Origin of the sequence: Sphingomonas sp. BK345 (assembly GCF_014193845.1) — a bacterium.
GTDB lineage: Bacteria > Pseudomonadota > Alphaproteobacteria > Sphingomonadales > Sphingomonadaceae > Sphingomonas.
In genome coordinates, this window is sequence record NZ_JACHZX010000003.1 from 507,895 (window position 1) to 623,237 (window position 115,343).

Annotated in this window: 94 protein-coding genes and 1 tRNA gene (2 of these 95 only partly in view); 46 read left to right on the forward strand and 49 right to left on the reverse strand. The window is 70.6% G+C overall.

Annotated features, from left to right (window positions below; translation table 11 throughout):
- Both FHY03_RS11740 and FHY03_RS11745 read right to left on the reverse strand, forming a co-directional pair.
- Positions 1-14: the start of an outer membrane beta-barrel protein gene (locus tag FHY03_RS11740; RefSeq protein WP_183930919.1), read on the reverse strand. It extends 1,294 nt beyond the left edge of the window; only the first 14 of its 1,308 coding nucleotides appear in the window; its start codon is at positions 12-14; the stop codon falls past the left edge of the window.
- Positions 14-568: a polysaccharide biosynthesis/export family protein gene (locus FHY03_RS11745; protein ID WP_311721430.1), complete on the reverse strand. Its 555-nt coding sequence runs from the start codon at positions 566-568 to the stop codon at positions 14-16. The genes FHY03_RS11740 and FHY03_RS11745 overlap by 1 nt, the downstream gene beginning before the upstream one ends.
- Before the next feature lie 216 nt (positions 569-784).
- On the opposite strand from FHY03_RS11745, the gene FHY03_RS11750 reads away from it, so the two are divergent.
- The 3 genes from FHY03_RS11750 to FHY03_RS11760 are packed head-to-tail and all read left to right on the forward strand — an operon-like array spanning position 785 to position 4,735.
- Positions 785-1,948: a glycosyltransferase gene (locus FHY03_RS11750; protein ID WP_183930921.1), complete on the forward strand. Its 1,164-nt coding sequence runs from the start codon at positions 785-787 to the stop codon at positions 1,946-1,948.
- 17 nt (positions 1,949-1,965) lie between these two features.
- The gene (locus FHY03_RS11755) at positions 1,966-3,138 is read left to right on the forward strand and encodes a glycosyltransferase family 2 protein (RefSeq protein WP_183930923.1); all 1,173 of its coding nucleotides are present in this window, start codon (positions 1,966-1,968) and stop codon (positions 3,136-3,138) included.
- A gap of 34 nt (positions 3,139-3,172) precedes the next feature.
- Positions 3,173-4,735, forward strand: a complete 1,563-nt coding sequence (locus FHY03_RS11760) for a glycosyltransferase family 39 protein (RefSeq protein ID WP_183930925.1) — start codon at positions 3,173-3,175, stop codon at positions 4,733-4,735.
- 8 nt (positions 4,736-4,743) lie between these two features.
- Here the strand turns inward: FHY03_RS11760 and FHY03_RS11765 are convergent, their stop codons facing one another.
- From FHY03_RS11765 to FHY03_RS11780, 4 genes are read right to left on the reverse strand one after another with little or no spacing between them, the layout of a single operon-like run.
- Positions 4,744-5,283, reverse strand: coding sequence for a serine O-acetyltransferase (locus FHY03_RS11765; RefSeq protein WP_183930927.1), 540 nt, complete (start codon positions 5,281-5,283; stop codon positions 4,744-4,746).
- Complete coding sequence (locus FHY03_RS11770) at positions 5,280-6,365, reverse strand: glycosyltransferase family 1 protein (RefSeq protein WP_183930929.1); 1,086 nt, start codon at positions 6,363-6,365, stop codon at positions 5,280-5,282. The genes FHY03_RS11765 and FHY03_RS11770 overlap by 4 nt, the downstream gene beginning before the upstream one ends.
- Before the next feature lie 37 nt (positions 6,366-6,402).
- Positions 6,403-7,662 (reverse strand): glycosyltransferase, encoded by a 1,260-nt coding sequence (locus tag FHY03_RS11775; RefSeq protein ID WP_221190134.1) that lies wholly within the window; start codon positions 7,660-7,662, stop codon positions 6,403-6,405.
- 50 nt (positions 7,663-7,712) lie between these two features.
- A complete protein-coding gene (locus FHY03_RS11780) occupies positions 7,713-8,915 on the reverse strand; it encodes a glycosyltransferase (protein WP_183930931.1) in 1,203 nt (400 codons plus the stop codon).
- Between the two features lie 141 nt (positions 8,916-9,056).
- Here FHY03_RS11780 and FHY03_RS11785 point away from each other — a divergent pair, with 141 nt between their 5' ends.
- Genes FHY03_RS11785 through FHY03_RS11795 form a run of 3 tightly spaced genes read left to right on the forward strand, consistent with a single transcriptional unit; the run spans position 9,057 to position 13,012 of the window.
- Positions 9,057-10,412 carry a hypothetical protein gene (locus FHY03_RS11785; protein WP_183930933.1) on the forward strand — a complete coding sequence of 452 codons (1,356 nt, stop codon included), beginning with the start codon at positions 9,057-9,059 and terminating at the stop codon, positions 10,410-10,412.
- A 3-nt stretch (positions 10,413-10,415) separates the two neighbouring features.
- Positions 10,416-11,552 (forward strand): polysaccharide pyruvyl transferase family protein, encoded by a 1,137-nt coding sequence (locus FHY03_RS11790; RefSeq protein WP_183930935.1) that lies wholly within the window; start codon positions 10,416-10,418, stop codon positions 11,550-11,552.
- Positions 11,549-13,012: an oligosaccharide flippase family protein gene (locus FHY03_RS11795; protein ID WP_183930937.1), complete on the forward strand. Its 1,464-nt coding sequence runs from the start codon at positions 11,549-11,551 to the stop codon at positions 13,010-13,012. Before FHY03_RS11790 ends, FHY03_RS11795 begins: the two co-directional genes overlap by 4 nt.
- Positions 13,013-13,114: 102 nt before the next feature.
- On the opposite strand, the gene FHY03_RS11800 is transcribed toward FHY03_RS11795, so the two are convergent.
- The 10 genes from FHY03_RS11800 to FHY03_RS11845 form a co-directional block, all read right to left on the reverse strand.
- The gene (locus tag FHY03_RS11800; protein WP_311721438.1) at positions 13,115-13,804 is read right to left on the reverse strand and encodes a sugar transferase; all 690 of its coding nucleotides are present in this window, start codon (positions 13,802-13,804) and stop codon (positions 13,115-13,117) included.
- Positions 13,805-14,099: 295 nt separating this feature from the next.
- Entirely contained in the window at positions 14,100-14,567 is a 468-nt protein-coding gene (locus FHY03_RS11805) for a PilZ domain-containing protein (protein WP_183930939.1), read from the reverse strand.
- Between the two features lie 148 nt (positions 14,568-14,715).
- Complete coding sequence (locus FHY03_RS11810) at positions 14,716-16,002, reverse strand: DUF1996 domain-containing protein (protein WP_183930941.1); 1,287 nt, start codon at positions 16,000-16,002, stop codon at positions 14,716-14,718.
- 112 nt (positions 16,003-16,114) lie between these two features.
- Positions 16,115-16,873: a PEPxxWA-CTERM sorting domain-containing protein gene (locus FHY03_RS11815; RefSeq protein ID WP_260158886.1), complete on the reverse strand. Its 759-nt coding sequence runs from the start codon at positions 16,871-16,873 to the stop codon at positions 16,115-16,117.
- 478 nt (positions 16,874-17,351) lie between these two features.
- Positions 17,352-18,653 carry a DUF1996 domain-containing protein gene (locus tag FHY03_RS11820; protein WP_183930943.1) on the reverse strand — a complete coding sequence of 434 codons (1,302 nt, stop codon included), beginning with the start codon at positions 18,651-18,653 and terminating at the stop codon, positions 17,352-17,354.
- 95 nt (positions 18,654-18,748) lie between these two features.
- Positions 18,749-20,107, reverse strand: a complete 1,359-nt coding sequence (locus tag FHY03_RS11825) for an O-antigen ligase (protein WP_183930945.1) — start codon at positions 20,105-20,107, stop codon at positions 18,749-18,751.
- Positions 20,104-20,829, reverse strand: a complete 726-nt coding sequence (locus FHY03_RS11830; protein ID WP_183930947.1) for a hypothetical protein — start codon at positions 20,827-20,829, stop codon at positions 20,104-20,106. The genes FHY03_RS11825 and FHY03_RS11830 overlap by 4 nt, the downstream gene beginning before the upstream one ends.
- Before the next feature lie 5 nt (positions 20,830-20,834).
- Positions 20,835-22,052, reverse strand: a complete 1,218-nt coding sequence (locus tag FHY03_RS11835) for a glycosyltransferase family 4 protein (RefSeq protein ID WP_183930949.1) — start codon at positions 22,050-22,052, stop codon at positions 20,835-20,837.
- Entirely contained in the window at positions 22,049-23,032 is a 984-nt protein-coding gene (locus FHY03_RS11840) for a glycosyltransferase family 2 protein (protein WP_183930951.1), read from the reverse strand. The genes FHY03_RS11835 and FHY03_RS11840 overlap by 4 nt, the downstream gene beginning before the upstream one ends.
- Positions 23,029-24,375 (reverse strand): oligosaccharide flippase family protein, encoded by a 1,347-nt coding sequence (locus tag FHY03_RS11845; protein WP_183923980.1) that lies wholly within the window; start codon positions 24,373-24,375, stop codon positions 23,029-23,031. Before FHY03_RS11845 ends, FHY03_RS11840 begins: the two co-directional genes overlap by 4 nt.
- A 147-nt stretch (positions 24,376-24,522) precedes the next feature.
- Between FHY03_RS11845 and FHY03_RS11850 the strand changes: the two genes are divergently transcribed.
- Positions 24,523-25,614: a glycosyltransferase family 4 protein gene (locus FHY03_RS11850; protein ID WP_183930953.1), complete on the forward strand. Its 1,092-nt coding sequence runs from the start codon at positions 24,523-24,525 to the stop codon at positions 25,612-25,614.
- A 189-nt stretch (positions 25,615-25,803) separates the two neighbouring features.
- Here FHY03_RS11850 and FHY03_RS11855 read toward each other — a convergent pair whose 3' ends face one another.
- Complete coding sequence (locus FHY03_RS11855) at positions 25,804-27,486, reverse strand: long-chain-fatty-acid--CoA ligase (RefSeq protein WP_260158887.1); 1,683 nt, start codon at positions 27,484-27,486, stop codon at positions 25,804-25,806.
- Positions 27,487-27,527: 41 nt separating this feature from the next.
- Positions 27,528-29,144: a peptide MFS transporter gene (locus FHY03_RS11860; RefSeq protein ID WP_183930955.1), complete on the reverse strand. Its 1,617-nt coding sequence runs from the start codon at positions 29,142-29,144 to the stop codon at positions 27,528-27,530.
- A 120-nt stretch (positions 29,145-29,264) separates the two neighbouring features.
- Between FHY03_RS11860 and FHY03_RS11865 the strand changes: the two genes are divergently transcribed.
- From FHY03_RS11865 to murJ, 4 genes are all read left to right on the forward strand, one after another.
- A complete protein-coding gene (locus FHY03_RS11865) occupies positions 29,265-29,843 on the forward strand; it encodes a nitroreductase (protein ID WP_183930957.1) in 579 nt (192 codons plus the stop codon).
- Positions 29,844-30,026: 183 nt separating this feature from the next.
- Positions 30,027-31,235 (forward strand): glycosyltransferase, encoded by a 1,209-nt coding sequence (locus tag FHY03_RS11870; RefSeq protein ID WP_221190135.1) that lies wholly within the window; start codon positions 30,027-30,029, stop codon positions 31,233-31,235.
- Positions 31,236-31,403: 168 nt separating this feature from the next.
- Positions 31,404-31,904 (forward strand): glycosyltransferase family 4 protein, encoded by a 501-nt coding sequence (locus FHY03_RS11875; protein WP_183930959.1) that lies wholly within the window; start codon positions 31,404-31,406, stop codon positions 31,902-31,904.
- Entirely contained in the window at positions 31,897-33,399 is a 1,503-nt protein-coding gene (gene murJ / locus FHY03_RS11880) for a murein biosynthesis integral membrane protein MurJ (RefSeq protein WP_183930961.1), read from the forward strand. The genes FHY03_RS11875 and murJ overlap by 8 nt, the downstream gene beginning before the upstream one ends.
- Before the next feature lie 150 nt (positions 33,400-33,549).
- Here murJ and FHY03_RS11885 read toward each other — a convergent pair whose 3' ends face one another.
- Complete coding sequence (locus tag FHY03_RS11885; RefSeq protein WP_183930963.1) at positions 33,550-33,993, reverse strand: hypothetical protein; 444 nt, start codon at positions 33,991-33,993, stop codon at positions 33,550-33,552.
- A gap of 19 nt (positions 33,994-34,012) precedes the next feature.
- Between FHY03_RS11885 and FHY03_RS11890 the strand changes: the two genes are divergently transcribed.
- The 5 genes from FHY03_RS11890 to FHY03_RS11910 all read left to right on the forward strand — a co-directional run bounded on the left by FHY03_RS11890 (position 34,013) and on the right by FHY03_RS11910 (position 41,115).
- Complete coding sequence (locus tag FHY03_RS11890; RefSeq protein ID WP_183930965.1) at positions 34,013-35,764, forward strand: DUF1800 family protein; 1,752 nt, start codon at positions 34,013-34,015, stop codon at positions 35,762-35,764.
- A gap of 15 nt (positions 35,765-35,779) precedes the next feature.
- A complete protein-coding gene (locus FHY03_RS11895; RefSeq protein ID WP_183930967.1) occupies positions 35,780-37,147 on the forward strand; it encodes a DUF1501 domain-containing protein in 1,368 nt (455 codons plus the stop codon).
- A 255-nt stretch (positions 37,148-37,402) separates the two neighbouring features.
- The gene (locus FHY03_RS11900) at positions 37,403-38,335 is read left to right on the forward strand and encodes a glycoside hydrolase family 16 protein (RefSeq protein ID WP_183930969.1); all 933 of its coding nucleotides are present in this window, start codon (positions 37,403-37,405) and stop codon (positions 38,333-38,335) included.
- Positions 38,336-38,518: 183 nt separating this feature from the next.
- The gene (locus FHY03_RS11905) at positions 38,519-39,862 is read left to right on the forward strand and encodes an O-antigen ligase (protein WP_183930971.1); all 1,344 of its coding nucleotides are present in this window, start codon (positions 38,519-38,521) and stop codon (positions 39,860-39,862) included.
- Between the two features lie 137 nt (positions 39,863-39,999).
- Complete coding sequence (locus tag FHY03_RS11910) at positions 40,000-41,115, forward strand: glycosyltransferase (RefSeq protein WP_183930973.1); 1,116 nt, start codon at positions 40,000-40,002, stop codon at positions 41,113-41,115.
- Between the two features lie 85 nt (positions 41,116-41,200).
- On the opposite strand, the gene FHY03_RS11915 is transcribed toward FHY03_RS11910, so the two are convergent.
- The 6 genes from FHY03_RS11915 to FHY03_RS11940 all read right to left on the reverse strand — a co-directional run bounded on the left by FHY03_RS11915 (position 41,201) and on the right by FHY03_RS11940 (position 49,121).
- Positions 41,201-42,451, reverse strand: coding sequence for a DUF1996 domain-containing protein (locus FHY03_RS11915; RefSeq protein ID WP_183930975.1), 1,251 nt, complete (start codon positions 42,449-42,451; stop codon positions 41,201-41,203).
- A 606-nt stretch (positions 42,452-43,057) separates the two neighbouring features.
- Entirely contained in the window at positions 43,058-43,495 is a 438-nt protein-coding gene (locus FHY03_RS11920; protein ID WP_183930977.1) for a hypothetical protein, read from the reverse strand.
- 51 nt (positions 43,496-43,546) lie between these two features.
- The gene (locus tag FHY03_RS11925; RefSeq protein WP_221190136.1) at positions 43,547-44,260 is read right to left on the reverse strand and encodes an NPP1 family protein; all 714 of its coding nucleotides are present in this window, start codon (positions 44,258-44,260) and stop codon (positions 43,547-43,549) included.
- A gap of 469 nt (positions 44,261-44,729) precedes the next feature.
- Complete coding sequence (locus tag FHY03_RS11930; RefSeq protein ID WP_183930979.1) at positions 44,730-45,731, reverse strand: FecR domain-containing protein; 1,002 nt, start codon at positions 45,729-45,731, stop codon at positions 44,730-44,732.
- A complete protein-coding gene (locus tag FHY03_RS11935) occupies positions 45,724-46,242 on the reverse strand; it encodes an RNA polymerase sigma factor (RefSeq protein ID WP_183930981.1) in 519 nt (172 codons plus the stop codon). The genes FHY03_RS11930 and FHY03_RS11935 overlap by 8 nt, the downstream gene beginning before the upstream one ends.
- Positions 46,243-46,403: 161 nt before the next feature.
- Complete coding sequence (locus FHY03_RS11940; RefSeq protein ID WP_183930983.1) at positions 46,404-49,121, reverse strand: TonB-dependent receptor; 2,718 nt, start codon at positions 49,119-49,121, stop codon at positions 46,404-46,406.
- A 213-nt stretch (positions 49,122-49,334) separates the two neighbouring features.
- Between FHY03_RS11940 and FHY03_RS11945 the strand changes: the two genes are divergently transcribed.
- On the forward strand, positions 49,335-50,051 hold the full coding sequence (locus FHY03_RS11945) for a phosphatase PAP2 family protein (protein WP_183930985.1): 717 nt from the start codon (positions 49,335-49,337) through the stop codon (positions 50,049-50,051).
- Here the strand turns inward: FHY03_RS11945 and FHY03_RS11950 are convergent.
- From FHY03_RS11950 to infA, 6 genes are all read right to left on the reverse strand, one after another.
- Positions 50,035-52,704 (reverse strand): TonB-dependent receptor domain-containing protein, encoded by a 2,670-nt coding sequence (locus tag FHY03_RS11950; protein WP_183930987.1) that lies wholly within the window; start codon positions 52,702-52,704, stop codon positions 50,035-50,037. The genes FHY03_RS11945 and FHY03_RS11950 overlap by 17 nt on opposite strands.
- 325 nt (positions 52,705-53,029) lie before the next feature.
- Positions 53,030-53,105, reverse strand: a tRNA-Phe gene (locus FHY03_RS11955).
- Positions 53,106-53,136: 31 nt separating this feature from the next.
- Complete coding sequence (locus FHY03_RS11960) at positions 53,137-53,316, reverse strand: DNA gyrase inhibitor YacG (RefSeq protein ID WP_183930989.1); 180 nt, start codon at positions 53,314-53,316, stop codon at positions 53,137-53,139.
- Positions 53,316-54,239, reverse strand: a complete 924-nt coding sequence (locus FHY03_RS11965) for a ribonuclease (protein WP_183930991.1) — start codon at positions 54,237-54,239, stop codon at positions 53,316-53,318. Before FHY03_RS11965 ends, FHY03_RS11960 begins: the two co-directional genes overlap by 1 nt.
- Positions 54,232-54,822 carry a nucleoside triphosphate pyrophosphatase gene (locus FHY03_RS11970; RefSeq protein ID WP_183930993.1) on the reverse strand — a complete coding sequence of 197 codons (591 nt, stop codon included), beginning with the start codon at positions 54,820-54,822 and terminating at the stop codon, positions 54,232-54,234. Before FHY03_RS11970 ends, FHY03_RS11965 begins: the two co-directional genes overlap by 8 nt.
- 44 nt (positions 54,823-54,866) lie before the next feature.
- Positions 54,867-55,112, reverse strand: a complete 246-nt coding sequence (infA, locus tag FHY03_RS11975) for a translation initiation factor IF-1 (protein WP_022685627.1) — start codon at positions 55,110-55,112, stop codon at positions 54,867-54,869.
- Between the two features lie 166 nt (positions 55,113-55,278).
- Here infA and FHY03_RS11980 point away from each other — a divergent pair, with 166 nt between their 5' ends.
- On the forward strand, positions 55,279-55,794 hold the full coding sequence (locus FHY03_RS11980; protein WP_183930995.1) for a hypothetical protein: 516 nt from the start codon (positions 55,279-55,281) through the stop codon (positions 55,792-55,794).
- Positions 55,795-55,796: 2 nt separating this feature from the next.
- Here FHY03_RS11980 and FHY03_RS11985 read toward each other — a convergent pair whose 3' ends face one another.
- From FHY03_RS11985 to thiL, 4 genes are all read right to left on the reverse strand, one after another.
- A complete protein-coding gene (locus tag FHY03_RS11985) occupies positions 55,797-56,075 on the reverse strand; it encodes a hypothetical protein (RefSeq protein WP_183930997.1) in 279 nt (92 codons plus the stop codon).
- A gap of 188 nt (positions 56,076-56,263) precedes the next feature.
- A complete protein-coding gene (locus FHY03_RS11990) occupies positions 56,264-57,703 on the reverse strand; it encodes a DNA methyltransferase (protein WP_183930999.1) in 1,440 nt (479 codons plus the stop codon).
- 165 nt (positions 57,704-57,868) lie between these two features.
- Positions 57,869-60,052: a sodium-translocating pyrophosphatase gene (locus FHY03_RS11995; protein ID WP_183923959.1), complete on the reverse strand. Its 2,184-nt coding sequence runs from the start codon at positions 60,050-60,052 to the stop codon at positions 57,869-57,871.
- Positions 60,053-60,132: 80 nt separating this feature from the next.
- The gene (gene thiL / locus FHY03_RS12000; protein WP_183931001.1) at positions 60,133-61,011 is read right to left on the reverse strand and encodes a thiamine-phosphate kinase; all 879 of its coding nucleotides are present in this window, start codon (positions 61,009-61,011) and stop codon (positions 60,133-60,135) included.
- Between the two features lie 96 nt (positions 61,012-61,107).
- On the opposite strand from thiL, the gene FHY03_RS12005 reads away from it, so the two are divergent.
- Positions 61,108-61,482: a hypothetical protein gene (locus tag FHY03_RS12005; RefSeq protein ID WP_183931003.1), complete on the forward strand. Its 375-nt coding sequence runs from the start codon at positions 61,108-61,110 to the stop codon at positions 61,480-61,482.
- A 40-nt stretch (positions 61,483-61,522) separates the two neighbouring features.
- On the forward strand, positions 61,523-62,203 hold the full coding sequence (locus tag FHY03_RS12010; RefSeq protein WP_183931005.1) for a M24 family metallopeptidase: 681 nt from the start codon (positions 61,523-61,525) through the stop codon (positions 62,201-62,203).
- Positions 62,204-62,407: 204 nt separating this feature from the next.
- Here the strand turns inward: FHY03_RS12010 and FHY03_RS12015 are convergent, their stop codons facing one another.
- Both FHY03_RS12015 and nusB read right to left on the reverse strand, forming a co-directional pair.
- A complete protein-coding gene (locus FHY03_RS12015) occupies positions 62,408-62,617 on the reverse strand; it encodes a DUF4169 family protein (RefSeq protein ID WP_183923950.1) in 210 nt (69 codons plus the stop codon).
- 1 nt (position 62,618) lies between these two features.
- Positions 62,619-63,074, reverse strand: a complete 456-nt coding sequence (gene nusB / locus FHY03_RS12020; RefSeq protein WP_183923948.1) for a transcription antitermination factor NusB — start codon at positions 63,072-63,074, stop codon at positions 62,619-62,621.
- Positions 63,075-63,226: 152 nt separating this feature from the next.
- On the opposite strand from nusB, the gene FHY03_RS12025 reads away from it, so the two are divergent.
- From FHY03_RS12025 to metK, 5 genes are all read left to right on the forward strand, one after another.
- Positions 63,227-63,742 carry a ferritin-like domain-containing protein gene (locus tag FHY03_RS12025; protein WP_183923946.1) on the forward strand — a complete coding sequence of 172 codons (516 nt, stop codon included), beginning with the start codon at positions 63,227-63,229 and terminating at the stop codon, positions 63,740-63,742.
- A gap of 339 nt (positions 63,743-64,081) precedes the next feature.
- Positions 64,082-66,511, forward strand: coding sequence for an ATP-dependent helicase HrpB (gene hrpB, locus FHY03_RS12030; protein ID WP_183931007.1), 2,430 nt, complete (start codon positions 64,082-64,084; stop codon positions 66,509-66,511).
- A 253-nt stretch (positions 66,512-66,764) separates the two neighbouring features.
- Complete coding sequence (locus tag FHY03_RS12035; protein WP_183931009.1) at positions 66,765-69,668, forward strand: TonB-dependent receptor; 2,904 nt, start codon at positions 66,765-66,767, stop codon at positions 69,666-69,668.
- A gap of 258 nt (positions 69,669-69,926) precedes the next feature.
- On the forward strand, positions 69,927-71,462 hold the full coding sequence (lnt, locus tag FHY03_RS12040; RefSeq protein WP_183931011.1) for an apolipoprotein N-acyltransferase: 1,536 nt from the start codon (positions 69,927-69,929) through the stop codon (positions 71,460-71,462).
- Between the two features lie 42 nt (positions 71,463-71,504).
- The gene (gene metK / locus FHY03_RS12045; protein ID WP_183923938.1) at positions 71,505-72,704 is read left to right on the forward strand and encodes a methionine adenosyltransferase; all 1,200 of its coding nucleotides are present in this window, start codon (positions 71,505-71,507) and stop codon (positions 72,702-72,704) included.
- Between the two features lie 260 nt (positions 72,705-72,964).
- Here metK and aguB read toward each other — a convergent pair whose 3' ends face one another.
- Entirely contained in the window at positions 72,965-73,828 is an 864-nt protein-coding gene (gene aguB, locus FHY03_RS12050) for an N-carbamoylputrescine amidase (protein ID WP_183923936.1), read from the reverse strand.
- Between the two features lie 74 nt (positions 73,829-73,902).
- Positions 73,903-74,565 carry a hypothetical protein gene (locus tag FHY03_RS12055; RefSeq protein ID WP_183931013.1) on the reverse strand — a complete coding sequence of 221 codons (663 nt, stop codon included), beginning with the start codon at positions 74,563-74,565 and terminating at the stop codon, positions 73,903-73,905.
- Positions 74,566-74,702: 137 nt separating this feature from the next.
- On the opposite strand from FHY03_RS12055, the gene FHY03_RS12060 reads away from it, so the two are divergent.
- From FHY03_RS12060 to FHY03_RS12070, 3 genes are all read left to right on the forward strand, one after another.
- The gene (locus FHY03_RS12060; RefSeq protein WP_183931015.1) at positions 74,703-75,509 is read left to right on the forward strand and encodes a DUF815 domain-containing protein; all 807 of its coding nucleotides are present in this window, start codon (positions 74,703-74,705) and stop codon (positions 75,507-75,509) included.
- Positions 75,510-75,707: 198 nt separating this feature from the next.
- Positions 75,708-78,839, forward strand: a complete 3,132-nt coding sequence (locus FHY03_RS12065) for a TonB-dependent receptor domain-containing protein (protein WP_311721467.1) — start codon at positions 75,708-75,710, stop codon at positions 78,837-78,839.
- Positions 78,840-79,046: 207 nt separating this feature from the next.
- Positions 79,047-80,669, forward strand: coding sequence for an alkaline phosphatase (locus FHY03_RS12070; protein WP_183931017.1), 1,623 nt, complete (start codon positions 79,047-79,049; stop codon positions 80,667-80,669).
- A 188-nt stretch (positions 80,670-80,857) separates the two neighbouring features.
- Here the strand turns inward: FHY03_RS12070 and FHY03_RS12075 are convergent, their stop codons facing one another.
- The gene (locus FHY03_RS12075) at positions 80,858-81,241 is read right to left on the reverse strand and encodes a helix-turn-helix domain-containing protein (RefSeq protein WP_183923928.1); all 384 of its coding nucleotides are present in this window, start codon (positions 81,239-81,241) and stop codon (positions 80,858-80,860) included.
- A 101-nt stretch (positions 81,242-81,342) separates the two neighbouring features.
- Between FHY03_RS12075 and FHY03_RS12080 the strand changes: the two genes are divergently transcribed.
- The 3 genes from FHY03_RS12080 (at position 81,343) to FHY03_RS12090 (ending at position 83,256) form a co-directional block, all read left to right on the forward strand.
- Positions 81,343-82,455: an NADH:flavin oxidoreductase gene (locus tag FHY03_RS12080; protein ID WP_183931019.1), complete on the forward strand. Its 1,113-nt coding sequence runs from the start codon at positions 81,343-81,345 to the stop codon at positions 82,453-82,455.
- 105 nt (positions 82,456-82,560) lie between these two features.
- A complete protein-coding gene (locus FHY03_RS12085) occupies positions 82,561-83,004 on the forward strand; it encodes a cupin domain-containing protein (protein ID WP_183923924.1) in 444 nt (147 codons plus the stop codon).
- Between the two features lie 63 nt (positions 83,005-83,067).
- A complete protein-coding gene (locus tag FHY03_RS12090) occupies positions 83,068-83,256 on the forward strand; it encodes a hypothetical protein (protein WP_183931021.1) in 189 nt (62 codons plus the stop codon).
- 7 nt (positions 83,257-83,263) lie between these two features.
- Here the strand turns inward: FHY03_RS12090 and FHY03_RS12095 are convergent, their stop codons facing one another.
- The 3 genes from FHY03_RS12095 to FHY03_RS12105 form a co-directional block, all read right to left on the reverse strand.
- Positions 83,264-84,604 carry a methyl-accepting chemotaxis protein gene (locus FHY03_RS12095; protein WP_183923920.1) on the reverse strand — a complete coding sequence of 447 codons (1,341 nt, stop codon included), beginning with the start codon at positions 84,602-84,604 and terminating at the stop codon, positions 83,264-83,266.
- Positions 84,605-84,701: 97 nt separating this feature from the next.
- On the reverse strand, positions 84,702-86,036 hold the full coding sequence (locus FHY03_RS12100; RefSeq protein ID WP_311721637.1) for a methyl-accepting chemotaxis protein: 1,335 nt from the start codon (positions 86,034-86,036) through the stop codon (positions 84,702-84,704).
- A 122-nt stretch (positions 86,037-86,158) separates the two neighbouring features.
- Positions 86,159-89,086, reverse strand: a complete 2,928-nt coding sequence (locus FHY03_RS12105) for a TonB-dependent receptor domain-containing protein (RefSeq protein WP_183931025.1) — start codon at positions 89,084-89,086, stop codon at positions 86,159-86,161.
- Between the two features lie 438 nt (positions 89,087-89,524).
- Here FHY03_RS12105 and FHY03_RS12110 point away from each other — a divergent pair, with 438 nt between their 5' ends.
- A complete protein-coding gene (locus FHY03_RS12110) occupies positions 89,525-92,455 on the forward strand; it encodes a TonB-dependent receptor (protein ID WP_183931027.1) in 2,931 nt (976 codons plus the stop codon).
- Between the two features lie 49 nt (positions 92,456-92,504).
- Here FHY03_RS12110 and FHY03_RS12115 read toward each other — a convergent pair whose 3' ends face one another.
- Positions 92,505-95,597: a TonB-dependent receptor plug domain-containing protein gene (locus FHY03_RS12115; RefSeq protein ID WP_260158890.1), complete on the reverse strand. Its 3,093-nt coding sequence runs from the start codon at positions 95,595-95,597 to the stop codon at positions 92,505-92,507.
- A gap of 323 nt (positions 95,598-95,920) precedes the next feature.
- Here FHY03_RS12115 and FHY03_RS12120 point away from each other — a divergent pair, with 323 nt between their 5' ends.
- From FHY03_RS12120 to FHY03_RS21410, 3 genes are all read left to right on the forward strand, one after another.
- On the forward strand, positions 95,921-96,124 hold the full coding sequence (locus FHY03_RS12120; RefSeq protein ID WP_183931029.1) for a hypothetical protein: 204 nt from the start codon (positions 95,921-95,923) through the stop codon (positions 96,122-96,124).
- 251 nt (positions 96,125-96,375) lie between these two features.
- Positions 96,376-100,500, forward strand: a complete 4,125-nt coding sequence (locus FHY03_RS12125) for an RHS repeat domain-containing protein (protein WP_183931031.1) — start codon at positions 96,376-96,378, stop codon at positions 100,498-100,500.
- A 90-nt stretch (positions 100,501-100,590) separates the two neighbouring features.
- Positions 100,591-100,848, forward strand: coding sequence for a DUF6968 family protein (locus FHY03_RS21410; protein ID WP_409314196.1), 258 nt, complete (start codon positions 100,591-100,593; stop codon positions 100,846-100,848).
- 13 nt (positions 100,849-100,861) lie between these two features.
- Here FHY03_RS21410 and FHY03_RS12130 read toward each other — a convergent pair whose 3' ends face one another.
- A complete protein-coding gene (locus tag FHY03_RS12130) occupies positions 100,862-101,263 on the reverse strand; it encodes a hypothetical protein (protein WP_183931033.1) in 402 nt (133 codons plus the stop codon).
- A 469-nt stretch (positions 101,264-101,732) separates the two neighbouring features.
- Here FHY03_RS12130 and FHY03_RS12135 point away from each other — a divergent pair, with 469 nt between their 5' ends.
- Genes FHY03_RS12135 through virB11 form a run of 8 tightly spaced genes read left to right on the forward strand, consistent with a single transcriptional unit; the run spans position 101,733 to position 109,147 of the window.
- The gene (locus tag FHY03_RS12135) at positions 101,733-102,053 is read left to right on the forward strand and encodes a TrbC/VirB2 family protein (RefSeq protein WP_311721474.1); all 321 of its coding nucleotides are present in this window, start codon (positions 101,733-101,735) and stop codon (positions 102,051-102,053) included.
- A 2-nt stretch (positions 102,054-102,055) separates the two neighbouring features.
- Positions 102,056-102,340: a VirB3 family type IV secretion system protein gene (locus tag FHY03_RS12140; RefSeq protein ID WP_183931035.1), complete on the forward strand. Its 285-nt coding sequence runs from the start codon at positions 102,056-102,058 to the stop codon at positions 102,338-102,340.
- On the forward strand, positions 102,319-104,682 hold the full coding sequence (locus FHY03_RS12145; RefSeq protein WP_183931037.1) for a VirB4 family type IV secretion/conjugal transfer ATPase: 2,364 nt from the start codon (positions 102,319-102,321) through the stop codon (positions 104,680-104,682). Before FHY03_RS12140 ends, FHY03_RS12145 begins: the two co-directional genes overlap by 22 nt.
- A complete protein-coding gene (locus FHY03_RS12150) occupies positions 104,682-105,887 on the forward strand; it encodes a type IV secretion system protein (RefSeq protein WP_183931039.1) in 1,206 nt (401 codons plus the stop codon). Before FHY03_RS12145 ends, FHY03_RS12150 begins: the two co-directional genes overlap by 1 nt.
- 26 nt (positions 105,888-105,913) lie before the next feature.
- On the forward strand, positions 105,914-106,273 hold the full coding sequence (locus FHY03_RS12155) for a hypothetical protein (protein ID WP_221190138.1): 360 nt from the start codon (positions 105,914-105,916) through the stop codon (positions 106,271-106,273).
- Between the two features lie 26 nt (positions 106,274-106,299).
- Positions 106,300-107,031, forward strand: a complete 732-nt coding sequence (locus FHY03_RS12160) for a virB8 family protein (RefSeq protein WP_183931041.1) — start codon at positions 106,300-106,302, stop codon at positions 107,029-107,031.
- Positions 107,028-108,176, forward strand: a complete 1,149-nt coding sequence (locus tag FHY03_RS21345) for a TrbI/VirB10 family protein (protein WP_311721479.1) — start codon at positions 107,028-107,030, stop codon at positions 108,174-108,176. The genes FHY03_RS12160 and FHY03_RS21345 overlap by 4 nt, the downstream gene beginning before the upstream one ends.
- Complete coding sequence (gene virB11, locus FHY03_RS12170; protein ID WP_183923897.1) at positions 108,173-109,147, forward strand: P-type DNA transfer ATPase VirB11; 975 nt, start codon at positions 108,173-108,175, stop codon at positions 109,145-109,147. The genes FHY03_RS21345 and virB11 overlap by 4 nt, the downstream gene beginning before the upstream one ends.
- A gap of 48 nt (positions 109,148-109,195) precedes the next feature.
- Here virB11 and FHY03_RS12175 read toward each other — a convergent pair whose 3' ends face one another.
- Complete coding sequence (locus FHY03_RS12175) at positions 109,196-109,894, reverse strand: pirin family protein (RefSeq protein ID WP_183923894.1); 699 nt, start codon at positions 109,892-109,894, stop codon at positions 109,196-109,198.
- Positions 109,895-110,007: 113 nt separating this feature from the next.
- Here FHY03_RS12175 and FHY03_RS12180 point away from each other — a divergent pair, with 113 nt between their 5' ends.
- The 3 genes from FHY03_RS12180 to FHY03_RS12190 all read left to right on the forward strand — a co-directional run bounded on the left by FHY03_RS12180 (position 110,008) and on the right by FHY03_RS12190 (position 113,020).
- The gene (locus FHY03_RS12180; protein WP_183931043.1) at positions 110,008-110,937 is read left to right on the forward strand and encodes a LysR family transcriptional regulator; all 930 of its coding nucleotides are present in this window, start codon (positions 110,008-110,010) and stop codon (positions 110,935-110,937) included.
- A gap of 219 nt (positions 110,938-111,156) precedes the next feature.
- Positions 111,157-111,543, forward strand: coding sequence for a hypothetical protein (locus FHY03_RS12185; RefSeq protein WP_183931045.1), 387 nt, complete (start codon positions 111,157-111,159; stop codon positions 111,541-111,543).
- A gap of 172 nt (positions 111,544-111,715) precedes the next feature.
- Entirely contained in the window at positions 111,716-113,020 is a 1,305-nt protein-coding gene (locus FHY03_RS12190; protein ID WP_183931047.1) for a PepSY domain-containing protein, read from the forward strand.
- A 36-nt stretch (positions 113,021-113,056) separates the two neighbouring features.
- Here FHY03_RS12190 and FHY03_RS21085 read toward each other — a convergent pair whose 3' ends face one another.
- From FHY03_RS21085 to FHY03_RS12200, 3 genes are all read right to left on the reverse strand, one after another.
- The gene (locus tag FHY03_RS21085; protein WP_260158892.1) at positions 113,057-113,191 is read right to left on the reverse strand and encodes a hypothetical protein; all 135 of its coding nucleotides are present in this window, start codon (positions 113,189-113,191) and stop codon (positions 113,057-113,059) included.
- 690 nt (positions 113,192-113,881) lie between these two features.
- Positions 113,882-114,856, reverse strand: a complete 975-nt coding sequence (locus FHY03_RS12195) for a DUF6607 family protein (RefSeq protein WP_183931049.1) — start codon at positions 114,854-114,856, stop codon at positions 113,882-113,884.
- A gap of 12 nt (positions 114,857-114,868) precedes the next feature.
- On the reverse strand, positions 114,869-115,343 hold the 3' end of the coding sequence (locus FHY03_RS12200; RefSeq protein ID WP_183931051.1) for a TonB-dependent hemoglobin/transferrin/lactoferrin family receptor. The gene runs 1,745 nt beyond the window's last position; the window shows 475 of its 2,220 coding nt (coding positions 1,746-2,220); its start codon lies beyond the right edge, outside the window; its stop codon occupies positions 114,869-114,871.

The window sequence follows — 115,343 nt, forward strand, 5'->3', positions numbered from 1 at the left end:
AGAGCGCGGCGCATCAGAAGTAGCGCTCGCCGACTCTGATCGTGTCGCCGGGCTGGATCAGCAGGTCGTTGGTGACGCGGACGCGATATTCCTGCGGATCGCCCTCGCGCTTGACGAACACCTCGCCCTTCTTGGCGCGATAAGTGAAGCCGCCGGCGCGCGCGACCGCGGACAGGACGGTCATGCCCTGCGCATATTCATACTGGCCCGGGGTGTTGACCTCGCCCAGGATGTAGAACGGACGATAATTGACGATCGTCACCGCCACGCTCGGGTTCTGCACGAACCCGTCAGCGAGCCGCGCGCGAATGTCCTCGGAGACCTGGTTGGCCGAGCGGCCCTTCGCCATCACGCGGCCGATCAGCGGCAGCGTCAGGCTGCCGTCCGGACCGACCAGCTGCTCGCCGGTGAGCTCCTGCTCGCCGTAGACAGCGATCTGCACCTTGTCGCCCGGCCCGAGCAAATAGGTGGGCACACTCGTTGCCGCGGCGGGCGCGGGCGCGTTCTGCGCCCCCGCTATGCCCGCATTGGCAAGCAGGATCAGACCCCAACAGGCTGTGATACGCACCGACACTGCTCCCCGGTTAACGGCGTGGATACCTACCAGTGAAGATCGCGCGCCGTCAATATGGTGCGGCGCAGCATGATGTCCTGTTCTGATATGGTAAGTACTGGTTTTTCCGTTGCATCAGGTGTCGTCTCGCCACACTCTAAGCGCTCAGGGGCCAGTGTACGCGGGCGTTAGTCGGGGCGACTTCCAATAGATACGTCAATCGTTCTCGCGATGGTGGCGGCCGCCGTGTTGTTGGCATGCGCGGTCCATCCGCTGCTGACTTACCCGCTCAGCCTCCGTCTCTTCGTGCGGGCGCGCCCGGCGGTGCCGGCGACGACGCTGAGTGCGCCGCCGCCGTCGCTGGCGATCTGCATGAGCGCCTATAACGAGCAGGACGTGATCGCCGCCAAGGTGGAGCGGTTGCTCGAGGTCGCCGCGGAATACGGTCCGGCGACGATCCACGTCTATGCCGATTCGCCGCAGGACGGCACGGTCGCGATCCTCGAGCGCTACGCCGACCGGATCGACCTGGTCGTGGGCGCCGAGCGCGCCGGCAAGACCTTCGGCATGAACCTGCTCGTCGCACGCAGCCGCAGCGACTATATCCTGTTCACCGACGCCAACGTGGAGAGCCAGGTCGACGTCGCGACGCGGCTGGCGCGCTGGCTCGCCGATCCCAGCGTCGGCTGCGCCACCGCACGACTTGTCTACTCCAATTCGGACGAGACGGCCACCGCGGCCCTCGGCTCGGGCTATTGGCAGCGCGAGGAGCAGATCAAGCGGATCGAGAGCGATCGCATGGGCCTGATCGGCTGCGACGGCGCGATGTTCATGATGCGGCGAGCGCTGCATCGCGCGCCTTCGCCGCACCTGATCGACGATCTGTTCCTCAGCCTCACCATCCTGATCGCGGGCAAGCGCATCGTCAGCGCCGACGACGTCGAGGTATATGAGCGCAGCGCCACCGGCGCCAACGAGGAGAAGCGGCGCAAGCAGCGGATCGCGTGCCAGGCGCTCAACGTGCATCGCGCGATGTGGCCGCAGCTGCGCCGCATGCGCTTCCTGCCGCTCTACGCTTATGTGTCGCACCGTCCGATGAAGTGGCTGATGCCCTTCTTCGTCGCGGGCGCGGCGCTGTGCGCGGCGCTCGGCTTCGCGCTGGCCGCCGGTTGGGCGATCACGGGCGCGCTGGCGCTGCTCGCGGCGGTGCTGCTGGTGCTCGGCGAGAAGACCCAGGCCAAGCCGCTGTCGCTCGCCTCCTCGGCGGTGCTGAGCCTCTATGGCGTCGGCGTCGGCGTGATCGAGTCGGTGTTCATGGGCAAGACCTACACGGTGTGGGACCCGGCGCTGTCGGTACGGGTCGATCCGCAGCCGAGCGACGCGGTGTCACGATGATCGAGACGGGAGACAGAATGGACCGGCCGACCCTGGGCGAGGCGGCGCCCCTCCCCGCGCCGGCGCGCGTGTTGCCCGCCGAGCTCGCCATCGTGGTGCCGGTGTACAATGAGTCGCGCAACGTGCCGCTGCTGGTCGCCGCGCTCGACGCCGCGCTGGCGGACGTGCGCTGGGAGGTCGTCTTCGTCGACGACAACTCGCCCGACCGCACCGCCGACCAGGCGCGCGACCTCGCGCTGGCCGACCCGCGCGTGCGCGTCGTGCAGCGCTTCGGCCGGCGCGGCCTGTCGACAGCCTGCATCGAGGGCATCCTCGCCACCGCCGCGCCCTACGTGGCGGTGATGGACGGCGACATGCAGCACGACGAGCGCGTGCTCACCGACATGTTCCGCCGCATCGCGCAGGGCGACGTGGATGTCGTGGTCGGCAGCCGCTATGTCGCCGGCGGCGGGGTGGGCGAGTGGGATCGCCGCCGCGCCGCGATGAGCCGCTTCGCCACGCGCCTCGCCGGCCGGCTGACGCGCGCGCCGATCACCGACCCGATGAGCGGCTTCTTCATGCTGCGCCGCGACGCCTTCATGGCGGCGCTGCCCAATCTCTCGACCGTGGGCTTCAAGATCCTGCTCGACATCGCCGCCTCGACCCCCGAGCCGCTGCGCGTCGCCGAGGTGCCCTACACCTTCCGCACCCGCCAGCACGGCGAGAGCAAGCTCGACAGCCTGGTGCTGTGGGAATATCTCCAGCTGCTGCTCGACAAGATGTTCGGGCGCTACGTGCCGGTGCGCTTCATCAGCTTCGCGATGGTGGGTGGGTCGGGCGTGTTCGTCCACTTCCTGGTGCTGACGATCGTGCTCGAGTCGCTGCTCACGTTCGGCGACGGCGCGGCGCATCAGGGGCGCTCGTTCGCGATCGCGCAGGGTGCCGCCACGTTGGTCGCCACCACCAGCAACTTCCTGCTCAACAACCTGCTGACCTACCGCGATCAGCGGCTCACCGGGCGACGGCTGTGGTGGGGTTGGCTCAGCTTCAACCTGGTGTGTGGCATCGGCTTCCTCGCCAATGTCGGGATCGCGCACTATCTGTATCAGCGACAGAATTACCTGATCGTGTCGGCGCTCGCCGGGATCGCGGTGACCACGGTGTGGAACTACGCGATGTCGTCGATCTTCACCTGGCGCAAACGCGGCTGAACACGCCGCGCTCGCGCGGGGGAGAGGGGACGGGATGGAGCGGAGCGACACCGCGCGGCGCTGGCCGGGCTCGGGGCTCGAGTCGCGGATCGGGCTCGCCGCGCTGACCGCGGCGGTGCTGGTGGCGGCGATGGTGCGGCTCGCCTTCTCCGATTACTCGCTGTGGTTCGACGAGCTCGCCTCGGTGTTCTTCGCGTCCCAGCCGACCGAGCGGCTGTGGAGCGCGTGGATGCTGCGCGAGACCAACCCGCCGCTGTTCTACACGCTACTGCGCTGGTGGATCCAGGGGACGGAGCTGAGCGACGCCGGGCTGCGCGTGCCCGGCATCGCCGCCAGCCTCGCCGCGATCGGCGTCATCTATGCCGCGGTGGCGCGCGCTTACGGACGTCGCGCCGCGGTGGCGGCGGCGCTGCTGCTCGCGCTGTCGCCGCAGCAGCTGTATTTCTCCCACCAGGTCCGCGCCTATATCTTCCTGTATCTCGCGGTGGCGGTGTCCTTCGCCGGGCTGGTCCAGATCGTGCTGGCGACGACCGCGCGCGCGCGCGCGATCGGCTGGGTGCTTTACGTGGTGGGCGCGATCGCGGGCATCTACCTGCACACCACCGGCGTGATCTGGCCCGCCACCGCGACGCTGGCGCTGATGCTGGTCGACGCGCGCTTCCGACCCTTCCGCGGCCGGCTGTGGATCGCGCTCGCGGTCGCCGGCGGCGTGATCGTGCTGGGCTCGTCCTGGTGGCTGTACATCACCTTCCGCCAGCTCACCCAGCCCAACGGCAATCTCGGCTGGATGCAGGGCCTGGGGCTGACCAAGAGCGCGCTCGTCTACGTCGCCACGCTGTTGCAGTCGCGCCAGATCAGCGCGCTCCAGCTGCCCGCACCGCTGCTGGTGGCGGGGTTCGCCGCGCTGGGGGCGTGGCGCGGGCGCGGCGAGGCGGTGACGCGGCTGACGCTCGCCTGCCTTGCGACCGGCACCGCGCTGTTCCTCGTGCTCAACCTCAAGCAGCCGATCTTCCTCGACCGCACCATCCTGTGGCTGTCGCTGTTCCCGCTGGTGCTCGCGGCGCGTGGCGTCGGCACGCTGCGCGGGCGCGGCTATGCCGCCGCGCTGATCGCGCTCGCGCTGGCGCTGGCGGTGAGCGTCGCGCTCACGCGGCCGCATCTGCCCAAGGAGGAATGGCGCGCGGTGGTGACCCGCGTCGCCGCCGATCCGGGCGCCGCGCTGCTGGTCGACGGCGAGGCGATGGGGGTGGCGACGCAGATGGCGTGCCGCGTCCAGCTGCACCGTCCGGCGTGCCCCTTCGCGGTGGTGCCGCTGGTCGCGCCCGGTCCGCAGCTCGACAGCTGGGGCCGCGGGCTCGCCGCGCCCGCGCCGGCGCGCGAGGGGCGGCTGGCGTTGCCAGCGGACGCGCGCGCCTATGTACTGCGCCGCCCCTTCCACGACGCCCTCGTCGACGTGCAGCGCGCGGGCCTGCTGCGCGGCGCCGACGCGACCCCGCCCGAGGCGCCGGTGGTGCTCGGGCCGTACCCGCCCGTGCTGCTCGAGGCGGTGACGAGGCGCAGCCGCGTGGTGGAGGGAACGGTGCGGCTCGAGCGCTGAGCGCCGGTTCAGTCGAGCGCACCGGGCTGCAGCACGCGCGCGGGCGGGCCGGCCGCGGTCGCACCGGCGGGGACATCAATCGAGAGGATCGCGCCCGCGCCGACCCGCGCGCCCGCGCCGACGCTGATCATGCCGAACACCACCGCGCTTGGGTACAAGGTCACCCCGTCGCCGATCACCGGATAGCCGCCGCGCGTGGCGCGCCCGATCGTCACCGACTGGTAGATCGTCACGCCGGTGCCGATCTGCGCTCCCTCGCCGATCACCACCGCGGTTGGGTGCGGCAGTGCGAGACCCGGGCCGATCAAGGAGCGGGGATGGAGGTGGCAGCCGCTGCGCCGCGTGTTCCATGCCCACACCAGATCACCGAGCTTGCGCCACCGCGTCCGCCCCAGCGCCGCCGCGACCCGGTGTAGCAGGATCGTCGCGAAGCCGGGATGGAAGAGGAAGCCGGCCGGCGCGTCGCGCAGCCGGGTGCGGCCGGTGTTGGCGGCGAGGTCGGCGCGGATCGTGGCCCGCAAGCCCGTCGCCGGACCGATCGCGCTCATGCTCGTCCCGCTCGCACCGCCGCGTCGGCGCACGCGGCGAGCAGCGTCCCGGCCGAGCGCGTCCAGGAGAAATGCCCCACCCGCTCGCGCCCGTGCGCGGTCCGCTCAGCGCGCCAGTCGCCGGTGTCAGCGAGCGCGGTGCGCATCAGCGCGATAAGCGCGTCGCGGTCATGCGGGTCAAAATAGGCGGCAGCGTCGCCGCAGACCTCGCGGATCGGCGCGATGTCGCTCGCCAGCACCGGGCAGTCGTTGCCGAACGCTTCCAGCGGCGGGATGCCGAAGCCCTCGTACAGGCTCGGAAAGATCAGCGCGCGGGCGCGCCGCAGCAGCGCCACGATCTCATGGTCGGAGAGCCGGCCGGCCAGGATGACCTGGCGCGGCGGCTGCGCCGCGCGCAGCGCGTATACGCCGGGATCGACCTGGCCGACCATCACCAGCTGCGCCGTCGCGGGCATCGCTGCCATCGCGGTGACCGGCAGCTGCAGGTTCTTGCTGTGCGTCTGGCTGCCCAAAGTGACGAAGAAGGGACGATCGGCGGCGAGGCCGAGTTTGGCGAAGATCCGCTCGTCCGCCGCGGTGACGAGATGCTCCGCCGAGTTGGGCGCGACGACGATCCCTGCCGCGTCCAGCCCGAGCCAGCGTACCAGCTCGCCGCGGGAGAAGTTGGAGACGGTGGCGATCGTGGCGGAATGTGCCAGCGCGCGGTCGATCAGCCGGTGCAGCAGCACGTAGCGGCGCGCGTAATTGCCGGGCAGGCGGTAGATCGCGGCGTCGTGGATCACCGCGACATGCGCGGGATGGCGGAAAGGGCCGCTCGCGGCGAGGCTGAGCGCGACGCCGTCGCGCGCGGCGCGGGCGAACTCGAGCTGCTCCCACAGATGCCCGTGCAGCCGCCCGTGCTCGACCTGTTCGATCGCGCGCAGCGGCAGCCGCGGCGCGCCGGGCGGCAGCAGCAATCGGCACGTCGCCGCGGTGGCACCCTCCGCCACCAGCGCGTCGAGCGCCAAAACGATCTGCGAGGCGTAGCGCTGGATCCCGGTCAGCGGCTGCTGCCGGAAGCGGCCGTTGATGTAGACGATCATCGCGCGCGGCCAGGTGCGACGGGCCGCGCGCGCCGGCTCAGCGGAAGGTGCCCGCCGCCGTGCCACGCGCCGCCAGCGCGGCCGCGACGAAGCGGGCGAAGGAATCGAGGAAGCGCTCGCGACTGAACGACAGCGCGTGGGTGCGGATCGCGGCGGCGTCGAAGCCGGCCTCGTCGCGCTCGAACGCCTCGATCGCGGCGACCAGGCTGTCGACGCTCTGCTCGGCGAAGTGCAGGCCGGAGAGGCCGGGCACCACCGTCTCGGTCGCGCCGCCTGAGGCATAAGCGATCACCGGCCGGCCCGAGGCCATCGCCTCCACCGGCGCGATGCCGAAATCCTCCTCGCCGGGCATCAGGAAGGCACGCGCGCGCGCGTAATAGCGCTTGAGCTCGGCGAAGGAGCATTGCCCGACGAACTCGATCGTCGGCCCGGCAAGCTTGCGCAGCGCCGCGGTCTCGGGCCCCTTGCCGGTGATCACTAGCCGGCGGCCGAGCCGGTTGCACGCTGCGATGGCGAGGTCGACGCGCTTGTATGAGACGTGGCGGCCGGTGATCAGGTAATAATCGTCGACCTCGGGCGAGGTGGCGAAATCGTCCACCTCGACGGGCGGATAGATCACCTCGGCGGGACGCCGATAGTAACGCGCGATGCGGCTGGCGACGTAGCGCGAGTTGGCGACGAACCGGTCCACCCGCAACGCGCTGCCGACGTCCCACAGCCGCAAGCGCGGCACCGTGATCGATAGCACCAGCCGCTTCAGCGCCGAGGCATCGCGGCGGTAATGATGGTACTGGTCCCACAGGTACCGCATCGGCGAGTGGCAGTAGCAGACGTGCACCGCATTGAGCGGCGGCATGATCCCCTTGGCGGGGCCGGACTCGCTCGAGATGATCAGGTCATAGCCGTCGAGATCGAGGTTCTCGAGCGCCATCGGCGCGACCGGCAGCAGCGAGCGGTGGAAGCGTGAGGCGCCCGGGATCTTCTGCAGGAAGCTGGTGCGCAGCCGCTCGTCGGGCACGATCGTGCGCGAGTAGTCGGGATCGGCCACCAGCGTGTGGACGACCGCCTGCGGGAAGATCCGCAGCATCGTCTTGACGACATTCTCGCCGCCGCCTGGACCGACCAGCCAATAGTGGACGATCGCGACGCGCAGCCCGGCGAACTGCGCGCGCCACTCGGCCTCGTCACGCAGCGGTGTAATCTGCGAGGCGGCGTCGACGGGCGCGGCCGCGATCGCCGGGGTCGCGATGATCTCGCCCTCGATCGTCATCACGCTCGCATCCTGCTGTCGCCCCATCCACACCTCCGGCGCGGCACCTATCGCAGGTGCAGCGCGAGATTGCACGATCAAAGCCGTGCGCCGACGACCTTTTCGTAGATGGCGAGCGTTCGCGCCGCGACCGTGTCCGGGTCATAGTCGCGGCGGTCGACGGCCCAGCGCGCGCGGATCGCGCGGCGCAGCGCTGCGTCGTCGCGGACGCGCGCGACCGCGGCGCGGATCGTCTCGGGTTCGGCCGGTTCGACGATCAGCCCGCGCGTGCCCTGGCCGACCATCTCCGGTAGGCCGCCGCGCGCCGACACGATCGGGATCGCGCCGTGAATGCCCGCTTCGAACGCCACTCGGCCGGACGGTTCGTCCCACAGCGAGGGCACGATCACGGCGTCGACCGTGGCGTAAAATTCGTCGGCTTCTCCGACACCTAGGAAGGTCACCGGGAGGTCGCCCGCGGCCGCGCGCAGGCGCTCGACATAGGCCGGCACGCCCGTCCCGCCGATCCGCAGCCGCCAGTGCGCGGTGGGCATAGCGCGCAGCGCCAACAGCAACGCCTCCACGCCCTTCTCGGGGGAGAGACGGCCGAAATAGCCGAGCGTCACGCGCGGCGGGTCGAGCAGATCCGGCCGCACCGGCAGCGGGTGCCGGGGGCGATATCCGCCCGCGAGGATCGTGTGCGGGGTGGCGCGCGGGAAGACCGTGGCGGCCGAGTGCGTCGCCGCGATGCGGTCGCTGACGTAGATGATTTCCTGTACCAATCCGGTACGGCGCCGCGACGGCGCGAGCGCGAGCGCGCGACAGTCGCGACACACACCCGCGCAATTGGCGCCGCCGCGGCGATGGCCCGAGTTCAGGCACATCAGATAATAGTCGCTGACCCGGTGGACGATTGGCACGCGCTCGGCGGCGGCAACGCGCCAAATGGCGGTGCCGATCCCCGCCATCACATGCGTGTTGACGACGTCGGGCCGGAAGGCACGGAGCACCCGGCAATAGTCGCTCGCCATCGTGTCGCCGAGCCGATCGATCAGATGCCAGGCGAGTCGCCGCGGTGCCGACTGCTCGCCGCGCGCGTAGAGGTTGCGCAGCCGCAGCCGATATTCGGATACACCGGTCGCGGCGTGGACGCCCTCGTGCGCGCGGTCATCGACGCTGAGCACCGCCACCGCGTGGCCGCGCGCCTGTAGGGCGGTCGCCAGCTGCGCGACCGACACCTGCGCACCGCCGCGCACCTCCGGCGCCGGAAAATAGTTCCGTGAGACGAGGAGGACGCGCATGAGGGGTGAGGGCGCTCCTGCGAAGGGCGGTGGGCGCCCCGATCGGGTGTAGACCGCGACCGCGGGCTGTCAACCGACTGACACGGCGTTGCATCCGTGCGGGCGAGCCGGTAGCCAGACGTGAGCTGGAACGGGGCGGCGATGACCGAGAGGCGCGTGATCAGCGCGGCGCGACCAAGCGCCCCGTCATCCCGGCCGCCAGACGCGGTGGCGCGGGCGGGAGCGAGCGCCTCGTTCCGCGGCTGGTCCACCGGCGTGGCGCGGGGCGAGCGGGTGCGGCTGGCGGTCGGCTGGGCGACGATCATCCTGGTCTATCGTCAGACCTTCGCCGCACCGATCCGCGCTTTCGTGCCGATCCTCTGGTACGTTCCCGACGTGGTGATGGCGGCTGCGCTGGGCGCGATCGTGGTGGTGGGGTTGCGGGCCAAGGTGATCCCGGTGCTGGTGAATGTGGTCGCGCTGGCGGTGCTGGTGCTCTACGCCGCGCTCAACAACCCCGGCTTCGCGGTGGCGCTCGCGGTACGCGGGCTCGGCTATATGCTGCTGGCCTTCTTCGCGGGGTTGGGCGTGCGACGCGGCGACCGGCTGCTGCCGCTCGCGCTCGTCGTCGCGGCGGGCTGCGCGATCCTCGGCGTCGTCTACGACGCGCTCTATACCGTGCCCTGGGCCGACACCGCCTTCGAGGGGTTTGGCGGCACCGGCGAGGCGGCGCGCGAATGGTCGCAGAACGGCGCCCGGCGGCTGTCCGGCCTCGGTATCGCCTCGACCGACACGTCGGTGATCATCGCCGCGGGTGCGCTGACCGCGTTCGGACTGGCGCGCAATCGGGTCCGCCCGGCCAACCTCGCCTTCGCTGCGGCCGCGGTGGCCGCGCTGCTGCTGACGACGCAGAAGGCGACCGCGGGCTGGTTGATCGTCACCGCCGCAGTCGCCTATGGCGCGCCGCTGCTGATGCTGCGCGACGGCGGCTTCGCGGCGGCGCGCTGGCTGCGCTGGCTCGGCGTGGCGGGGCTGGTGGCGGGGATGCTCGTGCCACCGGTGCTCGCCGGCGCCAGCGTGAGCGGCGCGCTCCACGTCGACGCCGCGACGATCGACCAGCGCCTCAACGAGGTGTGGCCGCGCGTGTTGCCGCACCTGTTCGAGCTGCCCCAAGTGCTGCTCGGTCACGGACTGGGCGGAGTTGGCCCGCTCTCCGGACGACCCGAGCTGGCGCTGATCGACAACATGTTCCTGTTCACCGCGCTCAGCGTGGGTCTGCCCGCGGCGCTGGCACTGTTCCTGATCGCCGGCCGCGCGCTGCTGTTCGCGCCGGCGCGCGACCCGGTCGACTTCGCCGCGCTGGCGATCGTCGCTTTGCTCGCGCTCAACGGCATCACCGCCAATATCGTCGTCGCGGGCGCGGTGGCGAGCATCTACCTCGGCTACGGCATCGGCTGCCTGCTTCGCCCGACGCGGCGCGCGCGCGCGGCGCCGAGCGGCGCGAGCGCGGCCGACTAGCAGATGGTGCGATCGCGCCAGAGTCCTGACGGCGCGCGCGCGCCGGTAGTGACGATCTGTGGCGTCGCCGGGCACAACCGCGGCGACGACGCGATCGCGCTGGCGCTGGTGGCAGGGCTGCGCGCGCGCGTCCCGGACATGCAGGCGCGTGTGGCGATGCTCCGGCTCGGCGCGATCCTGCCCGCGCCCGGACTCACCCCCTTCCTCGCGGTGCGGCGCCGCCCTGTCGGGCTGGCCGCGCTCGCGCGCTCGATCGCCGCGGCAGACCTGGTGATCCTCGGCGGCGGTTCAGTGATCCAGGACAAGTTCGGCGGCGGGCGAGTCACGGGCGTGCTCGGCTATAGCTGGATGGTGGCGCGGCTGGCGCGGCTGTTCGGGCGCGCGCTGATCACCGCGCCGATCGGTGTCGACGCGCTCGCCACCGCGCCGGCGCGGCGCATCGCCGCCGAGCTGCTCGCGCCGGCGCGCGCGATCACGGTGCGCGACATCCGCTCGCTTGCCGAGGTGACCGCGCTGCTCGCTGGGCGGGCCGCTCCGGCGCCGGTGCTCGCGTGCGACCCCGCCTTCGCCTTCGCCGGCGCGCCACCTCGTCGCGCGGGACCGGTCGTGCTCGCGCCCGCTTTCGAGGGCGAGTGCGACATGCGCGTCGCCGCCATCTTCGCGCGTGTCGCTGCGCTCGCGGTCGCCCGGCTCGACCGCGACGTCGTGATCGTGGCGATGGACGAGCGCGACGCCGCCGCGGTCGAGGCGGTGGCGGCGGCGGTGCCCGCGTCGGCGCGCGCGCGGGTGAGCATGGTGAGTCCCGCGACGCTCGACGCGACGCTGACGGTCCTCCACGGCGCGGCGGCACTGATCGCGATGCGGCTCCACGCCATGATCCTATGCTACGCCGCCGCCCCGATCGCCTGCCTCAGCCGTACCACCAAGACCGATGCGTTCATGGCGGATTACGCCGTCCCCGGCACAGCCCTACACGGCGCCGACATCGAGACGATCGCGGCGTTGCTGGTCGAGGCGGTGGCGCAGTGGCCACAGCGCGTAACACAGGCGGCGATCCTGGCCGAACGCCGCGCGCTGCTCGACGCTTACTATGACGAGGCTGCCACGCTGCTGGTGCGCGCCACGGCGACGCGACGGTGAGCGCGCGCGGGAACGCCGCGATCGTCACCGCCGCCACGGTGATCGGCAGCGGGCTCAACTTCGCCGCGACGTTGCTGTGGACTCGGCTGCTCGAGCCGAGCGCCTTCGGAATTTACGCGCTGGTCTCGGCTGCGGCGGTGCTGCTCAACGGCATGCTGTTCGAGTGGCTGCGGCTGGTCGCAGCGCGGACGCTGTACGATCCCGCCGCCGCCCGCGGCATCGACCCGACGCGCGCCGATGCCGTGGTGGCGCTTTACGCCGGGGTGGTCGCGCTGTTCGTCGCCGCGGTGGCGGTGCTCTCGCTGCTCGACGTGGGGGTCGCCGGCGTGGCGGCGCGCTGGTGGCCGGTGCTCGCGGGCTTCGCGCTGACCGAGATGGCGCTGACGCTGCTGCAGACCGTGCAGCGGCTGCGGATGCGCGCCTGGGGCTATTTCTGGAATGCGGTCGCGCGCTCGCTGCTGGCGCTGCTGCTCGGCGTCGCGCTGGTGGTGGGAGCGGGCATGGGGGCGCGCGGCGCGCTGCTCGGCATCGTGGTGGCGCAAGGGGTGGTGGCGGCGGTGAGCGCGCTGGCGGACCCGCTGTGGCGCGCGGTGCGGCCGTGGCGCGCGGCGCGCGCGCCGGTCGCGGCGGCGCTGCGGCTCGGCTATCCCTTGGTCGCGAGCTGTGCCCTGGCCTATGCGGCGAGCTTCGCCGATCGCTTTCTGCTCGGCGCGACACTGGGTGCCGATGCGGTCGGCCTCTATGCCGCGCCCGTCGACCTGCTCCAGAAGACCTTGGTCTTCCTCATGATGACGATCAACCTTACCGGTTATCCCACGCTGGTGCGCGCCTATGAGGAGCGCGGTGCCGCCGCGGCGCGCGCGGTGTTGCAGAGCAATCTCGAGCTTCAGCTCGGGCTCGGCTTGCCCGCCGCCATGGGGTTGGCGGTGCTGGCGCCGGGGATCGTCGCGCTGCTGCTCGGCCCCGCCTTCCGAACGGAGGGAGCGCGATTGCTACCGCTGATCGCCGCCGCGGCGCTGCTGCGCTGCCTCGTCACCTTCCACCTGATGATGGCCTTCCAGGTGACGCGACGGATGGCGTGGATGATCGTGCCGCCGCTCGCCACTTTGGTGGTGCTCGTCCCGGCCGGGCTGGCCGGGGCGCGCTGGGCCGGGCTGCCCGGGATGGCGCTGGCGGCGCTGGCGGCGCAGGCGGCGAGCTTCGCCGCGGGCGCGCTGCTCGCGAAGCGCGCGTTGCCGCTGCGGATGGTGACGCCGACGACCGCGCGGATCGCGCTCGCGGCGAGCGCCATGGGACTGGTGCTCGCGCCCTTCCGTGCCCGCACTGACGCTGGCGCGACGATCGCGCTGGTCGCGGCGGGCGGCGCGCTCTACGTCGCGCTGCTGCTATGGCTACGCGTGCCCGCGGCGACCCGGACCGCCGCCGCGATGCTCGACGGGGTGCGGCGCACGCGGCCGTGACGGCCGCACGTGACCGCCGGTGCGCAGCCCTCTACGCCCAAACGAGAACGGCGCCGCCCTCAGGGCGGCGCCGCTCGCAGGCTCAGCGATCGGTCAACGGTATCAGTACGACCCGCGCTGGAACAGCACGCTCGGCACCGTGTACGCCATGATCTTGACGTTCATCGCGCACGAGCGCGCGCGGCTGTACGTCACGTCATAGGCGACGCGGCGGCGGTAGGACACGTCGTTGCGGCCACCGACCTGCCACAATCCGGTGATGCCCGGGCGCACCGCGCAATAATGCTCGAAATAGCGGCCGTAGCGCGCGATCTCGCCGACCACGATCGGGCGCGGCCCGACGAGGCTCATCTCGCCGCGCACGACGTTGATCAGCTGGGGCAGCTCGTCGAGGCTGGTCTTGCGCAGGAACTTGCCGATGCCGATCACGCGCGGGTCGTCGCGCAGCTTGTGGTCGCGCTCCCACTCCTCGCGCGCCTCGGCGCTGGTCTCGAGCAGGTTGCGCAGGCGCGCGTCGGCGTCGACCACCATCGAGCGGAACTTGAGGCACGGGAAGGCACGCCCGCCGCGACCGATGCGCTGGTGCGCGAAGATGATCGGGCCGGGATCCAGGATGTAGATCACCGCCGCGATGATCAGCATCAGCGGCGCCAGGATGATCAGCGCGATCACCGCCAGCGTGACGTCGAGCGTACGGCTCGCCATGTCGTCGATCCGACGCAGGTTGAACCCGTCCTCGCGGGGATCCACGTCGCTGCGGGGCACCGACGCGGTGATAGTCGCTTCATGCACGAAGATCGCTCCCTAACGATACGCTGCAACGCAACATTAGGTTATTTGGTCGTTAATGTAACCCCGAAGGTGCAGCGGCTCGTCTCGAATCCCGGCGCGATCGTCGCAGCTTGTACCGATGCGGTACGGTCAAGCCTCAGCAATCAGTAGTAAAACCCTACCGATCCCGCGCTTTTTTCCAATGAAGTGGTGGCAATAGGGATTATTATCCGTCGCTGCGCGACGCGGGCGCGACTCGGCGTTCGCCTTCGCTGAAGCGAGCGCAGAGGGGGTAATCCTGCTGCGCTGCGGCGGATCAGAAGAGCGCGACGGCGACCCGCGCGATCAGCGCCCAGAGCAGCGCCGAGCTGCCGACGATCACCCCCAGCCGGACCGCGCCGGGCAGCTTCTGGATCTCGGGCTCGGCGAACGGCGCCTCCAGCGGCGCCGAGGAGGTGAGCTGGATCACGGTGTCGTTCCGGAAGGCGCTCGCGACCACCGAACGACTGACCGGCTCGGCGAACTCGCAGCCATAGCCACCCGGCACCTGGCGTACCACCCGCGCCATCGCCCGCCCGTGGCCGGCGAGGCCGATCGTCACCGTGCTGCCGATCGCGAGCCGCGAGTCGGTGGTGACGCTGAAGCCCGTCTCCGACAGGTCGGCGACGTAGACGTCGTGCGCGCCGCGATCGCCGCGCAGCGTCGACGGCTGGTTGATCGGCTGGCGCTCGGCACCGCGGCGATCGTCATTGTCCTCGTTCACCATCACTGCGTGGAGCAGCATCGTCGCACCCTTTCGATCAGCTGTGCGAGGAGTAGCGGTGACGCGCCTACTATCGAGTTAACCGACGCCGCCGCATCAGGGCGGAAGAGCCGGATTCAGCGGCTATTTCGCCTATCGTGGTAAACATCGTTCTAACCATCAGCCTCGCTCAGCGCAGGGTCGTGGCGTGCGCCATGCCCGCCATCCCGGCATGCGGGTCGACGCCCGCCGCGGCGGGGCGATCGGGCACCGGCACCGCGTGCGGCTTGGCGAGCCAGGCGAAGGGCGTCACCTGGCGCAGCTGCTTGCCGTTGCCCAGGTCGCCGCCGTGGCAGTTGAGCAGCTTGTCGATACAATTCTCGGTCCACTGACGCATCGTCGCATCGTCCCAGGCGCCGAACCAGTCGGCGTGGAAAGTGGTGCCGGGCACACGCATCGTGCCATTCGCGCCGGGCATCTCGTCGGACGAGAGATGCCAGGTCGGGCGCGTGCCGTCCCACGTGCCGCTGCGATCGAGCGTGGCGTCGACCGTGTACCACGAACCCATGGTAAAGGTGGGGATCACCATCGGATGCGTGAACGGGCAATGTTCCTTGCCCCCGGTCCACTGCGGATAAGCGACATGCTCGCGGTGATCGGGACTGTCGAGCCGCTTGCCGTCCCAGCAGCTCGGCGCGTTGATGATCGCGCCCAGCTGCGCGCCGGGCGGGCACACTTTCGCCACCTCGACCAGGGTCGGGTAATGTCCCTCGGTCGCGCCCGGACCCTGGCAGTTGAAGTGGTGCGAGCCGGTCGCCGGCGCGTCGGGGTGTACCATGTCGAAGCCGAACACGAAGCGCAGGCCGCGCGGCAGCGCGACGCAGGCGGCGCGCACACGGTTGCACTCCGGATCGGTGTTGGGCCGGCGCTTGTAGTAGATCGAGACATAGTCGGGGCGGATCACCTGACCGCGGCCGTTGAGCATCGCCGGCATCCAATAGGCCGAGCGGTTTAGCCGGTTCATGCAGGTGCTGTCGCCGCTGCGGCGCAGGCTGGCGTAGGTCGAATTCGCGTCCGCGGCGGTGTTGCCGAAGAACTGGTGCAGGTGCGACTGGCCCGGCTTGCCGGGGTAGAGGATCGGGTCGTCGAAGCGCAGCTGCCCCGCCATGCACAGGAAGCGGAAGGCGCCGACCACGTCGGGCGCGGCGCTCTGCGGGATCGCGCCGAGCGGGCCGCTCTCGTGCGAGACCATGATGCCGCTGGCGGCGTCGAAGTTGCTCGCCACCGCGGGCTCCTCGCCCTCGGGACCGCCGGCGGCCTCGCGCGGCTGGGCGAGATCGCCGGTGCCGCCGATCTTGCCCCTGGCGTGCTGAGTCGTCGGCGCCGCCGGGCGATCGGCGTGCGCCGCGCCGGCCAGCGCCAGCGCGAGCAGCAGCGCGCCTATCCAGCCTCGATTCCCGCTCGTCCGCACTCGCATCACGCCTCCGTCACTCGGTCGGCGCTATACATCAGGCACGCGCGCGGCGCACGCGAAAGGGCCGGCCACTCGCGCGGCCGGCCCCTCGAATGTCCCAATCGAAAGCGCGCGTTCAGGCGACCGCGGCGCCGCCGGTGACGCTCTTGCGACGACGCACCGCGGCGCCGACCATCGCGAAACCGCCGATCATCATCATCCAGGTCGCCGGCTCGGGCACCGCGCTGCTGACGGTGACCGCACCCAGCTTGAAGCCGTCGATGGTCTTGTCGGGCGCGCCGGCTACTGCGGCGCCGACCAGCCACAGGTTCGACGCGCTCGCGCCGGTGACCGAGCGGGTCGAGGTGGTGCTGCCACCAGCCAGCGTGGTGCTGCCGTCGAGCAGGTTGGTCAGCGTGGCATACGACTTGTTGTTCAAGCCGAGCGACTGGTTCCAAGCGGTGGTGACGTCGCCCCATGCGACGGTGGCATCCGAGTCCTTGTCATTACCGATCTGGAACGGCGACGTGGTGATCTTCGACAGCAGCACGTCGGTGCTGAACTGGAGCAGCACGAAATCGTAGCCGTACTGGTTGTCGATCGTGTGCGTGTTGCCCCCGCCGCTGCCTTCGGCATCGTTGGTCACGCCCAGACCCTCGGTCCAGACGCCCAGCTTGGCGTCGTAGATGCGGCCGGTCGAGTCCGTGCCGACCGACCAGGCGGTGGCGCGCGCGTTCACGGTCTTGCCGTCGAGCTGGAACGAATAGTCGCGATAGGCGCCGCTTCCGCTGCCCGTCGCCGTCAGATTGAGCAGGAAGTCCGCGGCGCTCGCCGGCGCCGCCGCGGTCGCCAGCGCGAGCCCGGCCACTGCCGCCATCATCTTCAACTTGGTCATGATTTCGTCCCCCCAGAAACTCTGTTCGTCGCGTGATTGCCGTGCAGCGGGGGGAGCTTCAAGAAGCGACCGTTACGCCCCTGTCCCGGTTTCGGACCCATGCGACACTCGGCGTGCCGGCCTCGTTCGTCGGCCTCGCGGCCCTCGCCTGGCAGCCTCGGGCTTCTGCTCGGCATCCCCGTGCCATCACCGGTCGTCTCCGCGCCCTCCCGCCGTCATCCCTGCGGAGGCAGGGATCCAGACGCGCGGACCTGTCGAAGGAGGCGGGACGTCGGCGTGTCTGGACCGCCGCCTGCGCGGGGATGACGAAGGGGTGGGGGATGAAGAAGGGGACGCGGCTGACGGGAGCGGGATGACGAAGGACGGCGGCACGTCGGAGGCGACCCGCCGAGTCGAAGGCGGCTCGGCCAGGACGACGAGCCCGGGTGCCGCCCAAGGCGAGATCCTCGCCCGCCCTCACTCGCTCACCGCAGGACGCTCATTTCGGCAGCGCCACCACGTGCGGGTTGCTGGTCCAGGCGAAGGCGTCGAACATCTTCATCTGACGGCCGTTGCCCAGGTCGCCGCCGCTGCAGTTGAGCAGCTTGTTGATGCAATTATCCATCCACATCTTCATCACCTCGTCGTCCCACGCGCCGAACCAGTCGGCGTGGAAGGTCGAGCCCGGGCGCATCGCCGCCATGCCCGGCATCTCGTCCGAGGCGAGATGCCAGCCGCTGGTGCCGCCGTCCCAGCTGCCGCTGCGGTTGAGGTCCGAGTCGACCGTGTACCAGGCCCCCATGGTGAAGGTGGGAATCACGTACGGGTGGTCGGCCGGGCACTTCTCATAGCCCCAGTCGCCGTAGCTGGTGTAGGCGACGTGAGAGCGATGGTCCGCGCTGTCGAGGTTCTTGCCGTCCCAGCAATTGGGCGCGTTGATCACCGCGCCGATCTGGTTGCCGACGCCGCAATGTTTCCCTGCCTCGATCAGGTCGGGGTAGTGGCCGGGCTCGGCGGTCGGGCCCTGGCAATTGTAATAGCCGGCGCCGGTCGGCGGCGTGCCGTTGATCATGTCATAGCCGAACACGAAGCGCAGCCCGCGCGGCAGGTCGACGCACGCCTTGCCCATGCGCTGGCACTCGGGGTCGCTGGCGGGGCGGCGCTTGTAGTAGATCGAGACGTAATCGGGCCGCACCACGCCGTTCTTGCCGTTGAGCATCGCCGGCATCCAATAGGCCGAGCGGTTGAGCGCGTTGGTGCAGGTGCTGTCGCCGCTGGTGCGCAGGCTGCGATAGGTCGAGTTGGCGTCCGCCAGCGAGTTGCCGAAGAACTGGTGGAGGTGCGACCGGCCGGGCTGGCCTGGGAAGACGATCGGGTCGTCCTTGGCCTCGTGGCTGGGGGTGCAGATGAAGCGGAAGGCGCCGACCACGTCGGGCGCGCCGCTCGACGGTACCGCACCCGTGCCCCAGGCGGCGACGAGCTGCTGGCTGACGTCGAAGTTGCTTGGGATCGAGTCATAGTCACCCGCTACCGGCAGGCTGCCGGGCGCCACCACCACGCCGCTGCTGGCGGGGGTGGGCGTCGGCGTGGGCGCGGGCGTCGCGGCCGGGGCGGTGGGGGCGATCGGCGCGCTCGCCACCGGATTGGTCGCGGCGGTGGCGCCGCCGCCGCCGCCGCCGCCACAACCGGCGAGCGCCAGCGCGAGCAGGAGGTGGGGCATGAGCCGAGCGGCGCGCGGCAGCATGGTCGCGGGGGCGCGCATCAGCGCGGGGCGCGCGCACGCGCCCAGCAGCGTCATCATCCGAGTTACTCCCAGACGCCGCGGGCGAACTCGAGCCCGGCAGCCGTTCAGGCCACGCTAGGGACGCTGGGTTAAATCGACGTAGGGAAGCGTGCTTAAGCGACGTTAGGGATTGGTTCCGCGGCGCTTTCCGCCGCATCGTGGCGATCCGGCGCGGCCACCGCGCGCTTCCGCCGCGGCGCCCAGAAGCCCATGTCCGCGGCGATGCCCGCGATCAGCCCGACTGCGATCGCGTACAGATATTGGGTGACGTAGACGACGAAGATCCACTCGAAGAGCGAGTGCAGGCTGACCATCACCAGCGCCACCGCCAAGCCCAGCAGGACGTCGCCGCGCGGGTCGCGCCGGAACCGCCAGGCACAGCGCAGCGCCACCACCATAGGCCATAGCAGCAGGACCACGAAGGCGGCGATGCCGGTATAGCCCATCTCCGCGGCCGACAGCAGATAGGCGTTGTGGACGTGCGCGCTGCGGCTGCCGTAGACCGCGGCCACGCCGGCGCGATCCGAATAGCCCTGCGTGTTGGCGACCACGACATAATGGTTGCCGCCGATGCCGAGCGGATGGTCATGGACGATCGCCTTGGCGGCGCGTTCGAAGGCGGCGCGTTCGTCATAGCCGCCATCGTCGGCCTGCTTGCTGAAGCGCGCGCCGAGCGTGGCATAGGCCACTGGCGCGGCCACCACCAGCGACAGCACGCCCGCGACCGCGACCGTGGTCTTACGCGCGCTCGGCTGGCGCATGATCGACAGCAGCAGCGTCAGCACGACGCCGGCCGCGGAGAAGCCGATCGTCGCGCGCGACGCGGTCAGCACCACGGCGGTCAGACCCGCGATCGGGCCGAGCCACAGCCAGCGCGACCTCTTCGTGGCCAGCAGCATCGCCAGCGACGGGAAGATCACGAAGTGAGTCAGCATGCCAAGCAGGTTCTGGTGCCCTAGCGTGCCGGCCGCCTGCAGCGCGCCCTCCGCATGCGCCTTCACCGACATCACCGCTTGGAAGCAGATGCCGAGGATCAGCCCGAGCATGAGCGCGCGCGGCGTGCGCGGGTCGCGGCAGCTGACCGCGACCGCGGTGATCACCAGCGCCATCCGCAGCAGCTGCCAGACGTAGAAGAAGGTCGACATCGGCACGTCGTTCTGCAGCATGCTAAGCAGCACCAACGCGGTATAGACCAGGAGCGGCCAGCGCAGATGGGCGCGACGTCGCTTGGCCGGGGCGGACAGGATCAGTGCCACCGCCAGCGCGTCGAGCAGCGTGACTTCCACGCCTTTGACAAAGCCGGGCCAATAGGCCCAGGAGATCGGTGCGACCAGGAGGTGCCATGTGCTGATCACGAACGGCATCGCACCGAACACGACCATCACGCGCGGCAGATGGCGCTGGTTCGCGCGCAGCCAGCCGATGAACGCGGGCAGCAGCGCGAGCACCGCGAGGAGCGCGACCCACTTCATGCGAACACCGCCACCAGCGCCGCCGCGCTGCCGATGCCGACGATCGCGAGCACGATCGACTCGCCCAGCCCGAAGCTGCGCCGCGCCGCCGCGCGCTTGAACGCGCGCGCCGCGCCGGCGCCCTCCCGCAGCAGCGGCAGGCGATCGAAGAAGCGCAACGCGGCGATATCGGTGCGCGACGGGCGCTGCTCGGCCAGGACCGGCTCGGCGAACACCGTTCGCACCTCCGGACGCGCGCGGCGATACCACACATAAGCGCCGTCGACCGGGGGATGGTTGTCGAGCGTCAGCAGGTGGCGCAGATAGGCGGCGAGCGGCGCGACCGTGTCGGCGCTGAACGCCATGCAGTGCGCGCCGATGATGTCGCTCGCGGGCAGGTCGTCGGGCGTCGCGGCGTAATAGCCGCCGTAGAGGATCTGCCAGCCGGGCGGCACGCTCACGTCGCGCGCGGCCGGCGTGAAATCGGCGTCATCCTCCAGGATCAGCACGCTCTCGCCCGCCGCCGCCGCTTCCTCGAGGATGGCGAGATGGCTGTGATACACGCCGCGCGCACCGCGCGAGGTGAAGCTGCCCGCGTCGTCGAAGCGGCATGCGTCGAAGAACGCCACCTTCGGGTCGTGCTCGGCGCCGAGCCGGCGCAGCTCGCCCAGCATCTGCGCGCGCCGGTCAGTGCGATGCGCGAGGTTGATGATGCGGACTCGGTCGACATGGTCGAACAGCATAGAGATCAGCCTATTCGGGCGGCGAAGCGGGAGACGAGCGGGGCGACCGCGGTGGCGATGTCGAACTCGCGTTCGACCTTGGCGCGGCCGGCGGCGGCGAGCCGGTCGCCCAGCGCGGCATCGTCGCGCAGCCGCGCGATCTGGCGGCGCAGGTCGTCCCAGTCGCCGGGGCGAAAGAGCAGGCCCTCGGCGCCGTCCTCGATCAGCTCGGGCACCCCCGCGACCCGGCTGCCGATCACGGGCAGGCCGAGCGCCATCGCCTCCATCAGCACGATCGGCAGGCCCTCCATGAAGCTCGGCAGCACCAGCATGTCGTGGCGCGCGATCTCGGCCAGCGTCGCGGCCTCGTCGAGCCGCCCCGCGAAACGGACGCGCGCGCCGAGCCCGAGCCGCGCCACCGCGGCGTCGATCTGGCCGCGCAGCGGGCCGTCACCCACCAACGTGAGCTCGACGTCGAGCGGTGCGATCGCCTCGAGCAGCCCGAGATGCCCCTTCTCCGCCGACAGCCGCGCCACGCACACCAGCCGACGCCGCGCGCCAGCTGTGCGCGCGACCGGGGCGGCGAGCGCGGGCGCGGCGAGGTCGAGCCCGCAGCGCACCACCGCGAATTTGTGCCAGTGCGCCGGCGCGGTGACCCGCATCGCCTGCGCCCGCCCGAACCAGGAGACACAGGCGGCGAACTCGGCCTGCTCCAGCTTGGCGCCGAGCGTCAGCCCGGCGGGATAGTCGGTCTCCGAGATGCCGTGCAGCGTCAGGCTCCACGGCAGGCCCGCGAAGCGCGCCGCCATCATGCCGACGGTCGCGCCCGCGTTCGCGAAATGATTGTGCACGTGGCTGACCCGGTCCTCGCCGAACATCCGCGCCAGCACCACCGCCTCGGCGAAGTGGAACAGCGCCCAGAGCGCGGCGCGCAGCCCCGGCACGCGGTGGCGCCAGGCGAGCCGAAGCAGCGCGAGATAGGCGCCGGGACGGCGCGTCAGCGCGCCCAGATGCGCGCCGAGCAGCGCCCCCGCGCCCAGCGGCAGCACGAAGCGCGTGGTCTCGGCCGAGGCGCGGTCCTCGGGCGCGACCAGCTCGGCCGCGCCGGGACGGCGGATGCTGTAGGTGCGCACGTCGACGCCGTGGCGGCGCAGGCTCTCCACCTCGCGGCGGATGAAGGTGTGCGACGAGGCCGGATATTGGCTCACCACATAGGCGATGCGGGGGGGGCGTGGGTCGGTCATTTGTAGGTGATCGCCGATCCCGCGGCGCGGCGGCGGCGCGCATAGCGCAGCATGCCCTGCAGCTCGGGGAATTTCGCCAGCATCGTGTAGAAGGCGTTGGGCCACGCCATCGCGCCATGGCGGTCGCGTCGGGCCACCCGCGCCACCTGGAGCGCGAGCAGCAGCACGGGCAGCAGCAGCAGCGCGGGATCGACCAGCAGCGCCAGCACCGCGCCCGCGAGCGGCAGCGCGCCCGCCCACAGCAGCGCGCGGCGGCGCTCGGCGCGGTAGAGCGGATGCGGCAGCGCGCGGGTCGCCTCGCCGGCCTGGGCATAGCCGAAGCCGCCGCGCACCGCGCGCCACCACCATTGGCCGAAGCGCAGCATCGCGGCGTCGTGCAGCGTCATCGCCGCGTCGATCCGCCACACCCGCCAGCCGGCGGCGCGCAGCCGCGCGCACAGCTCGGGCTCCTCGCCCGCGGTGAGATCGTCGCGGAAGCCGCCCGCGGCGCGGACCACCTCGGCGCGCATCAGCGAGTCGCCGCCGCACGCCCCGGCCTCGCCGATCGGCGTGTCCCACTCCAGGTCGCACAGTCGGTTGTAGACCGAGGCCTCGGGATGGCGCTCGCGCCGGCGTCCGCACACCACCGCCACGTCGGGGTGCGCGGCGAGGAAGCGAGTCGCGGCGGCGAGCCAGTCCGGCGCCAGCTCGCAGTCGCCGTCGATGAATTGGACGAGGTCGCAGTCGGCGGGCAGGGCGTCGAAGCCGGCGTTGCGCGCGCGCGCCGCGGTGAAGGGGAGCGCCATGTCGAGATCGACCACCTGCGCGCCGAGTTCGCGCGCGCGCGCAGGGCTGCCGTCGGTCGAGGCCGAGTCGACATAGATCACCGCCGCGGCACCGCTGCCTTCGAGCGAGCGCAGGCAGCGCATCAGCCGCTCGCCCTCGTTGCGGCCGATCGCGACGATGCCGATGCGCGGCGGGGGCGAAAAAGGCGCGCTCATCTCCACGGCAGCAGACTCGTCACGTCGCCGGTCAGCCCGACGCCGTACAGCGCCTCGCGGAAGAGCACGGCCAGACCCAGCATGACCAGCGTCATAGCAAGGTCCTGCCGCGCGAACGACAGCCCCTCGCGACGCTGCGCGACCCAGAGCGGCACGTAACGGACCAGCTCGGCGCTGGCGATCACGAGCACCGCGCCGCCGATACCGTAGAAGTTGACCGCGACCGGCAGGCCGACCAGCAGCCAGGCGAACTTGCCGATATTGGCGCTGGCGCCATAGACCGGCTTGCCGATGCCGAGCAGCACCGATTCGTTGATCGTCGACAGGATCGCGAACCACACGCCGAACGACAGCGCGGGCAGCATCTGCGCCGCCCCCTGGTAGCGCTGGTCGTAAAGCAGGGCGGTGAGCAGGTCCGACACGGCGATGAACCCCGCCACCGCCGCGGCGGCGCCGAGCAGCAGCAGCGGGCGGTGCCGTGCCAGCCGCGCGCGCAGCTCGGCGGTGGTGTCGAACGAGGCCGCCACCATTGGAAAGACGATCATGTTGCCGAAGCGCGCGACCAGCAGGTTGAGGATGTCGGCGAGCGAGCGCGCGATGCCATAGGTGCCCAGCACCGCCAGCGACACCGCCCGCGCCATGTACAGCCGGTCGAAGTTCATCGCCAGGAAGTAGACGATCGAGGACAGCGCGACCCAGCGGCCGAACGACAGGATCTCGCGCACCGCGCCGCGGTCGATCAGGAAGCGGTGGCGCATGCCGGGGATCAGCAGATAGCTCGCCACCATCACCGCCGCGCTGGAGGTGATGCCGCCGAACACCAGCGCCCAGATCGTCGGCGTGGCCAGCGCGAACAGGATGTGCGCCACCGTCGAGATCGCGGTGTAGCCGACCTCGAACGCGGTCAGCGCGGCGAGCCGCAGGTGCTTCTGCGCGATGAAGCGCCCGGTCGATTCGAACCCGGCGAAGACGAAGAACAGCGACGCCACCGCGAAGATGCCGGCGAGCTCGGGCTTGCGGTAGAACCACGCCACCGGCCAGGCGAGCGCGGCGCAGACCATGCCGAGCGCAAGGCCGCGGACCAGCTGCAGCGTCCAGGCGGTGTCGTAGAAGTCGGGCTGTTCCGCGCGCGGGTTGCTGATGATGTTCTGGCCGATGCCGATATCGGACGCCAGCTCGATGCCGGTGCGCACCGTGTTGACGATGATCATGATGCCGAACAGCTCGGGCGCGAGCAGCCGCGCCAGCACGACGTTGTTGACGAGCCGCAGTGCTTGCACCACGCCATAGCCGGCGGTGGACCAGCCCAGCCGTGTCAGGATCGATCGGGAAAGCAACTTCATGCGCGGGCGGACGATCCCAGGAAGGTACCGGCCGGCACGGTCGAATCGACGCGGGCCGGGGCGGCTGCGCGGTCTCTAGCAGCCGAAGCCTTAAAATCGAGGCACACGATCGTTGACGCGTTTTTCACCGGCGTTTGAGGAAAAGTGATGCGGATCCTGTTCGCCCTGCCGGGCTTCCATCGTTTCGAGCGCGGCGCCGAGGTGGCGCTGCTGTCGCTCGCGACCGAGCTGGCGCGCGGCGGCGACGCGGTGACGGTGATCGGCGCGGGCGAGGCGCGCGCGGGCACGCCCTATCGCTTCCGCCACGCCGGCGCGCTGCGGCGTGAGAAGCTCGAGCGGATGCCGCGCGTCCCCGCGCTGCGCAGCGAGACCGGCTGGGAGGAGGCGAGCTTCGTCCCCGGCCTGCTCCGCGCCTATCGCCCGCGCGACCATGACGTGACGGTCACCTGCTCCTTTCCCTTCACCAACTGGGTGCTGCGCCGCCCGGTGCTGTTCGGCCGCCGCCCGCCGCACGTCTTCGTCACGCAGAACGGCGACTGGCCGGCCTTCTCGAACGACGCCGAATATCGCACCTTCGGCTGCGACGGGCTGGTCTGCACCAACCCCGATTATCTCGAGCGCAACCAGGAGAAATGGCGCTGCGCGCTGATCCCCAACGGGATGGACGCCGAGCGCTTCACGCCCGGCTCGCCCGAGCGCGCGCGCTTCGGCCTGCCCGCGCGCGGCACGGTGGTGCTGATGGTGAGCGCGCTGATCCCGACCAAGCGGGTCGCCGACGGCGTGCGCGCGGTGGCGCAGCTGCCCGACGCGCACCTGGTGGTCGCGGGCGACGGGCCCGAGCGCGAGGCGGTCGACCGGCTCGCCGCCGAGCTGCTGCCGGGCCGGTTCAAGCGGCTGACGGTGGGGGCGGCGGAGATGCCGCTGCTGTACCGCTCCGCCGACGTGTTCCTCCACCTCTCGCGCGAGGAATCGTTCGGCAACGTCTATATCGAGGCGCTGGCGTGCGGCGCGCCGGTGGTGGCGCATGACTCGCCGCGGCTGCGCTGGATCGTCGGCGACGACGCGGTGCTGCTCGACACGGGCGACCCCGCGGCGGTGGCGGCGGCGCTGGCGCACGCGATCGCGGCGCGCTCCGAGCTGGCCCCGCGCGGCCGCGTCCGCGCTTTGCGCTACGCCTGGCCGCGCGTCGCGGCGCAGTATCGCAGCTTCCTGGGCGAGGTGATCGCGGCGGCGAAGTAGGACTTCCGCCCCCACAGCGTAGACTGCCGATCTCATCCTCCCCTGGAACGGGAGGTGGCGCGCGAAGCGCGACGGAGGGGTGACCCGGCTGGTGAGGGTCGCTGGACTCACCAGCCGGGTCACCCCTACGTCACGCCTTCGGCGTGCCACCTCCCCTTGCAGGGGAGGATCGTTGTAGCCGTTCCCCGTCTACCCCCCCGCCCCCTCCAGCCGGTCGTCGCGCAGCCGCTCGCGCAGCAGCTTTTTGTCGATCTTGCCGGTGGCGCCGAGCGGGATCGCGTCCACCACCAGCACGTCGTCGGGCATCCACCAGCGCGCGATCTGGCCGTCGAGGAAGGCGAGCAGTTCCTCCTTGAGGCAGGTCGCGCCCGGCGCGGGCTGGACCAGCAGCACAGGCCGCTCGCCCCACACCGGATGCGCCACGCCGATCACCGCCGCGATCGCCACCGAGGGGTGCGCCACCGCCAGATTCTCGATCTCGATCGAGCTGATCCACTCGCCGCCCGACTTCACGATGTCCTTGGCGCGGTCGGTGATGCGCACATAGCCCGCGTCGTCGATCACCGCGACGTCGCCGGTATCGAACCAGCCCTCGGCGTCGACCGCCTCCGCCGGCTCGCCGTAATAGGCGCGCGCGATCGTCGGGCCACGGATCAGCAGCCGCCCCGCGGTGGCGCCGTCGTGCGGCAGCACCGCGCCCGCGTCGTCGACCAGCCGCAGCGCCAGCCCGCACACCGGCCGCCCCTGCATCGCCTTGCGCCGCACCTGCTCGTCATAGGGCTGCGCCAGCACCGCCGCGGTGGGGGAGGAGAGCGTCGCCAGCGGCGAGGTCTCGGTCATGCCCCAGCCCTGCACTACCTCGACGCCGTAATCGTCCTGGAAGGCGCGGATCAGCGCCTCGGACGGCGCGGCGCCGCCGATGATCACGCGCTCCAGCGAGGTGAAGCCGCGCCCGGTGCCGCGCAGGTGCTGGAGCAGCCCTTGCCACACCGTCGGCACCGCGGCGGAGAAGGTCACCTGCTCCTGCTCGATCAGCTCGTAGAGCGAGGCGCCGTCCATCCGCTGGCCCGGCAGCACCAGCTTGGCGCCGACCGCGGGGGCCGAATAGACCACGCCCCAGCTGTTGGCATGGTACATCGGCACCACCAGCAGCAGCGTGTCGCGCGCGGAGAGCCCCATCGCGTCGTGCTGGAGCGCCATCATCGTGTGCAGCCAGTTGGAGCGGTGCGAGTAGAGCACGCCCTTGGGCAAGCCGGTGGTGCCCGAGGTGTAGCACAGCCCGCAGGCGGCGCGCTCGTCGAACCCGCCCCAGGGATGGTCGATCGGCTGCGCCGCGACCCATTCGTCGAAGGCGAGCGCGCCGGGCTCGGGCAGTGCGTCCGTGCCGCACAGATAGACGATCCGCTCGAGCGAGGGCACCTCGCGCAGCAGCCGCTGCGCCAACGCGGCGCACTCGGGATCGGCGAAGAGCAGCCGGTCGCCGGCATGGTCGGCGATGTAGCGGATCTGGTCGGGGAACAGCCGCGGGTTGAGCGTGTGGAGCACCGCGCCCATGTTGGTGGCGCCGTACCAGGCGGCGAGATGGCGGAAGCCGTTCCAGCCCAGCGTGGCGACCCGGTCGCCGGGCGCGATGCCGAGCGCGGCGAGCGCGGCCGACACCTGCTTGGCGATGCGATGCAGCCCGGCGTAGTCGGTGCGGCTCACCGCGCCGGCGGCGTCGCGCGAGACGATCTCGCGGCGCGGGTGCCACGTCGCCGCATGGTCGAGGAAGCGGTCGACCGTCAGCGGCATATCCTGCATCAGCCCGAGCAGCGGCATCGTCTCTCCCACCCGCGCGCCGCGTGGATCGCGGTCGCGTCGGGCGGCGATCATGGCTCAGCCGCGCGCTTCTGTCGCGTGTCGATTGATGTCGGTCAGGGTCGGGGCGGGCGCGTCGCGCTGGCGCTGTCGAACCCCGCCGCCTGCGGCTCGGCCAGCTCGGCCTCGCCCGCCATGGCGTGCGACTCGTCGTGGTCGCGCAGCGTGTCGAGGTGCATCAGGCGGCGCACCAGCGGGCTCACCAGCAGCACCAGGAGCGCGATGCCCATCGCCCACCAGCCGATCGTCTCGTACACCCCCAGCGTGCCGTCGCGCGTCATCGTGCCGCCCTCGCCGCCGCCGGTCGCCTCGCCGATCTTGCCCGCGACGAAATTGCCCACCGCGGTCATGTAGAACCACGCGCCCATGATCAGGCTGGCGAGGTGACGCGGCGCCAGCCGGTTCATCGCCGAGAGGCCCACCGGCGACAGGCACAATTCGCCCGAGGTCTGGAAGAAATAGATCATGAAGACGAGATACACCGGGGTCAGCGCCGCGCCGTACAGCCGCGCGCCCCAGACGAAGAGCAGGAAGCTCAGCGCCACCTGCACCAGCGCCAGCCCGAACTTGGCCGGCGCCGAGGGTTCCCAGCCGCGCCGCCCGAGGAACACCCACAGCGCGGCGAAGATCGGGCCGAGCAGCACGATGTAGATCGGGTTGACCGACTGGAACAGCGAGGCGGGCACGCCGCCGCGGTCGACGAAGCGGTCGGTGTACAGGTTGAGGCTGCCGCCGGCCTGCTCGTACAAACCCCAGAACAGCGGGTTGAGCGCGATCAGGAAGAGCACCGCGAACATCCGGTCGCGCGCGTGCGGCTCCAGCTTGAACGAGGCGAACAGCACGTAGCCGAGCAGCGCGACCCCCGAGACCATCAGCAGCGTCTGGATCACGTCCTGATACTGGATCAGCAGCCAGATCACCCCCACCGCGGCGACGCCGATCGCGTAGAGCGTCCACTCGAGCGACCGGGCGAGCGCGCGCGGCGCCTCGCCGCGCCCCTGCAGGAGCGGCTTGCCCAGCACGAACACCAGCAGCCCGAGCAGCATGCCGACGCCCGCCGCGCCGAAGCCATAGGACCAGCCGTAGGTCTCGCCGAGCCAGCCGGCCAGGATCGTGCCGAGCGCCGCGCCGGTGTTGATGCCGATGTAGAAGATCGTATACGCGCCGTCGCGCCGGATGTCGGTGAGCGGGTACAGCTGGCCCACGATCACCGAGATATTGGCCTTGAGGAAGCCCGAGCCGACGATGATGAAGCCCAGTGCGAGCCAGAAGACGTTGATCGCCGCCGAGGCCTGGCCGCCGTCTCCCTCCACCGCCATCAGCAGGTGGCCCAGCGTGAGCAGCACCGCGCCATAGACCACGGCGCGGCGCTGACCGAGGTAGCGGTCCGCCAGATAGCCGCCGAGCACCGGCGTGATGTACACCAGCGAGGTATAGGCGCCGTAGATCAGGTTGGCCTTGCCGTCGTCGAACAGCCAGTGCTTGGTCAGGTAGAAGATCAGCAGCGCGCGCATGCCGTAATAGGAGAAGCGCTCCCACATCTCGGCGAAGAACAGGACGTAGAGGCCTTTGGGGTGGCCGGCGAACTCGTCGCCGGGTTTCACCGCGGCGGCGACCCCGCCGCCCAGCAACAAGGCGAGGAAAGCGAGCGCGATCGTGGGGATGATGGGCAAGGGAGAGCGGCTCCGCTGAGGGGCAGGGCGCGCCCGCGAGCGGCGCCGATTGGTTGCGCGCGAGACTAGCGTCTCGGGCGCCGCTGTAAATATCCCCCGGGCGCGCTATCTGTCCCGGCGATGTTCAACGACCTCTCCTCGCCGCTCGCGCTGCTCGCCACGCGCCGCTCGGGCAAGCCGCGCGACCTGGTCGCGCCCGGGCCGACGCGCGACCAGCTCGTCGCCATGATCCAGCTCGCCGGGCGCACCCCCGATCACGGCAAGCTCGCGCCGTGGCGCTTCGTGATCGTCCCGGACGAGCGCCGCGACGCCTTCGCCGCGCGGCTGGTGGAGGCCTATCGCGCCGAGCGTCCGGCCGCGGCGCGGCTCGAGCTCGACGCGATGGACCAGTTCGCGCGCCAGGCGCCCGCGCTGGTGGTGGCGCTCTCCTCGCCCCGGCTGGAAAGCCATATTCCGTTGTGGGAGCAGGAGCTGTCGGCAGGGGCAGCGTGCATGAACCTGCTCCACGCCGCGCACGCGCACGGCTTCGTCGCGGGCTGGCTGACCGGCTGGCCGGCCTTCTCCGACGCGGTGCGCGACCTGTTCGGCGCCGCGCCCGAGCGGATCGCCGGCTTCATGTTCATCGGCACCCCCGGCCGCGCGCTCGAGGAACGCCCGCGTCCCGACCCCGCCACGCTGTGGAGCGAGTGGGCGGGCTGACGGCGCGCCGTGCCGGCACGGCCGGCACGGCCGGCACGGTCGCTTTTCAGGTGCGCTCGCGCGGTTCGCTCGATAGACGGGCGCGATGGTTGATGCCGGTTATACCAATGCCGGGCGACGGGCCGGCCCCGACGCTCGCGCCGGCGCGCCCGACGCGATCACGATCACAGGACATGCCGCGCGATGAGCACCGACGCCACCGACCAGCCGCAGCCGATGGACATCGTCCTGATCTCCACCGCGGACTGGGACAATCCCTTTTGGACCAACAAGCAGCACGTCGCGGTGCAGCTGGCCAAGCTGGGACATCGCGTCTTCTACATCGAATCGCAGGGGCTGCGCGCGCCCACCGCGACCGGGCGTGACCTGTCGCGCATCGTCAAGCGGCTGAAGCGCGGCATGCGCCCGCCGCGGCAGGTGCGCGACAACATCTGGGTGTGGTCACCGATCGTGATCCCATTCCAGGGCAGCGCCGCGATCCGTCGCATCAACCGCCAGCTGCTCCGCGCCGGCCTGCGCCTGTGGACCAGCCGGCTGAAGCATCGCCGCGAGCTGATCTGGACCTACTCGCCGCTGACGACGCGGTTCTACGATCTCGAGGCGCCCAAGGGCGTGGTGTACCACGCCGTCGACGCGATCGACGCGCAGCCTGGCATGCCGGCGGCGACGATCCGCGAGGCCGAGGCGGAGCTGGCCGGCCACGCCGACCTCGTCTTCACCACCGCGCACGAGATCCAGGCGCGGCTGTCGCGGCTCAACCCCAACACGCATTACTTCTCGAACGTCGCCGACTGGGATCATTTCTCGCAGGCGCGCCTGCCCGGGCCGGCGCTGCCCGAGGACCTCGCCGCGATCCCCGCGCCGCGGATCATCTTCGTCGGCGCGATCTCGGCCTATAAGCTCGACACGGCGTTGGTGGCGCGGCTGGCCGAGCTGGAGCCGGGCTGGTCGTTCGTGCTGATCGGCGACGTCGGCGAGGGCGATCCGCGCACCAGCGTGCCCGAGCTCTACGAGCGTCCCAACATCCACCTGATCGGCCCGCGCGCCTACGATCGGCTGCCCCAGTATCTCGCCGGCGCGGCGGCGGCGATCATCCCGGCGGTGCACAACAAATATACCGTCTCCATGTTCCCGATGAAGTTCTTCGAATATCTCGCCGCGGGTGTGCCCGTGATCGCCACCAAGCTTCCCGCGCTGCGCGACTATGCACATGTCGCCGCGTTCAGCGACGAGGCCGAGGGCTTCCGCGACCGGCTCGCCGAGGCGATCGCGGGCGACGCGCCGCCGCTCGAGCAGCGCCTCGCCGCCGCCAAGGAGCAGACCTATGAGACGCGCACGCGCAAGATGATGGCGCTGGTCAAGAAGCTTCGTCCGGGCACAGGGCGGGGCTGAGCGCGTCTGACGGTGGTTCAGGACGTGACAGCGACCCCATGTCCTACTCTTGCCTTAACCCTCGGGTGAAACTAGCAGGCGCGATCATGCTGCGGCGCAGCGTAGCTCCGGGGCGCTCGACCGCGCCCGCGGCAGGGCGGCTGCGGCTCGGTCGATAAGAGGGACAGCGTGACCACCTTAGCACTCGCGATCGCGGCCCGCGATATCATCGGCACCGGCGGGGGGCTGCGCGTTGCGGGCGGCCGCTTCAACTCGCGCGAGCCTTATGAGGCCGAGGAGGCGCAGCTCGGTGTCGCCGATCGGGGCGAGTTCCTGGGGACGGTCGCGGACGCGCCCGCGCCGTACCGCGGCGCCGACGTGTTCGCGCTCCCCGCCGACTATGAGACATGGGGGCTGGTCTGCATGGAGGCGCTCGCCTGCGGCGTGCCGGTGGTGATGAGCCGGGTCGGCTGCGCCGAGGAAGTGATCGTCGCCGGCGAGACGGGCCAGATCGTCGGCTATGACGCCCAGGAGATCGCGGGCGCGATCGGCGCGCTGACCACGGACACCACCACGCTCGCCACCGTCCGTCGCCACGCGCGCACCATGGCCGAGCGTTATGCCTGGTCGACCATCTCGCGCGACTATGAACGCGTCGCGCTCGCCGTCCGGGCGCCCGCCCATGTTTAAGGGCGCGGCCTATATCGTCGTCGGCAACCTGGTGTCGAAGCTCGCCGGCTTCGGGCGCGAGGTGGCGTTCGCCGGCTGGTTCGGCACCGGCCCGATCGCCGCCGGCTTCCGTATCGCGCAGACCGCCTATCTGCTGCCGGCACAGGCGCTGGTGGGCGATTCGCTCGGCGCCGGGCTGCTGCCGCTCTACCGCGAGATGCTCGCGCGTGACAAAGACGCCGCGCGCATGCTGGTGCTGATCGCGGCAGGTTATGCCGCATTGCTCTCGGCGCTGCTGTCGATCGGACTGTTCGTCTTCGCCGACGACATCGTCCGCTTCCTGGTGCCGGGCGCGGGACCGAAGGTGTGGGGGATCGCGACCGAGCTGCTCGTCATCCTCTCCTTCGCCACACCGGCCTTCCTGATCGGCGGCATGCTGAGCTATCTCGAGACGAGCTACGGCAAGTTCGGCGCGATCGCGTGGCGCCCCCTGCTGCTCAACATCGGCTCGCTCGCCGGCGCGGCACTGGCCTATTGGACCGGCTCCTATCATTGGCTCGCCACCGCGATCCTGGCGAGCCACTTGATCTTCGTGACCTGGACCGTGCTGGAGGTGCGTCGCCTCGGCGGCCTGCGCCCGCAGCGGCGCCTCGCGCGCGACGAGGTGGTGGCGATCGGCGGCCGCTTCATCCGCAACGCGCTGTCGCTGCTGTCACTGCCGCTGATCGTCCAGTCGACCTTGGTGGTGGAGCGGATCATCTCGTCGCATCTCGGCACCTCGGTGATCGCCAGCGTCGACTATGCGCGATTCCTAGCCGACACCACAGTGCAGCTGATCGCGATGCCGCTCGGCGTGATGACGATGGCGAGTCACGGCGGCCAGCGCAGCGCGGCGATCGACAGCCATGTCGCGCAGGTCGCGGTGGTGGCGATGGTGCTCGCCACGCCGGTGGCGGCGCTGATGCTCGCCTATCCCGAGCAGGTGACCCGCGCGATCTTCGCGCGTGGTGCTTTCGACGAGCATTCGGTGCAGGTCACCGCCGCGCTGGTCCGCTACATGGGCGGCGCGGTGTTCGTCTCGGTCACGGGCTATTATCTCATCAAGGCGCTCAACGCGCAGCTGCGCAACCGCGAGGCGCTGATCGTCATGGCGGCGGCCTCACTCAGCAGCATCGCCGTCAACACTCTGCTATGGCGCGTGCTCGGAGTCGCGACCATGGGCGTGGCGGTGGCGAGCTACAGCCTCGTCAGCTTCGCCGGTGCGGTGTGGCGACTAGGCTTGTGGCGCGAGCTGCGGCTGCCGATCGGCGCACTGGCGGCCTGCCTGCTGCTCAACCTCGCGGTCGCGGGGCTGGTGCGCCAGCTGCACGGCTCGCTGGCGCAGCTGGTGGTCGGGATCGTCGCGACCGCGCTGATCTGCGGCGCGGTGACGTTGGGGGTGCCGCGCCTGCGCGTCACATTCTGGGGCCCGATGATCCACAACGTGCAGCAGCGGCTCGCGCGCCGCCGCGCCTGAGCGCCGCCGCCCCGATCTATAAATGAGCAGCCTAACCGCTGCTTTAACTGATCTTTCAGCCTGAAAGGATAGCTGTTCTGGCGCGGCAGGGAGCCGCACCCCTGTAATTGATCACGGAACATCGACAGTGTCGATCGCGCGCCTACGTACTCAGATCCTGGCGGCGACGGCCTGTTTGGCACTGTCGGCTTGCGGCGGCGGCGGCGGTGGCGGCGGATCGGGGGGCGGCGCGACCGCCACCACGCCGGTGCAGGTGATCACCACGCCGAGCGCGACGCCGACCCCCAGCCCGACCGTGCTGCCCGGCAGCTCGGGACCCGACGCCGGCGCGACTCCGTCGACCGGCTCCGGCGACATCGTGATCGTCACGCCGACGCCCGCGATCACGCCGACGCCGACGCCGACGCCTGCGGCGACGCCGGTCCCGACGGTTACGCCGAAGCCTACGCCTACGCCTACGGCGACGCCGGCCCCGGCGCCCGCGGTGCCGAGCCCCACACCGACGCCGAGCATCACCTTGCCGGCGGTCACGCCGACTCCGACGCCGACACCCATGGTGACGCCGACGCCGACTCCGGTCGCGTCCCCCACCATGGCGCCCACGTCTCCCGTGGTGACTCCTGCGCCGACGCCGACGCCCAGCGCGCAGCTGGATCAGGCGCCGGCCGACGGTGCTGCCTATCTGGTGCAACTCGCGAGCGACTTCGCGAGCGGGATCATCGACGCCTTCTGGCGCTTCCTCGCGTTGTTCACGACCAACGGCGGATCGTGGCAGGCGGGGCTGGCGACGTTCAGCCAGCCGGTGCTCACCGCCGATGGCGCCGCCGCGGTGCCGCCCGACGTCGTCCGCTTTGCCAAGCAGGCGACCTTCGGGCCGACCCCCGATTCAATCAGTCGCATCGCCGCGCTCGGCTTCAAGGGCTGGCTCGACGAGCAGTTCGCGATGCACGGGGCGTCGTACAACGACCTGATCGTCTGGGTGCCGATCAACTATTGCAAGACCAATACTGACAACCCGAAATGCTGGGAGTTCAACTTCAGTCGCTATCCCACCGCCTCGCGCTTCTACGCCGACGCGGTGTTGGCGCCGGATCAGCTGCGCCAGCGCGTCGCCTTCGCGCTGTCGCAGATCCTGGTGGTCTCGGCCGGCCAGGTGAAGAACGGCGCCGGCCTGGCGTCGTACCAGCAGATGCTGCTCGACAACGCCTTCGGCAACTATCGTGACGTCCTGCAGAAGGTCACGATGCACGGCTACATGGGCGCCTATCTCAACATGGCGAACAGCGCCAAGGGCGCGCCGTCGGAGAATTACGCGCGCGAGCTGATGCAGCTGTTCGCCATGGGCCCGGTGCAGCTCAACCAGGACGGCACGCCGGTGCTCGGCGCCAGCGGCGCGACGCTGCCCAATTACACGCCCGACGACGTGCGTGGCGTGGCGCGCGCGCTGACCGGCTGGACCTATGTGAAGAGCGGCGGACTGACCGACGCCAGCGCGAACAACCACACGCTGCCGATGGTGCCCAAGACGCAGAATTACGATCGCGCCGCCAAGCAGTTCCTGGGCACGACCGTACCCGCCGGGGCGACGCAGGAGGCCAGCGTGGCGGCGGTGGTGGACGCCGTCTTCAACCATCCCTCGACCCCGCCGCGACTGGCCAAGCTGATGATCCAGAACCTGGTCACCTCCAATCCTTCGCCGGCCTATGTCGGCCGCGTCGCCGGCGCGTTCCGCGACAATGGCGCGGGCGTGCGCGGCGACATGAAGGCGTTGGTGCGGGCGGTGCTGCTCGACCCCGAAGCACGCGGCGACGAGCCGCGCGGGGACGCCGGCAAGGTGAAGGAGCCGGCGCTCGCGCTGGTGGCGCTGGCGCGCGCGATCGGCTTCCGCACCGACGGCGTTGCCTTCGTCAACCGCGACACGCCGACCGGCCAGCCGGTGTTCGAGGCGCCCTCAGTCTTCAACTTCTACCCGCCCGACTACCCGCTCAACGATCGGCTCGTCAGCCCCGCGTCCAAGCTGATGTCGGCGGGCAGCGTGATGGCGTTGCAGACCATCCTCTACGACTGGACGATCAAGGGAGAGGCGGGCCGGGCCGATTTCACCAACAACATCGGCGTGCCCAATTTCACCGGCACGACGCCGGTGTGGGACGGTTGGGACGCGATCGGCAGCGATCCGGACCGGCTCGTCGCGGTGGTCAACCTGCTGCTGCTGAGCAACTCGGCGACCGGCGCGCAGCTCTCCGCGATGCGCTCGGCCGCGCTTTCGATCACTGATCCGGACGCGACGCTCCAGGCCCGCAAGCGCGCGCAGGCGGTGCTCTATATCGCCGCGTCCAGCCCCAATTTCCTCGTCGACCGCTAAGGACCCGTACCCGCGATGCAGATCTCCCGGCGTCACTTCCACAAGCTCGCGTTCAGTGCCAGCGCGGCGGCCGCGATGGGCATCCTCGGTCGCGGCGTCGCCTTCGGCCAGTCCAGCGGCGGCGGCTATCGTGCCATGGTCGGCGTGTTCCTGTTCGGCGGCAACGATGGCTGGAACATGGTCGTGCCCAACGATCCCGCTCTGTACCGCGCCTATGCCGCGTCGCGCGGCTCGGTCGCGTTGCCGCAGGACGCGCTCGCTCCGCTCAGCGGCAGTTCGTACAGCCTGCACAAGGCAATGAGCAGCCTGGTGCCGCTGTGGGAGCGCGGCGCGATGTCGGTGGTGCTCAACACCGGTACGCTGGCGGCGCCGCTCGACAAGGCGACCTATAACGCCCGCGCCGACCTGCGCCCCAGCAACCTGATGAGCCATGCCGACGAGCAGGAGCATTGGCAGGGGCTGCGCGCGCAGACGGCCAGCCGCGACGGCTTCATGGGGCGGGTGAACGATCTCGTCGCGGCTTCGTCGGTGCCGCCGCTGATCTCCTTCGCGGGCAACAATATCGCGCTGATCGGCCAGCGCGCGCAGGCGCTGGTGCTGCCGGTCTCGGGAACGCCCAAGCGCGTCGTTACCGGCAATGGCGCGATCGACGCCGCGGTCGCCAGCTTTGCCGACGGATCGTCGCTGGGCACGCTGTCCGCCGCCAATTCGGCCGACACCAAGCGCGCCTATGACATGACCGCGGCGACCGCCTCCGTGCTGGCCAGCGGCGGCAGTGTCGCGGGCTATTTCGTCGATCCCGCGACCGGTGCGGCGCTGACCTCGAACGTCGCGCAGCAGCTGAAGCGCGTGGCACGGATGATCGAGGCGCGCGCCAGCTTCGGCCACGATCGCCAGAGCTTCTTCGTGTCGCAGGGCGGTTACGACACGCACGACGGCCAGGCGGTATCCGGGGCCCTCGGCACCGGCACGCACGCCAACCTGCTGCGCGACCTCGCGCTCGCGCTGTCCGCCTTCTACAACGCGATGCAGGCGCTGGGGCTGGCCGACAACGTCACCGCCTTCACGATGAGCGACTTCGGCCGCACCTTCAAGGGCAACGACCAAAATGGCACCGATCACGCCTGGGGCAGCAACCATCTCGTGATCGGCGGCGGCGTGGCGCCGCAGAGCGTCTTCGGCCGCTACCCCGACCCGACGCTGGGCGGCCTGGACGATGTCGGCGCCGAGGGCCGCTTCATTCCCACGACGTCGCAGGAAGAGTACATCGGCGCGATCCTGCGGCGCTACGGCGTCGCCGACGCCAGCATGTCCTATGTCATGCCCAATTGGTCGACCTGGTCGAGCAACGGACGTGCGCCCATCGCGCTTTACGGAGTCTGACCGGCGCTTGTCGATGCCGCCGCGGAGGCGCGCGCGGATGGTGTCTGATGCCTGGTACTCGGGCGCTGGAACGGGCCGGGCGAGCGCGACGATGCGACGGCTGGTCGTGTTCAACGAGCGACGTCCCGGCGCTCGGGCGTCGCGCCGAGTGGCCGGGAACGCCGAGGCGCGTGAGGCGTATAGCCGATCATCTTAGGCAGCCCCGATACCGCTCCGCGGCACGAGCGGGATAGTCGCTGAGCGAGCGATGGAGCGATGGTCGTGCGGTATCACCTCGGCATTCTCGGGCTTTCCGCGGCGTTGCTGGCGATGGCCGCGGACGGGCAGGTCGCTCCGGACGGCGGTTGGTCGCAGCGGCAGTGGTCGACCGCGGCCAACGGCACGAGCCTCTCGCTCAGTGATTACGCGCTGACCTTCTCGGACGATTTCAACAGTCTCGACTGTGTCGAGGGTAAGTTCGGGCGGCCTTCAGGCGCTCATAACTGGTATAGCTACGGCAAGTTCGGCGCCGCGACCTTCGCGCCCTGCGACGCGGGTGCCGCCTCGCCCGTTCAGGTCAAGCAGGGGCGGCTGGTAATCACCCTCTCCAACCAGGGCGGACGCTGGCAGTCTGGGTCGGTGGCGTCGATGAGTCCGTCCGGGGAGGGGTTCAAGCAGACCTATGGTCTGTTCAGCGCGCGCATCCGGCTACCTAAATTGGACGGAGTCGACCTCAAAGTGTGGCCCGCCTTCTGGCTGCTGGCGCGGTATACGCGGCCGGGCTCGGGCTACGCTTATTCCGAGATGGATGTGATGGAGAACTTCGGGTCCGACCTCAGGCAGTTCCACACCACGCTCTATGAATGGCCTCCTAAGCCGCTGGTTCGGGGTCTCATTTCGACGAAGCGCGCGAAGCGGCTGGACGTGCCCATGGCGATCTACGACGGCCAATGGCATACCTATTCCGTCGACTGGAGCCCGTCCTGGTGGAAGATCTACGTCGACGGGAAGATGGTGGGGCGCCTGGCTCCGCAACCGGATCAGACGCTGCCAATGTATCCGATCATCGATCTCGCGCTCTACAAGGAACCAGGCGCGTCGGCCGCCGCGCAGACGTACGCGATGGAGGTCGACTGGGTACGCGTTTACGCGAGAAAGAACGGCGCTTCCCCGACGCCCGATGCCGGAAGCGCCGCGGCGGCTCGATGAGCCAGGGCAGCGGCGCGTCGTAGATCCGCCTCCAGGTCGCGACTGCGGCGCACTCTTGTGCGGTTCAGCTTGGCACGGCTGCGACCGGCGAAGCCTAGGAAGCCCACCTCACGCGATTGATTCTGACCGGCGTCCCCGATATCGGGGAGGCTCCTTAAGGTCATGTGCGTCAGGCGGTTTCGAATGAACTCGCGACATCGTAGAACAGCCTATCGTCAGGCGCCGTCCAATGGCGACATGACGCGTGATATGTTGACTACACCTGCCGGTCTGGTGTTCTGCACCGCTCTGGTGGCGTCGGTATTCCAGATATACACTGTCGCGGTCGGGGGCTTCTATGTGCCGCTCTCGCTCGCGCTCTCGATGTTGTGCCTGCTGTACATTGCTCCCTCATCGATCGACCGTCGCGTGATGTTGATGGCGTTGCTCTACATGGCAACTCTCCTCGTCAGCATTGCCTGGTCTCCAAGCTTCAGCGCATGGGCCAACGGTGTAGTCTATCAAAGTCTCTTCTTTATTGGTCTCTTTTCGTTCCAGTCGATGAAGAACAATGACGCGAGAAGATCCGCGATCAGGCTTTTCCTGCTTGCTGCCTCTGCCAACGCGATCGTTACTGTCATCTTCAGGATCGTTCCTGCGCTGAAAATGGCTTATCTCTCGACCTCGGTGAGGGCGCTGTTTATCAATCCCAACACGGTGGAAAGTGTGTTGGGGAAAAATATCAACGTCACCGATGTAAGCAAATCCGGCGGCTTTTTATTCATTAACGGCAACACGGGTGCGGCATTCAACATGATGTGCCTTGGCATGTCGGTTTGCCTGATGCAGGGTAGCAACAAGCGAGGGCCCTTGCTTCTCGCTACGATTTTCCTGTCGTCGATCGTGGCGTCGGGATCGAAATCGGCGCTACTGGTCTCCGTTGCCGTCATCGTAATCGCGGCCGCTCTTTATTTTCTCAGGACAAATCGCTTTCTGCCTCTCCTGGTCGTTGGAGCGATCGTCGTTAGCATCTTGCTCGTGCTTTTTACCTCGGGCATCTTTGACAAGGTAGCGGCGGGTAAGTTCAGTCAGGACACGGCGCAGACCTCTAGCTATCGCGTCGGTCTTCTCCAGGTGGCGGGAATCCTGTTCCGACAGAATCCGATCCTCGGTCTCGGCTTTGGCGGGTGGGAGCGGAAGCTACCGAGCTATGCGGATTTCTACGGCCTCAGCCCGGAATGGCCCCCGCATAACAGCGTCGTGATGGCGTGGGCGCAGGCCGGCCTGCTCTCGGCGCTCGTGCTGATCGCGCTGTTCGGTTACATCCTTACCGCCCTGATCAAGAGCTATCAGAAGACGTCCGGCTCGTTCAGACCGGGTGGCGCCATCATCGCCTTTCTGTGCGTCACGGCCATGTCGCTGGGTGACCCCTATCCGCTCTTCGGGAACAGCAGCATGGCATTTCCGCTCGGTTGCGTCGTGGCCTTCGGCTTGCGCCAGCGGGCGACGGTCAAGCAGGCCGTAGAACGGCGTACATCGAGAGCTTAAGCTGCTCGGACGCGCGAGGGCCGGGCGGGCGCGGCGATGTCGCGGTACGGACGCCAAGGCGATCGCGCGATCGCCGCGGCCAGGCCGCTATGGTTCGGATGCGTACCCGCGATTGGGGTGCTGGGGCGGGAGGTAGTATGGACACGGTGGCGATCTTCCGGCTTCAATTGTTCAAGACGTCGGAAGTTTTCATCGCGCAGCAGGCACAGAACCTGCACCGCTACCGCCCCGTCTACGTCGGTCACAAGAGGTTCGGCGAGGCGCCCGTCGGCGCGGAGGTGGTGGCGCTCGATGATGCGTCCACCGCTGCGCAGTGGCGCGCCCGACTGACGCGTTCGCCCGATGCGCTGATCGAACGGCTCGGTTCGACCAGGCCGGCGTTGATCCACGCTCACTTCGCCATCGATGCGGTCTACGCGCTGCCACTCGCGCGGCGCCTCGACGTTCCCCTGGCCGTGACGCTCCACGGATTCGACGTCACGATCACGGACAAGGCGTTGCTCACCGCTCGCAGTCCTGCGTGGCTCAACTATTTCCTCCACCGCCGCGCGTTGAAGCGCCGAGCCGATCTCTTCATCTGCGTGTCGGACTACATCCGACAGCAGGCGCTGCAGCAGGGCTTCCCAGAAGACCGACTCGTCGTGCAATATTTGGGGACGAAATTGCCGACCGAGGGTGCGGCGGATACGCCCCCCGTGCCGATCATCGCGCATGTCGCCCGCCTGGTGGAGAAGAAGGGCACCGCCTTCCTGCTCGACGCCTGCGGGCGGTTGAAAGCGCGCGGGGTGCCCTTCCGCCTGGTCGTGATCGGTGACGGGCCGTTGCGCACCGCGCTGGTGCAGCAGGCCGCCGCTCTGGGGATCGCCGAGGAGTGCGAGTTCGCCGGCCCACAGCCCCATGCCGCCGTGCTCGACCTGCTGAGGCGGACCTCCGTGCTGGCACTGCCCAGTGTCACCGCGGGATCGGGCGATGCCGAGGGGCTGGGCATGGTCTTGCTCGAAGCGTCGTCGCTGGGCGTCGCTGTCGTCGGGACCGATAACGGCGGTATCCCGGAGGCGATCGTCGATGGCCGTACCGGCTTCATCGTGCCGCAGCGCGATCCGGCGGCGCTGGCCGATCGCCTGGAGGCGGTCGTGCGTTCGCCCGAGCTCGCCGCCGAGCTCGGGCGACATGGCAGAGAGTTCGTCGCCCAGACCTTCGACGTCTCCCGTCAGAACATCAAGCTAGAGGCGTTGTGGGATAAACTGCTCTAGCCGAGGCAGGGGATTTCCTGCTGCCAAGGCCAGCCGCGGCGTGATCCGCGGTGCGCGTTGTGTCGGCGCACCGCGGAAGGTTGGCTTAGTTCGGAATGTCGACGAGCCGCGGGGTGGCGTTCCACGTGAAGTCGTCCCGCATCTTCAGCTGCAGCCCATTGCCGAGGTCGCCGCCCGAGCAGTTGAGCAGCTTGTTGATGCAGTTCTCGGTCCACATCGCGAGCACCTTATCGTCCCAGGCACCGATCCAGTCGGCGTGGAAGGTCGTGCCGGGGCGCTGCGTCGCCATCCCAGGCATCGAGTCCGAGGCGAGCGTCCAGGTGCTCTTGCCCTCGCTCCAGTCGCCGGAGGTGTCGAGATCCTCGTCCACCGTGTACCAGGCACCCAGCGTGAAGGTCGGAATGACGTACGGATGCGTCGTCGGGCACTTCAGGATGCCATCCCAGCCGTAGCTCGGGAACGCCATGTGGCTACGATGGCTGGTCGAGTCGAGCTGGCGGCCGTTCCAACAGCTCGGTGCCTGGATCACCGCGCCGATGCGGTTGCCGACCGGGCAGAACTTCGCCGCGGTGACCAGATCCGGGTAATGATTAGGCACGGCGGTCGGGCCGTCGCAGTTGAAGTAGAAGTTGTTCTCGCTCTTGCCGGTGCCCATGTTGAAGCCGAAAACGAAGCGCAGACCGCGCGGCATCTCGACGCACGCTTTGCCCTCGATCCGGCATGCCGGGCTGCTCTCCGGCAGGCGCTTGTAGTAGATCGAGACATAGTCGGGTCGGACCACCTTGCCCTTGCCGTTGAGCATCGCCGGGATCCAATAGGCCGAACGGTTCAGGCGGTTGTTGCAGGTGCTGTCGCCGCTTTTGCGCAAGGAGCCGTACGTCGAAAAGGCGTTCACGGCGGTGTTGCCGAAGAACTGGTGCAGGTGCGACTTGCCCGGCTGGTTCTTGAAGACGATGGGATCGTCCTTGGCGACATGTCCCGGCATACAGATGAAGCGGAAGGCGCCCACCACGTCAGGCGCACCCGACTGCGGGATCGCGCCGGTGCCCCAGGCCGGTACGAGCAGGTCGTCGGCTTTGAAATTCGTCTCGACGACGGGCTGCTGGATCAGACCGAGTGGACCGGTCTTGCGACCAGCGCCCCAGGGCAGGCCCTCGGCGTCCACCGGCGAATTGGCGGGCGTGAGGACCTTGGCTGGCACGGCGGCCGGCGTCGCCGGCGCCGCGACGACGGTGATCAGATTCGCGGCCGTTTGAGTCACGCCGGCGACATTCGTCGCCGCGTAAGCGCTCGATGCGGCCACCAGGGCCGCACCCACGATCCAGAGTTTCTTCATGTAACCCCCGAAAAGCTTGACGACCCGGCGAGATGTTGGCCAAGTCCGGAAATTGTTCGGCCCACCGTCGCGGGTGAAAAGCTTCTCGCACAACAACTGTTCTAATTAGTTAAAGGGATATACTAAGGAACGTTTACCGTCGATCGCACCGGCATCCCTCGGATGTGAGCGGGCGTCTCGGTTGAGGCGAATGCGCCTGAGCTATGATGCCGGAACCTGCGGCACCAGGATCGCGTGGCGGGCGCGAAGTACAAGCTGGCGGCCGGAGCTTTCGGACAAGCGCACATCGCACGCCTGCATTGCCTCTCTCGAGGGATGGCGTGCCGTCGCACACCTGCGCGGGCGCTTGACGTTATTGCGCGAGGCGCGTGTTAGTCGGGCGGGGGGGGGGCACGCCGAGCCGTCGGGCGACGCCCGCTTCGACTTTGGCCTTGGGGCGATGGTGGCGGTTTCTCTCGATGACAGGGGGTCGCGGGGCATGGTGCCGCGCTAGCCGGCCGCGGCGTCAGCCTCCTCGCGCGCCCGTGTGACGTAGAAGACGAGCCGCGGCGCCGCGCCATCCTCGACGACCGACGCGGTCGCGCGATTGTACGACAGCCGCGCTGGCTAGGACCGCGTGAGAGCGGCGGCCTGCTCGTCGGGTGTGCGGGCGCCCGTCCGGTCCGTCGTGACCGTTCCGACCCGGCACAGGAAGGCCGCGCACGCGGCGCTGCTGCCGGGACCCAGGCGGGCGCGCAGTTCCACTTCCGCGCCCGGCGCCCAGGCGGGATCGCGCGGCTGCCCGGCGAGCAGCGCGGCGAGTGCGGCCCGATCACGCGGTGGCGCGCCGGTCTCGACCGCGGTGCCAGCGGTCTGCGTCGGCGTCGCGGGTGTGGGGGCCGGCACCCGCGACGCGACCGCGCGGCCGTCCGTCACGGCCATCGCGGCGCCGACGACGCGAACGCCGTCGCGCGGCGGCGGGGTGGAGGACGGGCGAGTCAGCGCGACATAGCCGATCGCGACGATGGCGGCGCCGATAGCGCCCAGCAGGGCGAGCCGTGTCATGAGCACTCCTTCGACGAAGGGGCCGGCGCAGGCGCGCCGACCCCCGCCGCCTCACTTGTAATAGGCCTTCTTCAGATTGGCCTTGAAGTTGGCGTCCTTGAACGGCACGTCGGCCTTGCCGAAGTCGGTGTCGTTGAGCGCCTTGCGCGCGGCGTCGGTGAGACCTTCCCAAGTCACCGCCGGCTGGGTGCCGCCCTTCTCGGTCGTGTTGACGAGCGAGTGGTCGAGCGGGAACGGGTCCTGCTGATAGCCGATCAGCGGGTGCTTGCCGTCGAGGTGGGGGCTGGTCTGCTTGTCGTACTTGCCATGCGCCGAATAGCTGACGGCGAGGATCTTCGCGTCCGTCGCGCAGCTCGACAGCCACACGACGGCGTCCTCCAAGTCGTGACGATGACCCTTGTTGCCAGGGCCGTCGGCGTTCTGGTCCTTGGGAAAGTACCAGGAGTACATCACCGCACAATCATTGTTGTAGGTGTCGGAACGGACATAGATTTGGCCGGTGCTCTTGGTGCAACCGCTGCTCTCCGTCCCCTCGGGTTTCAGTCCACCGCTGGTGTTGCCCGCGGCATCCACGGCGGGGAAGGGGACGCATCCCGAGAAGACCTTGAGGTAAGGCAGGAAAGTCCTATGATAGCCGGTGGCGGTGTCATCGAACCCGACCACTTTGTCGTGGTCGATCGTAGCCGCGCTGGCCGTCATCGACAGGCCGGTGAGCGCGAGTGCCGCGCCGCGCGATGCCTTCATCAGAATAGTGGCATAGGACATTATGATCTCCATCGTTCCTGCGGAGGTGAGGGAGCACGGCGGCGCTCGGCGCCGCGCGCGCGTTCCGGCGCGCAGACGACGCCGGTCCGGGCGTTGCTGCGCGTGCGGTTCGGATCGTCGCCCGTCGGCTCGCTGCGCGGAGGCGCAGGGCCTGGACGCGCCCCAGCGCGACGGGGTGTCGACTTGAAGGATCGCGCCGACGTGGCGTAGCGGCGAGCAGGCGTCAGCCCGTTCGGCTTCGACAAGGGCTAGGTCACGTATCGCACCGTTCGTCCTCGTTCAGTAATGCCAGGCGGCATCGAACAGGAAGAGCGACGGCGAGAGGCGCCGGGGACAATCTTTGTTGTGATATTATGATGATCTGCCAGAGACTATTCTGTGACGGTTCGGTCACGGCTTCGCCGCTCCGGTCGCTTTATCATCGCGACCACCCGATCGCCGACCAAGACGACGCGCGGCGCCGGCCGGATCAGCGCGTCGCCGCGCCGGCGCGGCGTCGCTCGAGCCACAGCGTGCCGTCGCGCTCCACCAGCGCCAGGTCGAACAGCGCACCGATCTGCGCGGCGCTGCGGCGCGGCGCGTCGCGGCGGAAACGACCCGTGACCGGCTCGGCGGCGAGCCGCGCGTCGGCCAGGCGGATCGAGTGCGGCGCATAGCGGCTGAGCTGCGCCAGCGCGACGTCGAGCCGAATGTCATCGGCCTCGAGCCAGTAACTGTCCCATCCGTGATCGCGCGCCGGATCGAACCGGCGGAGCCGCACATGGCCGTCGCGGACGGTGGCCCAGCCGCCGGCGGCCAAAGCGGCGGGGATCGTGCCCGGTACTTCCAGCCGAACACGGCCGCGGAAGACCCGCACGCTGCTGCCCCCGGCGGCACGATCGACCGCGAAGACGGTGCCCAGCGCGGTCACGCGCGCGTCCGCCGTCGTCACCGTGAACGGCCGCGCGGGATCGTGATGCACCTTGAACCGCGCGGCACCGCGGGAGAGATCGAGCGCGCGCGCGTCGCCGCCGAAGGCGACCGCGACCCGCGACGCCGCGTCCAGCGTCATGCGCGACCCGTCGGGGAGCGCGAGCTGGCGCCGCGCCCCGATGCCGCTCGCATAGACGTGCCGCTCAATCGCCGGCGCGGGGGCGGTCGCGACCCGCCAGCCGAGCGGCAGCGCGAGCGTGAGCACGGTGGCCACCGCCACCCGCGATCCCCAGCGCGCGGCACGCGGCGCGGGGCGATCCTCGCGACGCCAGCGCCGCCGCGGCGGCCGCACCGTGGCGGCGGCGAGCGGCATCGGCGCCGTCGCCTCGACCAACGCGACGTCGCCGAGCAGGCGCCGCATCGCGTCGAAGGCAGCGACATGCGTTTCGTCCTCGGTCAGCCAGGCGAGAAGCGCGGTGCGCTCGGCCGCGGTCAGCTCGCCGAGACGATCCGCCCAGTCGGCGGCAGTGGCGAGCAGCTTCGTCGGCGCGTCAGTCACCGGCCAGGCTCCCGGGCCGGCGCGCGGGTCGACCGTCGTCGTCGACGCAGCCGGCGAGATCGGTCATCGCGCGGACCAGATGCTTCTTGACCGCCTCGACGCCGAGGCCGAGATCCGCCGCGATCTCGGCGCGCGATAGGCCGTCGATTTGACGCTTCACGAAGACGGTACGGCGCAGCGGCGGCAGCGCGGCGAGCGCGCGCTCGAACCGCGCGAAGCGCTGGCGATAGTCGAGCAGCTCGTCGGGCAGCGGCAGGTCGCAGGCGAGCTCGACGTCGACCGGCTCGTGCACGTGGCGCGCGCGCTGCGCCTGACCGAAGATGACCGAGTCGGTGACTCGGAAGGCATAGGCGACCGGCTGTTCGATCCGCTGCCGCTGGTCCTGCTCGATCACGCGCATCATCGCTTCCTGCACCACGTCGCCGGCCTGTTCGGGGTCGCGCAGGCGCCGCCGCGCATAGGCGAGGAGGCGCGGCTGCGCGGCCGCCAGCGCGGCGCCGACGTCGCTCATCGCATCGTGGCCCCGGTGGCGCCGCAGGTCATGCTGTCCACGTAGAGCGCGCGGAGTGACATAGGGGGACACCGCTCGTGACGATCGCGAAACGACCCTGATCGGGCCGCCATAAAGCGTCGCCGTCGCGCGCGGCAACGATGCGCGCCGCCCGCGGTGGCTCAGAACGTCACGCGCACGCCGCCCAACAGGGTCGTGCCGGCGCGGGTGACGACGTACAGGCGCTTGCTGCTGTTGGAATATTGCCGCTCGCGCTGGTTGGTCAGGTTGACGCCATTCAGGGTCAGCTGGACGTGGCGGTCGAGCGTGTAATGCGCCGACATGTCGACATACACCGTGCCCTCGAAGCCGGTCACGTCCTGGTCGGGGCCGAGCGGGGTCAGCACCGGAGCGGCGCTGAAGATATAGCCGCTGCGGTAATTGGCCGAGACGCGCGCGTCGAACGCCTTGCCCTGGAAATAGAGGGTGGCGTTGGCGTTGTATTTGCTCAAGCCCTCCAGCGTGGTCGTGATGCCGCCGGGATAGATCCGGGCATAACCGAGCTTCGAGGCGACATAGGCGAGGTTGAGCGCGGTCCCCAGCCGGTCGAATGGTGCGGGCAGGAAGGCGAGATCGGTCTGGCCCGAGAGCTCGACGCCGTAGAGGGCCGTGCTGGCGAGGTTGACCGGTCGCGAGAAGCTGTCGACGTTGGTCGTCGCGGTGACGCCGGGGTAGAGGTTGTCGGGCAGCCGGGTCCGGCGATAGGGCACGTCGTTGACCGTCTGCGTCGAGATGAAGCCGTCGAGCGATTTGACGAAGGCCGCCGCGCCGACGTAGCCGACCCGCCCGACATAATATTCGGCGGACAGGTCGAGGTCGTTCGAGCGATACGGCCGGAGATCGGGATTGCCGATCGCGACGCTGATGTCGCCGTTGTCCTTGCTGACGCTGCCGTTCACCGCCAGCGCGCCGAGCGCGGGCCGGTTGATGTTGCGCGCCGCGGCGAGGCGGAGCAGCGCGCCGCGGTCGAGCTCGAGGATCAGGTTGGCGGCGGGCAGCACGCCCTGGTACGCGCCGCGCACCGTCACCGGCCCGACGTTCGCCTCGCCCTGCGAGGTTACGCCGGTGCTGAAATAGCGCGCGCCGACGTTGCCGCGGAACGGCAGCGCGCCGATCAGGTGGTTCCAGCCATATTGGACGAACGCCGCCGCGGTCCGCTCCTCGACCGAGAAGACGCCGCGCGGGACGGTCAGATAGGTGCGACGATCGACGCCGAGATGCTGGAGCATGCGCGGGAAGTCGACGATCGACCAGTGCTGACCGGTATAGCCGGCATAGACCGACGCATAATCGTCGACCCTGGCGCTCAGCTTGCCCGAGCGGAAGGCGGTGGTGAGGATATCGTCCTGCTCGGCGTAGCGGCCGCCATTGGCGAAGCGGCGCCACTCGCCGCCGAGGCTGAAGGTGTCGTCGGCCGAGGCCTTGTACTCGATCCGCCCCTTCGCGTCGTCCAGCGCGCTGTGCTGGAACGTCTCGTTCACGTACAGTCGCCTGGCATGCCAGAAGGCGGGGTCCGCGGGATCGAAGCGGTAGGTGTTGACCAGCGAATAGGTGCCGCCGCGATAGTCGGAGGTGACGCCGCCATAGCCCTCCAGCGTGAACTTGTCGTTGACCGGGATGTCGTAGCGCGAGCGCTCGACGCCGCCGGTCCAGTAGAGCGTCAGCCCGTCGGCGAGCGCGGCGTCACCGCTCAGCACCAGCTGCTTGAAGACGTTACGGGTGGTCTGCCGCCGCGTCTCGGTCGCGGCCTTGCCGCCGGTCACATCGAGATAGACCACTTCGTCGTGGTCGTTCCACTGGAGCGCGTTGACGCGCGAGTTGGGGTAGACCACGCCCGCGAAGGTCTCGCCGCCGCCCAGCCAGGTCGAGCTGCCCCCGCCGCGCGAGGCGAGGTGGGTCTCGAACCGGTCGCCGGTGAAGTGGCCGTAGAGCGCGTCGAGCGTGACATGCGCGCTCGGCGCCGGGTTCCACTGCAAGGCGGCGGTTAGCCCGAGCCGCTCCTGCGTGCTGTCCCACACCGACAGCCGATTGCCGCGGGCGAACAGCAGGTCGCCCGAGTTGATCTTGGCGCGCTCGGCCGCGCTCAGCGCGGAGAGGTCGCTGCCATTGGCCTTGTTGTGGCGCCAGCGATAGGTGTCGAACCCTTCCTCGCGCGTCTGGCGGCGGCTGTAGGCGCCCGACACGAGCAGGCCGACGTTCCCCCAGCGCTGCGAGACCAGCCCGGTCAGCCGCGGCTGGATGTCGCGCGTCAGCGTGTTGCTGCCCGCCTGCGCCGACAGCGCGACCTTGTTCCCCTTGAAGTCGAACGGCCGCGCGGTGAACAGCCCGACCGTGCCCGCCAGACCGCCCTCCGACTGCTGCGCCTGGTAGGATTTCTCGACGTCGACATGCTCGAACAGCTCGGCCGCGAACAGGTTGAAGTCGAAGGCGCGGTCGCGTGTCGCCTGGCCGCGGCTGTCCTGCGGCGAGTCGACGTTGCCGAGCACCTCCATGCCATTGAGCTGGACACGGGTGAAATCAGGACCGAGCCCGCGCAGGCTGATGCGGCGGCCCTCGCCGGCCTCGCGGTTGATCGCGACGCCGGGAAGGCGCTGCAGCGCCTCGGCGAGGTTGAGATCGGGGAAAGCGGCGATGTCGGAGGCGGCGATCGTCTCCTTGATGATCCTCGCGTCGCGCTTGGCGTCGCGCGCGGCGGCCAGGCTGGAGCGATAGCCGGTGACGACGATGTCCGCGCCCGGGTCGGCGCTGCCGCCGTCGGCAGGCGCCTGCTGCGCGAGCGCCGGTTGCGCGAGAAAAGCGAGCGCGGTGGTGGCAAGCCAGCAATGGCGTGCGATCGTCATGGTTCGTCCCCCTGGTCTATAGTCGTGCGGGAGGAGCGTGGACCCTGATCGGCGGGGACAGAGAAATTTGTGAAGCTTTTGCGACAAGCCGGAAGAGAAACCGACACACAATACCTCTACTGCGCGGCGGTGGTATGACCTGCATATGGATCCAGGTCGCGGCAGTGTCGTGGACATCGGCAACATCATCACGAGATCACAAAAGGATAGTCTATGCGCCCGCTGATGTTCGTCGCCGCTCTGTCGCTCGCCGCTCCCGCGCTGGGTCGGGTGGCGACGGCGGGCTATCTCGACGGCGCCGCCCGGCCCGACCTGGCCGTGATCCTGCCTGGGCCCCCCGCCGCCGGGTCACCGCGCGCGCTCGCCGACGCCGCGATCTTCCGCGAGAGCCGCGCCATGGCCGGCAGCGCGCGCTGGCGGATGGCGAGCGAGGACGTGTCGTCGGACCTGCCGCAGCGCTTCGCCGCGGCGATCGGCGGCCGGCTCGATCTCGCCGCGCTGCCCGCGACGCGCCGGCTGCTCGACCGGCTCGGGGCCGATCGGTCGGCGATGATCGGCGCGGCCAAGGCGCACTGGCAGTCGCCGCGCCCGTTCGTCGGCAGCGACGCGCCGATCTGCGAGTCGCGCCGGCCCGACCTCATCGCCAACGGCGACTATCCCTCGGGCCACACCGCGCATGGCTGGAGCTTCGCGCTGGTCATGGCGGAGCTGTTGCCCGACCGCGCGGGCGCGATCCTGGCGCGCGCGCGCGCCTATGGCGACAGCCGATGGATCTGCGGCTCGCACTCGACCAGCGCGGTGGAGGGCGGCTATCTAGCCGCCTCAGCGATCGTGGCGGCGGAACATGGCGCACCTGCCTTCCGCGCCGATCTGGAGGTGGCGCGCGCCGAGCTCGCGCGCTGGCGCGCCGGGCTCAGTAGCGCCAGGTGAGCCCGGCCTCGACGAGGCGCCCCTGCTGCGCGCGCACGACCACGATCGGCGACGTCGCGGCCTGGATCTCGCCGCCGATCGCATCGCCCTGCATCACCGCGATCGCGTCGAACAGGTTGGTGGTGCGAAGCCGCAGCGTCACCCCGCCGCCCAGCGCCCAGGTCGCGCCGAGATCGACGAGGGTGACGCCCGGCAGCGCCAGCCGATTGCCATCGTCCGCGAAGCGCCGCCCGGTCCGCGCGACATCGGCGTCGAGGTGGATCGGCGTCGCCGGCAACGCGACCGCGACGTTCGCCTGCGCCATCAGCCGCGGCACGCGGCGCGGTCGCCGTCCGCTCAGGTCGAGTAGCGCCGACCGGCCTGAGATGACGGTCGAGAGCCGGTAGTCGACCAGACGTGGGTCCTGCGCGGTGACGGTCGTGCGGAGCGTGACGTCGCGCGCGAGGTCGAGCTGACCGGCGAGCTCCACGCCCAGCGTCCGCGCCGCGGCGTCGTGACGCCCGATGCGGAGCCCGCCGGTCGCGGGGTCGATCGACAGGTCCTCCAGCGCGATCTGGCGGAAGCGGCTCGCGAACAAGGTCGCATCGAGCGCGACGCCGTGGGCGCCCGCGATCATGCCCAGCTCGCCCTGATCGACGTGGAGCGTCCGTGTCTCGGCGTCAGCGGCGAGGCGAAAGGCACCCGGGTCCGGCAGGCGGATCGCGCGCGTGCCGCGCGCGAACAGGCTGACCCGCTCCTCTGCCTGCCAATGCAGCGCCGCGGTCGTCGCCAGCCCGCCGCGGCGCAGGCGGTGCGGTTCGCGCCGGCCCGAGGGCAGCACCAGCGCATCGTCCGCGAGCGTCGCGGCGTAGCCCGCGTCCGCGGTGAGCGGCTGCTCGCTGCACCCCGCCAGGCGGGCCCGCTCGCGCCGGACGCCCCAGTCGATCCGCCAGCGCGGCGCCAACGCCCATTCGTCGGCGAGGTAGAGCGCCCCCATCCGCTGATCGGCCGCGACCTGCTCGAACGTGGTGCCGCAACTGAGGAAGCCCTGGTCGGTCAGCGCGCCCGTCTGGCGCCCGGCGCGGTCGAGCGCGACGATGTCGAGCAGCCCGCCGCGGCCCCGCGCCTCGACCAGCGCGCGCGCCACCGCGCGGCGAAACGTCCAGTGATAGCGCGTCGCATAGACGCCAAACGTAAGGTCGTGCCGTCCGGCGAGCACCAGCGGGGCGTCATAGACCGCCTCGGCGATCGTCTCGCGCAGGCGCGTGTCCGCTGCGACCGGGTTGAGCGTCTCCACCCACGTGGCAGGCGGGACGGCGCTGCCGCCGTCGCTCCGACGCGCCGCGGCGTCGGCGGTGCCGGCGAAAGCGTGGGCGAGCCGCGGCAGCGCGGCGGTGGCCGCGGCGCGCGCGGTCACCGGCGGTCCCGACGAGGACAAAGCGTAGCGCTCGGTCACCGAGCGCCGGTGGCGCGCGCGCAGCGTCAGCGTACCGGCGGCGAGCGGCAGCGTCAGGATCGACGTCGCCGCGGCCAGCCGGTTGCGATCGTTGCGCGCCAGCGGCCGCGCGCCCAGCGCGGCGAAGCGCACCGTCGCGAGCGCCGGGCCGAACCAGCTGTCGCGGCGCGGATCGAACCCCGGCAGCGGGGCGAGCCGCCCGTCGCGCCGTGCCACCATCGGGAAAGAAGAGATGTTCAGCGTGTCATCGTCGAGCCAGCGCACCCCCAGCATCCAGTGCCCGCGCCCGCCGAGCTCGCGGTCCGCGCGCACCCGCGCCTGCCAGCCGCCCAGCGTGGCGGCGATGCGGCGGACGCTCGGGTCGCGCACCGCCATGCCGCTGGCGAGCACGCGCCACCCGCCGACCGGACCACCCGCATAAGCGTCGATCCGGGCGCGGCCGCGATCGTCCGTGCTGGTGCGCAGCGCCGCGGCGGCGCGGTCGCCGGCGCCGCGTGTGCGCAGGTTGAGGATACCGCCGGGCGCGTTGCTGGCGAAGATCGCAGCCGGTCCGCCGCGCACATAATCCACGCCGTCGAGCGAGAGGTTGGGGCGGACGAACTGGTCGACGTCGGTCCAGGGCAGGCTGTCGTGCTGCACCGGCAGACCGTCCTCCTGCACCGCGATCGCCTGATAGCCGTCGAGCGGGATGCCGCGGACGCGGATCGTGTTGGCGGCGGTCCCGGCGGACCGGTCCGCCCAGACACCCGGCAGCGTCGCGAGCACGTCGGCGAGCGCGCCGGGGTCGCGCCGCGCCAGCTCGGCGGCGTCGACGTGCGAGGCGGAGTAGCTGCGCTCGAGCGCGGTGCCCGCGGTCCCGGTGCCGCGACCCGTGACGATGATGTCGGCGGGGTGGGGAGCAGGCGCAGCGGGGCCGATCGCCGGCCTCACGGCGGCGGCGCGCGGCGACGTGGCGCGGACGACGATGCCGTTCGCGACCAGCCGGCACGAGAGATGCGCCGGTGCGCACCACAGGGCGAGCGCGCGGGAGAGCCGCATCCTGCCGCGTACCCCGCCGGCGCGCGCCTGTCGGAGCTCGCTGGCTCGGCCGACCAGCGCGCGGTCGGCCTGTCGCGCGAGCTGGTCGAGCCCAGCGCCCACGCTGATCCCGCGCAGGTCGACGGCGATCGTCGGGTCGTCTGCCGCCATGGCGACGGGGGCGGGAGCAACGGCGATCACGGTCGTCGTCCCGCCGTAGCGGCTCCCGTCCGCCCTAGCGTGCCCACTCCATCGGTCCCTGCGGCGACGGAGGAGAATACCGTCACGCTTCGCTTAGGCCGGGATTGTTGCGCCGCGATGGCACCGGCCTACCGTGAGGTGCGCGCCGACGCCACGAGCGAGCAATGCGATGTCTTCACACACGATGCGGAGGGAACAAGCGATGCGCCGCCTCGGGCGATCATGCGTTCGACCGCGTCGCGCGCGGCGCTGAACGGCTCCGATCACGGCGGCAGCCGCCACGCTCACCCGGTTCAGACCGTCGAACTATTTTCGGGAAGAGGAATGGTGCCCAAGGGCGGGATCGAACCACCGACACTACGATTTTCAGTCGTATGCTCTACCAACTGAGCTACTTGGGCGCACCGCTCGCCGAGCGGTGAGGCGCGGTCCCTAGGCGGTGTCGCGCGGCTTGTCCAGCCCCTCCTGCATCTCGTCGTCGATCGCGGGCCCGGGCAGGCGATAGCCCTCACCGAGCCAGCGCAGCAGGTCGCGGTCCTTGCAGCCGCGGCCGCAGAAGGGGGCATGGTCGGGGTGCGCCGGGGCGGCACAGATCGGGCAGCGCTGGGTCATCACTCGAAGATAAGCAGTCGCCCGGTGCGGCGCAGCAGCGCGTCCTGCCAGTCGGGGCTGGCCAGCACGCGCGCCCGCACCGGCTCGGGCAGGCGGTGGCGCGGTGAGGCGCTCGGCGGCTCGCGCTCGATCCGGCGCAGCGCCGCGCGCGCCTCCGCGCCGACGGGATCCTCGCGCAGCCGCTCGGGCAGCGAGACGCGCGGGCGCGGTCGCACCACCTGGAGGAAGCCGAAGCCGTTGACCGCGGTGCGCTCGAACGGCGGCGGCAGTGCGGCGTCGAGCGCGGCGGCGACCGCCTGGCGCGCCGCCTTGCCGGTGACGCTGGGAAAGTCGATCCCGATCGAGCCGCCGATGCCGTGGCGCCGTATCGCCAGCGCCACCGCCGTGGCGGCGCGCAGCGCGAGCGCGTCGGGCGCGTCGTCGCCGTCGACGTCGAACAGCGTCATCGCCGGGGTGGGCGACATCCGCAGCGCGCCGCCGGTGAAGGCGATCTCGCCCGTGCGCGCCTCCTCCAACACCTCCGACCAGCCCGCCGCCTCGAGCACGTCGGCCTCGTGCGCGCGCGGCTCGATCACCGGGAGGCCGGTCGCGGCGATCCGCTCGCGGAGGCTCGCGCCCGCGACCGGCGCCGCGTCGGTGACGCGACCGCGCGCGCGCTTGGCGCGGCCGGGTTCGGGGATCGCCTCGCGCGTCACTTCCACCGTCAGCCGCGCGCCGAGCGTCACGCCCGGCGGCGCGCGGTCGAGCAGCAGCTCGCGCCCGTCCTCCAGCGCCGCGACTTGGCGCTCGCGCAGCCGCGCCGGCGCGACGGTGCCGACGCGCAGGCCGTCGGGCAGTTCGATCCGCGCCGCGAGGATGCGTTCGCCCTCGACCAGCGCGGCGCGCGCCTCGCCGATCCCCTCCTCGTACAGCCACTCAGCCAAAGGCGACGCCCGCGGTGGCGAGCAGCGCGCGCGTCTCGAACAGCGGCAGGCCGATCACCCCCGAGTGGCTGCCGGCGAGGAAGCGCACGAATGCCTCGGCGCGGCCCTGGATGGCGTAGCCGCCCGCCTTGCCGAGCCCCTCGCCGCACGCGACATAGGCGTCGATCTCCGCCTCGCTCAGCGGCTTGAACGCGACGACCGTGTCCGCCAGCCGGGTGCGCGCGCGGCCGTCGGGCGCGATCACGCACACCGCCGACAGCGCGTGGTGGCGCCGTCCCGCGAGCAGCCGCAGCAAGGTGCGCTGCACCTCCGGGTCGGTGGCGGGGGGGAGGATACGGCGGCCGAGCGCGATCGTGGTGTCGCCCGCGAGCACCGCCTCGCCCGCCTCGCGCGTCACCGCGCGCGCTTTCTCCTCGGCGAGGCGCAGCGCATAGGCGCGCGGCAGCTCGCGCGGGCGTGGCGTCTCGTCGATGTCGGGCGACTCGGTCCGCGCTGGCGCCACGCCGAGCCGCGCGAGCAGGTCGCGGCGGCGCGGCGAGGAGGAGGCGAGCACCAGCGGCGCGGCGCCGTCGGGCGGCGTCACGCTCTCACCGTCGACGTCATGGGAGAGCTCGTCCGGCGCGTGGCTCAGGACGGGCCGGGGCCGCCGCGGCCGGGCATGAAGCGGTAGGTGATACGGCCCTTGGTGAGGTCGTACGGGGTCAGCTCGACCAGCACCTCGTCGCCGACGAGGACGCGGATGCGGTTCTTGCGCATCTTGCCCGCGGTGTGGCCGAGGATCTCGTGGTCGTTCTCGAGCCGGACGCGGAACATCGCGTTGGGCAGCAGCTCCACCACCTGCCCGCGCATCTCGAGGAGTTCTTCTTTCGCCAAACGGTGTCTCTTTCGCGCTGAGTGCGCGCGCCCTTAGCCGAGACGGCGGAGAAAGGAAAGGCGAGCGCGTGGATCGCGCGGCGACCCGTGAGGCGCGGCGCGCTCCGTATATGGACAGTGCGGGGCGGTTCGGCAAGCCGGCGCGTGCGGCCGTCTATAGTGGAGCATGGGGGCTACCACTTTCACGCTGCGTCACGAGGACCTGCTGGCGGCGACGCGCGCGGGCGCGGCGGGGCGCGGCTGGTGGCGCCGCGTCACCCTGATCGCGCTGCCCTGGGCGGGGCTTGCGGTCGCGCTCGGCACGGGCGATCTCGGCGGGGGCGAGCGGAATGTGGCGGAGGTCGCGCTGGTGCTCGCCGCGCTGGGCTGGAGCGCGGCGATGCTGCTGGTGGCGCCGCTCGTGGCACGAGGTCGGCTGGTCCGACGCGTCCGCCGCCGCTTCGCCTGCCAGCCCCACACCGCGCTGCTCACCACGCTGGCATGGCGTGAGAGCGGGCTGGTGCTGGCCTCGCCGCGCGGCACGCTGCGGCTCGGCTGGGACGAGGTGGCGGCGGTGGAGCAGGGCGCGCTGCTGCTGTTCCGCCGGCGCAACGGCGGGGTGCCGCCGTTCGTGCCGCTCGCGCTGCTGACGCCGGCGCAGCGCGCCGAGCTGCTCGCGCTGGGTGAGGCCGCGCGGCGGTGAGATCAGGCGGGCAGCGGCGCGTCCGAGAGCAGCCAGGTCTCGGCCTCGGCCGGCGTCGCGAAGAAGGCCGCGCCCCGGATCTCGGCGGCGCGGCGGATCTGCCCGCGCGCGAGCGACAGGCCGACGACGAAGGCGAGTCGCCGCGACGCGGTGGCGGGGTCGCCGACCACGCGCTGGAAGGCGTCCACGCTGTCCTGCGCCTGAATGTCGATCGCGCGGATGTCGACGAGCGTGACGTGCTGGTTGGGCGCGCAGCGCAGCTCACGCTGTGCCGCTGCCAACTCTCGCGCGAACGCGGCGATGTCGGGTGCGGTGAAGAAGCCGGCGATGGTGATGCGTTAGAGGTCGCGGGCGGGGTCGATCGCGAAGGAGTAAGCGGGCGGCATCCCGAGCCGCTAGCACGCGCCGCCCGGCTTGATGGCACTAAGTGACTGATCGACATCTGTTCAGCCGCGCCGGCCGGATGGCTTCACAGCAGCGAGCCCTGGTCGCCGCGATCCTCGCGCACGGCCTGGCGGAAGGCGGCGTTGGGGTCGATATGCGGCAGGTCGGGGCGCTTGCCCGCCATCAGCTCGGCGAGCGTCAGGATCTGCAACCGCGCGTAGCTGCGCCCGGTCGCGCTGCTCGCGAAGCGGCCCACGGCGGCGGCCTCGCGGATCATCGGCTCGGTCGGCGCGGCGCGGGTGACGAACACGCCCGCGATCGCGCGATCGCGCACCATCGCCGAGTGGAGCTCGCGCACCATCGCGACACCGACCTGCTCGCCGCTCTTCACCGACACCAACGCGCGCTCGACCGTGCGCCCGTCGGGGCGGCAGTAGAGCAGCCCGTCGACCCCGCCGTCCGCGCCCTTGCGGCGCCCGCCGTGCGGCATCGCGCCGATCAGGAAGACGACCCACCATTGGAACTGGTAGCGGTCGCGTCGCGCCAGATCCTCGGCCGAGGCGAGGTCGCGCGGCGTGCCCTCGACGGTGAAGCGGGCGTCAGGAAAGGCGGCGTGCAGCCGTTTCTCGATCAGCGCGATGGCGAGATGGGTCACGTCGATCCCGATCCAGCGCCGCGCCAGCTTCTGGGCGGCATGCACCGCGGTGCCGCAGCCGCAGAACGGGTCGAGCACGAGGTCGCCCGGCCGCGACGAGGCGGCGATGATCCGCTCGAGCAGCGCGACCGGCTTCTGCGTCGGATATCCCAGCTTCTCGACCGAGAAGGACTTGATGTTGGGCGAGTAGAGCGCGGGATCGTCCCACACGTCGTCGATCGGCTTGCCGAGCGGGTTGGCGCCCCCGCCGCGGCGCTCGTACCCGGCGGCGTGCGCGACATATTGCTTGTTGAAGGTCCAGTCGGCGGCGGGATCGCGGACGTAGTAGAAGATTGTGTCGTGGTTGCGCACCCAGTTGGCGGTGCGCGTCTTGAAGCCGCTCACCCAGCCGGAGCGCCACACGATCTCGCGGCGGAAGGCGCGGGGCGCGAACACGCCGTCGAGCAGCAGCTTGAGGTAATGGCCCGCGGTCGGGTCGCAGTGGAGATAGAGGCTGCCGCTGGGCTTGAGCACGCGGCGCAGCTCGATCAGCCGGATCGTCATCATCGCGAGGTAGGCGAGCATGTCGTTCTCGCCGAGGAAGCGGCGCAGCGAGTCGAGCAGCTGGAACGCGTCCGCATGGCCGCTGCGCGCGACCTGGTCGAAGGCGTCGGCGGCGGCGTCGTTCCAGTGCCAGCTGTCGTGGAAGGCCTCGACCTGCGCCGCGGTGCCCGCGCCGTCGGGCGCGCGGAAGAGGATGTTGTAGCTGGCGTTCGAGTTGAACGGGGGATCGAGGTAGATCAGGTCGACGCTGGCGTCGGCGATCTCGCGCCGGAGCACGTCGAGATTGTCGCCGTAGTAGAGGTGGTTCGTCGGTCGGTTCGTACCCATGCGCGCGAGAGCAGCGTGGTTGGTACGAGGGCGTCACGGGCTGGTTGGTCCAGAACGGACGGTCGCGGCACGGCGCGAGGGTAGCAAGGTCCGATGTGGATCGATCTGAGGTTAGCGAGGGAAAATCCTCCCCGCACGGCGGGGAGGATCGAGGACTCGCCTGCCTCAGCCGCCACCGCCCGCCAGCGCGGCGAGCAGCAGCAGGGCGACGATGTTGGTGATCTTGATCATCGGGTTCACCGCCGGCCCCGCGGTGTCCTTGTACGGGTCGCCGACCGTGTCGCCGGTCACCGCGGCCTTGTGCGCCTCGGAGCCCTTGCCGCCGTGGTTGCCGTCCTCGATGAACTTCTTGGCATTGTCCCAGGCGCCGCCGCCCGAGGTCATTGACAGGGCCACGAACAGCCCCGAGACGATCACGCCGAGCAGCATCGCGCCCAGCGCCGCGAAACCGCTCGCCTGCCCGTCCACCGCGGTGACGATGTAGTAGAGTGCGATCGGCGACAGCACCGGCAGCAGCGAGGGCACGATCATCTCGCGGATGGCGGCGCGGGTGACGAGGTCGACGGTGCGGCCGTAGTTGGGCCGGCTGGTCCCCTGCATGATGCCGGGATTGTCGCGGAACTGCTGGCGCACCTCCTCGACCACCGCGCCCGCGGCGCGCCCCACCGCGGTCATGCCGAACGCGCCGAACAGATAGGGCAGCAGCGCGCCGAGCAGCAGCCCGACGATCACGTACGGGTTGCTGAGCGAGAAGTTGACCGACAGGTCGGGAAAGTAGGTCTGGAGGTCGGTGGTATAGGCGCCGAACAGCACCAGCGCGGCGAGGCCGGCCGAGCCGATCGCATAGCCCTTGGTCACCGCCTTGGTGGTGTTGCCGACCGCGTCGAGCGCGTCGGTGCGCTCGCGCACCTCGTCCTCCAGCCCCGCCATCTCGGCGATGCCGCCGGCATTGTCGGTCACAGGGCCGTAGGCGTCGAGCGCCACCACCATGCCCGCCTGCGCCAGCATCGCGGTCGCAGCGAAGGCGATCCCGATGATCCCGGCGAGCTTGTAGGCGGCGACCACCGCGACCACGATCACGAGCGTCGGCAGCGCGGTCGCCTCGAGGCTGATCGCGAGGCCCTGGATCACGTTGGTGCCGTGGCCGGTCTCGCTCGCCTTGGCGATCGACTTGACCGGGCGATAGTTGGTGCCGGTGTAATATTCGGTGATCCACACGATCAGCCCGGTCACCGCCAGCCCGATCAGCATCGAGAAGAACAGGTCATAGCCGGTGAAGGCGCTCGCCGCGGGAACGCCCGCGACGCCGCTCGCCGCCTGCGAGGTGGCGCCCGCGTCGGGCACCGCGCCGCTGCCGGCGTCGAGGAAGCCGGCGCCGCCGATCACGCGGTGCAGGTCGCCGAGCGTCCACTGCGTCACCGCCCAGATCGCGGGGATCGACAGCAGCGCCGAGGTCCAGAAGCCCTTGTACAGCGCGCCCATGATCGAGCCGCCGCCGAGCCGCACCATATAGGTGCCGACGATCGAGGTGATGATGCACACGCCGCCGACCGCGAGCGGCAGGCTCATCAGCCGCATCAGCTCGGCCGCGTCGGCCTGGATCAGCAGCGCGATCGACACCATCGTGACGCCGAGCGTAACGACATAGGTCTCGAACAGATCGGCCGCCATGCCGGCGCAGTCGCCGACGTTGTCGCCCACGTTGTCCGCGATCACCGCGGGGTTGCGCGGATCGTCCTCGGGGATGCCGGCCTCGACCTTGCCGACCAGGTCGGCGCCGACGTCGGCCGCCTTGGTGAAGATGCCCCCGCCCAGCCGCGCAAAGATCGAGATCAGCGAGGCGCCGAACGCCAGCGCGGTGAGCGCCTCGACGATCGCGCGGTCGTTGGGCAGCAGCCCCGCCGGGCCGGTGAGATACCAGAAGAACAAGGCGATCGAGAGCAGCCCCAGCCCGGCGACGAGCATCCCCGTCACCGCGCCCGAGCGGAACGCCATCGTCAGCCCGCGCTGGAGCGTGTGGCGCGCCGCCTCGGCGGTGCGGACGTTGGCGCGCACCGAGATCGTCATGCCGACGAACCCGGCCAGGCCCGAGAGCAGGGCGCCAATGACGAAGCCGACCGTGGACAGCAGCCCGAGCGTGACCGCGAGCACGACCGCGACGATCGCGCCGACCACGGCGATGGTGGTGTACTGGCGCCCGAGATAGGCCTTGGCCCCCTCCTGGATCGCGCTGGCGATATCCTGCATCCGCTCATTGCCCGGCGACGCGGCGAGCACCTGGCGGCTGGTGACGAAGCCATAGAGTACGGCGATGACGCCGCAGACGATGGCAAGGTAGACGATCGTCATGCCTCACATCCCTCCTGTTGCGCGCCCGGTCTGTCGCCGGGAGGTGTCGCGCGGGAGGCGGAGGCTAACATGCGGGAACGTCAGCGCAACCCGTGCTCATACCCGAGCCGGCGAGGGATCGGCAGCGGCTCGCCGGCGCGGGTCAGCCGCAGCCCCGCGCCGGGATCGAAGCGCCCGACGCGGGTCGCCGGCACCGGCGGGACGAATCCCGGCGCGGCGGCGAACAGCAGTTCGTAATCGTCGCCGGCGGTCGCCGCGGCGAGCGCGTCGGTGACCCCCGCCGCCAGCGGCACGTCGGCGAGCTCGACCGTCACTGCCACCCCGCTCGCCGCCGCCATCCGCGCCGCGTCGATCAGCAGCCCGTCGGAGACGTCCATCATCGCGGCGACCAGCGGTGCGAGCGCGCGCCCCTCGGCCAGCCGCGGCACCGGGCGGCGGTAGCGCGCCAGCAGCGCCGCGTCGCTGTGGCCCGCGCGCGCGATCGCCAGCCCCGCGCCGGCGTCGCCGATCGTGCCGGTGACCCACAGCGAGTCGCCCGCGCGCGCGCCCGACCGCGCCGGGGCGGCGGCGTCGCGCCCGATCGCGGTGAGCGTCAGCACGCGCGACGCGCCCGCGGGCAGCGCCACCGTGTCGCCGCCGAGCAGCGCGCCGCCGAGTGCGCGCAGGGCGGCCTCGAGCCCGTCCATGAAGGCGGCGTCCCAGTCGGCGTCGCGCAGCGGGTAGTTGAGCAGCACGCCCTCGACCAGCGCGCCCTTGGCGGCGAGGTCGGAGTAATTGGTCGCGAGCAGCTTCCAGGCGACGTCGGCGGCGGGATCGTCGGGGAGGAAGTGGACGCCCTCGACCAGCGTGTCGGTGGTGAGCGTGTAGCCGCCCAGCGACGCGGTATCGTCGGTGAGGCCGCGGGCGCCGGGGTGGAGCGGCAGGCGGCGCAGGCGCGCGAGAAGATCGGCCTCGGTCATGCGCGCGGGATAGCCGTGGCGGGGCGGGTTGTCGTGTGTGGCGAACCGCTCGTTAACGCCCGCGCCCGTATGTCGATCGCTCGATAGGAGCTGACGATGTCGGGCGTACCGGCCGAACATGATGACCTGCGCCGGCGAATGGCGCGTTTCCTCCCGCTGATGGACTCGACCGGCCATGCCAGCGGCGTGCTGCTGCGCGAGCGGCTCGAGTTCTCGCGCCTCTTCCAGACGCACAGCCAGGAGGAGCAGCGCGCCGTCGCGGCGCGCGCCGCCGCCGAGCCGGGCTTCGCCCCCACCGCGGCGGCTCATCGCGACCAGCTCGACCGCCTGCGTACCGACTATAGCGCGCATATCGCGCACTGGCCGCCCGCCGCGATCCGCGACGATGCCGCCGGCTATCGCGCCGCGGTGGTGGGCTTGCAGCGCCGCTTCCACGAGCTGCTCGCCTGGGAGGAGCGCCACCTGCTGTGACCCGCGCGCGATCCCGCATGATAGGAGCGGGAGGCGCGGAATGACGCAGCGGCGGGCGGCACTGGAGGCGGCGGAGCGGCGCGCGCTCGACCTGCTCGCGGCGATCGAGGCGCGCAGTCTGATCGCGCCCGGGCGCAGCGAGCGCGCGGTCGAGCGCGACATCTACGCGCTGGCCGAGCGCGACTTCGGCGTCGAGAGACACTGGCACAAGCGGATCGTGCGCGCCGGCGCCAACACGCTGGCGATCGCGGCGGACAACCCGCCGGTCCGCGAGATCGCCGCCGACGACCTCGTCTTCCTCGATCTCGGCCCGGTGTTCGGCACCTGGGAGGCCGATGTCGGCGCGAGCTACGCTTTGGGCCACGACCCGGTGAAGCACGCACTGTGCCGCGACCTGGAGGCGCAGTTCGCTCTGGTCTGTGCGCGCTTCCGCGACGCGCCCGACATCACGGGCGCGGCGCTCTACGCCTTCGCGTGCGAGTCGGCCGCGGCGGCGGGGTGGCGCTTCGGCGAGCGGATCGCGGGGCATATCGTCGCGGAGTTCCCGCACGCGCGGCTGCCCGGCGCCAAGCAGGTCCACCAGATCAGCGCGGAGAACCCGAAGCGGCTGCGCGACCCGGACGCGAACGGCCAAGAGCGTCACTGGATCTGCGAGATCCACCTGGTCGAGCCCGAGGGGCGGTTCGCCGGCTTCTACGAGCGGCTGATCCCGCTGGGGTGAGGGGGGCGGAAGGGGCTCGCGACCGCTCCTCCCATAGCCGTCATCCCGGACCCTTCGACAAGCTCAGGAGAGCCTTGGTCCGGGATCCACCGGCCCGCACATCCAGCGGTGGCGGCGCCTGCGGCACCGTGGATCCTGAAACGAGTCCAGAATGACGGCAGGAATGAGGAAGAGGACAGGGCAAGTACGACGCCCCCCAGCCCATCACGCCTCGCTCGTCGCGCTCCCGTCGTCGGGCAACTGCTCCCGTGCTGCTCCGTCGAGCACCGCCTCTTGCCGCGCGCGCTCCTGCCGCTCGGCCTGTTTCTCCGCCTTGGTGCGGCCGTAGGCGGCGCGGTTGGCCGCCGCCTGAGCGGCGTCCGCGGCCCGTCGCTTCGCCTTGCGCGCGCGGCTCAGCGAGACCAGCGCGCCCATCTCAGCCGCGCACGTCCTTGGCGATATTGTCGAGCAGCCCGTTGACGAACCCTGCCTCGCGCTTCTGATAGAAAGCGTGCGCGACGTCGACGTAGGAGCTGATTGCCGCGCCCACCGGCACGTCCTCGCGCGCGAGCAGCTCGTAGCAGCCGGCGCGCAGGATCGCCTTCATCGGCTTGTCGAGCCGCTCCAGCGTCCAGCCGGTGCTCAGCTTGGCCTCGATCAGCCGGTCGATCTCGCCCTGGCGCGCGTTCGTGCCGGTGACGAGGTCGTCGAAGAAGTCGACGTCGGCCTCCGCGTACTGCGCCTCCTCGATCTCGGCGCCGAGTCGGTGGTGGTGGAACTCGTGGAGCAGGGCGGGCAACGCGGTGCCCTCCATCTCGCGCTGGTACAAGGCCTGGACGGCGGCGAGGCGGGCGGCGGCGCGGGCCTTGGTGCGGGCAGCGGTGCGGGACATAAGCGGCGCCCTGTACGCCGGTGCGCGCGCCGCGTCACCCCTCCCGCGCCGTTGATCTCGATCAGGCTGTTCGCGTGCTGATCTGGCGCAACGTCCCCGGCTCCCCGTCGTTCGTGCAGCATCCCTTCGCACATAGTCAGAGGAGCATCACCATGGGCCTGTTCACCAAGGACATCGCGACGCTGCACGACCTGTTCCTGCACACGCTGCAGGACATCTATTACGCCGAGCACCAGATCACCAAGGCGCTGCCCAAGATGATCGAGAAGGCGACCGCGCCCGAGCTCAAGCAGGGCTTCGAGACCCACCTGCGCGAGACCGAGGGCCAGATCGCGCGGCTGGAGCAGGCGTTCGACGCGCTGGGCGAGAAGGCCAAGGCGGTGACTTGCCCCGCCATCGACGGCATCATCAAGGAAGCCAACGAGGTCGCCGGCGACATCGCCGACAAGTCGGTGCTCGACGCCGCGCTGATCGCCTCGGCGCAGGCGGTCGAGCATTATGAGATCACGCGCTACGGCACGCTGATCGCCTGGGCCAAGCAGATGGGCCACGACCAGGTCGTCACCCTGCTCCAGGCGACGCTCGACGAGGAGAAGTCGACCGACGAGAAGCTGACCTCGCTGGCCGAGAGCAAGGCCAATGCGAAGGCGGACCTCGCGACGGCGTGAGGCGGAGGGGCCGCTCGGAGAGGGGCGGCTCGGGAGGCTTGAGGTGGCAGGGCGTCCGGTCGGAGAGCGGCCCGCCGCCCTGCCTTCTTGTTACCCGGCGAACGCCGGGGCCCAGGTGGGGGACGCTGTTGAGCCAGGTGACGGGAGTCACGCTCACGTCTCCGCGTGAGCCGACGTTGGCATGTGACCACCGTCGCACGTCACCGCCACGGCCGTCCCAACTGGGCCCCGGCCTTCGCCGGGGCACAAGCGGTGGGTGTCGGGTGCGATAGCGCACGCCGCGGTATCCGCGACGTCACCCCCTTCATCCCGCCCGCGTCGCCCGCTAGGGCGAGCCGCGTGACCCCGACGCTGCCGATCCACACCGTCCTCCCAGCGCTGCTCGCCGCGCTGCGCGACGTCGGCGCCGCGGTGCTGGTCGCACCGCCCGGCGCGGGCAAGACCACCGCGGTCGCCCCCGCGCTGCTCGCCGAGCCCTGGTGCGGCGGCGAGATCATCGTCACCTCGCCGCGCCGCCTCGCCGCGCGCGCCGCGGCCGAGCGGATGGCGCAGCTCGCCGGCGAGCCGGTCGGCCAGACCTTCGGCTATGCCACGCGGCTCGACACCCAGCGTTCCGCGGCGACTCGCGTCACCGTCGTGACCGAGGGGATCCTCACCGCGCGGCTCCAGGGCGACCCCGAGCTGACCGGCGTTGCCGCGCTGCTGTTCGACGAGGTGCACGAGCGCAGCCTCGACGGCGACTTCGGCCTCGCGCTCGCGCTCGACGCGCGCGCCGCGCTGCGCCCCGACCTGCGCGTCGTCGCGATGTCGGCGACGCTCGACGGCGGGCGCTTCTCCGAGTTGCTCGACGGCGCGCCGGTGGTCGAGAGCGAGGGGCGCAGCTTCCCGCTGGAGCTGCGCCACCTCGGCCGCGCCGCCGAGGCGCGGATCGAGGACTCGATGGCGGCCGCGATCCGCCAGGCGCTGCGCGAGGAGCATGGCGGGGTGCTCGCCTTCCTCCCCGGTGTCGCCGAGATCGAGCGCACCGCCGAGCGGGTCGGCGACCTGCCCGGGGTGCGGCTCCACCGCCTCCACGGCAGCCTCGACCCCGCCGCGCAGCGTGCCGCGATCCGCGCCGAGCCCGATGGCGCGCGCAAGCTCGTACTCGCCACCAGCATCGCCGAGACCAGCCTGACGCTCGACGGCATTCGCGTGGTGGTCGACAGCGGCGTGGCGCGGCGCCCGCGCTACGACCGCGCCGCCGGGATGACGCGGCTGGTCACCGAGCGCGCCAGCCAGGCCGCGGCGACGCAGCGCGCCGGCCGCGCCGCGCGGCAGGGGCCGGGCGTGGCCTATCGCCTGTGGGAGGCGGCGGCGACCGCGGGCATGCCGCGCTTCGACCCGCCCGAGATCCTTGAGGCTGACCTCTCCGCGCTCGTGCTCGCCTGTGCGCTGTGGGGAGTGAGTGACCCGCGCGAGCTGCGCTGGCTCGACGCGCCGCCCGAGGCCGCGGTAACGGAGGCGCGCGCGCGGCTCACCGCGCTGGGCGCGCTCGACGCGGACGCGCGGCCGACCGCGCACGGCCGCGCGATCGCGGCGCTGCCGATGCCGCCGCGGCTCGCGCACATGCTGCTCGCCGCCCCCGACCCGCGCCGCGCCGCCGAGGTGGCGGTGCTGCTCCAGGAGCGCGGGCTTGGCGGCGCGGACGCAGACCTCGAGCTGCGGTGGCGGCGCTGGCGCGGCGACCGCTCGCCCAAGGCGGAGAGCGCGCGCGGGCTAGCAAGGCGCTGGGCGGGGCTGGTGACGCGCGGGCAGGACGAGGGCGCGCCCGAATCGATCGGCGCCTGTGTCGCTCTCGGCTTCCCCGATCGCGTGGCGCGGCGGCGCGACGCGAGCGGCGAGCGCTGGGTGTCCGCCGGCGGGCGCGGGTTCAAGCTCGACCCGACGTCGCCGCTCGCCAGCGCGGAATGGCTCGCGGTGGCGGAGACGCAGGGCATGGCGGCGGGGGCACGCATCCTCGCCGCCGCGCCGATCGCGGCGGAGGAGGTGGAGGCGCTGTTCGCCGACCGGATCGAGACGCGCCGCACCGCCGACTTCGATCCCGCCACCGGCGCGGTGCAGCCGCTGCGCGAGCGCCGGCTGGGCGCGATCCGGCTGTCGAGCGGGCCGGACAGCACGGCCGACCCCGCGCTGATCGCCGCGGCGTTGGTCGAGGGCGCGCGGGCGCACGGCCTCGCGCTGCTGCCCTGGTCGCGCGCGGCCGAGGCGCTGCGCACGCGCGCGGCCTATGCGGGTGTATCGCTCGACGACGCCGCGCTGCTGGAGCGGCTCGACGACTGGCTGCCCGCGCTGGTCGAGGGCAAGCGCCGGCTCGATGCGATCGCGCCCGGCGCGCTGGTGGAGGCGCTGCGCACGCTGCTCGGCTGGGACTCGCTGAGTGCGATCGATCGCGTCGCACCGGCGGACTTCACCAGCCCGGCGGGCTCGACTCACGCGATCGACTATGGCGCGGAGGCGGGGCCGACGGTGGAGCTGCGCGTCCAGGCGCTGTTCGGGCTCGACCAGCATCCGGTGGTCGGGGCCGAGCGCGTGCCGCTGGTGCTGTCGCTGACCTCGCCCGCGGGCCGGCCGATCCAGACGACGCGTGACCTGCCCGGTTTCTGGCGCGGCAGCTGGCACGCGGTGGCCAAGGAGATGCGCGGCCGCTACCCGCGCCACCCCTGGCCCGACGATCCGGCCAACGCGGCGGCGACGCTGCGCACCAAGAACGCCGACGCGCGACGCGGGTGAGGCGGCCGACTCGCTCTTTGCGTCATCGGCCCAGTCCAGTCAAAGCTTTGGCGTCTCGCTGTGAACATTCACATCAGCGCGGTCGGCGGTGCTGAACACGATCACAGGCGAGCAACAATGCTGCCATGTTAGCGCTCACGCCTAAACCGGTTACATTCTCGCCTTGATCTCCCCGGTTGTTACTTCCATAGGCCCAAAAATCATAAGAATAGCCGTGGTCAAGCGGCAGTGTTTCACGGGAGAGGAACGGGTCATGCGAACATCGATCAAGCTTTGCCTGCTGTTGGGCAGCATCCTGAGCGGCGCGCCCGTGCTGGCGCAGACCGGCTCGGCACCCGAGAACCCGGCGACGGTGCCGCAGGAGCAGACGCCCCCCGCCGCCGCGGTCGGCCAGGATGCCCCGGTCGGCCAGGGTGGCGCGGCGGTCGCGCCCGACGCCGCTGCCGCGGGCGACGAGATCGTCGTCACCGGCATCCGCGCCAGCCTCAGCTCGTCGGCACAGACGAAGCGCGACGCCAACCAGATCGTCGACTCGATCAGCGCGGTCGACGTCGGCAAATTCCCCGATGCCAACATCGCCGAGTCGCTCCAGCGCATCACCGGCGTGGCGATCGATCGCTCGGGCGGCGAGGGCCAGTTCATCACCGTCCGCGGCCTCGGGCCCGAGTTCAACACCGTCCTCGTCAACGGTCGCGTCATGGCGACCGACAACGCGGGGCGCGAGTTCTCGTTCGACGTGCTGTCGTCGAACATGATCCAGCGCACCGACGTGTTCAAATCGCCCGTGCCCGAGCTGCAGGAAGGCGGCATCGGCGCGACGGTCAACATCGTCACCGCGCGTCCGCTGGAGGGCCGCAGCGGCTTCCGCGCCGCGGCGCAGATCGGCGGCATCTACGACCGCTCGCGCGAGAAGATCACCCCCGATCTCGCCGCCACGGTCTCCTACGCCAACCCGGACAAGACCTTCGGCGTGCTGCTCGCGGGCTCCTACACCAAGCGCAAGAGCCAGACCGATCAGATCGCGATCGACGGCTGGATCAACGGGCGCCCCGATATCGTCCAGACGATCGGCGGGGTGCCGACGCTGATCACCGGGTCGGACTCGCGCTATCCCGTCACCGGCAACGCCAACCTGCCGCAGAGCGTCTATTACCAGCGCGCGCAGGAAGAGCGGGAGCGGATCAACGTCTCGGGCGCGGTGCAGTTCAGGCCGGCGGACAATCTCGAGATCACCGTCGACGGCATCTACTCGCGCTTCAACATCTCGGGCGTGACGCGCCGCCTCGATAACTTCATGGCCGCGCCTTATTACCAGCCGACCTTCGACGACACCAACACCGCCACCGGCCTGACCATGCTGGGGCGCGACTTCATCGCCGCCAACCCGCAGTTCCTGGCCGCGAACCCGACGCTGACCAACAACGGCGTCAACGCCAAGGTCGATCACGTCTACAACACGACCAATCGCAAGTCGGACAGCTATCAGGTCGGTGCCAACGTAAAGTGGAACCCGACCGAGAACGTCGAGCTGCGCTTCGATGCCTCGAAGACGGGTGCCAACCGCAACTCGCCCAACGCCTATTACGTCTATGGCGCGCTGCTGCCCTACAGCTACCAGTTCTCGCTCGACGGCGGGAAGGGCATCCCGTCGATCTCCTACGACAACAGCATCATCAACAACCCCGACCTGATGCGGCTGCACTACATGGGGATCGACGCCAACCGCTCGCGCGACCGCGGCTCGGAATATCACTTTGACACCAAATGGACCGTCGACGGCTCGATCCTGCGCAACGTGACGCTCGGCGGGTCGTACACCGAGCGGCGCAAGATCAACCGCCAGTTCAACAACAGCGACTCGAACTGCACCTATTGCGGCTACCAGGTGCCGATCGCCTCGGGCCTGCTCCAGCCCTATGAGTGGGGCGACCTGCTCGGCGGCGGGCAGAACATCCCGCCCTCGCTGTTCCAGGTCGATCCGCAGGCCTTCCTCGCCTATCTCAACGATCCCGCCACGCTCAACATCCCCTCGAACGGGCGCACGCCCGAGCAGCAGGCGGCCTATGCGGCGCAGGTGCAGGCACTGGAGGGCGGTCCGTTCGGCGTGCGCGAGCAGCTGCGCGGCACCGTCAACGTGCAGGAGCGGCTGACCGCGGGCTATATCAGCATGCAGTTCGGCAACGATCGCTGGACCGGCAACGCCGGCGTGCGCGTGATCCGCACCCAGGTGCTCTCCTCGGGCTTCGACACGCCTGTCACCGGGATCGCCAACACGCCGGGCGACGACACGCTGCAATATACCTATGGGCCCGCCACCGCGATCGCGGTGCGCAGCAGCTACGTCAACGCTTTGCCCTCGGCCAACGTGAAGTACAACCTGACCGAGAAGCTGATCGCGCGCGCCGCTTTCTCGCAGACGATCACGCGACCGACGCTGACCGACCTGGGCGTCAACAACGATTACGGCGGGCGCATCGCGGTGCCGCTGTCGTCGGGCGGCAACCCCAACCTGCTGCCGTTCCGCTCGACCAACTATGACCTGTCGCTGGAATGGTATCTCTCGCGCGTGAGCTACATCAGCGTGGGCGGCTTCTATAAGGACCTGTCCGACTTCCTCGAGCTGCAGACGCTGCCGGTCGAGCGCTTCGGGCGGGTCTATCAGGACACGCGCACCCGCAACGGGCAGAGCGGCACGATCAAGGGCATCGAGGTCGGCGGGCAATATTCGTTCGACGCGCTAGGCGGCTTCGTCGGCGGCTTCGGCCTCACCGGCAACTACACCTATGTCGCCAGCAGCGCCGAGCGCGACCAGGTGCTGGCGGACTTCCAGTGCGGCTACAACGGCCTGTCGCCGCACTCGGCGAACGGCAGCGTGTTCTACGAGAAATACGGCATCTCGGCGCGCGTGTCGTACAACTGGCGCTCGGACTATCTGCGCAACTGTCGCGACAGCCAGTCGCGGCCGCGCAACCGCTCCTCGTACGGCCAGCTCGACTTCAACGTGTCCTACGACCTCACGCCGAATTTCCAGCTCTACGTGCAGGGCGTGAACGTGACCAACGAGTTCATCGACGAATGGTCGGCGATCAAGGAGCGCTACCTGCTCCAGCAGGAGACCGGCGCGCGCTACAACGTCGGCCTGCGCGTCAAGCTGTAAGGGGGTGAGGGCGCGTTGCGCTGAGGCGACGCGCGCTTGGCGCACGCTTCACCTTCCGTCATCCCGGACTTGTTCCGGGATCCACTCCTCCGCGAGAGCAACGGCTTGGAATACGCGGCACGGTGGATCCCGGACCAGGTCCGGGATGACGGAAGGGGTTCGCAGACGGGTCGTGCGACGCGAGCGGAAGGGGGGACGCTCGGGAGTCGATGCGCCACCCCCTCCCGCGCGACCCGCGGAGGTGCTAGCGGCGCGCGCATGACTCGCCGCCCCGCTCTCGTCGCGCTGCTGCTCGGCGTCGCCGCCGCCTGCGGCTTCGCCCCGCTCGAGCTGTGGTGGCTCGCGCTCGCCGCGTTCGCGGGCTGGCTGGCGCTGGTCCATGCCGCGCCGACGCTGCGCCAGGCGCTGTGGCGCGGCTATGCCTTCGGGGTCGGGCATTTCACGATCAACGACAATTGGTTCCAGCACGCTTTCACGTTTCAGGACAAGATGCCGCACGCGCTCGGCTATCTCGCCCCGTTCGCGCTCGCGCTGTACCTGGCGGTGTTCCCCGCCGCCGCGGCGGGGCTGGCGTGGCGGATGCGGCGCGGCACCGCACCCGATCTCGGCTGGGTGATGCTGGCGGGCGCGTGCTGGATCGCCACCGAGTGGGTGCGCTCCTGGCTGTTCACCGGCTATGCCTGGGACCCGCTCGCGGTGATGTGGGTGCCGGTCCAGCCGGTGGCGTGGCTGGCGAGCCTCGTCGGCACCTACGCGCTGTCGGGCCTCACCGTCGCGCTCGCGGGCCTGCTGCTGCTGGTGCCGCGTCGCGCGCTGCCGCTGGGCGGCGTCACGCTCGCCGGCGCGGCGCTGCTCGGCGCGCAGGCGCTGAGCTATCGCGCCCCGGCCGCCGCCGCCGCGCCGGGCGCGCCCCGCGTCGTGGTGGTGCAACCCAACGTGCCGCAGGACCAGCGCGGGGAGAGCGACCAGGCGATGATGCTGGCGCGGCTCACCCGTCTCTCGGGCCGCCCCGGCGCGGCGCCGCGGCTGGTGCTGTGGCCCGAGGGCGTGATCCGCGACTTCATCGAGGACGATTACCCGCTCTGGGTCTACGGCGACACCAGTCCCTACGCCACCCGCGCGCGCATGACCGCGGTGCTCGGCCCGCGCGACATGCTGATGACGGGCGGCACCGCGCTCCAGTTCGACTCGCGCGGCGAGGTCACCGGCGCGACCAACTCGGTGTTCGTGCTCGACCCCGCGCGGCGCATCCGTGCGCGCTACGACAAGGCGCATCTGGTGCCCTACGGCGAGTATCTGCCGATGCCCTGGCTGCTCAAGCCGCTCGGGCTGGCGCGGCTGGTGCCCGGCGACCTCGACTTCGCGCCCGGCCCCGGGCCGCGCACGCTGGCGGTGCCGGGCTTCGGCGCGATCGGGGTGCAGCTCTGCTACGAGATCATCTTCTCGGGGGAGGTGGTCGATCGCGCGCACCGCCCGCGGCTGCTCTTCAACCCCTCCAACGACGCCTGGTTCGGCACCTGGGGTCCACCGCAGCACCTCGCCCAGGCGCGGCTGCGCGCGATCGAGGAGGGGCTGCCGGTGGTGCGCGCCACGCCCAATGGCATCTCCGCGGTGATCGCCGCGGACGGCACCCTGCTCGGCACGGTGGCGCACCATCTCGGCGGGGCGGTGGACGTGGCGCTGCCGCCGGCGCATGCGGCTACCTTGTTCTCCCAATTGGGCAATGCAGCGGCGCTGCTGGTAGGGCTCGCGCTGGTGGCGGGCGCGGTTGCGTTGCGCGCGCGCCGGCGGTAAGCATATAAAGCTATCTTTATATCGTTATCTGCCGGAGCCTCCATGCGTCAGTCGTTCATCTTCACGTCGGAGTCGGTGTCGGAAGGGCACCCCGACAAGGTCGCGGACCAGATCTCGGACGCGATCGTCGACCTGTTCCTCGCCAAGGACCCCGAGGCGCGCGTCGCGTGCGAGACGATGACCACCACCAACAAGGTGGTGCTCGCGGGCGAGATCCGCGGTCGCGGCATCTACGAGAACGATCAATGGGCGCCGGGCGTGCTCGACGAGATCGAGGCTGCGGTCCGCGCCACGGTGAAGCGGATCGGCTATGAGCAGTCAGGCTTCCACTGGCAGACGTTCGATTTCTCGAACAACCTGCACGGCCAGTCGGCGCATATCGCGATGGGCGTCGACGAGAGCGGCAACAAGGACGAGGGCGCGGGCGACCAGGGCATCATGTTCGGCTACGCCACCGACGAGACCCCTGGCCTGATGCCCGCGACGCTCTATTACAGCCACAAGATCCTCGAGAAGATGGCGGCGGACCGCCACGCCGGGACCGCGCCCTTCCTTGAGCCCGACGCCAAGAGCCAGGTGACGCTGCAATATGAGAAGGGCGTGCCGGTGCGCGCCACCGCGCTGGTGGTGTCGACCCAGCATTCGGCCGAGCTGTCGAACGAGGCGGGCCAGGCAAAGCTGCGCGACTACGTCAAGGGCGTGTTCGCCGAGGTGCTACCCGAGGGCTGGCTGCCCGAGGAGAAGGCGATCTACGTCAACCCGACGGGTCTGTTCGAGATCGGCGGGCCCGACGGCGACGCCGGGCTGACCGGGCGCAAGATCATCGTCGACACCTATGGCGGCGCGGCGCCGCACGGCGGCGGCGCGTTCAGCGGCAAGGACCCCACCAAGGTCGACCGCTCGGCGGCCTATGTCGCGCGCTATCTCGCCAAGAACGTGGTCGCGGCCGGGCTCGCCAAGCGCTGCACGATCCAGCTGAGCTACGCGATCGGCGTGGCCGAGCCGCTCAGCGTCTACGTCGACCTGCACGGCACCGGCAATGTCGAGGAGAGCAAGCTCGAGGCGGCGCTGCCCAAGCTGGTGCGGCTGACCCCCAAGGGCATCCGCGAGCATCTCAAGCTCAACGCGCCGATCTACAGCAAGACTGCGGCCTACGGCCATTTCGGTCGCGATCCCGAAGGTGACCTGTTCACCTGGGAGAAGACCGACCTGGTCGAGCAGCTCAAGCAGGCGGTGGCCTGAGGAGCGGCGGCCCGGCCCGGCCTGTGTGAGGCCGCGCCGATGCGAGTGAGCCCCTCCCCTCTAGGGGAGGGGCCGGGCTGGGGCGGTTCCGCAAGGACTGCGCTCGCGGAAGTGCCCCGCCCCCAACCCCTGCCCTGACGAGGAGGGGGCCGTCATGCGGCTCTATCCCGCTCTCGATGAGCGATGCCGGGATCCCGACTCAGGGTCGGAGTGCCGGCACTGAGCTGTTGATGCCCCTCACATCTGCGGGCCAGCGCCCCTCAGATATCCTGCACCAGCCGCCCGTACAGCTCGGGCCGGCGGTCGCGGAAGAAACCGAAGGCCGCGCGGTGGCGACGCACGCGGTCGAGGTCGAGCGTCGCGGTGATCACGCCCTCCTCCTCGCGGTCGAGCTCGGCCAGGATGTCGCCGCGCTCGTCGGTGATGAAGCTGGTGCCGTAGAAGGTCTGGTCGTGTTCAACGCCGACGCGGTTGGCCGCGATCACCGGCACCACGTTCGAGACCGCATGCCCCACCATCGCACGCCGCCACAGCCGCGCGGTGTCGAGCGAGGTGTCGTGCGGCTCGCTGCCGATCGCGGTGGGGTAGAACAGCACCTCAGCGCCCATCAGCATCATCGCGCGCGCGGTCTCGGGGTACCATTGGTCCCAGCAGACGCCGACGCCGAGCCGGGTGCGGTGCCCCGCGCTGACCGGCCCGTCCCACACCTTGAAGCCGGTGTTGCCGGGGCGGAAGTAGAATTTCTCCTCGTAGCCGGGGCCGTCGGGGATGTGGCTCTTGCGGTACACGCCCTGAATCTCGCCGTCCGGGCCGATCATCGCCAGCGAGTTGTAATGGTGCGGTCCGTCCAGCTCGAAGAAGCTGGTGGGAATATGGACCTGCAGCGCCTCGGCGAGCGCCTGCATCGCCAGCACCGCCTTGTGCTCGCGGACGGGCGCGGCGTTGGCGAACAGCGACTCGTCCTCGACGCGGCAGAAATACTCGCCCTCGAACAATTCGGGCGGCAGGATCACCTGCGCGCCGCGCGCGTGCGCCTCGCGCACCGCCTCGGAGACCTTGGCGATGTTGGCGTCGATGTCGGCGGAGAAGGCCAGCTGCAGCGCGGCGACGGTGATCTCGGTCATGCGCGCGCACATAAGGTGCGCGCGGGCGGGAGGCTAGGGCGCAGGTGCGCGCCGCTTCGCTTCCTGCCCGACCGTCACGGCAGGATACTGCCTGTCCGGTACAGGCGATCCTCCAGCAGCGGGACGATCTCCTCCTCCTCGGTGGCGCGCGCCGGGTCGAGCGCGAGCAGCGTGGCGAGCGCGTGCCAGCCGTAGCGCGGCGTCACGGTCGCGCCGCCGGGGGCGCCGAGCCGGCGGATCACGCCGAGGCCCTGCTCCAGATCGACCGCGCCGCCGACCTCGACCGCGCTCTCGCCGCTCACCAGCACCGGCGCGCGCAGGTCGCCGCCGACGACCAGCACCGACTCCTCGCGCGCGGTGTAGATCCAGTCGCCGACGATCAGGTCGCCGGTGACGACCACGCGGCTGCCCCAGTCGTTGAGCAGGCTGCCGCAGCGCAGGCTGCCGAACACCACCAGCGCGGCATGGCCGTCGTTGCCGTCGACCTCCTGCGTCGAGACCTGGCCGGCGACGCTGAGATCGCCCTCGATCAGCGTCAGCAGCGTCAGCGGCGTGTAATCGCCCGCGATCGTGACGTCGCCGCGGTGGCGTCCGGCGCTGACGTCGTCGGGCTCGAGCACGGGCGAGACCAGCTCGATCTGCGAGAGCAGGTCGGCGAGCGCGGCGTCGGGCAGCGCCTCGACCAGCACCGCGATCTTGTTCTGCCACGTCTCCATCGGCATCCGCTGCCATGCCATCGCACGTCTCCTCGCTTGTCCAAGGGCTTATAGGAGGAGGACGCAGGTGGAGCGGCAGCGCGAGTTGGCGCCTGACCCGGATCGAACGGAGCGGCGAGGCCCTTGAGCCGCGTGCGACGCGCGGCTAGCCCCCGTCGATGGACCCGCTCGACCGCATCGCCGCCGCGCTGGAGCGGCTCGCGCCGCCGCCGCCGCCCGCCGCCGACCCGCTGGCGCACCCGGCCTATGTATGGCGCGGCGGCGTGCTGGTCGCGGCGCGCGCCTTCGCGCCGCTCGACCTGGCGCTGCTCCAGCGCGTCGACCAGCAGCGTGACGCGCTGGTGGCCAATCTCGGGCGGCTCGCCGCGGGCCATGCCGCGCAGGACGTGCTGCTGTGGGGCGCGCGCGGCACCGGCAAGTCGGCGCTGGTCAAGGCGAGCGTCGGCGCGGTGCAGGCGCACGGCGGCGCGCTCGCGCTGGTGGAGGTGGCGGCGGAGCAGCTCGCCACGCTGCCCGCACTGTTCGAGGTGCTGGCGCGGCAGCCGCGCGCCTACGCGCTGTTCGTGGACGATCTCGGCGTCGATGACGCCGCCGAGGCGCGCGCGCTGCGCTCGCTGCTGGAGGGTGGCGCCGAGGCGCGACCCGCCAACGCGCGGCTGATCGTCACCGCCAACCGCCGCCATCTCGTGGTACGCGAGCACGCCGCCGCCGAGCGCGCGATCAACCCGCGCGACGCCGACGACGACCAGCTCGCATTGGCCGACCGCTTCGGGCTCAGCCTCGGCTTCCACGCCGTCGACCAGGACCATTATCTCGCAATTGTGCGCGCTTATGCCGAGCGCCACGGCCTGACCTTCGACCCCGCCGAGGCGGTGCGCTGGGCCACCCAGCGCGGCAGCCGCTCGGGCCGGGTGGCGTGGCAATATGTCGTCGAGCTCGCGGGGCGCAGCGGCATCTCGTTGTGATCGCGAGATGAATTAGGTAAGTACCAGTGACGAACCGTGGCATGGCCGCGCCAGATTGAGTTGTGACACGAGTTTACAATTGGGTGGCGAGGGGGTCTTCTTAACCATCGCCGCAGCGGAGCGTCCGACTCCGCGCGACATGGGAAGCATGACGCCCGCGCCGCCCCCCCTCGGCGCCGGTGCACCAGGGAGTCCATCGTGTCCGATCATCGTCTGTTCTCGCGCGCGTCGCTGCGCCACGGCGTCGCTTGCTCCGCGCTCGCGCTCGCCAGCCTGACCGTCCTCGCCGCCGCGCCGGCCCATGCCCAGGCGGCTTCGCCGACCACGCCGACGGTGCCGCAGAGCGAGCAGCCGCCCGCACCCGTCGAGCAGAGCCCGGTCGAACCTGCCGCCGGACCCGAGGCGCCCGCGGGCGGTGACATCGTCGTCACCGGATCGATCCTGCGCACTACCGATCGCGCCAGCCCCTCGCCCGTCACCACGGTGAGCGCCGAGGCGCTCGACCAGCGCGGCGTCACCACGGTGCAGGAGGGGATCCAGCAGCTCACCTCGAACAACGGCCCGGCGCTGACCAACTCGTTCAGCGCCAACGGCGCCTTCGCCGGGGGCGCGTCGGCGGTGTCGCTGCGCGGCCTGTCGACCAACTCGACGCTGGTGCTGTTCGACGGCGTGCGCGCGGCCTATTACCCGCTGTCCGACGACGGCACGCGCAACTTCGTCGACCTCAACACCATCCCCGACGACATCGTCGACCGCATCGAGGTGCTGCGCGACGGCGCCTCGTCGAGCTACGGCGCGGACGCGATCGCGGGCGTGGTCAACATCATCACCAAGCGCCAGTACAAGGGCATCGGCGGCCGCGCCGAGGCCGGGATCAGCGAGCGCGGCGACGCCTCCAACCAGCGGCTCAGCCTGATCGCGGGCACCGGCGACATCGACGACAACGGCTATAACGCGTACGTCAGCGGCTTCTATTTCCGCCAGAGCGCGCTGTATAACCGCGACCGGCCGTACCCCTACAACACCGACGATCGCCGCCGCATCTGCAACGACGGCGCGTGCGGCCCCAACCAGGTGGTCAACGGGCTCGACGGGGACGGCGGCTACACCTTCTCCGAGGGCGTCTTCAACACCGGTGGCACGCTCTACGTGCGGCCGTTCGACCCGACCAACACCGACGCGCAGGGGCGCTATCAGCAGCTCAACCCGGCGCTCGGCTGTCGCACCGGGCCGAGCTATACGCTCAACGCCGCCGATCTGGCGCGCACCGACACGGACGGCAATCTCGTCAACGCCGCCGCGCCGACCTCGGTGTGCCAGGACGATCTGGTCAACAATTACGGCGTGATCTCGCCGCAGATCGAGCGCTTCGGCGGGTCGGCGCGCTTCACCGCGCGGGTCGGCGACAATGCCGAGGCCTATGCCATGTTCAACTTCCAGCAGAGCCGGGTGGGGTATAGCGGCGGGAACGCGACGATCCGCGGCAACGCCAACGCGGGGATCGACTTCCCGCGCTTCACCACCAGCGGCACCGGCGGCGCCTTCGCGCCGGGCTCGTTCGCGCTGACGCTGCCAGCCTATGTCTGCGACAACGGGGTCGGCGCGGCCAACGGCATCGATACCGGGTGCAACGCCAGCAACGGCACGCTAAATCCCAATAATCCCTTCGCCACCGCGGCGAACCCGCAGGTGGCGCGGATCGTCGGTCGGATCCCGAGCATCCGCACCTATGACGAGACGCGCAGCCGCGTGTACCGCGCCGCGCTGGGCATCAAGGGGCAGGTCGCCGACACCTGGGACTATGCCGTCGACGCCACCGCGATGCACACCGACCTGCGCCGGCTGCAGCGCGGCTACGTCCGCATCGACAACCTGCTCACCGCAATCGCGCGCGGCACCTACAATTTCGTCGATCCGTTCGCCAACACGCAGGCGCAGCAGGACTTCCTCTCGCCCGACAACGTCAACGACGCGCAGTCCGACCTGGCGCAGGTGCAGGCGACGCTCGGCCGCTCGCTCGCGACGCTGCCCGGCGGTCCGCTCCAGCTCGGCCTCGGCATCGCCTATCGCTACGAGTCGATCAACTCGCCCAGCGCCAACCCCGACTATAACGGCCCAACCGACCGCTATTTCGTGCTCAACGCCTTCGGCATCGACGGCAGCCGCTCGGTCTATTCGGCGTTCGGCGAGCTGAACGCGCCGATCGTCGACCAATTCCTCGTCAACGTGTCCGGCCGCTACGACAAATATTCGAGCGGGCAGAGCGCCTTCTCGCCCAAGGTCGGGGCCAAGTTCACGCCGTTCCGCCAGCTGGCGATCCGCGGCACCTACTCGCGCGGCTTCCGCATCCCGAGCTTCGGCGAGGCCAACTCGCTGCCGACCAGCGGCTTCGTCAACGCCTCGCCGAGCACCTATTCGGACGCGTTCCTGGCGCAATATGGCTGCTCGCAGGCGACTTTCACCTCTTGCCCGGCCTATATCAGCAACTCGTCCTACGGGCAGACGACGCGCGCCACGCCCGACCTCAAGCCCGAGAAGTCGCGCAGCTTCACCGCGGGCGTGATCTTCGAGCCGATCCGCCAGCTGACGCTGACGGTCGACTATTTCAACATCAAGAAGACCGACGCGATCGCCGCGGCGGACAATCAGGCCGCGATCGACGCCTATAACGCCGGGCAGGACGCGCCCGCCGGCTTCGGCCTGGTGCCCGACGTGGTCGACCCGCGCTTCCCCAACGCGCGCCCGCGGCTCGCCTTCGTCGAGGCGAGCTACGTCAACGAGAACACGATCCGCTCGCAGGGCATCGACTTCGGCGCGACCGGGACGCTGGACGTCGCCGACGACGTCAGCTTCACCTCGGCGGCGCAGGCGAGCCTGATCCTCGAGCTGTCCACCGAGTTCGCCGACGGGTCGAAGCAGACCTACCAGGGCACGATCGGCAACTACAATCTGACCGCCGGCTCGGGCACGCCGCGGTGGCGCGGCACGTGGCAGAACACGCTCAACTACAAGGACTACACGCTGAGCGCGACGGCGCAGTACTTCGACGGCTACAATCTCTCGGCGGAGGACCAGGGCGGCACGCGGGGCGACTGCTCGCTCAATCCCGGCTATGTGCCGTGCGACGTCAAGAGCTACATCACCGTCGACCTCACCGGCAGCGTCAAGATCAACGATCGCGCGACCTTCTACGTCAACGTGATCAACCTGCTCGACGACCTGCCGCCGATCGACCCGGTGACCTACGGCGCCAACCTCTACAATCCCGTGCAGGGCGGCACCGGGATCTTCGGGCGCATGTTCCGCGCCGGCTTCAAGGTGGGGCTGTGATCTAGCGGGGCCATCCATCCGCGCTGATCGTGCTCCTGCGCACACAGGAGTCTAGGGTAACACAGGGCAGTGCTCCTGGCCCTGGGCTCCTGCATGCGCAGGAGCACGACCAGGGGAACGGGTGAGGGCGCGCGATGGCCCTCTGTCACAACGGCGTCACCGATCGGGGCGAGAGCGCGGGCACTCGCTTCCCGGGGAATCGCCACGATGACGCTCACGCTCTCCCGCCGCTCGTTGCTCGCCACCGGCACGCTCGGTCTATGCGCGCTCGCGCTGCCCGGCTTCGCCGCGGCGCAGAGCGTGCTCGCCGCGCGTGGCTTCACCCATTCGGTGGCGAGCGGCGAGCCGGCGAGCGACTCGATGCTGCTGTGGACCCGCTACGTCCCCGCCGGCGGCGACTCGGCGCGGCTGGTCGCGGAGATCAGCGACACGCCCGACTTCGCGCGCGTGATCGCGTCGGGCGCGTTCGTCACCGGCGCGTGGCGCGACTGGACCGCCAAGGTGACGCTCGACGGGCTGATGCCGGGCACCGACTATCACTACCGCTTCGTCGCCGCCGACGGCACGCGCTCGCCGGTCGGCCGCACGCGCACTTTACCCAACGACGGCGCGCGCGCCTTCACCGCGGCGATCTTCTCCTGCTCCAACCTCGGCTTCGGCTGGTTCAACGCCTACGGCCACGCCGCCGCGCGCGACGACCTCGACCTGGTGATTCACCTCGGCGACTATTTCTACGAATATTCGCCGGGCAATTACCCGCCCAAGGCGGCGCAGGTAGCCGGCCGCGTGCCCCAGCCGCTCGCCGAGACGATCCACCTCGCCGACTATCGCCTGCGCTACGCCAGCTATCGCGCCGACCCCGACCTGCAGGCGCTGCACGCGCGCGTTCCCTGGGTGGTGCAGTGGGACGATCACGAGAGCGCCAACGACAGCTGGGAGGGCGGCGCCGATAACCACGATCCCGCCAGCGAGGGGGACTGGAACCAGCGTCGCGCCGCCTCGGTCCAGGCCTATCGCGAGTGGATGCCGGTCAGCGAGGAGCCGTGGAAGGCCTATGACGTCGGCACGCTCGCGACGCTGTGGCGCACCGAGACGCGGCTGTTCGCGCGCTCGCGCCAGAACGAGATCGCGACGCTGCTGCGGTCGCCCGATCCCGCCGCCGCACTCGGGGCGTTCCGCGACGGTGCGTGGCAGGATCCCGCGGTGACGATGATGGGCTCGCAGCAGGAGGTGTGGCTGGCGCACGACCTGCGCCGCTCGGTCAAGCAGGGGCAGCGCTGGCAGGTGGTCGGCTTCGGCACGATCATGGGCAAGCAGCAGCTGCCGGTCGCGGCCGAGGCGCTGCTCGGCGGTGCCACCGGGCATGTCGACGATTACGTCCGCGGCGCCATCGCGGCGACGCGCGCGGGCGTGGCCTCCAACCTCGACTCCTGGGGCGGCTATCCCGCGGCGCGCGCGCGCTTCCTGCACTCGGCGCAGGCGGCCGAGGCCGATCTCGTCGTGCTCAGCGGCGACAGCCACAATGCCTGGGCGTTCGACCTGGCGCAGGACGGCGCCGCGGGGGTCGAGTTCGCCGGCCAGGCGGTGACGTCGCCGGGGTTCGAGAGCGCCTTCGCCACGGACCCGAAGCGGGTCGCGCGGATGATGGTGGAGGGCAATCCCGAGCTGAAATGGTGCGACACGTCGCGGCGCGGCTATATGGCGCTGACGATCACCCCCGAGCAGGTGCGCAACGACTGGCTGTTCGTCGACACGATCCGCCAGCGCACGCCGCGCGCGAGCGTCGGCCACCGCGCGACGGTGCAGCGCGGGCGGCGGGTGATGGCATAGGATGGCGCTTCAAAAGATGAGATTGGGTCGTTTCGCCTTTGATCCTCCTCTGCAAGGGGAGGTGGCAGCGCGTCAGCGCTGACGGAGGGGTGACCCGGCTGGGACGTTCGTCGACACTCACCAGCGTCGACACCCCTCCGTCGCGCTGCGCGCGCCATCTCCCCTTTCAGCGGAAGGATCTCCCTCCGTCACCCCGCGCGCGCGTCGAATGCCACCCGCGCCGCCTCCACCTCGGGCATCGCCTCGCGCGTCCAGCGGTACAGCGCGCGGAACGGCGGCTGGAGCGAGCGCCCCAGCGGCGTGATCGCATATTCCACCGCGACCGGGGAGGTCGCCAGGACGCATCGCTCGACCAGCCCGTTGCGCTCCAGCCGGCGCAGGCATTGCGTCAGCGCCTTCTGCGTCACCCCCTCCAGCCCGCGCCGGATCGCGTTGAAGCGCAGCGGCCCGTCGTCCAGCACCGTCAGCACCATCATGGTCCACTTGTCGGCGATCTGGTCGAACAGGTCACGGCTCGGGCAGTCGCTGGAGAAGCGCCGCCGGCACTCGGCCTTGTCCGCGGGCAGATGCATGAAGGTTTCCTCGATGATCCCTAGCGTCGTGACGGCGCCTCATTGACACCTGGTATCCTAGATATACCTAAGGAGCGTCTATCGCAACGGAGCTTGCCCGCATGGCCTCGGCCGACATCCTCTTCCGCCCGTTCCGCCTCAAGTCGCTCGAGCTGGCGAACCGCATCGTCATGGCGCCGATGACTCGTACCTTCGCGCCCGAGGGCGTGCCCGGCGCCGCCAACGCGGCCTATTACCAGCGCCGCGCCGAGGGCGGGGTGGGGCTGATCCTGTCCGAGGGCACGGTGATCGACCGCCCCGCCGCGCGCAACGAACCCGCCATCCCCTTCTTCCACGGCGAGGCGGCGCTGGCGGGCTGGCAGCAGGTGATCGACGCCGTCCACGCCGCCGGCGGCAAGATGGGGCCGCAGCTGTGGCACACCGGCTCGACCAAGGGGCAGAGCGGCTGGGAGCCCGAGGTGGCGGTGGAGAGCCCCTCGGGGCTGCTCGCGCCGGACAAGCCCCGCGGCGCGGCGATGAGCGAGGAGGACATCGCCGACACCGTCGCCGCCTTCGCGCGCGCCGCGGCCGACGCGAAGCGGCTCGGCTTCGACACGGTCGAGATCCACGGCGCGCACGGCTATCTGATCGACCAGTTCTTCTGGTCGGGCACCAACAGGCGCGAGGACCGCTACGGCGGCGCGACGATCCGCGAGCGCGCGCGGCTGGCGGGCGAGGTGGTGGCGGCGATCCGCGCCGCGGTGGGCGAGGACTATCCGATCATCCTGCGCGTCAGCCAGTGGAAGCAGCAGGATTTCGGCGCCCGGCTCGCGCACACGCCCGACGAGATGGCGGACTGGCTCCAGCCGCTGGTCGATGCCGGGGTCGACGTGCTGCACTGCTCGCAGCGCCGCTTCTGGGAGCCCGAGTTCCCCGAGCTGGACGGCGAGCAGGGGCTCAACTTCGCTGGCTGGGCGAAGAAGCTGACCGGCGCGACGACGATCAGCGTCGGCTCGGTCGGCCTGTCGGGCGAGTTCATCGCGGCGTTCGGCGGCGAGGCGTCGCGCCCCGAGGGGCTGGAGCGGCTGATCGAGCGGATGGAGCGCGACGAGTTCGACCTGATCGCGGTCGGCCGCGCACTGATCAGCGACCCGCAGTGGGTCGCCAAGGTGCGCGCCGGTGACAGCGACGGGCTGAAGGACTTCAACGCGAGCGCGCTGCGCGAACTGGTGTGAGGTGAGGGCGGGCGGGGCTAATCGGTGCCGCCCGCCGCTCCCCAAAGACGGTCAGCCGACGGATGGTCGCGCCCAACCGGGAAGGGCATGATAGATGCCCCGCCGTTGAAGGGCTCCGCCATGCGACTCATGCTTGCCCTGCTCGGCTCCTGCTTCCTCGCGCCGGCCGGGATCGCTGCTCCCGCCAAAGTCACACGCACGCCGCTGCTCGATCAGCCTCTCCCCACAGGCACCGCTCTCCATGGGGTGCGCGGCCAGCGCATCGAGTTCGCGCCGTCGCAGCCCGGCGGACGGCACCGCCATCCCGTCCCGGTATTCGGCGTTGTCACGCGCGGGCGCTTCCTCTTCCAGGTCGAGGGCACGCCAGCGCGCGTGCTCGACACCGGAGATGCCTTCTATGAGCCGGCCGGAGCCGCCATCGCGCATTTTGATAACGCGTCGGCCAGCGAACCTGCGGCGATCAGCGTTTTCTACCTGATCGACGATCCGGCCGCGGCGTTGGTCGAGCCGTTGCCGCCGGTCAAGCCCGAGAGCCCGCACGTCCCTTGAGGTGAGCGAGCGGTGCGGAGCGCCGCGCGATGCGTTATGCTCCGGTGAGTCGGAGACACGCGCATGTTCATGGACTTTCGCGACCAGCCCCCGCCGCCGCGCTGGGAGCCGCACCCCGTGCGGCCGCGACTGTCGGCGCGGCAGGAGCGCTGGCTCGGCCGGCTGGTGCTGGCCAACATGCTGCTGCTGCTGCTTGCCCCGATCGGCGGCGCCACGCTGATCGACGCGCTCCTCACCCTGTTCCGGAGCTGAGCCGCGCTCACCCGCGCGCGCTGCGCGACCGCAGCGTCACGACCCGACCGGGCGACTCGGCCGCAGCGAGGCGGAAACGGCCGACCTGCCCGCCCAGCGTCGCGGCGCGCTCGGCCAGCCCGTGCGTGGCCGCGTTGGTCTGTTCGGCCATCGCCGCATTCTCCTGCGTCATGCGGCTCATCTCGGCGATGGCGCTGTTGACCTGCGCGATGCCGCGGGCCTGCTCGCGCGCACTCACGGCCACCTCGCCGACTAGGCCGCGCACGTCCTCGACCCGCGCGAGGATCTGACGCAGCGCCGCGGCGGTCTCGCCGACGAGACGGACCCCGGCGCCGATCTCGTCGGTAGCGGTGGCGATCTGCGCCTTCACCTCACTCGCCGCGGTGGCCGAGCGCTGCGCCAGCGCGCGCACCTCCTGCGCGACCACGGCGAAGCCGCGCCCGGCGTCACCCGCACGTGCCGCCTCCACGCCCGCGTTGAGTGCGAGCAGGTTGGTCTGGAAGGCTATGCCGTCGATCAGCGCGATGATCTCGCCGATCTCGCTGCCCGATCGCTCGATCCCCGTCATCGCCGCGATGGCCTGCTGCGCCACCGCACCGCTCGCCGCGGCGGCGGCACTGGCCTCCGCGGCGAGCTGATCGGCGCGTGCGCTGTCGTCGGCGCTGGTAGCGACGCTGCGGGTCAGCTGATCGAGCGCCGCCGCGCTCTGTTCCAGCGCGGCCGCCTGGCGCTCGGTGCGACCGCTAAGCGCGTCGGCAGCGTCGCGGATCTCGCGCGTGTCGCCGTCGATGGCGCGCGCGGTCTCGCTCACGGCCCCCACCATCTGGCGCAGGTCGCCGAGCAGGCGATTGTAGGCGGCGCGCACCGGCTCATATTGATCGATCAGCCGGTCCTCTAGCGGGCGGCTGAGATCGCCCTGGGCGAGCCGCCCGAGACCGTCGCTGAGCGCCGTCACCATCGACGCGACGTCGCTGAGATCGCTGCACGTCACGATCGTCGCCGGGCGTCCGCGCCACTGCGTGGCGAACAGCATCATCATCGCCGGGAAGTCCGCGCCGCCGCGTCGCGTGCAGCGCCAGCGAAATCGCAGCACGCCGCCGCGCTGCGACTCCTCGACGCGGCGCCGGATCAGCGTCTCGGTGGGCGTGCCGCAATCCTGTCGCTCGGGCGAGGTGATGCCCGCCTTCGCGCCGACGAATTCCTCACGCGCATAGCCGAACAAGGCGAGCGCGGCGGGATTGCAGTCCACATAGATGCCGTTCTGGATGACATAGATCGCGTCGGGCGAGTTGGCGTAATAAACGTCTCCGACGCTCGGCGCGCGGTGGCGCCTGATGATCGTCCGCACCCCGTCGCTCCCTTCTGACCACAACGGCCTCTCTATAGCTGACCCGCCGCCGAGCGATCGAACGTCGCGCCGCGGCTGACCCGTGGCGACCGGCGCGTCAGTCGAGCCGTGCCGGGATCGCGACCGCGCGCGGGGGCGTCGCGGCATCGAGCCGGAACCGCGCCGCGTCGCGTTCGAGCTGCGCCGCGCGCTCGGCGAGGTCGTGCGCGGCGGCGTTGGTCTGCTCGATCATCGCGGCATGCTGCTGCGTCGCGCCACTCATCTCGGCGACCGCGACGTTGAGCTGGCCGATGCCGTCCGCCTCCTGCCGCGTGGCACGCGCCACGCGCGCGATGCGCTCGTCGATCCCGTCGATCTGCGCGAGGATGCGGCGCAGCGCCGCTTCCGTCTCGTCCACCAGGCCGACGCCGGCGTCGACCTGGCCCGCGGCGGCGCCGATCCGCTGCTTGACCTCGCGCGCCGCCTCGGCCGAGCGCTGCGCCAGCGCGCGCACCTCCTGCGCCACCACCGCGAAGCCGCGACCCGCGTCGCCGGCGCGCGCCGCCTCCACGCCGGCGTTGAGCGCGAGCAGGTTGGTCTGAAAGGCGATGCCGTCGATCACGCCGATGATCTCGGCGATCGCGTGGCTGGACTGATCGATCTCGCGCATCGCCGCGATCGCGCGCTGCGCCAGCGTCGCGGTGGAGCCGGCGTCGGCGCGGGCGGCGGCGGCGAGTTCGCTCGCCGCGTCGGTCTCGCCGGCGGTGGCGGTGAGGCTGGCGGTGAGCTGATCGAGCGCCGCCGCGCTCTGCTCCAGCGCGGCGGCCTGACGCTCGATCCGGTCGGACACGCCCTCCGCGGCAGCGCTGATCTCGGCGGTGCCGCCGCGCATCTCCCGCGCCCCCGTCGCCACCGCGCCGACGAGCCGGCGCAGGTCGTCGACCACGGCGTTGAACGATCCCCGGATCGTCTCGTACCGCGGCGCGAAGGCGGTGCGGATCGGCTGGGTGAGATCGCCCGCGGCGAGACGGCGCAGGCCCGCGGTGACGCCGCCGATCATCTGCGCGACGTCGGTGAGGTCGACCGTAGTGCCCACCACCATCGGCTCGCCGTCCAACTCATCGGCGAGCAAGGTGACCAGCCCCGGGAACTGACTGCCGTCCTTGCGCTGGCACTGCCACTCGAACCGCGCCACGCCGGTGCGGATCGCCTCCCGCGCGCGCGGCGCGATCAGCTCGGCCGAGGGCGTGCCGCACGGCTGCATCGGCGGCGAGAGCATCGCGGGGCTGCTGCCGATGAACTCGTCATGCGTATAGCCGAAGAGTCGTAGCGCGCCCGGGTTGCAGAAGAGGAAGCGATCGTTCCGCGCGGCGTAGATGGCGTCGGAGACGAGGTGAACGAACAGCTCGGCGGGACTGGTCCGACGCTGCCACCAGCGTCCCTTGCGCCACACCGTCAATCCGCCGCCCTCATGTTGGCGGCCGTAGCCGCGTCCGACCCGTTCATTATAGCGGATCAGGCGCGGCGCGCGGGGCGCCGGGGCGGCGGCGGTGCGCGCCGCCGCCCCATCGCGGGTCAGAAGCCGTAGCTCAGCCGCGCGTAGCCGAAGCGGCCGGGCACGTCGTAGGTGGTCGGGTCGTAATTGTTGAGGCTGCACGAGAAGCAGGCGGGCGGATCGGTGTCGAAGACATTGTTGACGCCGAGCGTCAGCCCGATCTTCTCGTTCAGCCAGGACGGGCGGAACGACAGCTGGACATCGCCGTAGAAGCGGCTCTTGAGCTTGTTGCCGCCCGAGGTCTCGATCACGTCGTCGATGTAGCGGCCGGTGAAGGCCGCCGCGACCGGGCCGATGTCCCAGTCGAGCGTCGCCTGCCCCTTGAAGTGGGGATAGGCCTGGTCGGGGCTGCCGCGCTCGGTGCCGGTATAGTCGGTGCTGGTCGTGCCCTCGGTGGCGGGAACGATCTCCTCGTACTTGAGCAGGTAGTTGCCGCTCACCGACAGGCCGAACGTGCCGGCGCCGGTCGGCTGCGTGCGCAGGTTGAAGGTGGCATCGATGCCGCGGGTGCGGATGCCGCCGGTGTTGAGCAGCACGCCGTTGATCGCCGAGATGAAGCCGTTCGGCGTGCGGCCGACCGCGCCGCACGACAGCGCGTCCCCGGTCTGGACGCAGCGGTTGAGCAGCACCGCCGCCGGGATCGACGCGATCGCGCCGTCGACCTTGATGTCGTAGTAATTGACCTCGAGGCTGAGCGCGCTGGCGAAGCCTTGTCGCGCCCAGGCCGGGCTGTACACGCCGCCGAACACCCAGGTGCGCGCCGTCTCCGGGCGCAGCGCGGCGTTGCCGCCGGTCTGCACGCTGATCTGGCCGCCCTGCGGCTCGGTGTAGCTGCCGTCGGCGGGAACGCCGTTGGCGATGCAGTTGGCGCGCACCGTCGGGTTGCTCTGGAACAGGCCGCCCGCGGCGCTGGTGCAGGGATCGTCCAGCGTCTGGTCGAAGCGCGACTGCGCGCCGAACAGCTCGCCGATCGAGGCGGCGCGATAGCTCTCGGCATATTGCGCGCGCAGCAGCAGGTCGCTGACCGGCTTCCACAGCGCGCCGCCCGAGTAGGTGGTGTTGCCGCCGTAGGTCGAGAAGTTGGAGTGGCGCACCGCGCCGTTGAGCTCGACCAGCTGGAGGAGCGGCACGTCGCGGATCAGCGGCAGCCGGATCTCGCCGTACACCTCGTCGACGTTGAAGCGGCCGCGCGCGGCCTGCGCGGGGATGTCGGCGCCCAGCCCGGCCTGGATGACCGGATCGGGGGTGAAGCTGCCCTGCTGGTAGCGATGCTCGTAGCCAGCGGCGATGCCGATCGGCCCGCCCGGCAGGTCGAACAGCTCGCCCGACACGTTGAACGTATAGTCACGCAGCTGCTGCTGGCTGCGCGAGCGCTCGTCGAAGCCGACGAAGGCGAGCATCTCGGGCGTGACCGAGCCCTGGCCACCGAAGATGTTGAACGGCACGCAGCCGTCGGTGCACTGGCTCACCGGGCCGAGCGCCTGCGCCAGCCGCGCCGCGTTGAGGTTGCCGGTGAAGAGCTGGTGCGCGTCGTTGCTGCCCAGCACCGCGTTGGCGTCATAGTACCAGTTTTTGCCGAACAGCTGGAACTTGCCGTCGATCGTGCCGGTGACGCTGAAGGTGTCGACCGTCTGGTTGTAGGTGCGCTGCCCCGCCTCGATCAGGCGGCGCCCGATCAGCGAGTAGGTCGCGGGCTGGCCGTTGGCGCCCGAGTTGAGCGTGATCCCGAACGGATTGTACGGGTTGGTGGCGTCGATCGAGATCGTGTCGAGCAGGTTGCCGTTGCCCGCGTCCGGCCCGAGGTTGAGCGGCAGGAACGCCGCCTGGTTCTGCGACTGGCGATGCGCCCAGCTGGCCTTGAGGCGCAGGTTGAACAGGTCGCTGAACTCGGCGCGCGCGTTGACGAAGCCGCCGTAGCGCTCGTTCGGCGTCAGGAAGTAATTGTACGGTGCGAAGTTGAAGCGGTCCGCGCTGGTGAAGGAGCGGAAGTCGCCGCCCTGCAGCGTGGGGTCGTAGACGCCGCGGCCGTTGAGCGGCGGGTTGCGGACGGTGATCGTGCCGCCCGCCGGCAGCGAGGGGTTGCCGGGGCTGAACACGATGCGGCCGTTGAGCGCGGCGCCGGAGCAGCCGCCGATCGCGTCGGTGCAGCTGGTCTGGCCCGGGTTGGGGAATTGCGAGATGTCGCGGTCGGCGGCGCGCACCGGGTCCTGCTTGGTGTAGAAGCCGCCGACGTCGAGGTGGACCCGCTCGCTGCCGCCGCCCCAGCTCAGCTGGTAGTTCTGCGTCTCGCCATCACCCTCGCCGAGATACTGGCCGTATTGCGCCTGCGCGCGGAAGCCCTTCTGGTTGGAGCGGGTGATGATGTTGACCACGCCGCCGATCGCGTCCGAGCCGTACAGCGCCGAGGCGGCCGACTGGAGCACCTCGACGCGCTGGATCATCACGTCGGGAATCGAGTTGAGGTCGACCGTGCCGGGGATGCCGCTGGCGCTGGCGCCGTTGACGTAGCGCAGGCCGTCGACCAGCACGAGCGTGCGCTTGGCGCCGAGATAGCGCAGGTCGATCGCGGCCGAGCCGGCGCCGACGCCGCCGCCGTCGGGCGGGTTGCCCGAATTGCCCGAGTTGTTGAACTTCGAGTTCAGCCCGCCCGACGACGCCGGGATGCGCTGGAGCACGTCGGCGATCGAGGACAGGCCGGTCTTGGCGATGGCGGCCTCGTCGACGGTGACGACGGGGGAGGGATTGTCGAGCGGGTCGCGGCGGATGCGCGAGCCGGTGACGACGACGTCCTCGCCGGTCTGCGCCGCGATCTGGGCGGCGTCCTGCTCGGGCGCGGCCTGGGCGTGCGCGACGCCGGGCAGCGCCGCGGCGGCGGTTAGCGCGAACAGGCTCGACGTGAGCAGGCTGGGCGTGAGCAGGCGGTGACGTCGGGCGAGCGATCGCTTCATGGGTCTTCCCTGTGCTGCGGCGCCTTGCGCGGCGCCTGTCGGACACGATGCTGCAAAGCAATAGGGGGCGGCGGCAAGGTTATTTGCGATTGGATCAGTGCAGCGACAGATAATGTCGATCACTTGTGATAAATAAGACACGATCGTGACAGTAGGACTGTCATGTCCTCTCGCCAAGATGGGCTACCGTCTATCTCGTGCTAGCCACCGATTTATCCTTAGTCTTCCCTCCCCGCTGGCTCGTTCGGGTGAGCCAGAGGGAGCGTCAACGATAGACAAGGGGAAGTAAAGATGCGGGCGACCCGTCGCGCCGGACGAGCGCTGCTGCCAGCAGCCGCGGCAAGATCGATAGCATATCTATCCGCGTCCATACCCGCGCTTGTAGTAGGCGGGCCGGCCCAGGCGCAAGACTATACCACCGGAGCGCTGTCGGGCACGGTGCAGCGCGCCGACGGCACGCGCGCGGAGGGCGGCGCGGTCACGCTGCGGTCCGAGGCACAGGGGTTCACGCGCGTCGCGGCGGTGTCGCGCGACGGCTCGTTCCGCGTCGCCGCATTGCCGATCGGCCGCTACGAGGTGACGATCGAGCTGCCCGGCGCGGCCACGCTGACCGACACGGTGACGATCGGCGCGGGGGCGGTGAACGCCTATACGTTCACGGTCGGCGCGCCGGAGGCGGAGGAGCGCGCCGTGGCGGACGTGGTCGTCACCGGGCGCGCGCGGCGCGTCAACGATCTCGGGCCGGGAACCGGCGGCGTGGCGATCGGCGACGTCGGCGGGCTGCTCGACCGTTCGCCGATCGCGCGCGACCAGACGGCGCTGACGCTGCTCGCGCCCGGCACCAACGCGGGCGACACGACCTTCGGCAGCCTCGCCTCCCTGTCGGGCGCCACCGTGGCCGAGAACGCCTATTACGTGAACGGGCTGAACGTCACCAACTTCCGCACCTTCCTCGGCGGCAACACGCCGCCGATCGAATTCTACCAGTCGTTCGCGGTGCAGACCTACGGCCTGCCGGCGGAGTTCGGCCGCGTGCTGGGTGGCGCGGTTACCGCGGTCACTAAATCGGGCTCGAACCGCTTCAAGGCCGGCGCGCTGGTGAGCTACGCGCCCGATCGGCTGCGCGCGACCTCGCCCGACAGCTACGCCTGGCGCTACCGCGAGCACGCGCGGAGCGAGGCGGAAGCCAATTATTATGTCAGCGGCCCAATCATCCGCGATCACCTGTTCCTCTACGCGCTCTACAACCCCAACAGCCGCAGCGAGACCAAGGTCAATCTGCTCGACGCGCGGCAGGAGCGGAAGAGCGACCGCTCGCCGTTCTTCGGCGCCAAGGTCGACGCGGTGATCAGCGACGGCCAGCGACTGGAAGCGACGTTCTTCCGCAACCGCTACACCGACCATTACCGCTATCGCGACTTCGACGCCGCGAGCGACCGGGTCGGCGCGGCGATCGGCGGGGTGGACGAGACCCATGGCGGCAACAATTTCGTCGTCACCTACCATGGCCAGTTCGCGCCCTGGCTGTCGCTGTCGGGATCGTACGGCGAGAACCACGACGCCGGTGAGCATGAAGCCGATCCGGAACTGGCGGTTGTGACGAGCACACTCAGCGGCGACACCAAGATCGTGCGAGGCTACGATTATTATCGTTCTGCCGGCGGCGACACACGCCGCTTCTACCGCGCCGACGCGGACGCGCATCTAAGACTGGCGGGCGCGCACCATGTACGTGCCGGAGTCGAGCGAGAGTCGCTCACCTCCGTCAGCGACACCTCGTTTAACGGCGGTCATTACTTCACACTCATGCCAGAGTATATCCGTCGCAGCTTCTCGCGGAACGCGGGCGTCTGGCACGCGCGCAACGAGTCCTTCTACGTGCAGGACAGCTGGTCGCTGCTCGGCGACCGGCTGACGCTCCAGCCCGGGCTGCGCGACGACCGCTTCAGCAACGACGCGATCGACGGCGCCACCTTCTTCCGCTCGGGCGACCAATGGGGGCCGCGGCTCGGCGCCGCGCTGGACGTGTTCGGCGACCATCGCACCAGCCTGTTCGGCTCATGGAACCGCTATTTCCTGCCGGTCTCGACCGACATCGACGTGCATCTCGGCGGTGCCGGCCTGAACTACCAGCAGGATTTCGCGTATCCCGCGGGAGTCGACCCGCGCGTGGTCGATTCCGCCGGCGTGCCGCTCGGCCTGCGCTTCGACGCGCGCGGCAACATGCTCGGGCTCGGTGCGGCGACCCGCGGTCACCCGTGCCCCGCCGTCGCGCCCAACGCGGGCGAGCTCTGCTCCGGCGTCTTCCGCAGCGGCGTCAAGGTGCCGACCGACGGGCTGATCTCGAGCACGCTCCAGCCGAACTATACCGACGAGTGGAACCTGGGCGTCGAGCAGCGGCTCGGCGCGTGGCGGTTCCGCGCGGCCTATATCAACCGCCGGCTCGGCCGCGCGCTCGACGACATGGCGGTGGACGCGGCGGCGATCGCTTACTGCCGCGACAACGGCATCGCCGGCTGCGAGGACGTGTTCACCGGCTTCCACCAATATGTGCTCGCCAACCCGGGCAGCGACGTGACGGTGCGGCTCAACGGGCGCTGCGACGTCGATCCGCGCCAGTGCGGCGTGGCGCGGCTCAGCGCGGCGGCGCTCGCGCTGCCCAAGGCGCGGCGCGACTATGACAGCGTCCAGCTCGAGGTGCAGCGCGGCTACGCCGATCGCTGGTCGCTCCAGGCGAGCTACACCTACACGCGGCTGCGCGGTAATTACGAGGGCTCGGTCAAATCGGACAACGGCCAGCGCAACGCCGGCGAGACGCAGGATTTCGACCAGCCCGGGCTGCTCGACGGGGCCGATGGCATCCTGCCCAACGAGCGCGCGCACACGGTCAAACTGCTCGGCAGCTACGGCATCGGCGCGCACTGGCGGGTCGGTGCCAACGTGCTGATCGAGTCACCGCGGCATTTCTCCTGCCTCGGCACCTATTACGACGCCGCCAATTTCGCCGCGGCCTACGACAACGGGAGCTATTATTGCGCGCAGCCGCGCTTCTCCGCGCGACAGGTCTTCCGCGACCCGGCGAGCGGCCGCGAGACCTATCTGGTGCCGCGCGGCACCGCCTTCGCGAGCGACTGGCGGCGGCAGCTCGACGTCAACGCGCAGCTCGACCTGCCGCGGCTGCCGGGCAGCTTCGTCTCGATCGACGTGTTCAACCTGCTCGGGCTGGCGGCGCGCACCGATTATAACGAATATGGCGAGAATCGCGCCGGCACGCTCGACCCGCATTACGGCCTGCCGCTCGAATATCAGCCGCCGCGCTCGGTGCGGCTGACGCTTGGCGTCCGCCTCGGCGAACGCGGCGACGGGTGAGGGAGCGGCCGTGCCTCCCGGTGGGGAGCGCACGGCCGCTCAGTTTAGGTCACAGCCGCAGCGACACGCCCGCGACGATCTGCCGGCCGAGCAGGTCATAGCCCATGATCGTGTTGCCGCGCAGCAGCCCGATGGTCGAGCGGCTGTCGGGCACGATCGGGGGATCGCGGTCGAACAGGTTGTTGGCGGCGACGCGGAAGGTCATCTGCTTGCTGATGTCGAACGTCAGCGCCAGGTCGATCCAATCGTACGCGCCGATGCCGGGGAACTGGTCCCGCCGCGCGCTCTCGTCCTGCTGCGGGATGCCGGTGTCCTCGGGCGCGTAGAAGGTCAGCGGCATGGCAGCGCGGTGGCGCCAGTTGACCGAGACGCTGGTGCTGTTGTCCGGCGCGGTCCAGGTGGTGCGCAGCTGGTGCTGCCAGCGCGGCATGCTCTCGCCGCAGCCGGCGCCGAAATAGCCGGTGCAGTTGCGCTTGATCGCCGCGGGCGAGGCCTGGCCACCGTTGCGCGTCATCAGCGTGCCGTTGAAGCTCATGTCGAGCTTGCCGTAATTGCCAAGGCCGAGATTGTACTGGCCCTGGAAGTCCCAGCCGTACGACTGCTCGGTATAGCCGTTCGACGAGCCACGCGCGACCCAGCCGCTCGCCGGGCTGGTCGCGGGCGAGCTCGACAGCGTGCCCGCGGCGTTGCGCACGATGCCGCGGCAGAAATACTCCAGCCCGGTATTGAGGCACTCGTTGATGATGTCCTGCGGCTGGAGGAACACCAACTGATCCTTGAGGTCGATCAGCCAGCGGTCGATCGAGACGGTCAGCCCCGGCAGGAAGCGCGGGCGCAGCACCACGCCGAACGTCTTGGTGAAGGCGCTCTCCGGCGTCAGGTTGAAGCCGCCCTCGCGCACGGTGCAGGCGTCGTTGGGGCAGATCAGGGTCGTGCTGCCGTAGAGGTTGGCTGGCAGCCCGGTGTTGGCGCACTGCGCCGGCGTGCCGAGCGGCGCGAGCCGCGGGCCGTTGGGGTTGCCCGGGTCGATGCGCGGCGCGCAGGGATCGGAGTAGAAGCCCTGGTTCCACGTGATGTTGGTCGCCCCCGCCGCGGCGCCGACGCCGGGCGCCGCCTGCGACTTGTTGTACGAGGCGCGGAAGGTGATGTCCGCCACCGGCGACCACAGGCCCTCGATCTTCCAGGTGTCGAACTTGCCGGCGAGCCGGTTGTACTTGGAGACGCGATAGCCGCCGTTGAGCTGGAGCAGCCGGGTCCACGACTGGTCCTCTACCAGCGGCGCCTGGATCTCGGCGTTGGCCTCGAAGATGTTCTGCGTGACGCGCTGGTTCTGCCCGCCGTTGTTCTGGACGAAGATCTCGTTGACGATCGTCCGCTCCATCTCCTCGCGATATTCGGCGCCCAGCGCGAGCGCGACGCCCTGCTGCGCGAAGGGCGAGGTGATGCCGTATTTGCCGAGGTCGCCGCTCACCGTGCCGAGGAACTGGAGCAGCCGCGGGATCCGCGTGCTGATCCCGCCGGTGGCGCCGCCGTACAGGTAGTTGTTGGTCGCCTGGTCGCGGTTGAACGGCACGAAGGCGTTGAACGGGACGCAGCTCGGGTCGGTGCCGTTGACGACCGAGCGGCAGGTCGGCGTGCCGCCGACGTTGACCACGTCGAGCGAGCGGTTGATCTGGTCGAAGCGCGCGAACGGCACGTCGATCGTGTCGAGCCGCGCGCGCGACACCATGCCAGCGATGTCATAGGACCAGACGTCGTTGAAGCCCTTGCCGCGCAGGCCGGCGACGATGCGATAGCCCTCGTTGGTGAATTTCTGCTGGGTTAGCGGCAGACCGTCGAAGCGGTAGCGCACGTCGAGCGGCGCGAACGCGCCCGCCACGCCCGCGTTGGTGCCGCACAGCACCTGCGCCTGCGACCCGGACAGGAAGGGGTTGTCGCAGTTCACCTGGAACGGCGTGTCGCCGTAGACGGAGTAGCTGTACGTGCGGTTGAGCTGGGTATTGTACGACTTGTCGCGATAAAACAGCACGTTGCTGTAGAGTTCGATGTCATCGGCCAATTGTGCGGTGAGGAAGCCGCCGACGTTGACGCGGTTGAACGGGCGCTGGAACGCCCAGTCGTCATACGGGTTCGCCGAGCTGCCCGCCGGCCCGCTGTTGATCGGGATGAAGGTGCCATTCCCGTTGGGGTTGTTGACGAACTGCTGCCCCGCGAAGGCGCCCGACTGGGGGATGATCGTGCCGGCCGGGGTGTAGCTGGCGCGCGTGCACGACAGCGGCGCGGTGTTGCTCGGCTGGGTCACCTCGCAGACGCTGTTCGAGCGATCCACCAGCTTGACCAGGCTCGACTGGCGATAGTTGATGAAGCTGGTGATGTTCACGCGCCCGTCGAACAGGTCGGCGCCGGCGGCGAGGCTGACGTCGGCGCGGCCGCCGTCGTTGCTCAGCCCGTTTACTGCGTTGAAGCCGGCGCGCTCGGCCGCCTCCGTCACCGCGCTGCTGCGGTTGTTGTGGTTGAAGAAGCTGTAGTTGCCGTCGATGCGGACGCCGGTGAAGTTCTTCTTCAGCACGAAGTTGACGACGCCCGAGACCGCGTCCGACCCGTACACCGACGAGGCGCCGCCGGTCAGCACGTCGATCCGCTCGACCAGCGCGTTGGGGATGATGCCGACGTCGACGGTGTTGGGCAGGCCGATGCGCAGCCCGTCGATCAGCATCAGCGTGCGCTCATAGCCCAGGCTGCGCAGCTTGATGCGCTGGCGCCCCTCGGAATCGCTGAAGTTCTGCTCGCTGTTGACCTGCACCTGCGGCAGGCGGTTGACCACCTCCTCGATCGTGGTCGCACCCTGCGCGGCGATGTCGGCGGCGGTGGTGGTGACGATCGGCGCGGCCGAGCGATTGTTGGGGCGGACGATGCGCGTGCCGGTGACGACCACGTCGCCGCTGCTCGCGCTACCGTCCGCCTCACCGGCGCGCTGCACGTCGGCCGCGAGCTTGGCCGAGGCGACCGGATCGCCGATCGGTTTGGCGGTGCCCTGATCGGTGTCGGTCGCGCTATCGGTGGTGACCTGCGCTGCGGCGGGCAGCGCCATCAGCGCCGCCGCGCAACAGGACGCGGCGAGCATTCCCCTGAACATCATCATGTCTTCCCCTTCGTTCGCCAACGAGCGCGGGTGAGACATGCGCGCGCGGCGATCGCTGTCGCGCGACCTTCCCGCACCCGCACGCGCACGGCTGGCTAATGGCCATTACCGCGCGGCGGACCCGCTCCCTCCCGTGTTGGTAGGTACCATGCTGTCATGATGGCAGGGCCGAAACAATACCAATTTGACAATTAGATCGGGAGTGTAGCCGGGGCGCATCATGTGGCGGTCTTTCGATCAGGCGAAGGGGCTCGTGGGCGGCCGGTCTATGCGCGGCGGCGTCCGGCCGTTCGGTCGCGCACGCTGTCAATGGGGGAAAGTGGATGATCGTCATGCGATCGCCCGATCGGGCGATCGCGTCATCGCGTGAAGTGTCGGAGCCGACGGCGCATAATGAAGGTTGGGCACGCGGCGCCGACGTGCGCGGGGCGCTCGGGGACTGCCCGTATCCCACATCGCTGGTGCGGTATGAACGCACGGAGTGGCTGCGCGGCTTCGCCGCCGGACGGCAGGATCGGCGCGGCTGAGCGGCGCCCGCTGACCCATCCCGGCGTGAGAGAAGCTGGTATCTCGCGCGCCGCGCGATGCCGCCGTCCTGCCCCGCCTATAATGTGGCGGAAGGCGGCGATGATCGTGGTGCGGCACAGAACGGCTCGATCGGCGTGGCGCGGAGGCGTCGCGACGAGGCGGGTGTAAGCCGCGTCATCGCCAATCCGTCAGGGTCTGGCGTCGCGTTCTGCGGGAGTGTCGCGGCTGGCGCATATGGGAAAGCGCCGTCGTGTCCGTCATTCTCCCCGCCGTCTGTCGCGGCCTGTTGCTGTTCGTCTCTCTGATTGCAGCCGCTTCCGCGCGAGCGCAGGTTAGCGACGATGATCCCGAGCTCGGGCCCGTCTACGTCGATCCCGGCACGCCGGGGCAAACGGTCGACAAGAACGGGATCGATCTCGCGACCGGCCGCTTCGTTGGTCACTACGCGTCGTTGTCGATCGGCAGCGGCGATACCGCGCTGCGCTGGTCCGATGGGGCCGACGATCTCACGCGCGCGCGGCTGCTGATCCAGGGGAGCGGCTATTTCGTCTCGATCGGCGACATCACCACCGAATTCCTCCAGCAGGACGGTGGAGGGTTCGTCCCGCTGATGAAGAAGGGCGAGACGCTCCAGCTGATCGGCAACGACTTCATCTACACCAATCGCTCCGGGGACCAGCTGATGTTCCGGCTTAAATGGCTGGAACACTACCAGATCGCGAACACGCCCAGCAATTACCTGCCGGTGTCGCTGCGGCGCCACGACGGTCTCACGGTCATTTTCAACTATGACAGCGGCACGACCCGGCATTCCGCCATCCGCAAGAAGAAAAAGCGTTGGATGCGGCTCGGCTCGCTGTCGACCACCAACGGCTATGTCCTGCGGCTGCTATACGGGCAGAGCGAGCTGCCCGACACTGGCTCCTGGACGATGCCATGGTTCCAGCGCACCGGCTACGGGATCGGCCGCCTCGCCGACGGGTGCGGCGCGACGTCGGGCGCGGGGTGCCTGCGCCAAGTCTCGGTCGACGCCGACGGCTCGGCGACCGACGCGGCAGGACAGCGGACGACGGTGACCCGCGCCGATGGCACGATCAGCGTGCGGCGGCCGGGCTCGACCAGCGACGACGAGGTGATCGTCGGGGAGGGCAGCCCCACCGTGACGAATGGCGGCGTGACGACGACCTACTCCCGTACAGACAACGAGGACCTCACCCATACGATGACGGTCGTCGAGGGCGACCTGCCGGCGCGGCGATACGTGTTCAGCGAGACGCTGTTCAACCTGCTGCGCGAAGAGTGGCAAGCCGAGCCGGACGGGCCGGTCCTGACGCGGCGATACGAGTATGACCCGGACAGCGGCCTGCTCCTGCGCGTGACCGAACCCGAAGGCAATTACACTAGGTTCAGCTACGATGACCGGGGCAACGTCGTCGAGACCAGGATCGTGTCGAAGACGCCCGGCACCCCGGCGGACATCGTCACCAGCGCGACCTATCCGGCGACATGCGACAACCCGCTGACGTGCAACCAGCCGCTCACCACCACCGACGCCCGCGGCGGCGTGACCGACTATAGCTACGATCCGGTCCACGGCGGGGTGCGCAGCGTGACACGGCCCGCGGCGGATCCGGGTCAGCCGGCACGGCGCGCGACCGCGCGCTACGACTATGACAAGTTCGACGCGCACGGCGCGGCGATCGATACGACGCCGCAATATGACGACGACGGCAACCTCATCGACTCCGCCCCCGGCGTGTGGCTGCCCTCGCGGCTCTCCGTCTGCGCTACGCGGGTCGACTGCGCCGGCACCGCCGACGAGACAGTGACGGCACTGAGCTACGGCGAAGGGCTCAACGTGGCGTCGATCGCGCGCGCGGCGGGGGGCCGGGCGTCTCCCGACGATGCCGCGGTGCTGAGCGCGACGACGAGCTTCGCCTATGACACGATCGGCGACGTGACGGCCGCCGATGGGCCGCTGGTAGGCCCGGCCGACACGGTGCGCACCCGCTACGATCTGCTGCGCCGACCGACCGGCACGGTGTTGCCCGACCCGGACGGCGACGGCCCGCGCGCGGCACGCGCGACGCGGGTGACCTACAATGCCGACGGCAGCGTGGGGTCGGTCGAGCAGGGCACGGACACGAGTCCGGCCGCGCCCGACTTCGGCGGCTTCACCCCGCTGCAGCGGCTCGATTACGGCTATGACGGCTATCACCGTCCGGTGCGCCAGGCGCTCGCGCTGGGCGGAAAGACCTATGCGCTGAGCCAGCAGAGCTACGACGGCCATGGCCGCCCGGAGTGCAGCGTGACGCGGCTCGACCCGTCGCAGTGGGACAAAGCGGGCGACGCGTGCACGCCGCAGACGGGTCCTCACGGCACCGACCGGGTGGTGCGTCGCGGCTATGACCTGCTCGGCCGGGTGCGGTGGCAGACGAGCGGCTACGGCAGCGCGACGCCGTCGACCGAGCGGACGAGCTACAGCGCGAACGGCGTGGTGGCGGTGGTGACCGACGGTGACGACCATCCGACGGCCTATGCGCGCGACGGTTTCGACCGTCCGTGGCGGAGCTGCTACGCGGTGGCGAGCGTGGCGGACTGCGCGGCGGCGCCGGCGGACTATCGTGAGCTGAGCTTCGCGGGCAACGGCGACCTGGCGGGGGTGCGGCTGCGCGACGGTCGCGCGCTGTCGTTCGGCTATGACGGGCTGGGTCGTCGCGCGACGGTGACGTTCGTGTCGCCGACCGGGGCGAGCGACGCGACGACGACCTACGGCTACGACCTGCTCGACCGCACGGTGAGCGTGAGCGACGTGGCGGGGCAGAGCGTGGGCTACGGCTATGACGCGCTCGGGCGGGTGGTGAGCGAGACGGGCGCCTCGGGGACGCTGCGCAGCGACTATGACGCGGCTGGCCGGCGGGTGCGGCTGACCTGGGGCGACGGCTTCTGGGTGCGCTACGACTATGACCCGACCGGCGCGCTGACCGCGGTGACGGAGGACAGCGGTCACAGCCTGGCGTCGTACGAGTATGACGATCTGGGTCGGCGGACGCGGCGGCTGCTCGGCAACGGCGCGAACACGAGCTACGATTACGGCGGGACGCCGTGGCTGGGGACGCTGGGCGTGGGCGGCGTGTCGATCGGGCTCGACACGAACGCGGCGGGGCAGATCACCGGGCGGACGCTGTCGGACCGGACGCTGGCGTACCGCGCGCCGATGGACGTGACGCGCGGCTACGGGGTGAACGCGCTGAACCAGTACACGCGCTCGGGGGCGGTGGTGCCGAGCTATGACGCGCGCGGCAACCTGACGAGCGCGCACGGGGCGAGCGGGGGCGACCGCTACGTGTACGACCTGCGCGACCGGCTGGTGGCGGCGGGGGCGGACGGCGCGGCGGCGGACCGGCGCCTGGGCTATGACCCGCTGGGTCGGCTGGTGCAGGTGGAGCCGGCGGGTCTGGCGTGGGAGTGGGACGGCGCGCAGCTGGTGACGGAGCGGCGCGCGGGCGCGGTGGTGGCGCGCTACGTGCCGGGGGCGGGGGCGGACGAGCCTTTGGTGTGGTACGACGGGGCGGACCGGACGCGGCGGCGCTGGCTGGAGGCGGACGAGCGCGGCTCGGTGGTGCGGGTGAGCGACGACGCGAACGCGACGGTGGCGGTGAACCGCTACGACGACTGGGGGGTGCCGAAGCGGGGGAACCTGGGGCGGTTCCAGTACACCGGCCAGACATGGCTGCCGGAGCTGCGCTTCTATTATTACAAGGCGCGGATGTACTCGCCGACGCTGGGGCGGTTTCTTCAGCCCGACCCGGTCGGCTATGAGGCGGGGAGGAACTGGTATGAATATGTCGGGGGTGATCCGGTCAATGTCACGGACCCCAGCGGGATGTGCGGCTATCCCGGGGAGCAGCCCTGCGAGGATCCGGATCAGCCTGATATCGTCGTGCCGGGCACGCGCGATCCGGGAGTAAAGATCGGGGCCGATATTCAATTTGACTCGCAGACTCCGCTGGGTAGAAGTGATGACATTATCGTCGTTGGCCGCAGGCAGGCGCCGCAGAGTCTCCAGCGTAATGGTCAGAAACCCCCGTCTTATGATGAGGGGGATCCAGACTACAATCGTGATCTCAACAAATGCCGCGCCCTTGCTGATGCAGGTAATCGGGCAGCGGCTAGCCGTTGTTATTCAAGTGCGGAGGTGCGCAAGGGTTTGCGGGACGGGGGAACTCCAGAGAGTCAGCTGCCACCATTGATCACTTGGAAAAATGCGGCGAGCGTCGTAGGTGGTGTTGCTGTCGGAACCATTCTCTATTGGGTGATCAGCGAAGGCTCTCGTATCCTTTTTCCGCCTCGTAACTTGATTCCAGTGCCATGATGTGTGGCTGATTATCACTAGCGAGATGTGTGTCGTTTTCAAATTGGCGAGCTGACGGCAATGAGAGTTGAAAGGGAACTCCTCGACAATATGGGATCAAAGGTGATTCTATACATAGAAGGGCCAGAAAGCACGGACCGTCGGGATGAATTTTCGTGCAAAATTGGCCTTGAGGGGGCGGGGATCACAAGAAACACTGTGTTATATGGCCTCGATCCGATGCAGGCGCTGCTGATGGCGGTTCGGCATATGGCTGGTTTTGTTGAGCGCGAGTCAAAGGCGATCAGTCCGCGTCGATTGTTATGGGACTTGGGCTCGACGGAGGACGATTTCGGACTGCTGCCCTAGTTGCTGCTATAGATCACTTCTTGTTCGTCAATCGCCATCCCCACGACCTTGACCGGCCAGAGAAGGCGGTCGTCACAGCCGGCCCCTTCACCGCCTCGTTGCTGGCGCCGATCTTCGCGCCGTCACGGATCCGGAAGGCTTTGGTGAGGCTGGCGCGATTCTCGGTGTAGACGATCGCGCCTTCTCGCGCCCTGCTAAAGGCGACATAAGCCGAATGCGCATCGACAGTGCCGGCGCAGAACGCTGCGCGGTGCACCATGTTCGGATCGAACATCGCTCCGTACGCGGAGTGGATCGTGCGAACGTATCCCGACCGCACATCCAAGTCGGCAAGGTGCGCCAAGTCGAGCATCTCGCGCCGCCCGTCCTCGCGCTCCTGCACCATGCTGGAGCCTTCCGGGTCGGTTGCGGCCACCTTGGACGCACTCGCCGACGATCCGGATCTTGGCTCTGACATAGCGCGCTATAAATCCAAACGCTGAGTTCTGCCGCAGCTGCTTGGCATGATGCCGCTACGCGACGGGCGCGGGCTGTCGCTCGGCTATAACGCGCTGGAGCGCTGCGCGGGGGTGACGTTCGTGTGAGAGGGCGGGGCGGGCGACGCGACGACGCGCTCCGCCCATGACCCGTCGGGTCGGCTGCGCCGGATCGAGCCGGCCGGGCTGTCGTACGAGTGGGTCGCCGCTCCTCCGAGCGGATCGTGGCGGCGCGGATAGGCCCGGCAGCAGACGGCATCACTCATTCGGCGCTGTTCGCCCCGCTTGGCCGATTATTCCCCGCCACGATCGCCGCGATCGCTTGTGCCGCACCTATGATAAACGTGACGCCGTGGCGGGCCGACCGCGGGCCCGGCGTCCGGCGACGCGGTAGGTGGGAGTGAGTGCGTGAGACGAGCGCGAGCGGCGATGGCGACCGGCACGGCGCTGTTCCTCTGTTGCGCGTCGACCGCCGCCGCGCAGGAGCTGGGCAGCGATCCCGCCGGCTCGGGGGCGATCGTCGGCGCGGTCCACTGGCTGCAGGGGACGCTGCTCGGCACGGTGGCCACGGTCGCGGCGGTGATCGCGGTCGCGGTCGTCGGCTTCATGATGCTCACGGGGCGAATCAACTGGCGCTACGGGGCCACCGTGATTTTGGGATGCTTCATCCTGTTCGGCGCGGCCAGCATCGTCGCGGGGATCCGCACCACCGCCACGCTGGGCGGCTGAACGTGGCGGAGATCGAGCGTGACCGGCTGTTCGTCGCGCTGACTCGCCCGCAGATGTTCGCCGGGGTCACCTACAGCTTTTTCACCGCCAACGCGGTGCTCGCGACCGAGCTGTTCCTGCTCTCGCACGGCGCGTGGGTGATCGCCGCGGCGCTGCTGATTCACCTTGCCGGCATGGCGCTGTGCGTGCGCGAGCCGCGCATTTTCGACCTGTGGCTGGCGCGCGTCGGCCGCTGCCCGCGGGTGCGCAACCACGCGATCTGGCGATGCAACTCCTACCGGCCCTGACGCGCGACCCGAACCTCATCGCGCGTGAGCGGTCGGTTGGCAGTCACCTGCCCTACGCACGCCACGTCGACGCGCACACGCTGGAGACGCGCGACGGGCTGCTGCTCCAAGTCATCCACCTGCGCGGGCTGCTGTTCGAGACCGCCGACAGCGACGAGCTCGACTATCGCAAGTGGCTGCGCGACGCGATGCTCCGGGCGATCGGCACATCGCAATTCGCGCTCTACCATCACGTCGTGCGCCGCCGCGTCGACGCCGCGCTGGACGGCAACTTTCCCGACGCCTTCTCCGCTCGCCTCGACGCCGCCTGGCGCGCGCGGCTGGCGACCCGGCGGCTCTACGTTAACGACCTCTATCTCACGCTCGTCCGGCGACCGTTGCAGGGGAGGGTCGGTCTGATCGATCGCGCGCGCGGCCTTTTCGCGCGTCACGCGCCCGACCCGCTCGCGCATGACCTGCGCCAGCTCGACGCCGCGCGCGAGGCGCTGCTCGCCGCAATCGGCAGCTACGCGCCGCGGCTGCTCGGCACCTATGTGACGCGCGACGGCACCTGTTCCGAGCCGCTCGAGTTCCTCTCGCACCTGCTCAACGCCGAGCTGCGCCCGGTGCTGCTGCCGCTCCAGGACGTGGGCGACTATCTGCCCTACCGTCGCGTCAGCTTCGGGCAGCAGACCGTGGAGCTCGGCCCGGCCGGTACCGCGCCGCGCGACTTCGTCGGACTGGTCTCGGTCAAGGACTATCCCGCGCAGACCAGCGCGGGGATGTTCGACGAGCTGCTGCGGCTGCCGCTCGAGCTGGTCGTGTCGCAGTCGTTCGGCTTCGTCGACCGTGCCGCCGCGCTCGGCCGCATGAACCTGGCGATGCGACGGATGCGCTCGGCTGAGGATGAGGCGGTGAGCCTGCGCGCCAGTCTCAGCGATGCCAAGGACGATGTCGCCGCGGGTCGCGCCGGCTTCGGCGAGCATCACATGACCATCGCGGTGCGCGGCGACACGCCCGCCGCGGTCGACGCCGGCGTCGCCGAGGTGCAGGCGACGCTGGCCGAAATCGGCGTGGTCGCGGCGCGCGAAGATATCGCGCTCGAGCCCGCTTTCTGGGCGCAGTTCCCCGGAAACTTCAAGTATATCGCCCGGCGCGGCCTAATCTCCACGACCAATTTCGCCGGACTCGCCAGCGCGCACAATTTCGCGCTTGGGCAGGCCAGCGGCAATCACTGGGGCGACGCGGTGTCGCTGCTCGAGACCACCGCGGCGGGACCCTATTACTTCAATTTCCACCGCGGCGATCTCGGTAATTTCACCGTCATCGGCCCGTCGGGCTCGGGCAAGACCGTGGTGGTCAACTTCCTGCTGGCGCAGGCGCGCCGGAACGACCCGCGCATCGTCTTCTTCGACAAGGATCGCGGCGCCGAGCTGTTCCTGCGCGCGATCGGCGGGCGCTATGACGTGCTGCGCCCCGGCGCGCCCGCCGGGCTCAACCCGCTGGTGCTGCCCGACACGCCCGCCAACCGCCAGTTTCTGCTCGACTGGCTGATACTGCTCGCTGGCGGCGCCGCGCTCGATGAGATCGAGCGCATCCGCGACGCGATCGATGCCAACTACGCCGCGCCCGCCGACTTCCGTCGGCTGCGCCACCTGGTCGAGCTGTTCCGCGGCGACCGCCGGCCGCAGGCGGGTGACCTGTGGGCGCGGCTGCGGCCGTGGTGGGGCGAGGGCGAGCGCGCCTGGCTGTTCGACAACGCGAAGGACACCACCGACCTCGCCGCGCGCGCGGTCGGCTTCGACATGACGCAGGTGCTCGACGATGCCGCGGTGCGCACGCCGGCGATGCTCTACCTGTTCCACCGCGTGGAGGAGCGGCTCGACGGCACGCCGGCGATCATCATGGTCGACGAGGGTTGGAAGGCGCTCGACGACGAGGTCTTCGTGCGCCGGATCAAGGACTGGGAGAAGACGATCCGCAAGCGCAACGGCATCGTCGGCTTCGCCACGCAGAGCGCACAGGACGCGTTGCAGAGCCGCATCGCCAGCGCGATCATCGAGCAGGCCGCGACGCAGATCTTCATGGCCAACCCCAAGGCGCAGGCGCCCGACTATGTCGACGGCTTCGGGCTGACCCGGCACGAGTTCGAGCTGGTCCGCACGTTGCCCGACAGTGCGCGCTGCTTCCTCGTTAAGCACGCCCAAGAGAGCGTGGTGGTGCGCCTCAACCTCGCGGGCGAGGAGGAGCTGCTCACCATACTGTCGGGGCGCGAGCGCACGGTCCGCCTGCTCGACGCGATCCGTGCCGAGGTCGGCGACGATCCAGCCGACTGGCTTCCGCGCCTGCTGGAGCGCGCGTGATGGCGCTCGGCTGCGCGTTCTCGCCCGCGCCCGACCGGTTCGCCTCCGACCTGCTGTCGTACCTCGACTGCGAGGTGGTGACGCTCGGCTCGCGCGGGTTCGCGGCGCTGGCGGCGCCGGGGTCGAGCGTGTCGCTGCTGCTCGCCGCGCTGCTGACGATCTTCGTCGCGCTGTTCGGCTACCGTCTGCTGTTCGGCGAAACGATCGGCGTCCGCGCGGGCGTGCTCGCCGCGGTGAAGGTCGGCGTGGTGCTCGCCTTCGCGACGAGCTGGCCGGCGTACCGGACGGTCGTCCTCGACGTGGTGCTACGCGCGCCCGCCGAGCTCGCCGGCGAGATCGGCCGCCCCGCCGGGCTGCCCGGCGCGGACGGCGGACTGGCGGCCCGTATCGACGGCGTCGACCGGGACCTGCGCCTCCTCGCGATCTACGGCACGGGCGTGCCGACGCGCCAGCAGGTCGAGCAGGCCGATGGTGTCGCGCCCCCGCTCTTCGCCGACTTCGACGTCTTCGCGCTCGGCATGGCGCGGCTGGTCTTCCTCGTCGGCGGGCTGGGCTCGTTCGCGTTGCTGCGGGTCGGCGCGGGGCTGCTGCTCGCGCTGGGGCCGCTGTTCGTCGCCTTCCTGCTGTTCGACGCGACGCGCGGGCTCGCCGAGGGCTGGCTGCGCGGGCTGACGGCGGCGACGATCGGCAGCGCCGCGATCGTGGTGGCGCTCGGGATCGAGCTCGGGTTGCTTGAGCCGTGGCTGACCGACCTCGCGCTGCGCCGTGCCGGCGGTATTGCCATTCCTGGCGCGCCGACTGCGATGCTCGCGACGGCGATGATCTTCGCGCTGGCGACGGTGGGCGCGGTCGCACTGGTGGCGCGGATCGCCTTCGGGCTGCGGCTGCCGGTCGAATGGGTCAGCCACATGGTTTCGACTTCGGGCCGCGAGGCTTACGCGACCCGCGTCGTCGCGCGCGCGAACGACATCGCGATCGGCGCGCTGCGCCCGCGCGCCATGACGATCACCGACAGCATCGGCGCCGTACAGCGCCGCGACGAGTTGGCGGGCCGTGCGATCACACGCGCGGCAGCGATCAGCGGTGCCGCCGCACGCTCCGCTGGCGAGCCGCAGGCGGGTGCGACCACTGCTATCGGGCAAAGCGTCCGGCGGCGCACGACGCAGCGCACCTCCCGCGGCGGCAGCCTGCGTGACGCGCGGTGATGGAGATGAGGCAGCGGAGCCAAGCGATGAAGTTACGCCGACGTGAGATGATATCGGGGATCGTCGGCGCCATGTCGCTCACCCTTGCGACGTTGGCGCCCGCAGCCGCTCTAGCGAGCTCCGTCACGGGCAAGATCCTCCAGCTCTACACGCGCGAAACCGATGGCCTGCAGATGGTCGAGGTCGAGGGACGTGGAGCGCGCCCCGCCTGCGCGACGCAGACCTACATGCTTATCCGCGACGAGAAGTCCGAAGCGGGCAAGGCGCAGTTCGCCATGTTGATGGCGGCCTTTCTTGCTGATCGTCAGGTGATCGTCTTCGGCAGCGACACCTGTACGCGCTGGCCGGACGGCGAGGATATCACGATCGTCGAATACGCGCGATGACGCAGCCCAGCGCCCACGGACGATCGATGCCGCCCGCGTCCGCACAGCCCGACCATCTCGCTCACGGCGCGAGCTGGGCGCAGGACCGGCGCGACGCGCTGTTCCGCTCGCGCCGTACCGCGTGGCTCGTCGCCGCGGCAGCGACGGTCGTGGCCGTGTGTGAGGCGCTCGCGCTGGTCGCGCTGCTGCCGCTCAAGACGGTGGTACCGTACACGCTGATGGTGGATCGCCAGACCGGCTACGTCCAGGCGCTCAAGCCCTTCGACGCCGAGCGCGTCGTCCCCGACCGCGCGCTGACGCAATCGTTGCTGGTGCAATATGTCATCGCCCGCGAGGGCTTCGACGTTGACACCGTGCAGAGCGACTATCGCAAGGTCGGCCTGTGGTCGGTGGGGCAGGCGCGCGCCGATTATCTCACCGCCATGCAAGCCTCGGATCCGGCGAGCCCGCTCGCGCTGTATCCGCGCACCACGGTCGTCGCGGTCGAGGTCAAGAGCGTCACCCCGCTGGGCAGCGGCGTCGCGCTGGTGCGCTACGACACCCGACGACGCGACGTCGGCGGCACGCTGCAGCCGGCGCGCCCCTGGGTGGCGGTGATCCGATACGGCTTCTCCGGCGAGCCGCTCAGCACCGTGGACCGCTTCGTCAATCCGCTCGGCTTCCAAGTTCGCCGCTATCGCCGCAGCGAGGAGGCGCTGCCCGCTTCTGCCGCGCCGGGCGCAGCGCCGACCGTGCCGCCGACGATGACGCTGCCGTGACCGCGGCGCGTGAGGCGGCGGGCGGCGACCCGCGCGCAACGCTCGACCCCGCGACGCGGGAGCGCGACGTGCGGCCGATCGTCGCGCGGCCGCGCCCCGGCCTCTCGGCAGGGGCGATCACGCTGACCGCGATCGCCGCCGCGGCGCTGTTGTTCGGACTGCTCGAGGAGCGGCGGCGCGCGGCGGTGGTGCCGGCGGTGGCGCCGAGCGGGGCGGCGGAGGTGGTCGCCGCACCGCCGCCTCTGATGATACCTCCTGCTCCCCCGACCCCCGCGCCGTCGCGCGCCGTTGCTCCGTCGGCACCCGAGCCGCACCCGATGTCGGCGCCGGTGGCGCCGGCGGTGTCAACTCACGCGCGCACCCCCGCCGGGGCGACCGGGCCGAGCGTCGGCACACCCGCGCCCGCGCCCGCGAAGACGCCGTCCACGCCGGCCGCGCCCCCACGCGTCGCGCCGGGTCAGGCACTCATCGTCGACACGTCCGCGCCGCCCGATGTCGACCATGGCACGGATGCCGCCGCGGACGAGAAGAACGGCGCGGGCCGGCAGCCGGTGCTCTCGACCAGCCGCGCGCGCGCCACGATGCTCGCGAACCGCGCGACCACCGTGGCGCAGGGCACGCTGATCCCGGCGGTGCTCGAGACCGGCTTCGACTCGACCAGCCCGGGCTTCGCGCGCGCGCTGGTGCAGCGCGACGTGCGCGGCTTCGACGGGACGCGCGTGCTGATCCCGCGCGGCAGCCGGCTGATCGGCGACTATGGCTCCGACACGCAGCGCGGGCAGAATCGGGCGGTGATCCTGTGGTCGCGGCTGATCCGGCCGGACGGAGTGACGATCGCGATTGGCTCGCCCGCGGCCGATCCGGTCGGCCGCGGCGGGGTGCGCGCCGACGTCAACACGCACTTCCTCGAGCGCTTCAGCGGCGCGATCCTCCAGTCTGTGCTCGACCTGGGCGTCACCATGGCGGGGCGCGGCAGCCGCTCGCCGGTGATCGTCGCGCTACCCGGCGCAGGCAGCAGGGTCGCGGCGACGGTGCCGGCCACGGGAAGCGACATCGTGCCGACGCTGCGCGTGCCGCCCGGGCGCAGCGTCGGCGTGTTCGTCGCGCGCGACCTCGATTTCACCGAGTCGGAAGCGGCGCGGTGAGCGAGGACGGCTGGCGCTATCTCCACCGCGGCCTCGCCCCGCTGGCGCCGCTGCTGGCGCGCGGGGACGTCACCGACCTCTACGTCAACCGCCCCGGCGAAGTGTGGATCGAGACGCTGGGCGGCGCGACCGAGCGGCTCGACGTGCCCGCGCTCGACGCGGCGGCGCTGCGGCGACTGGTCGAGCAGGTCGCCGCCTTCTCGCACCAAGGGATCAGCCGGGCGCACCCGCTGCTCTCGGCGACGCTGCCGGGCGGCGAGCGGGTGCAGGTGATCGCGCCGCCGGCGACACGCGGCGCGCTGGCGCTCGCGATCCGGCGCCCCGTCGTCGCCGATCTGTCACTCGACGACCTCTCCGCCGCGGGCGCCTTCGCGCCGCTGGCGGAAGCACGGGCGATGCTTCGGGTCGACGCGGCGCTGGACGAGCTGCGCGCGCGCGGCGAGATCGCCGGGTTGCTGCGCGCGGCCGTGCGCCGGCGACGCAACATCCTGGTCTCGGGCGGGACCTCGTCGGGCAAGACGACCTTCCTTGACGCGCTGCTGCGCGAGATCCCGCCGCACGAGCGGCTGATCACGATCGAGGACGTTTCCGAGCTGCGCCCGCCGCACGCCAATCACGTCGGCCTGGTCGCGGTGCGCGGCGCGCTGGGCGAGGCGCAGGTAAGCGCGGACGATCTCGTCACCGCCGCGCTGCGGATGCGCCCGGACAGGATCATCCTGGGCGAGCTGCGCGGCGTCGAGGCCGTCGCCTTCCTGCGCGCGATCAACACCGGCCATCCCGGATCGATGGCGACGGTGCACGCTGACAGCGCGGCGGGCGCGGTGGAGCAGATCGCGCTGCTGGTATTGCAGGGCGGGACGCGGCTGAGCCGCGCGGACGTGCTCGATTATGTCCGCGGCGCGATCCACGTCTTTGTCCAGCTCGGCCGGGTCGACGGGTGTCGGGTCGTCACCGAGCTCGTCGTGCGCTGAACCGGGCCTGAGCGGCGTGCCCAGCACAGGACACGCCGCCGCGTCCCCCTAGGCGGCGTCGACCAGCACCAATTCGCTGTCCTCCAGCGCGGTGACGCTCAGCACCTCGACCGCGCTGATCGCGGCGCCGTCGCGCGCGTTGACCCGCACGCCGTCGATCTCGACCGCGCCGGTGGCGGGCACCAGATAGGCTTTGCGGTCGCGGCCGAGCGGATAGTCGGCGCGCTCGCCCTTGCGCAGGGTCGCACCGACCACGCGCGCGTCGGTGCGGATCGGCAGCGCGTCGCCGTCGCCGTCATAGCCGCTGGCGAGCGTGACGAACTGGCCCGAGCGCTCGCCCTTGGGAAAGGGCTTGGCGCCCCATTGCGGCTGGTCGCCGGTGCGCGTCGGCACGATCCAGATCTGGAAGATGCGCGTGGTCACGTCCTCCATGTTATACTCGGCGTGGCGGATGCCGGTGCCCGCGCTCATCACCTGGACGTCGCCCGCCTCGGTGCGGCCGGCGTTGCCGAGATTGTCCTGGTGCGTGATCGCGCCCTCGCGGACATAGGTGATGATCTCCATGTCGCGGTGCGGGTGCGGCGGGAAGCCGGTCTTGGGCGCGATCGTGTCGTCGTTCCACACGCGCAGGTTGCCCCAATGGGTGCGCGCCGGGTCATGGTAACCGCCGAAGGAGAAATGGTGCTTGGCGTCGAGCCAGCCGTGGTTGGCGCCGCCGAGCGAGGCGAGGGGGCGGAGGTCGATCATGCTGTTCACTCCTGTTGGGCCGCTGGTGGCCGGTGCATGGCGATGATCTAGGGCTTGCGGACCCTCGCGTTCAGCCGGATAAATTCGTCCGTCATGTTCGAGGAAGTGGAACAGTGAGCGAGCCCGGCACGCCGACCTTCGACCAGCTGCGCCTCTTCCTCGCGATCGTCGACGAGGGCAGCTTCGGCGCGGCGGCGCGCCGGCTCAACCGCGCGGTATCGGTGGTGAGCTACGGCGTCGCCAATCTGGAGGCGCAGCTCGGCCTGACGCTGTTCGAGCGCGAGGGCACACGCCGCCCGGTGCTGACCGAGGCGGGGCGCGCGGTGCTCGCCGAGGCGCGAGCGGTCGCCGCGGGGATCGACGGGCTGCGCGCCAAGGCGCGCGGGCTGCTCCAGGGGCTGGAGGCGGAGGTGGTGCTCGCGGTCGACGTGATGCTGCCGGCGGAGCGGCTCGGGCGCGTGCTGCGCGGCTTCGCGCGCGAATATCCCACGGTGGCGCTGCGGCTCCACGTCGAGGCGCTCGGCGCCGTGGCGGCGATGGTGCTCGACCGCGCCGCCGCGATCGGCGTCTCCGGGCCGCTCGCCGCCGGGGTGGAGGGGCTGGAGTGCGAGGCGGCGGGGGCGCTGGCGATGGTGCCGGTGGCGGCGCCCGACCACCCGCTCGGCCGCATGACCACGATCGCGCCGGGCGCGGCGCGCGGCTACACGCAGCTGGTGCTGAGCGATCGGTCGCGCTTCACCGAGGGGCGCGACTTCGCGGTGGTAAGCCACCAGACGTGGCGGCTCGCCGACCTCGGCGCCAAGCACGCGCTGCTGCGCGAGGGGATCGGCTGGGGCAACATGCCGCTGCCGATGGTGGCGGACGACCTGCTCGCGGGTACGTTGGTGCGGCTGGCGCTGCCCGATCATCCCGGCGGCATCTACCGCTTCGGCACGATCTGGCGCCGCGACTCGCCACCCGGGCCGGCGGCGTCGTGGCTGCTGGCGCAGTTCGTCGCAGAGGGGCGCGGCGACGCCGAGGAGGCGGGGCTGGGGGATATCTGAGGGGGAGAGCTGAACTCCTCCCCGGCACGGGGAGGGGACCAGCCGAAGGCTGGTGGAAGGGGCGCTCCGCCAACGCTGTGCTTCGTGGTGAGCCCCCTCCACCACCCGGCTGCGCCGGGCGGTCCCCCTCTCCGCGAGCGGGGAGGATCTGATCTTCTCCCGATCTCGTGCTGATCGACGTCGTTGCGTCGCTCCCGCCACGCGCCTAGTCCCGCCGGCGTGACGTCGCTGCGCCGACTCCTCGCGAACAGCCCGCGCCTGGCCCTGTGGCTGGTGGTGGCGGCGCTCGCGGTGCGGCTGCTCGTCCCCGCCGGCTATATGCTGAGCCCGGCCCGGCCGCTCGCGCTGGTCGCCTGCCCCGGTGTCGCGCGGGTGGCGCACCACCGGCATGACGGCTCTCCCGCCCACCACCGGGCGCCCGACCAGCCTTGCGCCTTCGCCGCGCTTACCACGCCGCTCGCGGTCGCCGCCGCGACGGTGCCGGCGGCGGTGACCGCGCTGGCCGCCGCGACGCCGGCCCCGCGGCCGCGCGCCGTCGCCGCCCCGCGTGCGCCGCCGCGGTGGCGCCCGCCGCTGCGCGCGCCGCCGCTCGCCCTCGTCGCCTGACTCGTCGCCGGCGCGCGCGCCGGTGCCCGACCAAGCCGCGCGCGTGCCCAGCGCCGCGCGCGCACGAGGGATTGTCCGCGATGACCGTCGCTTCCTGCCGTACGCGCCCCGGTGAGCGCGTTGTTAACCATCTCTGCGCTACGTCGCGCACCGTCCAAGCGGAGCGGTGACGATGGCGGACCTGTATCGCGCGGTGTGGCGCTGGCATTTCTTCGCCGGCCTGCTCACGCTCCCCTTCCTGCTGTGGCTCGCGGTGACGGGCTCGCTCTATCTCTACAAGCCCGAGCTGGAGCGCGTCGTCTACGGCGACTGGCTGCGCGCCGCCCCCGGCGCACCTTTGTCGGCCGGCACGCTGACGGCGCGCGTCGAGCGCCAGACCGGCGGCCGCGTCGTCCAGCTGCTCCGTCCCGCGCGCGACGACGAGGCGTGGCGGATCACCTATGCCCTGCCCGAGGGCGCCACCCGAATGGCCTTCGTCGACCCGGGCGACGCGCGGATCGCCGGCACCACGACGCCGGGCGGGGTGATGCAGACGGTGAAGAAGCTTCACAGCCTCGCGCTGACCGGCTGGGTCGGCAATTGGCTGATCGAGATCGCGGCGGGCTGGTCGATCGTGCTGGTGCTGAGCGGGCTGTACCTGTGGTGGCAGCGCGGCCGCGCGCCCGCAATCGGCGTCCGCGGTTCGCCCGCCAAGCGGCTGTTCTGGCGCGACCTCCACGCCTCGACCGGGCTGGTGGCGGGCGCGGTGATCCTGTTCCTCTCGCTCAGCGGGCTGCCGTGGAGCGCGGTGTGGGGCCGCAACGTCCAGGCCGCGGCGGCGGGGGCGGGCTGGGGGCGTCCGGCCGCGCCGGTCGCGCCCGCGCTCGAGCACGCGCAGCACGATCTGCCCTGGTCGCTGCAGCAGCGGCCGATGCCGCACGGCTCGGCGCACGGGGGCGCGACTCACGGCGGCGCCACGATTACCGCCGACCAGGCGCTCGCCGCGGCGGCGCGGCACGGCGTGACGCGCGACTATACGCTGACCTGGCCCGCCGCTTCGGGCACACCGTGGCTGGTCAGCGCCAATCTCGGGCCGGCGCAGGCGGCGCATGTGATCTACGTCGACGCGGGCGACGGGCGCGTGCTGCAGGACGCGCGCTTCGACGAGTTCGGCGGCGCCGCGCGCGTGATCGAGTGGAGCGCCGCGGTCCACCAGGGCAAGCAATATGGCGAGCCCAACCGGCTGGTGATGCTCGCCGCCTGCGCCGCGCTGGCGCTGCTGTGCGCGAGCGCGCCCGTGATGTGGTGGAAGCGCCGCCCGCGCGGGCGCCTGGGTGCGCCGCCGGGGCAGAGCGGCGCCGGGCTGGTCGCGATCATGGGCGTCGCGGGGCTGCTCTTCCCGCTGACCGGGCTGACGATGGTGGCGGCTCTCGCGGCGCAGGCGGCGTGGCGCTGGCGAGTTCGCAGCGGCGCGCGACGGCTCGTCGCGGCGGAGTGAGGGGGCGGTGACGGCGGGATCGTCAGGCCGAGGACATCATGGCCGGAGACAGGAATCGTCGGGCGGATAGGCGATCGTGCCCAGGTTACCCAGCACCTGTCGCGCGAACAGCGCCGCGGGCTGACCTCCCGGCTCGCGTTCCGTCGCGGCCATACGGCGGAGCAGCGCCACCAGCGGGGCGGTGCAACCCCCGCGCCGGTGAGCAGCGCGACCGCGCGCCGCGCCGCCGCGGCCGAGGCGCTCAGCCGCTCCGTCGGTGGCGGCGTCCAATCGTAGCGGCGCCGGGCACGTCGATCGTCGGGCGTCTCGGCTGGCCCGGAGCGATCGAGCCGGTCACCCGCCGCGCCGACCGCCAGCGCCGCCGCGACGGTGCGGAGGTCGATGCCCGGGGTCGACGGCGTCCCCGCGGCGCCGTCGTCGTCGTGACCCAGCGCGAGCGCGGCGAAGGCGAGCGCCTCCGGCGGGGTGCGGATCAGTTCGGCCACGCGCGCATCGACGATGACCGCGTCCGCCTCGCGGCGCACGAACGGCGCCGCCACGGCCGCGTCGGAAAGGGTCACCCGCGGCGGTATGACGGTGGGCGGCAGCAGTCGCGCGAACGCGGCGGTCAACACCGCCGTCGCGTGTGCGCGATCGTCGTGCGCGGCGGCCGCGCGAGGCGAGACAGCAGGCGCCCCGGTCGCGAACGATCCGAGCAGCAGGACGAGGGCGGTGAGCATGATGCCGCTGGCCTCCTAAGAAGACCTCTCATCATAGACCGGTCGCGCTCGACCGGCGCGACCTGACCGACAAACCTCGCCACCTTGCCTCGGACGCGAGCGGCGGGACGCGTCGACCGATGTTATCGCCCGGGTCGGCGCCTCATTGCGCCGCCCGCCGCGCGATCACCGCACGGGCCGACGCCAGCGCCTGATCGGACGATCGCTCGCCGCGTGCGACCTCATCCGCGAGCTCGGTCAGCCCCTTGGCGCCGCTCACCGTCGGTGCGGGCGCTGCGTCGAGCGTGAGCTCGCCCGCGGCCTCGATCTTCGCTGCCCAGGCGGCGCGCACGCCGGCCCAATAGCGCGCGGTCTTCGCCCAATAAGCGTCGGCGGTCGCGACCGGCACGGTGCTGGACCTGACATAGGCGTTCACGCCCGTCTCATGCGCGATCGCGACCGGCGTGCCGTCGTTCGTGGCGAGCTTGGTATTGTCCTGCTCCTGTACCCAGCCGGCCGGGGTGAGCAGGTGACGGTTGACGCCGACATAATGGTCATAGGGCGGGTCGCGCTCGGCGTCGCGGCGCGCGAGCGGGCGCCGCGTCTCGTCGCTGGTCCAGCGCGCCACCCCGCCGTCGTAACGCCAGCGCCCGACCCCGCCGTAACGCGGCGAGTCGTCGACCTGCCACACCGTCTGCGACCAGGCGCCCCGTCGCGCCTCGGCGGAGAGCGCGCGCACCGCCCAGCGGTTCGGACCCGTGTTGCGCAGCACGGTCGCGGGCTCGTAGCGCCAGTCCTGCCGCCAATGTTTGATGACGCGCGCCGGCCCGTCTCGCCCGCGGAGCACGAGCAGATGTTGCAGCACGATCTGCCGCGGCGTGTCCTCGGCGACGCGCACCACTTCCTGCGCATGGACCGGCTTGGACGGGAGCAAGGTGTAGCCGGGCACCAGCGCCACCGTCTCGCGCAGGTCGAAGGTGACGTCAAAGGCGCCCGCCATGGCGAGGATCGAGCGCCGGTCACGCGCCTCGTCGCCGTAGAGCGGCGCATCGGGCGACGCGACGGCGGTCGGCACGGCGACGGACGCCAGCGCGGGCGTCGCGAGCGCGAGCGCGGGGGCGAGCAGCGGGGACAGCATCGGGCGACTCCTTCAGAAACGCTGGGTGAGCGACACGGCGGCGGTGCGTCCGGCCTGCGAGTAGGCGTCGCGCGCGGACGCGTCGGCGGCGAGGTCGCGCACGTCGCTCCAGCGGAAATAGCGCCGGTCGGTGAGGTTGAAGACGCCCGCGCGCAGCGTCGCACCGCCGCGCAGCGCCAGCGCGGCGGTGGCGTCGAGCACCCAGAAGCCGGGCGGAGTGAAGCAGCGCTCGCTGCCGTCCCCGCAGGTCGGCGGGACGTCGCCGGCATGCTTGTGTGCGGCATGGGTGAGGTCGATCGCGCCGCTGAGCACCGCGTCGTCGGGGCGATAGAACAGCCCGGTGACCAGCGTGAACGGGTCGACGCTGTCGAGCGGCAGCGCGTCGGGTGCGTCGGGCGCGCGTGTCCGCCCGCGCGCATAGGTCGCGGCGGCGTGGAGCCCGGCACCGCCGTCGAGGCGCCACTCGCCCTTCGCCTCGACGCCGCGG

Bases quoted from the DNA above. Each gene is read 5' to 3' on its own strand.
- FHY03_RS11835 (WP_183930949.1), bottom strand. From the start codon at position 22,052: ATGACCGACCCACGCCCCCCCCGCATCGCCTATGTGGTGAGCCAATAT.
- FHY03_RS11885 (WP_183930963.1), bottom strand. From the start codon at position 33,993: ATGGTGGGGGACGCGACCGGAGTCGGCGTCGGCGTCACCATGGGTGTC.
- FHY03_RS11805 (WP_183930939.1), bottom strand. From the start codon at position 14,567: ATGCTGCTCCACGCAGTGATGGTGAACGAGGACAATGACGATCGCCGC.
- FHY03_RS12155 (WP_221190138.1), top strand. From the start codon at position 105,914: ATGAAGTTACGCCGACGTGAGATGATATCGGGGATCGTCGGCGCCATG.
- FHY03_RS11760 (WP_183930925.1), top strand. From the start codon at position 3,173: ATGGAGCGGAGCGACACCGCGCGGCGCTGGCCGGGCTCGGGGCTCGAG.
- FHY03_RS11765 (WP_183930927.1), bottom strand. From the start codon at position 5,283: ATGAGCGCGATCGGTCCGGCGACGGGCTTGCGGGCCACGATCCGCGCC.
- metK (WP_183923938.1), top strand. From the start codon at position 71,505: ATGCGTCAGTCGTTCATCTTCACGTCGGAGTCGGTGTCGGAAGGGCAC.
- FHY03_RS11935 (WP_183930981.1), bottom strand. From the start codon at position 46,242: ATGAGCGACGTCGGCGCCGCGCTGGCGGCCGCGCAGCCGCGCCTCCTC.
- nusB (WP_183923948.1), bottom strand. From the start codon at position 63,074: ATGTCCCGCACCGCTGCCCGCACCAAGGCCCGCGCCGCCGCCCGCCTC.
- FHY03_RS11870 (WP_221190135.1), top strand. From the start codon at position 30,027: ATGAGCACCGACGCCACCGACCAGCCGCAGCCGATGGACATCGTCCTG.
- FHY03_RS12145 (WP_183931037.1), top strand. From the start codon at position 102,319: ATGCAACTCCTACCGGCCCTGACGCGCGACCCGAACCTCATCGCGCGT.
- murJ (WP_183930961.1), top strand. From the start codon at position 31,897: ATGTTTAAGGGCGCGGCCTATATCGTCGTCGGCAACCTGGTGTCGAAG.
- FHY03_RS12025 (WP_183923946.1), top strand. From the start codon at position 63,227: ATGGGCCTGTTCACCAAGGACATCGCGACGCTGCACGACCTGTTCCTG.
- FHY03_RS11960 (WP_183930989.1), bottom strand. From the start codon at position 53,316: ATGACCCAGCGCTGCCCGATCTGTGCCGCCCCGGCGCACCCCGACCAT.
- FHY03_RS11990 (WP_183930999.1), bottom strand. From the start codon at position 57,703: ATGGGTACGAACCGACCGACGAACCACCTCTACTACGGCGACAATCTC.
- FHY03_RS11845 (WP_183923980.1), bottom strand. From the start codon at position 24,375: ATGAAGTTGCTTTCCCGATCGATCCTGACACGGCTGGGCTGGTCCACC.
- thiL (WP_183931001.1), bottom strand. From the start codon at position 61,011: ATGACCGAGGCCGATCTTCTCGCGCGCCTGCGCCGCCTGCCGCTCCAC.
- FHY03_RS11810 (WP_183930941.1), bottom strand. From the start codon at position 16,002: ATGCGAGTGCGGACGAGCGGGAATCGAGGCTGGATAGGCGCGCTGCTG.
- FHY03_RS12115 (WP_260158890.1), bottom strand. From the start codon at position 95,597: ATGATGATGTTCAGGGGAATGCTCGCCGCGTCCTGTTGCGCGGCGGCG.
- FHY03_RS11825 (WP_183930945.1), bottom strand. From the start codon at position 20,107: ATGAAGTGGGTCGCGCTCCTCGCGGTGCTCGCGCTGCTGCCCGCGTTC.
- FHY03_RS11905 (WP_183930971.1), top strand. From the start codon at position 38,519: ATGAACTCGCGACATCGTAGAACAGCCTATCGTCAGGCGCCGTCCAAT.
- FHY03_RS11910 (WP_183930973.1), top strand. From the start codon at position 40,000: ATGGACACGGTGGCGATCTTCCGGCTTCAATTGTTCAAGACGTCGGAA.
- FHY03_RS12120 (WP_183931029.1), top strand. From the start codon at position 95,921: ATGATCGTCATGCGATCGCCCGATCGGGCGATCGCGTCATCGCGTGAA.
- FHY03_RS12010 (WP_183931005.1), top strand. From the start codon at position 61,523: ATGACGCAGCGGCGGGCGGCACTGGAGGCGGCGGAGCGGCGCGCGCTC.
- FHY03_RS11820 (WP_183930943.1), bottom strand. From the start codon at position 18,653: ATGATGACGCTGCTGGGCGCGTGCGCGCGCCCCGCGCTGATGCGCGCC.
- FHY03_RS12150 (WP_183931039.1), top strand. From the start codon at position 104,682: ATGGCGCTCGGCTGCGCGTTCTCGCCCGCGCCCGACCGGTTCGCCTCC.
- FHY03_RS11855 (WP_260158887.1), bottom strand. From the start codon at position 27,486: ATGATCGCCGCCCGACGCGACCGCGATCCACGCGGCGCGCGGGTGGGA.
- FHY03_RS11830 (WP_183930947.1), bottom strand. From the start codon at position 20,829: ATGCTGTTCGACCATGTCGACCGAGTCCGCATCATCAACCTCGCGCAT.
- FHY03_RS12060 (WP_183931015.1), top strand. From the start codon at position 74,703: ATGGACCCGCTCGACCGCATCGCCGCCGCGCTGGAGCGGCTCGCGCCG.
- lnt (WP_183931011.1), top strand. From the start codon at position 69,927: ATGACTCGCCGCCCCGCTCTCGTCGCGCTGCTGCTCGGCGTCGCCGCC.
- FHY03_RS12035 (WP_183931009.1), top strand. From the start codon at position 66,765: ATGCGAACATCGATCAAGCTTTGCCTGCTGTTGGGCAGCATCCTGAGC.
- FHY03_RS11770 (WP_183930929.1), bottom strand. From the start codon at position 6,365: ATGATCGTCTACATCAACGGCCGCTTCCGGCAGCAGCCGCTGACCGGG.
- FHY03_RS11750 (WP_183930921.1), top strand. From the start codon at position 785: ATGGTGGCGGCCGCCGTGTTGTTGGCATGCGCGGTCCATCCGCTGCTG.
- FHY03_RS12055 (WP_183931013.1), bottom strand. From the start codon at position 74,565: ATGGCATGGCAGCGGATGCCGATGGAGACGTGGCAGAACAAGATCGCG.
- FHY03_RS11840 (WP_183930951.1), bottom strand. From the start codon at position 23,032: ATGAGCGCGCCTTTTTCGCCCCCGCCGCGCATCGGCATCGTCGCGATC.
- FHY03_RS11780 (WP_183930931.1), bottom strand. From the start codon at position 8,915: ATGCGCGTCCTCCTCGTCTCACGGAACTATTTTCCGGCGCCGGAGGTG.
- FHY03_RS11915 (WP_183930975.1), bottom strand. From the start codon at position 42,451: ATGAAGAAACTCTGGATCGTGGGTGCGGCCCTGGTGGCCGCATCGAGC.
- FHY03_RS12190 (WP_183931047.1), top strand. From the start codon at position 111,716: ATGGCGGACCTGTATCGCGCGGTGTGGCGCTGGCATTTCTTCGCCGGC.
- FHY03_RS11945 (WP_183930985.1), top strand. From the start codon at position 49,335: ATGCGCCCGCTGATGTTCGTCGCCGCTCTGTCGCTCGCCGCTCCCGCG.
- FHY03_RS11895 (WP_183930967.1), top strand. From the start codon at position 35,780: ATGCAGATCTCCCGGCGTCACTTCCACAAGCTCGCGTTCAGTGCCAGC.
- FHY03_RS11815 (WP_260158886.1), bottom strand. From the start codon at position 16,873: ATGACCAAGTTGAAGATGATGGCGGCAGTGGCCGGGCTCGCGCTGGCG.
- FHY03_RS12160 (WP_183931041.1), top strand. From the start codon at position 106,300: ATGCCGCCCGCGTCCGCACAGCCCGACCATCTCGCTCACGGCGCGAGC.
- FHY03_RS11865 (WP_183930957.1), top strand. From the start codon at position 29,265: ATGTTCAACGACCTCTCCTCGCCGCTCGCGCTGCTCGCCACGCGCCGC.
- aguB (WP_183923936.1), bottom strand. From the start codon at position 73,828: ATGACCGAGATCACCGTCGCCGCGCTGCAGCTGGCCTTCTCCGCCGAC.
- FHY03_RS12075 (WP_183923928.1), bottom strand. From the start codon at position 81,241: ATGCATCTGCCCGCGGACAAGGCCGAGTGCCGGCGGCGCTTCTCCAGC.
- FHY03_RS11995 (WP_183923959.1), bottom strand. From the start codon at position 60,052: ATGACGATCGTCTACCTTGCCATCGTCTGCGGCGTCATCGCCGTACTC.
- FHY03_RS11850 (WP_183930953.1), top strand. From the start codon at position 24,523: ATGCGGATCCTGTTCGCCCTGCCGGGCTTCCATCGTTTCGAGCGCGGC.
- FHY03_RS12005 (WP_183931003.1), top strand. From the start codon at position 61,108: ATGTCGGGCGTACCGGCCGAACATGATGACCTGCGCCGGCGAATGGCG.
- FHY03_RS11790 (WP_183930935.1), top strand. From the start codon at position 10,416: ATGGTGCGATCGCGCCAGAGTCCTGACGGCGCGCGCGCGCCGGTAGTG.
- FHY03_RS12070 (WP_183931017.1), top strand. From the start codon at position 79,047: ATGACGCTCACGCTCTCCCGCCGCTCGTTGCTCGCCACCGGCACGCTC.
- FHY03_RS12195 (WP_183931049.1), bottom strand. From the start codon at position 114,856: ATGCTGTCCCCGCTGCTCGCCCCCGCGCTCGCGCTCGCGACGCCCGCG.
- FHY03_RS12175 (WP_183923894.1), bottom strand. From the start codon at position 109,894: ATGATCGACCTCCGCCCCCTCGCCTCGCTCGGCGGCGCCAACCACGGC.
- FHY03_RS11980 (WP_183930995.1), top strand. From the start codon at position 55,279: ATGGGGGCTACCACTTTCACGCTGCGTCACGAGGACCTGCTGGCGGCG.
- FHY03_RS11755 (WP_183930923.1), top strand. From the start codon at position 1,966: ATGGACCGGCCGACCCTGGGCGAGGCGGCGCCCCTCCCCGCGCCGGCG.
- FHY03_RS11775 (WP_221190134.1), bottom strand. From the start codon at position 7,662: ATGGGGCGACAGCAGGATGCGAGCGTGATGACGATCGAGGGCGAGATC.
- FHY03_RS11940 (WP_183930983.1), bottom strand. From the start codon at position 49,121: ATGACGATCGCACGCCATTGCTGGCTTGCCACCACCGCGCTCGCTTTT.
- FHY03_RS12080 (WP_183931019.1), top strand. From the start codon at position 81,343: ATGGCCTCGGCCGACATCCTCTTCCGCCCGTTCCGCCTCAAGTCGCTC.
- FHY03_RS21410 (WP_409314196.1), top strand. From the start codon at position 100,591: ATGGGATCAAAGGTGATTCTATACATAGAAGGGCCAGAAAGCACGGAC.
- FHY03_RS11920 (WP_183930977.1), bottom strand. From the start codon at position 43,495: ATGACACGGCTCGCCCTGCTGGGCGCTATCGGCGCCGCCATCGTCGCG.
- FHY03_RS12105 (WP_183931025.1), bottom strand. From the start codon at position 89,086: ATGAAGCGATCGCTCGCCCGACGTCACCGCCTGCTCACGCCCAGCCTG.
- FHY03_RS12090 (WP_183931021.1), top strand. From the start codon at position 83,068: ATGTTCATGGACTTTCGCGACCAGCCCCCGCCGCCGCGCTGGGAGCCG.
- FHY03_RS12015 (WP_183923950.1), bottom strand. From the start codon at position 62,617: ATGGGCGCGCTGGTCTCGCTGAGCCGCGCGCGCAAGGCGAAGCGACGG.
- FHY03_RS11925 (WP_221190136.1), bottom strand. From the start codon at position 44,260: ATGTCCTATGCCACTATTCTGATGAAGGCATCGCGCGGCGCGGCACTC.
- FHY03_RS11785 (WP_183930933.1), top strand. From the start codon at position 9,057: ATGACCGAGAGGCGCGTGATCAGCGCGGCGCGACCAAGCGCCCCGTCA.
- FHY03_RS11900 (WP_183930969.1), top strand. From the start codon at position 37,403: ATGGTCGTGCGGTATCACCTCGGCATTCTCGGGCTTTCCGCGGCGTTG.